This window comes from Vibrio sp. 1978 (genome assembly GCF_033344345.1).
The window spans coordinates 1-115,343 of sequence record NZ_JAWPOP010000005.1 but is presented as its reverse complement, the minus strand read 5'-3'; the positions used below and the strand labels follow the sequence as shown (position 1 = coordinate 115,343).

Genomic DNA, 115,343 nt, shown 5'->3' with positions numbered 1-115,343 from the left:
TGGCAGTGACAAACATGTCACTCGCACAGGTGTGTCATTTGTCTCGACGGCAAACGACTGCGAATATGAAGGTCAAAAAGTGCGTGCACTTGTCGCGTTCGCGGCATGTAACAATGCTCACCAACCTATCCTAAAAACGCTTTCTAATATTGTGTTTAACAATGAACACGGCAAGCTTTTAGATGCATCAGTAGAACAGATTCTTGCTTTGTTCAAAGGTGAAGAAGTCACAGCTGCATCTTCAGAAGAAGGCAATACCGCTGTATTTAAAATCAAAAACTCTCACGGCCTACATGCTCGTCCGGGGGCAATGTTAGTCGCAGAAGCGAAAAAGTTTGAATCCACTATACGTGTTTCCAACCTAGACGGAGATGGAAAAGCAGTAAACGCGAAGAGCCTAATGAAAGTCATCGCGCTGGGCGTTAAGCACGGTCACCAACTTCAATTTACAGCAGAAGGCCCTGATGCGCCGCAAGCCTTGGAGTCTATCGGAAATGCAATCGCTTCTGGCCTTGGTGAAGGTTAAGGATCCGATATGACAAACAAAACAAATAAGGTTGTCACTATTACGCTCAACCCGGCATTGGATTTAACAGGTTCAGTAAATGAACTAAACGTTGGTTCCGTGAGCTTAGTACAGCAAAGCAATCTCCACGCTGCAGGTAAAGGTGTCAACGTAGCAAAAGTGTTGAGCGATTTAGGCGCAGATGTCACGGTTACCGGCTTTCTTGGTAAAAATAACCCTGAGCTATTCCATCAGCTTTTCAATGACATCGGCGTTAAGAATGAGTTTGTAGAAGTACAAGGTGCAACTCGTATCAACGTCAAGCTCGTTGAGGCTAATGGAAACGTTAGTGACATTAACTTCCCTGGTGTTCAAGTTACGGCAGAAGAAATCGCGCGCTTTGAAGAAACCCTATTCCGCCTTGCTGAAACACACGATTACTTTGTATTGGCAGGCAGCCTACCGGGCGGTGTTACTGCAGAGCAATGCGCTGCATGGATAGAAGCACTGCATCAACAAGGCAAAAAGGTGTTGTTCGACAGTAGCAAAGCCGCATTGAAGTCAGGTATTGATGCTCACCCATGGTTAATTAAACCTAACGATGAAGAACTTGGTGATTTTGTTGGCGAACATCTAGAAACGCCTGAACAATGCCAAGCTGCTGCGCAAACACTGAGCGACAAGGGCATAGAAAACATCGTGGTTTCTATGGGACCTGACGGTGTTATGTGGCTCAACCAAGGCGAATGGCTTAGTGCAAAACCGCCTCGAATGAATGTAGTGAGCACCGTTGGCGCAGGCGATACGCTGGTCGCTGGCTTGTGTTGGGGCCACATGCAACTGATGCCTAAAAACGATTTATTGCGCTTCGCTACGGCACTTTCTGCTTTGGCAGTTAGTCAAGTTGGCGTAGGGCTAACCAGTCAGGAAGAACTGGAAAATATCAAGCGACAAACTGAAGTTAGCGCGCTTTACCCTATTACAAACTTAGAACAAAACTAAGGAACAGAAGGTTATCGTATGAATATTGCCATTATTACTGCCTGTCCGAGCGGTGTAGCAAATAGCATCCTTGCGGCAGGATTACTAGAACAAGCCGCCGCAAAATTAAACTGGAATGCCAAAATAGAATGTCAATCAAGTGTGGTTGAACCAACACTATTGACGGAAGCTGACGTTGAACAAGCAGAAGTCATTGTCATTGCGGCAAATACTAGCGTCGACACTTCTCGTTTTGTAGGAAAAAAGGTTTACCAAGCGGAAATTAGCGAAGTAGCAAAAGACGCAACTGCGTTTCTCCAGCAAGCGGTTGAAAACGCCACTTTACTTGAAAAAGCAACCACACTTGCAGCCCCTATCACTACAGATACAACATCAGCATCAAAGAAGATTGTTGCAATCACGGCATGCCCTACTGGCGTTGCGCATACCTTTATGGCGGCAGAAGCTTTAGAAGAAGAAGGCAAGCGTCGTGGCCATCAAATCAAGGTGGAAACTCGTGGTTCAGTTGGCGCTAAAAACCAACTGACTGAGCAAGAAATTGCAGATGCCGATCTGGTGATCATTGCTGCGGATATTGAAGTGCCACTTGATCGCTTTAACGGCAAAAAGATGTACCGCACGAAAACAGGCCCAGCTCTGAAAAAAACAGCCGAAGAGATGGACAAAGCATTCGAGCAAGCCACGGTGTATCAACATTCTGGTTCAGCTAACTCTTCATCTTCCACCGAAGAGAAAAAAGGCGCTTACAAACACCTGATGACCGGTGTGTCTCATATGCTGCCTGTGGTTGTCGCAGGTGGTCTGATCATCGCTCTATCTTTCGTGTTCGGTATTGAAGCATTTAAAGAAGAAGGCACACTAGCAGCAGCCTTGATGAACATTGGTGGTGGCTCTGCATTCGCATTGATGATTCCTGTACTTGCTGGCTATATTGCGTTTTCAATCGCTGACCGTCCTGGTCTCGCTCCTGGTCTTGTTGGCGGTATGCTAGCAAGTTCTACTGGCGCAGGTTTCCTTGGCGGTATCGCGGCTGGTTTCATTGCTGGTTACGCAGCGAAACTCCTCGCAGATAAGGTGAAACTGCCACAATCGATGGAGGCGCTAAAACCGATTCTGATCATTCCATTTGTGGCAACATTGTTCACCGGACTTGTCATGATCTACATCGTAGGCGGCCCAGTTTCAGGCATCATGAACGGCCTGACTGACTTCCTAAACAACATGGGTTCTGACAGTGCAGTACTACTGGGTATTATCCTTGGCGCTATGATGTGTTTCGACCTAGGAGGCCCGGTAAACAAAGCCGCTTACGCATTTGGTGTTGGCCTTCTGGCTTCACAAACTTACGCACCAATGGCGGCAATCATGGCCGCAGGTATGGTTCCTGCGCTAGGTATGGGTTTAGCGACCTTCATTGCGAAGAACAAATTTGAACAAAATGAACGTGAGGCTGGTAAAGCATCATTTGTCTTGGGCCTGTGTTTCATCTCTGAAGGCGCAATTCCATTTGCTGCGAAAGATCCAATGCGCGTGATTCCATCTTGTATGGCCGGTGGCGCGCTTACTGGTGCCCTATCGATGCTATTCGGTGCGAAATTAATGGCACCACACGGCGGTCTATTCGTGCTGCTAATTCCTAACGCAATTTCACCAGTATTAATGTATTTAGTGGCTATTGCAGCAGGTACAGCGGTAACTGGCTTTACTTACGCATTCTTAAAAAGCAAAGCAGAAGCGAAACAAGAAGTCGCAGCTTAATTAGAGCGACTCCGGTTAACAATGCCACCCTCGAATTTGGCATTTAGCACCTCCCTTTGATTCCGGTTAAGGGAGGTGTTTTTTATTCCGCAGCCGGAACGGCTACAATGTCTACTTCCCCACTGCTAATATCCACCGTTGCTTGATAAGCGCTATGCGGGTCACCGTAGTGCTTGAAGGTAAAGTGGTAAACGTTAGCTGGCGTCCACAAGGTTTTTGAATCTGCGGGCAGAATGTCATAGCCGTCTTGCTGATAAAGCTCTGTCGCCATTACATTTGCGATTGCCGCCTGCTGGTTAGCGTCTCGATCCACCTTTGGCTCTAGTGACGGGTTACTTGGATAAGATTCACCGTTGTAACTCATGAGTCGATATGAGCCATTACTCCAAACGATAAAGTCCTGCCAACCATTACTGTAACTGTCGGCTAGTACAATAGGCGTACGAGTTACCGACATTCGATTAATAACGTTTCCCTCATTATCAAACATATATGCAGAGCAGCCACCACTACCACAGAAATAGCGATCTTGAAGCAACACTATGTGTTCTGCCTTTCCGTCGCTGTTTAGGTCGGCGCTACCCGATAGATAACGTAGGTTGTCTTGCTCGAGCGACAGCCCTTCAGGGGCTAAAACCTTACTATCAATCCAACTGGAAATGACTTCGGCACTAACACTGTTAATTTTAGGGGCAGGTTGTTTGGTTTCTGTCGGCATGCTATTCGTCGCGGTGCAGCCAACCAAGGTGAAAGAACCAACGAAGAAGAGTCCGTTTAATATGCGCTTATTCATGTAATCTCAATCTTTGATGTGTCGTTACATCAGTATACGCATGATTTGCATTGTAATCGTAAGAAAATCATTAAAATCAAGCAAATGAATGGTTTGGTATGTATTAGTAAGATCAAAAAAGCCCCGAAGAAAACCTTCAGGGCTAGGCAGGAAGCTGGCAAATAGCCAGGAGTCCCTATGCAGTGGTCGGTTTTACCCTAAACAGAATTGCAAACATCACTGGCACCACTATCAGTGTCAGTACAGTAGCAAAACCAAGACCTGCCATAATCGTTATTGCCATCGAGCCAAAGAAGGCGTCGAAGACCAGTGGTATCATCCCCAAGATAGTTGTTAGGGCAGCCATACTTACCGGACGAACGCGGCTTATCGCACTATCGACAATCGCGAGGTAAGGATCTTTACCTGACTCCAACTCAAGGTTAATTTGGTCAAGCAACACAATACCGTTTTTCAAAATCATGCCACTTAGGCTTAACAAACCAAGGAATGCTGTAAAACTGAACGGCATGTTCGTGGTAAGCAAACCAAAAGCAACGCCAATGATCGCTAACGGAACGGTGAACCAAATGACCAACGGCTTTTTGATTGAGTTAAACAGTAAAATAGTAATGATGAACATCAACAAGTAACCCATCGGCAATGAACCGAATAGGCCTTCTTGTGCATCTTTGGATGATTCGTACTCACCACCCCATGTGATTTCGTACCCTTCTGGAACATGCAATGCCATCACTTTAGGCTGTACACGAGCAAATAAGCTTGCTGCCGTGTCGTCACTCAACACATCATGGTCCGCGAGAACGGTTAACGTACGCTTACGGTCACGACGCTGAATTAGCGGCTCACTCCAATCCAGTTGAACGCCATCAATCACTTGATCAACCGGAATATAAGTTTGCAACGAAGGACTCCAAATGGTCACGTTTTGTAGTGATTCAAAATCTACGCGTTCTTCTTCAGGAAGGCGTGTCATAATTGGCAACGTATGTGTACCATCACGCAAGTAACCTAAGGTGCTACCACCAAACGCCATTTGCAGTGTGCTTGAAAGATCTTCTTTCGAAATACCTAAGCGACGAGCTTTAGACTCATTGAAAACGGGTACAAGTTCCTTGGTGCGCTCTCGCCAATCGTGACGAATGTTTCGGGCACCAGGATCGGTATGAAGGATGTCTTCAACTTGCACCGCCAAGTCACGTAAAACTTGTGGATCAGGGCCAGTAATACGCGCTTCGATCTTAGACGCTGGTGATGGACCAAATTCCATCAATTTAAACTGGAACGTAGGCGCATCAAATGTTTTCGCCAGATTCTCATCTAACTTATGCAGTAAACCAAACATTTTCTCACGATCAGTCGCGCGAACTTGGAACTGCGCGTACGCTTCGTAACTTTTTTCTGGTTGATAGGTTAAAGCAAAACGCTGTAGGCCCTGCCCAATCGAAGCAGAAACAAAGTCAATATCATCTTGCTGACGAATGTAGCTTTCGACCTCTTCAGCTTTTTTAATCGTTTCACGGATGTCAGTACCCTCTGGCATCCACATATCCACGTAGAACATCGGCGTATTCGATGGTGGGAAGAACTGCTGTTTTACATTACCAAATGCCACGACAGCACCCACTAATAGCGCCACCATGCCAGCAACGGTAAGCCAGCGGAATCGCAATGCAAATTTCAGTGATGCCCCAAATACGACAAACAACCAGCCTTTATAAGGATCATCTTCGCTAGTACCCTGCTCTTTGTTTTCCTCTTTCAACAAAAGATCGGCAAGGAAAGGCGTCAGTGTAATAGCGGTAATCCAGCTTAAAAATAGTGAGAAACACAGCACCCAGAATAGAGAGCCCATGAACTCACCTGTCGCATCTTGCGACAAACCGATAGGTGCAAAAGCCGTAATTGCAATAACAGTTGCGCCCAGCAAAGGCCATTGTGTTTGCTTTACAATATCGACAGCCGCTTGAACTTTGGTACGCCCTTTCTTTAGGCCAACCAATATGCCTTCCACGACAACAATCGCGTTATCAACCAGCATACCCAAGGCAATAATTAACGCGCCAAGAGAAATACGATGCAGTTCGATGTTGTTGTAATTCATCAAAATGAAGGTACCAAATACCGTCAATAACAACACAACTCCAATGATGACACCACTGCGTAAACCCATAGTAAACAGCAACACAATGATTACGATCGCCACTGCCTCCGCTAGACTAATTACAAACGCTTTAACAGATTCATCCACCTCATTGGCTTGGTTGTAAAAGTAGTTCATATCGATGCCAGCAGGCTTGATAGACTCTAGGATCGCGAGCTCCGCATCCAAACGTTCACCAACCTCAACCACGTTCACACCCGACGCAAACGAGATACCGATATTAATCGCTTTTTGACCGTTAAAGAGTACGACGTTGCCTGGCTTCTCTTGAATACCGCGAGAAATCGTTGCTACGTCTTTTAGACGAATTAGATTTCCTGTGTCACGGCCATGAATGATCAGATTTTCTAGTGCTTCTACAGTGTTTAAGGTGCCGCTTGGGCGAATAACAAGGCTTTCGCCATTGACCATCACTTCACCTGCTGAAACCACATTGTTTTGCTGGTTCAACAAGCTCGAAACCACATTCATGTCTAAGTTCAGTGCAGCAAGGCGATCAAGTGAGATCTCAACGAATAGCATTTCTTGCTGATCGCTCGTGATGTCTACCTTACCAACACCATCAACAAGCTCGATTTCACGGGTCAGGTAATCCGCATAACGTTTCAGCTCTACATAGTCGTAATCGTCACCAGTGAGCATTAACATCACGCCATAAACGTCACCGAAATCATCAATGATCTGTAAAGACTGAACACCTTGAGGCAATGATGGTCGTAAATCATTAATTTTACGGCGCATTTCATCCCAAATTTGCGGCAGTTCATCAGGACCATAGTCCATTTCCATGCTCACCGTTATTTGAGACATACCATTAGAAGACGTAGAGGTAATTTTGTCGATATAAGGGAGTTTTCGAATCTCTTTTTCTAGAGGATACGTCAGCTCTTCTTCAACTTCTTTTGACGTCGCGCCAGGGTATGTTGAGATGATCATGGCATCTTTGATCGTAAATGCCGGGTCTTCTAATCGTCCAAGCTCCAAAAATGACGTTAAACCACCAACAGCAAGGATAATAATGAACAACCAGCTGATGACTTTGTTTTTTATTGAATACTCAGCAATGTTCATTATTGGTTATTCTCCACAACATCCACATGTTTACCTTCGCGTAATTTACGCAGATTTGAATTAATCAGAATATCGCCCTGGCTAACACCTGACGACACAATGGCTCCATTGCCATTCACTTGAGAAATCATGACAGGCACTCGTGTGACAATGTCACCTTCTTTTTTCCACACAAAGAACTCATTCCCTTCACTGCCTGCTTGAAGCGCCGTGACAGGAACACTGTAACCATCAATAGAGGTAATGCCCGCCTTCACCATATCGACCAAAACGCTTACGCTGGTTCCCGGCAATATCTCTGTTTTTGGCTGTGGCATCGTCAAGTACATTTCGTAGGTTTGAGTTTCAGCGTTGGGTTCACTTGTGTGCTCTAAATAGTCCAAAGCAAATCTGCCATCGATGCCGGAGAAGGTTGCTCTAGGCTTGTAGCTCATGCTGTCTGAGTTTGGGTCTACCATCGCTAAAACATTGTCGGAAAGCTCAATACGCACGTAAACCAAATCGTTTTGGTATAGGTTTAACACGGGTTCACCAATTGCCACACGCTCAAAACGTTCTTTGAAAACATCGGATACTTTACCGGCGAACGGGGCGAATAAACGGGTGTAATTCAATTGATTGGTCGCGTTATAGAAAGTAGCCTCAGCTAGCTCTTTATTGGCGGTTAGCTCATCAAGTTCCGCTTTTGAAATCATTTGACGTGCATGCAAGTCTTCACCGCGTTTAAGCTGACGAATTGCGAGTGTGTATTGTGCTTCTGCGTCATTCACGGCTTGCTTCTCTTTGCTATCATCTAGCTTTGCGATCATTTGCCCCTGCTTCACAACGTCACCCGCTTTAACCAATACGTGCTGAACTTCCCCAGCGCGGCGAAATGCCATTGGCGTTTGCTCTGCAGGCACTACTATGCCTTTGAACGCGCGATGTTGACTTTGTACTGGTGCATCCACCGAGATAGTCGACACAAAAAGTGGCTGCTTGACGATAGCTTGGTTTTCATTTTTGCACCCTGTTAAAACTGCAAGTGCAATCGCAGAGATCGTAAGTAGAGAACGTTTCATTAAATGCCTCCCTCACGAACCCAAGCTTTCACCACTTGTCCTTCAACCAGTCTCTCAACACCAGCAATAACAACGTAATCATTGTTATCAAGCCCGGCTTTCACACCACCTGCTGCGTCAAGTGACACAGTGACTTTATTGACCTGCTGCGTGCTTCTGTCCATTACCCAAACTTCACCTTGCGTCCCATTTTTGTTGACCCAAGCAGACTGAGGTAACGTCATCGCGTCCGATACATGTTGTTTAGCAATGTGTACCTGCCCAGTCATACCTGTCAGCAAATTGCGATCTTCTGGTCGAGTGATGGTCACGATCGCCTCATAACTATTGGTATCGATGTTTGGCTGCGTCGAAATTTCTTTAAATTGCCCAGGGATACGTTTTCCTGGCTCGCTATCCATCGTCACCCACATATCGGAGTTTTGCAGTGACTCAAGTGATACAGATTCCGCATAACTTACTGGCAAGGTGAAAGATACATCCAACGTCGTGTTATCAATGAGATTCAAGATCTCCTGCTTCTCTGCTACTACTTGAAACGGGTTGACATAGGTATATGACACAATGCCATCAAACGGTGCGTGAATTTTGGTATAGCTCAAATCGGTTTTAGCTTGTTCGTAGTTCGCCAATGCCGCTTTATATTGAGTTTCTTTCTGATCGTACTCATCAGTACTAATGAGTTTTTTTCCGTAAAGGTTTTTCGCGCGGTCCCATTGTGTTTTCGCTAACGCGTACTGCGCTTGAGCGGCATCTAACGCAAGCTGAAGATCTTTAGGGTCTAACGTTGCGAGCACTTCACCTTTTTGGACTTTTTGACCCATGCGTACACGTAATTCATCAACCTCTCCACCAACCTGAAAAGAAAGCTGCGCGCGATGTGTTGCATCAATACGCGCTAAAAAGGCGTGCGAGTCTTCAAGTTCTAGGTCTTTCACCGCCAGTAATTTTACAGGTTTGATTAAAGGTTCAGACGGCTCAGAAATGGCTTTATTACACCCAGTTAGCATCCCAGAAAGACTTAATGTCACCACTGCGCCAACTAAAGTGCGCTTTAAATATTGTTTTCGCACCCGCTTTCTCCGTAGGTTTTATATATTACACAGCCGTGCAGTATAAGCAGAATTTGAAATTGATCAACATATTTTCCAGGTGGATAGCAAATTAATTAGTCAAAGCGTTCGGTTTCTGGTAAAAGTAAGCGCGTGATTAATATTCGGGAAAATTCGAACTATGAATGAAAGAAAGCAGGGGCGTAGAAGTGCTGAAGCAGCAGAACAAACTAAGTGTCTGATCCTTAAAGTGGCAGCAGATATGTTTTGTGAACTTGGTTACGAGCGTGTCTCGCTGCGCAATATCAGTGAAAAGGCTGGTGTTTCACATAGTTTGATCCGTCACCACTTCGGCAGCAAAGAGAAAATCTGGCAAGCGGTTAGCGATGCAATGGACGAGTTCATGCAGTGCTATATGGCTGAACTCATCAATGAAATGCCGGAGAACACACCTTCGAATAGAAAAATTTATCTGTTTATGGTTCGCATGCTAGCATTTGCTCTCGTCAATCCTCATCCAGTACAGATGATCGCCGATGCCATTCGACAAGGCGATGACGGTGCTCTGCTGCAGTATTTCTTAAAGTCAAAAGATGAGTTCGCTGCGATATTTACCGGAATTTTCGAGCAGTACAACAGCGAAAACCCTAATGCACAATTTGATCAGTGGGAATCAAAGTGGCAAATGTTGATCTTCGCACATGGTGCTGTCAGTCTCGCGCCAATGATGCAAGAAACATGGCCGGATATTGCAGATAATCGCGAAAAACTGCTGATCAAGCATTGGGAATTGTTTAATACCATTATGGCCTCTCAATTTGGGATCCCAAAAGAAGAGATGATTCATCCGGAAAAGCTTGAAGATATCGTTATTGATATGTGCTGTACTATTGATGAAGCAGTAAACTAAAAGTAAACAAGCGAAAAGAAGACATAAAAAATGCCGAGCTACAAAGCTCGGCATTTTTGTTTCAATTCGTTTTAACCACGGTAGTAGCGTTGTGGTACGAACGGCATTTTTTCAACTGTCATTGGTAGCATTTTACCACGCACTTCAGCGAACACTTCAGTACCAATCGCCGCCAAATCCGCACGAACATAACCCATTGAGACTGGCTTACCTGCATTCGGACCCGCCGTACCGCTGGTTACAACGCCAATTTTAACGCCGTCAGCATCAAACAGTTCAACACCTTCACGCACTGGCGCTTTGGTTTGACCTACTAGACCCACACGCTTACGCGCCACATCTTTAGTCTCAATCTGCTTAAGAATAATGTCTGCGCCAGGGAAACCACCTTCACGTTCACCACCAATACGACGAACTTTTTGGATACCCCATAGCAAGCTCGCTTCAACAGGTGTTGTTGTTGTGTCTAGGTCATGACCGTATAGACAAAGGCCACACTCAAGACGAAGCGAATCACGAGCACCAAGGCCAATCCATTCAACTTCATCTTCAGCAGTCAGTTTACGTGCTAGCTCTTCCGCTTTGTCAGCAGGAACCGAGATTTCGTAACCGTCTTCGCCTGTATAACCACTACGAGAAACAATGCACTCGGCGCCTAAAATATCGACTTTACGAATATCCATGAACAGCATTTCAGAAACTTCTGGTGCAAAACGCGCCAATACAGCCGCCGCTTTAGGGCCTTGGATTGCAAGTAGAGCTCGGTCTTCGATAATTTCTAGCTCAACACCAGATGGTAAATGCGCTTGTAGGTGTGCGATATCTTGCGCTTTACATGCTGCGTTCACAACCACAAACAGATGATCGCCTAGGTTAGCCACCATCAAGTCGTCCATGATGCCGCCCTCTTCATTAGTGAAAAAAGCGTAACGCTGTTTACCAGACTCAAGATCCACAATATCCACTGGAACTAATGTTTCTAGGAACGCAGCTGCACCGTCACCAATTAGGCGAAGCTGTCCCATGTGAGAAACGTCAAACAGACCTGCCGCATCACGAGTATGTAAGTGTTCCTTCTTTACGCCTAGAGGATACTGAACAGGCATATCGTAACCCGCGAACGGGACCATTTTGGCACCAACTTCAACGTGAAGTGCGTGTAGTGGTGTTTTCAGTAGTTCTTGAGTCATTTTCGTCTCCATTTAGATAGACCCGAGAATGCTATCGGCATTCGATGTGTTTCCAATAATAAACATGGCTCATTCTATTTTGCACGAACAAGACGTAGATCGACTTGCAAAAGTGTGACTCTTAACATTTTAATCACAACAAATCGTACAAAAAAAGCGCTTTAATGAGCAAGTTCTCATCAAAAAAGCGCCTTTTCATCATAACGACCACCAACAGCAATCGTTTGCTTTCACTATAGGAAATTTACAAGTATTTATCACTATTTGGCTGTCACCCACAAAATGAGCGCATCTTCCTCGCTAACACTGGTCAACATATGTCCCATATTTGCATCGTAATAAACGCTGTCTCCCTCGCTTAAAACAACAGGTTCGTAAAACTCAGAATAGAACATGACCTCACCAGATAAGATAAGCAGAAATTCTTCGCCATCATGACGAACCCAGTCTTTATATTCATCAAAACTACGAGCTCGAATTTGGCTCTTAAACGGCATCATTTTCTTATTGGAAAGTTGTGTCGCGAGCAGTTCATGTTCATAAGTTTGTGTTGGGTGTGGTTTACCTTCATTCTTCTTGGTAACATCCCTACGCCCTGTCGCTACCTTTTTTCTAGGTGGCTCAAATAGTTGTGGCATGTCAATTTGTAAGCCAAGTGCCAATTTTTGCATCGCTTGAAACGTCGGGGAGATCTGCTCATTTTCTATTTTGCTCAGTGTAGATCGAGCAAGCCCGGTTCGCTGACTGGCCTCTTCTAATGTGATACCGAGTTTCGAGCGGATATCCTTAATACGCTGGCCCAGTTTTAACGGCTCGATATTTTGGTCATGTTGCTCTTTTGCCAACGTCATCGATGGGTATTCATCGTAAATACTTTCTGCCATAAATCCCTCTATAGATATCCATATTTTTTGTCTTACTCGCATTGTGCATGAAGCACATAGTGGATAGAAGTCCACCAAGTGAATTAAACCGTGCTCTTGTTAACAAATTTTGAAATCTTGTTTCCTATAGGAAATTTTTGGTTGATTGTTCCCGTCACAGGCGCTATGTTACCAACTTGTTAGATGTAGAGATGCATATTTCCGTAAGAGATTGGTAAAGGAAACACGCAATCCAACGGAGTTTTTGCCCAAATTTAGGGCCGGATGTTCACTCTGTTCTGCTACGCAGTTCAGCTGTTTTTGAGGACAAATGAACCACAACCGCAAATCATAACTCATCTATTGCGGGTTCATTTTCAGATTTGGAAGGTCAACTACCATGAATAAGAGTTACCCTAACCACAGCTTGGAAAACTTTTTCTCTACCAACCTCTCTGCGACAGATGATGCTGTCTTTGCTGGAATTCAAGCGGAATCCGCTCGCCAAAACGAACAAATCGAACTTATCGCTTCTGAGAACATTGTTTCTAAAGCGGTAATGCAAGCTCAAGGCACATGCCTAACAAACAAATACGCTGAAGGCTACCCAGGTCGTCGTTACTATGGTGGTTGTGAGCACGTAGATACAGTGGAAGCCATTGCTATCGAACGCGCAAAAAAACTTTTCAATTGTGAATACGCAAACGTTCAACCACACTCAGGCGCACAAGCAAACGGCGCAGTAAAACTAGCACTGCTTCAACCTGGTGACACCATTCTTGGTATGTCTTTAGACGCAGGTGGTCACCTGACGCACGGTGCACGCCCTGCACTTTCTGGTAAATGGTTTAATGCAGTTCAATACGGTGTTGATCGCGAAACACTGGAAATCAACTACGAAGATGTTCGTGAGCTAGCACTTGAGCACCAACCTAAAATGATCATCGCAGGTGGTAGCGCTATTCCACGTACTATCGACTTTGCAAAATTCCGTGAAATCGCAGACGAAGTAAATGCAATTCTTATGGTCGACATGGCACACATCGCCGGTCTTATCGCAACAGGCGCGCACCCTAGCCCACTGCCACACGCACACGTTGTTACGACTACAACACACAAAACATTGCGTGGCCCTCGCGGCGGTATGATTCTTACTAACCACGAAGACATCATTAAGAAAATCAACTCAGCCGTATTCCCTGGCCTACAAGGTGGCCCACTGATGCACGTTATCGCAGCCAAAGCGGTCGCATTTGGTGAAGCGCTTGGCCCTGAATTTAAAACTTATATTGATTCGGTGATCAATAACGCAAAAGTCCTAGCGGAAGTATTGCAAACTCGCGGTTGCGACATCGTAACTGGTGGCACAGACACGCACCTAATGCTGGTTGACCTTCGTCCGAAAGGGTTGAAAGGCAATAAAGCAGAAGAAGCTCTAGAGCGTGCTGGGATCACATGTAACAAAAATGGCATCCCATTCGATACAGAGAAGCCTATGATTACATCGGGCATCCGTTTAGGAACGCCTGCGGGTACAAGCCGCGGCTTTGGCGCTGAAGAATTCAAACTCATCGGTAATTGGATTGGTGACGTACTGGACGGTTTAGTGAACAACCCTGAAGGTGACGCAGAAGTTGAAAAACGCGTTCGCAAAGAAGTAAAAGAACTTTGCAGTCGCTTTCCTCTATACCAGTAAACGATTTTTTTAAAATCATAATAATTCCTGACAAGTTATTCGGAGATTAAGCAATGGACAAAACACTGAAGTTTGCAGATAGCCACGAGTGGGTACGTGACAACGGTGACGGCACAGTAACAATTGGTATTTCTGAGCATGCACAAGAAATGCTAGGTGACGTGGTATTCGTTGACCTACCAGACGTAGAAGACGAAGTTGAAGCAGGTGAAAGCTTCTCTCTCGTTGAATCTGTAAAAGCAGCGTCAGACATCTACGCACCAATCACTGGTGAAATCGTAGAAATCAATGAAGAACTAGAAGACAGCCCAGAGCTAATTAACGAAGAGCCGTACGAAGGTGGCTGGATCGTAAAAGTGAAGATGTCTGATGTATCTGAACTAGATAACCTGAAAGACGCAGACGAATACCTAAACTCTATCGAAGAAGAGTAATTAGGATGTGACGAAAGCTGTTCCCTAGCCTGTTTAGAGAACAGCTTTTTTTCTAGGTTCGGACGTATAATTTAATTTATCAGTAACGCAAATCCGTTACCCGAACCAAGGAGTAGGTAAAGGACAATGACTGAATTACTTCAAAGCCTCAGCACACAAAACGAGTTCGTTGCTCGCCACAATGGACCAAACAAATCTGACCAACAGAAAATGTTGGAAGCGATCAACGCAGTTAGCCTAGATTCGCTTATCGACGAAACCGTACCAGCACAAATTCGCCTAGAGCAACCAATGAGCTTGGCAGAAGCGAAAAGCGAAGCAGACATGCTGGCAGCAATGCGTAAGTTCGCCGATCAGAACCAAGTTAAACGTACATTCATTGGTCAGGGTTACTACAACACCTTCACGCCGAACGTGATTCTACGCAACGTGATGGAAAACCCGGGCTGGTACACTGCTTACACCCCTTACCAACCAGAAATCTCACAAGGTCGTTTAGAAGCACTTCTAAACTACCAACAAATGGTGATGGATCTTACTGGTATGGAAATCGCGAACGCGTCATTGCTCGATGAAGCAACGGCAGCAGCAGAAGCGATGACACTTTGTAAGCGTGCGGGTAAAAGCAAGAGCAACGTATTCTTCGTTGCTGACGACGTTCACCCACAAACCATCGAAGTGGTAAAAACTCGTGCGAAATTCATCGGCTTTGAAGTCTTGGTTGGTTCTTTAGAATCACTACCAGAGCAAGACGTGTTCGGCGCACTAGTTCAATACCCAAGTACAACAGGTGAAGTTCGTGACCTAACGGACATCATCGCTAAAGCGCAAGCAAACAAAACACTAGTGACTGTAGCAACGGACCTTCTTGCTTCTACCCTACTTAAACCTGCAGGTGAAATGGGCGCAGACGTAGCAATCGGTTCAGCACAACGTTTTGGCGTGCCGATGGGTTACGGCGGTCCACACGCTGCTTTCATGGCAACTCGTGATAAGCACAAGCGTACAATGCCTGGTCGTGTTATCGGTGTTTCTATCGATACCAACGGTAACCAAGCACTGCGTATGGCAATGCAAACGCGTGAACAGCACATCCGTCGTGAAAAAGCGACTTCAAACATCTGTACTGCTCAAGCACTGCTAGCGAACATGGCGTCTTTCTACGCGGTTTACCACGGCGCAGAAGGTCTACGCACGATTGCTCGTCGTACGCACCACATGACAGCCATCCTAGCCGCTGGCCTAACTAAAGGCGGCTTCGAGCTTGCTCACAACAGCTTCTTCGACACCATCACTATCAACACAGGTGCACAAACTGAAGAGCTATACGCGAAAGCACTAGCCGCAGACATCAACCTACGTAAGTTGGGTACTCAGCTAGGTGTGAGCTTCGACGAAACCACAACCGTGGCAGATGTAGAAGCCCTATTCGCAGTATTCGGTGTGAAAGAAGAAGTCGCAGCACTATCAACTGAAATCGCAGGCAACGAGTTTGCAGCCATTCCAGAAGCATTGCGCCGCACAACAGAATATCTAACACACCCTGTGTTTAACACGCACCACAGCGAAACACAGATGATGCGTTACCTAAAACAGCTAGAGAACAAAGACTTCTCACTCACGCACGGCATGATCCCACTGGGCAGCTGTACGATGAAGCTGAACGCAGCAGCAGAGATGATTCCAGTAACTTGGCCTGAGTTTGGTTCGATCCACCCGTTCGCACCAGCAGAACAAGCAGCTGGTTACGCTGCACTCGCAAAAGACCTTAAAGAAAAGCTATGTGAAATCACTGGCTATGACGCATTCTCACTACAACCAAACTCTGGTGCATCGGGTGAGTACGCAGGTCTTATCGCGATTCAACGCTACCACGAAAGCCGTGGCGAAGGTCACCGCAACGTATGTTTGATCCCAAGCTCTGCGCACGGTACTAACCCTGCGACAGCATCTATGGTGTCAATGAAAGTGGTTGTGGTTAAGTGTGATGAAGAAGGCAACATCGACATCGACGACCTAGCAGCGAAAATCGAGAAACACAAAGACAACCTATCAAGCATTATGATCACTTACCCTTCTACGCACGGCGTTTACGAAGAGAAAGTGAAAGAAGTGTGTGAAATGGTTCATGCCGCTGGTGGTCAGGTTTACCTAGACGGCGCTAACATGAACGCGCAGGTTGGTCTAACATCACCAGGCTTCATCGGTTCAGACGTTTCTCACCTAAACCTACACAAAACCTTCTGCATCCCGCACGGTGGTGGCGGTCCGGGTATGGGTCCTATCGGTGTGAAATCTCACCTAGCTCCTTTCTTACCAGGGCATATTGAAGACGGTGTAGAAGGCGCAGATTTCGCAGTATCAGCAGCAGATATGGGTAGCGCTTCTATCCTGCCTATCTCTTGGGCTTACATCGCAATGATGGGCGAAGCTGGCCTAACAGATGCTACAAAAGTAGCAATTCTGAACGCAAACTACGTGATGGAAACACTTCGCCAACACTACCCTGTTCTTTACCGTGGCAAAAATGGCCGCGTAGCGCACGAATGTATTATCGACATTCGTCCGCTGAAAGAAGAAACAGGTATCAGCGAAGAAGACATCGCGAAGCGTCTAATGGACTACGGTTTCCACGCACCAACTATGTCGTTCCCTGTAGCGGGCACGCTAATGGTTGAGCCAACGGAATCGGAAGATCTAGAAGAGCTGGACCGCTTCTGTGATGCGATGATCGCTATCCGCGAAGAAATGGAGAAAGTGAAAAACGGTGAATGGCCACTGGATAACAACCCACTTGTTAACGCGCCACACACACAAGTTGATCTTTCAGCTGAAGATTGGGACCGCCCTTACTCTCGCGAGATTGGCTGCTTCCCGTCTAAAGCGACCAAATCTTGGAAGTACTGGCCAACGGTAAACCGCGTAGATAACGTATACGGCGACCGTAACCTAATCTGTTCATGCCCAAGCATCGATAACTACGAAGATTAATTTTTGTAGTCTCTAAATCGACAAAGGCGAACCGTTTGGTTCGCCTTTTTGTTTTTGGTGTGCCGCCCTAACACTTGTTGATACATCGAGAAGGAATGATGGCTAGTTATTGTTTGCACAAAAGTGATTTAGAAATACAGTAACTTCTGAGAACCTTTGAATTAGCACTAATATCTCAGAGCCTTAAAGGCTTGTTGGAAACTCCTCATGAACACTATGCTATGCAGGTGCTATGTAGTTTCTAGTTCAGTTGCAGTAAGTCCCATTTATTACCATAGAGATCTTGGAACACCACCACTGTCCCGTATTCTTCCACACGAGGCTCTTCATTAAATACAACACCATTTTTCTTCATCAACTCGTAGTCACGCCAAAAATCATTAGTTTGCAGAAACAGGAAAACACGACCACCTGTTTGATTTCCTACTGCATGCGTTTGCTCCGGTGTACTCGCTTGAGCTAAAAGTAGGTTTGTACCATTGGAGTTTGGAGGAGAAACTTGAACCCAGCGTTTACCACCACCTAGGTTGGTATCTTCAACCAGAGTGAATTGAAGTTTTTGAGTATAGAATTCGATAGCATCGTCGTAATTTTCAACGACTAGAGCAATGTTTCCGATTTGCTGCTGAACAGTTTTGGCCATGATGATTTCCGCTGTGTCAAAACGCTAATTGTACTCTATTTTGAGACTTTTCTAGAAAGCACATAACGCCTTGCAAATGTGTAAGGCACACAATACGAATGCTTACGCACGGCGCCTTTGTCACTAGAACCGACAAACAATATAGCTGCCACCAGTGTCGAATCTTGATTGAGCAACTTATTAAAGCCTTAGCTATAACTCAAGAGCAAATCTCTAACCTAATAAAGAAGGCTGCTCGTATACCACGGTATTATAGTTCTTCTAGTTTTCCCTTAGCTAAATCTTCTTGTTGCTTAAGGAACATGAAGAAGTTTGCCTCACTGATAAACGGGTTACCGCTTGTGCCGAGCTTCTTCCTATTTTCAAAAAGGAAATTTTTATGTGGATGGTTCGAAAGGTTAACGTTCACAATAGGTGCCTGTAGTGAAATTTTTCTAATTTTCTCCATGCTAGTCAGGAACTGGCCAATAACTTCTGGATCATTGCTACTTACGCTATGCCCACCAACGATAAAAGCACGATATTGTTCGCCATTATCTTCAACAGTGAAGTCTAAGGAATAATCACCTTCCGTGTGGCCAGGTGTGAGATAGAACTTAAACTCATGTCCACCAATAGCCATAGAGCTATCGCTTTTTATCTCTATGTCTAAATTTGGAGGAAGGAACTTGTTCTCACCTTCGCTTTTGTTTGATTGCTGTATAGCTAGTTCATGAGCGCTTTTGGTCATCACGACTTTGGAACCATACTTCTCTTGAAGTAACTGGGCGCCTCCAACGTGGTCAGAATGCCCATGAGTTACCAATATGTGCGTTATTGGCTTATCTTTTAGCCCTAGCTTCTCTAGGTTGATAGGTATCCACTCAGAGTAAGGGAAGTCAAGCGTATCAATGATAACGAGTCCGTCGTCTGTAGCAATGGCATATGATGAGACCCACTTGTCTCCTACATAATAGACATTATCAAACATTTGAAATGGTTCTACATAACCGTTCTTATCATTCATTGCTGGAACATATTGACTTAAGGAAGCAAAAGACGAAGCACTGAAAAGTAAACCTACAATAATTTTTTTCACGAAATCACACACAAATATATCCTTAATAATTTCTTATAGAACCTCGCGGATGAGAAAGCTCTAAACGATTTTCAGAGGCAAATACAACTGCAAATACTTTCTACTTAGCTTGAGTTTTAGCTGACCGAATCACTTGTAAACTCGAATCCTATTAACTGCCTATGTATTCATGATTCTTTTAGAGGTTAAATAAATGAACTCAATTGAAGCAGAGTCATGAAGCTTCACTTGAGGTTAGCGGCACAGCACAATGTGATAAACCTCTTTCAAGCAAACATTTGAATGCGATTTTTCCAATTTAAGACATGTTCAATAAATGCATCAACTCTTGCAGGCCTTTTATCGCGGTCTCGATACATAATGAATACTTCTTTACCCGAGCATTGCCATTCTGGCAACAAAGGCAGCAGGTTATGTTGATCATGATTTAGCTCATGAAAGTAATAGGTTGGAATCCAAGCAATTCCTAAACCATGGATGACGGCGTCTCTAACTAGTAGTACATCATTTGAAGTGAATTGAAACTTTAGCGGACGATCAAATGTTTCATTGGTGATTTGATTAACTAATTTCCATTGGCTGTCGTTGTTTACCGTAATTAGGCGATGATGAACAAGTTGTTCTGGATGGGTAATCGGTTGGTGTTGTTCTAAATAGCTTCGTGATGCACAAAGCGCAAATGGAATCGACCATAATTTCTGAGCAATCCAGTCTTGTTCAATAAGATCACCAAGACGAAAACTAACATCGACACGGTTAGATACAAGATTGATTTTTTCATTCTGTACATCTAAATCGATACATATCTTCGGATGTTGCTCTGCAAATTCATAAACGCACCGCTTTAACCACATCTGTGTCATGTTAATTGGCGCTGATATTTTGATCGTTCCGCTTAAAGACTGACGCTCAGTCGCAATTCTCGATGTCACATTATTTAAGCTAAGAAGTAACGGCTCACAGAGTTGATAATATTTTTCGCCATCAGTTGTTAACGCAAAGTGGTGTGCACTGCGGTTAAATAGTCTGCAATTTAAGTTTGTTTCCAGCCTTTTTAACTTCCGGCTTAGCGTGGCTAACGGGACATTAAGACGCTCAGATCCTTGTGTTAGGCTTTGATAGCGAGCAACAGAAACGAATAACAAAAGGTCATCCAAAGAGTGACGTTCCATATTTGGGATTAACCCTCTTAAATTTGGCTATTAAAAATCAAATATGAAATATATAGCATTATCGCGTCAAGTTAATTTTTATCAGGAAGATCTATGTCTAAGCATTTATCAATTTGGTGCGGTGTTGTTGTCGCTATCTTTTTTTGGTCTAGTAACTTTAACGTAATAAAGGCTATTAATAGCGATGTCTCTCCTTTGGATTCAGCGACGTTACGATTTTCCGTTGCAGCTTTAATACTCTTACTGATAAGAGGTACTAAACGCTCTCCATATGGAGCCAAACTCACACGAAAAAGTATGTTGTCGTTGTTTGTTATAGCAACCGTGGGTGTAACTATCCAAAACTTCTCTATTTTCTCTGCAATGAGATTTACTACCCCAGTTAACGCAGCGGTTGTTCAGGCAAACCTACCACTTGTCACTATCTTGTTGTCGGGCGTTATTCTCAAGACTTCCATTTCGGTTAAAACTATTTTAGGTGCACTAATCAGTTTTTGTGGAGTGGTAATCGTCATTACAGGGGGAAATATTCATTCTATTAGCAGCAATAGTAATATTGGTGATCTATACATGTTATTTGCTTTAATTAGTGGGTGTTTATACACAATTCTAGCGAAGCGTTTAACATCTCATATCCCAGTAACTCAGCAGTTACGTTGGGTGTTAAGTATTGGTGCCATTCAAATGGTCGCTATAGCGATGTACCACGGCGACTTTAGCCGTAGCTTAAATGCCATAACATTTAAAGACCTAGCATTAATAGCTTACATGAGCCTGTTTGGAACTTTGATTGCTTATTACTTTTGGATGAAAGGCGCTATCGTTCTTGGTCCAGATAAGATGTCTCCATTATTTAATATTATGCCGGTATTCACTCTACTGATTTCGTTCATTTCTGGTGAGCAGGCTCAATGGGAAAATGTTTTAGGCGTCTTTATCGTTGCGGCTGGTGTGTATATAGGTAACTCAGCACCTTTTGCTCGTTTACGGAAGGTGGTGGAGTAAAAATAGACGCCAACCTTAAGTCGCATTATTTAGAGCAATACTTTGTTAATTGGCATAAGTTTTCTTGGTTTCCAATAGGTACATTTTTTCGCTTTCGTCGTTCACTCTTTTATCTAACTTTATTGAGTGCATGTCGAAAATCTTCAATCTTTTGCTAAGAGCGTTTTTTACTATGTAAAAAACAAAGGAGAATGACCATGAAAAAACGACTCAACTATATTGAAGTAGCGCCAAAAGCAATAGAAATCCTATACGCTCAGGAAGCTTACTTCCATGAACAATTTAGCCAATCAGAAACTATGAACATGATCATATGGGAACTGGTTAAGTTACGCATATCGCAAATCAATCAATGTGCATTTTGTATCGACATGCATAGTAAAGATGCGCTTAAGTTAGGTGAAAAGCCGGAACGCATATGGGGGCTTAGTGCATGGAAAGATATGCCATTCTACAGCGATGCAGAACACGTTGCACTAGGTTGGGCTGAATTACTAACTGCTGGCCTACCAGTAGATGATGATACCTATCAGCTGACCTTGAATACCTTCGGAGAAGAAGCTATGGTCAACCTAACAATTGCAATCAACGCGATCAATAGTTGGAACCGAATAGTTAAGGCATTTAAGCCAAAGGTTGGAGTCTATAAACCTCGATAATTCTATTTGACGGTTCTTACTTGTAAGCCACTGCTTATACCTCAACTTAATAGGATGAAAAGTACATGTGTATCACTTTCTCATTTAAGTTGAGGTTAAATAGGATGATTCATTTGAACTTAGAATTTGATATTTTAAAACCTCAAAAGGCTTTAGCTGGCTATGTTCAAGCCATTTGGTCAGCATCCGTCAAACCTGATACGACGCAAACCGTACGTAAACAATTACTCAGTGATGCTGGTACAGGTGTGGTATTCATTTTACAGAATGAAGTACAAATGGATGGTGAGTGGCAAACGCCAGGGGTTGTCCTACTACCTATAAGCATTCTGGCACATCAGGTCTGCCTACCGCCAGGTGCGGTGATGACTGGCGTACGCTTTCATCCTGCTGTTAGTTATCAACTATTTGGTAAACGTCTAGAACAGCTATTGCGGATTCAAGACGACCACCCTTTGGCTTCTTCTGCGCTAGCAACATTTGAGTCTCTGCAAACAGCGCGTTCGCCATATGCAAGGATTTCTACGTTATATCGCTGGGTTCAAACACTGATTGACGAATATGAACCGCGGTATGTCGGCCACATTATTGACCAACCTACAGGGACCATCAGTCAGCGCCAGAGAGAGCGCAATTTTCAGAAATGGTTGGGGATTACTCCTAAACATTACCAACGCATTAAACGAGTTAAGCACACTTTAGAGCAACTCCGAGCGCAACCCGATCTTACTTTATCGGAGTTGGCGCTAGAGCAAGGTTTTTCCGATCAAGCACACATGACTAGAGAGTGTAAGCAGATTGCGCGCATGACACCGAAGCAGTATGTCCGAAAGAGAAACCTCTAAACCTTATTAGCTTTCTACATCAAACCCAATTGATTCAGAATCGACCATATACTTGTTACAATGTTCGATCATATATCACCTACTTTTTCGATCGCTCATTCCAGCTTGATGTGAGTTGGTTAGCTCGCTTTTGATGCCGCGTGCCGCTCTACCATAAACGCGATCGCTTCTTCATTTAAGCAAGATTTGCTGATGTATTGGCGTTGTTTACCAAGGTGAAGGATAAAGCCCAAATCGGTTTGTTCGAGTTGGTCGATTTCACTCCAAGCGAGGCTGCGATCGATTTTACCGCTTTTATAGCGCACGCCATCTGCATTAACTTCAAACACTACTTTGCTGCCACGGCTTGAACTGATGGTTTGACGCCATAGCCACCAGGTTCTTTTGAAGTAAACGCTGCACGCTTCAATCACACTCAATACGATAAAGAACCAACCGACGTAACCGTTAGGTAGCAGTTCAAACTCCAATAAAACCACACCAAAGATAAGAAACAGCATCCCTTTTAGGTACGCTTGTGGGAACTTCGTTGGCTGGCTAGTTTGATCATAACACTCAGCAAAGAAAGGTTTGTCGAGTATGTATTCTGTAGTGAATTCGAAATCTTTAGACATGTATGGTTACTTCAAGGCTTCTGTAAATGAGTAATCTTGGTTGCACTCTCGCAACACCTGCATTGTAGCGCTTCTCGGGATTTATCTTTAGTCCTTTTGATTTTGTTTTGTAAATCAATGATACCGCCACGCCAAAAGACCTCGGTGCACTCGCCAAGATCAAACAAGGCGAACCATTTGGCTCGCCTAGTTAATTAATGACCTATATGACTTATGAGGTTTTCTACTTTAGAGGGTCGTTGTCTGGCAATGCACTGTGTATCCAGACTGCCAGTCGGTGTTTGATGCTTGCGCCGTCTAGCTTGCTTTCCGGTAATGGGGTGATCTGTTTGGCATCAACCAAGAATAGGTAAATCGCTTTTACTCTTAGAGGTTGTGGTGACTGAGGAAGGTCAAAGCCTTGTAGCTTCGCCATCTTCCCACCAATATCTAGTGCCTTCTTAACCAGTTTGTCTTCATTGTGAAGTTTGGAGCTTTTTGACATTGATAAATCCTCTTCTTCGCTTCAATTAAGAATACATGAAGTGTCACGTATGGCGTGTTAGTAAGCTCGCATATTGATAAGTTTATGCCTTCTTACCGAGTAACTGATTGAAAAACGACCTTAATTCGTCATCACCAAGATTGAGCAGGTAGTCACCAACATACCATTCAACAATCGATTGATTTGGATGTGCCGTGACTTGCGGGTTACCAAACCAAATGCCCTTTTCCGTGGCAAACGTGTATTGGAGTTCTTTCAACTCTTCACAGCTAAATGGCAGGATAAGGTGCAACATGTTTGCTTGAGGCTGGGTTGGTCTTACCGCCAAAGGTGGGAACTCTTCAATGATCCTGTAGATCTGTTTTGTTCGCTCAAATAGAACCGGCATTTGTGACAACCTTTCATCAAACTGCATTGCCGCAGACACCACATAAGGTGTTCTGTGATACAGGTTGCCACCTTGCCGCTTCATCCACAATGAAGCCAGTTCAATGAACGACTTTGAGCCAAGCAACATAGATCCACCCATGCCGTTGATGCCTTTGTAAAGTGAAACATAGGTCGTATCAAAACCAGCGGCGATCTCGCGGTATTCTTTCTGATAGTAAGCTGCGGTTTCCCAAAGTCTTGCGCCATCCATATGGAGATGAATTTTGTTTTCGGCGCAGTACGCTTTGATTTCTTCCAGTTCTTGCCATGAAGGTAGCTGACCACCAATTTCTCGCATCGGGAGTTCATAAAGAACGGCTGCGATTTCATCCGGCCAAGCAGTGAGATCCTCAAGCTTCCATGTTTGATAAGGGTTCCCTACTGGCAAAATACTAAAGCGATGTTGAAGCTGATAGCCTTGTTTTTCATGCACCGGAATATGGCTAGATGCGTGCATGGCGACAATAGGATTACGCTTTTGTCTTGTGACAATTTCAAGCACCGTTGGCTGCGTCATCGTCCCTGTTACAACAAAAAGCCCTGCCTCGTAACCCAGCAGATCGGCAACCTTTTGCTCGAACGCTTGAATCGTTTCTCCCTCACCGTAGACATCGTGATTTACGTTGTTCTCTTCGCACCACTTTGCCATTTTCGCAAAGTGTTCGGCTGGAGAATCTTCTTTATTACCAGAGAGATGGATATGACAAAGCTGTTTTAGGTGGGCACTCATTGTTCTGTCCTTTGAATCAAAGCTTCAACAATGTAACTTGTTAAAACGGAGGCGTAAACTACATTTTCGCGATGTATTTTCTGCGTATGCCTCCGTGCTGAACCTCCGGTTGGACATAGATTTAACTTAAGAGTGATTTACGCAGAACAAAGATCATGCTCACCGTAAACAAGCCATTTAGGTAAATATGCGGCTTCTGGAATCGTCCAACCATACTTATCGTATGCCAATGCAGCAAGACCAGTCAGTTTCAGAGAAACATTTCCTTTTGGCGAATAGCGAACATCTTCATTCATGTAGAACTGGTAATGCGCCTCTAACGCATCTCTCAGTGCTTGTTGATAATGCGCCTCATCACCATCGATAATGGCAACAAACACATTCACAAATGGAATAAACAAAGAGTGTACATATGGCACTCTGGTTGATTCTAAGTATTGCGGAGAAGATTTCTCCATCACAGTTTGCAATAACTCAGGTAATGCTGATGAATTGCTAAATACACCGTTAACGAACTCGACCAACGCAACATCGAAAGGATCTTTTAAACGCACTAACGACTCATCCATGATGGTCATCAGCTCTACGCAGCGCCAATCTCTCGCGGCCATCGCTAAACAGATTTCATCCAACCAAGCATCCATCGTTCCCCCTGCAATAGAACGGTTACCTACTTCCGAAAAATGTCGGTGCCCAACGGAGAATTCAACCACTTTGTCTGAATGATTGGCCAGCAAGTACACGTTATTCAGTAACTCAAGCGCTCTTTTTATATAAGCTGGCGAGGCCTGATGTTGTCCGTATTTTGAAGCAGTGAAGAATGAATCAAGCGAATACCAAGCGTCGCCTTTCATTCTTTTGAGAGGTTGCTGATAAAAAGATTGTTTTTCATCAAGCATTTCTTCCCAGAAGTTGTAAAAATCTTCATCTTCCTCACGAAAAATACGCAATTTTCTTTCTTCAGGTATCTCTAAATAATGATTCTTCATTGCTTCCATCGTTCCCTAGCCTCGCATTATAAGTTGTTCTAATTTTTTGCCGTGATGATATTCATACTCAAAATCAAGCCGTGAATGATGCCGAAGTTAATTTATAAAATCAATTTATAATCAGTATGTTGTATCGAAAGTTAATGCTTAACTGAAATGAATCGAAAAGCCGAAAAACATTTGAAATATAAGGCTACCGCACAAGCCGCGATGGGTAAGCCAGAACGTACCTGTCCATAAACAGTGGACGACGAACACTGACTTTGTGGAGTAAAGATAGACAGATATTCACCATTGTGTTCGCCTTTCTTTTTCTGTCGCTTTCGATAATACTCTTGCGCAATATTACTCAGCTGGAAAATTTTATGCCTCAAGCAAACTCTGTGGTCGTACTCGACTTTGAAACCACAGGTCTCTCTCCTACTTTAGGTGATCGCGCAATAGAAATTGGTGCAGTAAAGTTAGTCAATGGCGAGGTTGTCGATAGTTTTCAGCAACTCATGAACCCCGGTTTCAGAGTGAGTTCTTTCATTGAGAACTACACCGGCATTACCAACAATATGTTGCGATCGGCACCAAGCTGCGAAGAGGTAATGGCGTCATTTAGTGAGTTCATTGCTGGCGAGAACCTTATCGCTCACAACGCGTCCTTCGATAAACGATTTTTAGATGCAGAGCTTGAACGAATCAACTGTGGTTATTCGGGTGAGTTTGCTTGCTCCTTACTGGTAGCAAGACGGCTCATTCAAGAAGCCCCATCACATAAGCTAGGTGAACTTGTTCGCTATAAAAATATCGACAACGACGGTGTTTTCCACCGTGCACTAGCCGATGCGCAAATGACAGCCAAGCTTTGGCTCTTAATGGTCGAAGGGATAGAAAACTCAGGCATCGAAAAACCAAGTTTTAAGTTGATGCAAACGGTCAGTAAAACAGCCAAAGGAAAAGTCGACCTGCTACTCGCCAAAAGCCGTGCGTAACACCCTCCGAACTAAAAGCTGATTCTAGTCTCTTCGACGTTTAAGTGATTTTCGATATACATGCGATATTGGTTATCCCAGTGAATTTCCTAATCCGAACGCGGTAGTTCGCTGGTCTCACCAACCAAACTGGCTTACTATGCCAGGTACCTAAAACGCTTTGTGAGTCACTCATGAGCAGAAAAAATAACAAAAATCTCAGCATTCTTCTTAAACTCAACACCTTTATTGCACCGTATAAATGGCGGGTTGCGGCGGCCTTGGTTGCCCTTGTTGCGACAGCAAGTTTGACGTTATCCGTTGGCTATGGAGTACGCATACTTATCGACCAAGGCTTTGCTCAGCAATCATTGCAAGAGCTTACCAATGCGATTCAGTTTATTGTCGGTGTCACATTGTGTATTGCCATTGGGACTTTCTTTCGCTTTTACCTTGTCTCTTCCGTAGGTGAGCGCGTTAGTGCGGATATTCGCCTTGCGGTGTTTAACCATGTGATTACGCTGCATCCGAGCTATTTTGAGACCAACAGTAGTGGCGACATTATGTCGCGCTTGACTACCGATACCACATTGCTGCAAAGCATTATTGGTTCATCGTTCTCGATGGCGATGCGTAGCGCTTTGATGTGCTTTGGGGCCATCATAATGTTGTTTGCCACTAACGTTAAGCTCACGCTGATTGTGCTTGCTTCTGTGCCTTTGGTTCTGGTTCCGATTTTGTTTTATGGACGACGCGTGCGTGCGCTCTCTCGCCAAAGTCAGGACTCAATGGCCGATGTCGGAAGCTACGCTGGAGAAGCGATAGAACATATTAAAACCGTGCAAAGTTTTAGCTCAGAGTCGCATGAACGAGCGGCTTTCGCTGTCGAGGTGGAAAAAGCTTATGAAGTAGGTAGACAGAGAGTAAAGCAGCGAGCGATCCTGATATCAGGCGTTATTGTGATTGTGTTCAGCGCGATTGCAGGCATGCTTTGGGTAGGCGGCAGCGATGTGATTCACGGAAAAATGTCTGCGGGTGACCTAGCCGCATTTGTGTTTTATGCCATTATGGTTGCCTCATCGACTGCAACCATTTCCGAAGTCATGGGTGAATTGCAGAGAGCCGCAGGTGCTACCGAACGGCTGATTGAGATCCTTCAAGTAGCCAGTGATATTAAAGCGCCAAGCAACCATTTGCCTGTCCGTGCCGACATGCCTGCTGAGGTTAACTTTAATTCAGTGAGTTTCAACTACCCTTCTCGCCCAAATCAACCAGCTATCAAAGAGTTAAATCTAACCGCTGATCAAGGAAAAGTGTTGGCGTTGGTCGGCCCTTCTGGTGCAGGTAAAACAACACTATTCGAACTGCTGCAACGCTTTTATGATCCGCAAAAAGGGCAAGTGTTGTTTGGTGGTGAAGATATTCGACAGTTCGATCCAAACGAGCTTCGACGTCAAATGGCGCTCGTACCACAACAACCAGCGCTGTTTAGCCATGATGTTTTCCATAATATTCGCTACGGTAATCCTGAAGCGACGGATGAACAAGTTATCGAAGCCGCGAAAAAAGCCCATGCCCATGAGTTTATTGAGAAGCTTCCCGAAGGCTATCACAGCTTTTTAGGGGAGCGCGGCGTTAGGCTATCAGGCGGACAAAAGCAGCGCATTGCGATTGCTCGCGCGATTCTAAAAGATCCAAAAATCTTACTGCTAGACGAAGCTACCAGCGCCCTTGATAGTGAAAGTGAACATCACGTTCAGCAAGCACTTGAAGCTCTAATGAAAGGACGCACAACGCTGATCATTGCTCATCGTCTTTCGACTATCCAACATGCGGATAAAATTGCGGTGCTTGACAATGGCGAGTTAGTCGATGTTGGTAACCACCAATCATTAATGCAAAGCTGTGAGTTGTATCAGCGACTTGTGGCATTGCAATTTAAGCACTTGGAGTAACGCCTAGTTAAGCGTTCAAAAGTAAGTAAAGGCGAACAAAGTAATTTAATAACAATAGCTTAACGATGTTTTTTGTATCAGTCCTGTGAACCCTGGCGAGACTAGGGATCTGATAGCAGTGCGCTGAGTGGTTAATGAGATAATTTAGACCATGAAGAGCTAGGGTAGAAGATCCCACATCATGTCCCATCGTCGCTGTACAAGGTGACGAAATACAAAAGATGCCACTCGCAGTTAAACGAGCGGCATTAAACCAAGCAGCTCGTCTTTTAACAAAGGAATTCCAGTAACCAGCGTATTCTCCCTTCAACTAGAAACACTCGTTCACAACTACCATATAAAACCCAATCAGCTTCATTTGTAATAATTCAGGTTTCAAAAATAGGAAATCATTACTGAAAAAGTTTACCGCGTTTTGTGTTGCTATCTATGGTTACAATATTTGAGACATCAATGCCTTTAAACCAAGCAACACAAAAGCGGCACCGATATGAACAGCGAAGCGAAACAACTATTTTCTTATCTATGTCAGCGATACGATGCGCTTTCTCAAGAGCTTGAGTCTCGCCCTTTTCCTGAATTTTCTGAGACTATTACTCATCCTCTTGGGCACTGTTTAGTCCGTTGCCCAGCAGGTAGCCAACGCTTTTCTATTGTAGCAGTCAACTTTGCACCCTCCATTCGCGGGCAAGGCGTGCTTACTGCATTTATCGACTACATCAAAAGCAATCCTTACCACTACCAAGGTGTTGAGGTTGCAATCATTGAAAACAAGAACTTAGCTAAACGGCTTTTGTCTCTTGGCTGGAAGTACAAGTCCCTGTTTGGCAAAATTTTCTTCGCTAGCAAGCCGACCCTAGTAAAGGACTTTCAGTCTACGTAATGGTTATTACGACACCGCATCGGTATCCAAAGTAAAGCCATCACTCAAAATCCGTAAGCATGTTGAAAAAAACTTGGCGATCTTCTGCAGTACTTCCTCGATGAGCAGTGTATTCAACGTGCGCGTCTGCGCTGGCTTTTGGGGATAGATTGATGCCCCATAACGCATTAATTTGATTTGGTACGATGGAATAACGCATATCAACAATTCGCATTTCATTATTCGGATCCTTCGCTACAAAACCGTTTGAAAACCAACGGAAACGTTCGATGTCTTTTGCTTGTTGCGATTGCGGGTTTAGCCACGGAAATTGCTCTTTTATATTTAACTTTGGAGTTGATTCGCCAGGGTAAATTTTTATTGAACGCCCCACCCTTACGGCATCTACATAGTAGCTCTCTTCCGTTTCATAAATTAGTTTCCAAACCAAAAGATTGCTGAAACTTGGTTTGGCTTTTAATTGTATAGCGTTGTGTTGTCGCTCTTTGACGATTTCCCAACCAGCTACTTCTGCTCTATCTCGCTGGATCATTCCAAGACTTAGGTAAGCCAGGCACCATAAAAATGCAATGCGGGCATAGTTTGGGCTTCGCTTCAGTGCAACAAACAAAAGCAATATTAAAATAGGGAGTGTGAACGCGGGGTCGATTACCGAAATAGTGTTCCAAGCATAACGCGTGTTGCTTATCGGCCATAGAAGCTGTGTTCCATAACTGGTGCATGCGTCTAATAACGCATGGGTACTATAACCAAGCGCGCAGTAAAACCAACTCTGCCGGAAGCTTAGTCCTCGCTTTTTTGCGAACAATGGATACAACACCAAAGCACAAATGAAACTACCAAACGGGATAAACAAGAGCGAGTGAGTAAATTGGCGATGGTATTCCAAATACAGCAAAGGATCAGTTGAAGAACGGATGAGCACATCTAAATCCGGAGCCATCCCAGAGACCACGCCCAACACGCCAACAACTGCAAGGTTTCGCTTGTTGCTCACGGCCAGTGGCAAAGCTGCACCCAATAAACCTTGCGTTAACGGATCCATCGTTCACTTCCTTTAGATAGATGAAGCTCAGCTGGAAAGCGTACACGCTCAATAGTCGGTTCCAATTTAAAAACCAGAAGGTTCTTCGACATAAATTATCCGCATTTAAGTGGAAAACAATACACGACTTAGTCATGCATTTGCTTGTTTAGCAACAAACACCTTGATTTAGTGTAAGAAGGAATCACGCCGTTCGCTAGTGAACGAACAAATCTGAGTCTAGGCTTGTTTGGTATTTCAAACCCGAAGGTTTATCTGACGCGAAAAAACAAGGCGAACCAAATGGCTCGCCTTGTTTCTAATTTACTGAACGATAAACGACAGGTGTTTAGTCTTGAGGATTCTCTTTCGCGTTGATTTCAGCGTAAGTGTGCAGCAGCTCCGTCAATGTTTTTACCCACGCAAAAACATCCGAAGGTGCATTTTCGATTAGTTTTTCCACTAGAGCACAGTGTGTTTCTAGCGTGATGGCCTCTTCCAAACGGAATGAGATCGCGTAGAAATGCCAAAGCACCAATCGCGTCATTCGCTCGCTATTTTGCTTTGCGTTGTCTGAGTCATCAAACGCTTGTTGAATTTCACTCAGTGCGATTGCTGTCATGCGTAGCATTGCATCAAGACGTGCAGACAACATGCGGTCTTCACTATCCACTTCTTCTTGATCAAAAGTGAACAGCTCATTCATCACGTCTTCTGGCACCATTTTACTGATCATACGAGCACTAAACTCTTCCAGCTCATGGCGAGGCATAGTTACAAGACAATCGAAGGTGTAATCACGAAGCATAAAATCACTCTAGGTTAGAAATCAATTTCAGCCTCGCATTCTAAATATTGAAATTTCAATTGCCAGTGTTAATTTCTATCCATCTACGAAAAACTACAAAACACCGTTGATTGCAATACCAACACCAATCCGCTGCTGATTATGATCATAGTCGATCAAACTCTTACCATAACCCGCTGAGTATTGTGCGTACCCCTGAACTTTGCCCCAAATCGGAAATGACACACCGAGTTCTGCAAAACCCTTATGTGTTTGAAAGTTCTGGCGACCTAAAAAGGTAAACTCGTAACCATTCCACTTGTAAGCACTCGATAGCTCAAAGTGTCCCATATAGTCTTCGATATCCGGGTTATCATCACCTTTGGGATCATTAGGCGATGTCTTTTCATCTTCAGGTATACGCCACCAAGGCTGGATAGAAACCGCAAAATTGTCTTTTGCAAAGGTTAAGTTGGCATAGACACGGTTCCAACTGCGCGATAGCTCCTGTCTCTGACCGTTAGACTCATGTTCAATACCAAAACCTAACCAAGTCGAACCATCAAGTGGTTTCCAGTCTGTTGGGGTGTAGTAAAAAAGCTCTGGACGATAATTGGTTTCACGGAATGGACGAGATGCTGCCCCCGTGTATACCTGCCAAAATGATTTAAGAGTCATTCCAAAAAACAGACCATCGCCATCAAACAACAAGTCATCATAGTTCATTGGTACTTTAAAACTGATTTGGAACTCCGCCTCTTCCTTACGCAGTTCATCGCCGTATTTGGTGTCGGCATACGCGCGTTTATTTACACGATCACTGTATGTAAACGGAAGAATATAGTTAACGCGATGCGCGACTAGGCTAAACGGTTCGAACGCGTTTTCTCGTTCTGATTCCAAACGCTTGTCGACCAAGCTTTCCTGAAGTTCTTCAGGCTCTTCAATTTCTGGATCTGCGGGCACTGTGCTGGTTACTGTGTCAAGCTCACACTGCGCGCGAATGCTCTTTATGGTTTCCTCACCTTTGCTTTGCTTTATTTTGTCTAGCAAACATAAATCATAAGCACTGGCTGTTTCTCCCATCGCAACTGGCGCTGCCAATAAACTCAGTATTGATATCCCTGCCACTTTTGAAGCCATCTGAAACCCTTAATATTCTTTATGTCAAACCAAATAATTTTAGTTTTTCTTGGTAAACCGCTTGCCATTCTGACGTTAAGACAATGTTAAATGTCCGCCGACTTTACATCTTGGATAAATGCAACAGACTTCGAACATATCGGCCAACTATGAGCAAAGCGCAAAAACAACCAAGAGTTGAGCATCATAGATAAAAACCACTCGTTTGCATGATGCTCATGTTCTCTATGCAAAATACTGGCTCGTAACTTTGATTGCAAACCCGGCTATGAATAAACCCAAACCAAAACCCAAATGCGCCAATGTGCTAAGAAAACGGGCTTTCCAAGGTGTTGGGGTTTTACTCGCAGCAAAACCAAATCCTAGACAAGGTTGAATGACCAAAAATGGGAAGATCAACGTTACCACGCCTGTAATTAAGCTGGGCATTAGACTGGGCTCTACCAACCAATGATGACCAAAAACAGTAACGTGAGCCAAAGCGAAAGTAACGCCGATGGCATAATGAAAAAACCAGCCCAGTGACTTTTCTCCCGGCATCGCCTCCGACGCCATAATTGGCGCATGCATAAACTTTCCTTGGGGCATGTACAAAACCCAGCGCGCAACCAACGCATAGTTTAATGAAGGAATTCCAAACACTCTCCTTTGTAACCATGCCCATAAATCCATTATCAAAGTGGCACCAATCCCTATTAGCACCGCTTGCAATCCCATTAAAAGCAGCATTTTTCTCTCCTCAAGTTTTTGATTTGTTAAGGTCTTAGTTACATGCTACAACTTAAAGCCAACTTGAAGTCAATGGGGAATAATATGGATATTGCAGAAGTGGTTAGAAAATCAGGATTGCCGACTTCAACGCTCAGGTACTACGAACAGCTGGGGTTAATTCGCTCGATAGGAAGGAATGGATTGAGACGCCAATATTCACCAGAGGTACTCAATACACTCAATTTAATTAGTTTGGGGCGTATCGCTGGAATATCGCTTAACGAAATGGCAGAAATGTTGAATCAATCAGAAGTTTCAAAGCCATATATCGATCGTGACTTACTAACAAAAAAGGCACTTGAGATTGATGAGCAAATAAAACGTTTGAAAGCGGTGCGAGACAGCCTAAACCATGTTGCCACCTGCCCTCATGAGTCACATATGGACTGTTCTTCATTTCAAAGGCTTATGAAGGTCGTAAAGCGTTATGTCCCCCAAAAACAGAGATAAACCGCTCTCACTACCTTCCTATTCTTGATTTAAAAGGAAGTAACTCGACATGGAGGGTTACTTCCTCTCATATTACTTAGCTTTCGCTTTTACGTACTTCTTCACTTTTTTCATCGCCATTTTTTGCTTCAGCGGTGAAAGGTAATCAATGAACAAGTTACCAGATAGGTGATCAATTTCGTGCTGCATCACAATCGCCAAGAACTCATCGCTCTCGATTGTAATCGGGTTGCCATCACGGTCTAGTGCAGAAACAACAACTGACGTGTAACGCTCTACATCTGCGTAGTACTCAGGAACAGAGAGGCATCCCTCTTGACCAAGTGCTTTGTTTTCTCCGCTCACCACTTCTGGGTTAACCAAGATTAAAGGATCATTGCGTTCGTCAGAGATATCGATGACAACAACCGCCTCTTTTCTGCCTACTTGGGTTGAAGCTAAACCGATACCATTGCCCGTTGCGTAAAGTGTTTCTAGCATATCGTCTATCAGCGTTTGTACTGTCGATACATCAGTGACTTTTTCTGCTTTTACTTTAAGCCTTGGATCTGGAATGGAGAGAATTTCGAGGACTGCCATACTTACCTTTCATATCTATAAATCGTAATTCGTGGCGAATTATACACACGTTTCTCGATACATAAACCTGCTAAGCTATCTTGCGCACAAGGCATAAACCATTAACTCAAACGACAACACAATAAATGGGTTTGCCTTTTAAACAAAAAATCCTACAAACAGGAAACTAAAACGCCAGCACATTATGGCTGGCGTCTTGTCATGATCCTAATTGAATCGTTTGTTGTATTTTATCTACTGACTTTCCTTGGCTTTGAGTAACACTCTAATCGCCATTTTCTCACCACTTTTTAAAATTAAGTAGGCGATGCCAATCGTTATTAGCATTATGATAGCAATAAAAATACTTACCCCACCGAGCTCAGATAATAAATAAAACGGAGAAATATCTAACGACATTAAGATAAGAGAGAACACTACCAAACTTGCTAAAGTCCACAGTAAAACAGCATACCATCTTGTTTTTGATGGCATTACATCTCCAGTCTTGTAGCCGAAGTAATAACCAACACTCATGGCTGGGATTAACGTGCTAAGAAAGCCTGTACCACTCATTTCTATCCCAACAATATATTCAATGGCCAACAGCAATGCAGCCCAACAAACGGACGCCAGACACAACAGAGACGTAACAAGAAGTACCGATGGTGGCTGGTTTATTTCTGATTCTGAATAGTTATTTTTTAATTCCACTTTCATTTCTTTCCATTTATTTGAATAAAATAAGCGTTTTAGATCATGCTTCCGCTTGGACAACCTAGAGAAACAACACCACAAGAAATACAACTTGTAGCTTTTTAAATAGTTTTATTTTCATTTAACCTAGATTCCAACTAACTGTTATTTTTAATAACTAAACCCTCTCTCTCAAATTGTATATTCAATAAGTTTACTCATATGGACCCAGTGCAACCATGTTAATACGTTCTATGTATCAGAAACAATTCATTTATTTCCAATGACACTAGTGAGATCATGCGACGTGATTGGAATCTCACTTAAGTTTTCATGGACCTATAGCGCTGAAAATTGAAGCCTCTACCTGTCATAGAATAAAAAGCCGTCAAAACCAGTTGGTTCTGACGGCTTTTTATAAGTGCCCAGGGATCATTACCTACACAATTACTGCTTGAAGCTTATCTAGTGACAGACCTAGATAGCTAATAGTCATCCTTGCTATCGGAGGACTTTATTGGCTTTTACGCGGACTTTAACTAACACATCACCATCGACCAACCTAAGGTCGAATATTGGTGAATGTCGCGATGGTGACTCCATCACTTTGTGACGACAACGATTTTACGTCTGCGCTAAAGTAATATGGATTAAGTGGCATTTTACTCTCGGCTAGTCGCGCGTAGTAAAGCTTGGCGGGCTGTTTTGCCATTTGTTGCGCGTACAAATACCCGACCAACGCATGTTCAAACTGGTGGTAACCATTTCCCCAATGGAACGCTTTGGTTGACTTAGGACTCAGACCGACTCCTCCATATTGATGATCCACCCATACGTCCATAAAAGTGGGTAACGTGTATTGAAGCGTTTCTTTCATCGAACCATCGACAAGAGAAACTGTCATTGCCGCTTGATCGAGCTCTGCCCATTCCCAAGACGAGCTATAGTGCTTGTATGGTCTTGATTGCCAAGCAGGAATGCTCTCTTGCGTCCATTTACTCTGCCATTCTGGTGAGAAAAGCGCTTTGACTTGCTCAAAGTTTTGCTGGTATTGCGCTTGCTTAAGCGTGTGTTTCATTCCTTTGAAACCAAACTCTGTCCACTTTGAATTTTCCAACAACTGACCTGTCAGATACGTCATCCAATACGCCTTGATGGTGTGTCCAAAATCATTGTGTTTCGCATTTGGCATCATTACCGCTTTGTGGTGTATCGCGCCATAAAAGCGCTGCTCTTTGACGGAATGGTAGTTATCTATCATCACTTGCGTCAGCCACTCCAGATCTTGTTTCCACTTGGCTTGCGCTGGTTCTGGTAAAAGTGGCGCCGTTAACAACAGGTAGCCATTAATTTGGTCAAGTTGAGCGACTAACTCTTGCTGCTTCGCACTTTCCCCATCACCGTCTTTCAAAACCCAAGCCAGACCGCGATCATCGCTTCGTCGGTATTGTTTAAATATAAACGCTTGCTGGTCGATAAGCGCTTGTTCGACCTTTGGATCTTGCGTTAAGTAGTAGTACATCGCCAACCCCACCAAGGCGTAAGCTTGGTCTTGAGAAGTTCGTTGTTGCCACTCCATCCCCGGTTTTCCACTACGCGTAAAGCTCACGAAGCCGCCGTTTTTCTCATCTTGTAGATGATCAATCAGGTAATAAGCCCCTTTCTTTGCCAACTCTAATGCTTGCTTGTCACCCGTAAGATGAAAAAGTACGCCATAAGCGTAAGTTTGGCGCGATTTCATGCGGGTGTATTCGCGATCGAAGTGCGGGCTAATCCACCCTTTGTTTAATTCTTCACACGGCTTTTGTGGGTCGAGAATGACACCGTTATCACAACGAAAAGTCGGAAAATTCCCCGCAGGTTGTCCATGCGCGCTTTCCATCATCCAATATGGGGCTAGGCCATTCGTCACATGGTTTAACCAATCATCCCCCGAAGGCAGGCCTACATCAGCAAAGCTGCTCATGCTCGTCGTTGCGAGCAATAAGGTAAGATATTTAAAAGACATAACACTCAATTAAGTTATTGAATTTTATCCAGTATAAATAACTCCCTTTACGCATATTGTCGTCGTGGTCACAATCGCCTTACGCATTTGTTTGCATCAATCATCTTTCAGCCTTACTCGATGATTGAGCCGCGAATAAACGCTACTCTGTCTTCGACTGACATTTTGGGCACTTCGATCAATTGATAACCAAATTTGTGATAAGCGCTGGCCATCTGTTGATACGTAGCCACCGCTTCAGAAAAATCTTGCTTTCGCTCTTCGTCGTTGCTGAATATCGATGCCCAAGGTGGAAAAATGAATACTTGAGAATGATAACGAAGCGTCTGGCAATGCGTGATGAGCTCATGCGAGATTGGCAGTTGTTCCAACTTACTGTAGCCATATACGTCCACAATACTGCGATCAAAAAACACATTCCCTTGGTGGACATTGAAAGCTCGGTAATTGCTCACTTCTGCCTTCATCATTTCGTCTCGAAAAGCTTGTTTGTCATTCCAAGGTAATGCTGAACCGTGATTGGCAACCTGCGTTTGTATTATTTGACGGCCGGTTTCTGGCGCGCAGATAAAGCCTTGTGTTTTTAGTTGTTCGATAACCGAGGTTTTTCCTGCACCGGGACCACCAGTGAATACAATGAGTTTGTTCAAAATCTTTTCCTTATTTTTTGTTTGAGTGAAGTAATGCGTGTACAGCCAAGAAAATGGGCATCATCTGGCGTTTGAAATTGGAATTTGGCACGCTAACGTTAAGCGAGGATCGGTAGTGGGAAATTTGGGGAATAGAACTGAGCAGTGAAGAGATTTACAAAGTAAGAACCGAAACGACGTGTTCATCGGTTATGGAAAACGGAGGAATGCTGAGCGAAGCAAGCTCGCCCAAAATACTGGGTTGGGAAATGGTGCGATTGGTTCTGCTGGTTAACGCGTCAATTGGATATCTATATCAAGAAAATGGCACCTAAGCCTAAGAACGCAAAGAAACCGACGACATCGGTAACGGTCGTCAATACTACCGAGCCAGCCACGGCGGGGTCAATGTTAAACTTCTTCAACGTGAATGGTATCAACGTACCCGATGCCGCGGCCGCCAAACTATTGAGGAAAATGGCACAGCAAATAATAAGTGCCAATGGCCAAGAATCAAACACCATATAAACGACACCCGCGATCACCAATCCCATAATTAAACCATTAATGGTGGCGATTTTTAATTCCTTATTCACCAATAGCTTCAAGTTACTTTGGTGCAAGTGGTTTAGTGCGATACCTCGAATGGCCACCGCTAAGGTTTGGCTACCCGCGATGCCGCCCATGCTCGCCACGACAGGCATTAAGATCGCAAGCGCAACGACCTGCTCGACCACATTATCAAAAAGCCCAATGATGGCGGAGGCTACGAAAGCGGTCAGCAAGTTAATCACCAACCAAAGTGCTCTTAGCCTTGTCGCCACGCTTAATGGTGTGAACAAATCTTCTTCGCTTCGTACGTTTTCTGCCACTACGGCTTGCAGGCTGAGTTCGCGCAACGTAATCGCAATGGTCGCCATCGACAAGACGCCCATAATTTTGCCACCAGCCATGATAGGAAACCAATGTGCTCCACCATCAATCGAGACTTGTTTGCTGACGCTTTGAATCGTTTGAATATCTTCTAGAATTGGCGTAACTACGGTCAAGTCGGTAAGTTTGATATGATTCTCGTGCAGCAACAGGGTTTGCGGCTCTATCGTACCAATCACACCACTTGCATCACGCACAATAATCAACCGCACTGGACTTTGCCCGCGTTTTAGCAGCTCGGTTTTGATGCCTCCTACGCTGTTTTTAGGGTTTGCGACCAGAAAGTGAGGCTCGGCATAACGTCCAACTTTGTTGTCTTCATACGACAATGCTTGTTGGATATGCGCGACAGACTCTTCACTTTGATCAATAAGGTATTCATCTACAAATTCGGTCGGTAGAAAGTCCGCAAAGATGATCAGTTCTGAATCCGTTATGTACGTCAAGCGTTCATGTTGTAAGTCTTTATTGAGTGATTGATGAATGTGCTTGGCGGTGTCGTATCGGAGCAAATTTAATACCGTCCAATACTTCTCAGGCGGCACTGCTTCTATGACACGTTTACGGTAAGCAATGTTGACCGATTCCAAAATGTTCGCAATCTGTGCTTCTTGATAGTCTTTCAAAAAGCTCAAGTCTTCGGTCGATTCTATCGCTTTAATGATCTCAGCAAGCAAATGTGGCACTTTGCGGTTAATTTGCAATTGGTTGGAATCTATCATTACTTTTACCTATAGCTTTCACTACCACATTCGCCGCATTGACGATATGTGCTATCCGAAGGCATGAATTCTTGATGTTAAAATTCTAGGCGATAGTTGACTTAATTGCGGAATTTATATTTCGCTCGCAGAAACAAAACGCCTCTGCATCAGTTCATGGTATAGACTTGAATGTGTGTCAGGCTCATTCGCCTTGTTTGATAATGGAGTAATCAATGGCACCTGTATTTTTTCTGACTCAGCAGGCCGCCTTACCAAGTCGTAAGGTGCTTCGTAAAGTGATTCAATTTTCGACAGCGTTGGCTCAGCCTATTGTGGTTTTAGTGGAAGACCATCGCCGAAGTGAAGATCACGCATTCGCTCATTTTCTCAGTTTCAACTCTGACCATATAAAAAAAAGACAAGCTGAGTTTGAAGCTTGGACCTTAAAGTTCAACGCATTAGTTGTCGAACTTTGTGAAGAAGAAGAGCTTGAAACACCAACGCTCTCTTACGAGCATTTCAAAGGGAGCCATTGGGTTGAGCAAGTTGCGAAACGACTTGTTGACCACACTGACTTACTGCTCGTGGGACACTTTAACAAACACGAGATTCAAACGATGCTCACAGAACTAGCACAACAAGATTGCGACTTGTTGCTACTGAGTGAGCGTTCATGGCCTTCTCACGCCAACATGCTTTGTGCAATCGACCCACTTCATCGAGGGGATGAAAAGTCGATAGTAGATAAAGCCATCGTCTCGCGAGGCTCAAAATTAGAACAAACCTTAAGCGGGAAAATGACGCTCGTTTACTGCCGATACGTCGCGCCATACCTCTCTCGCTATCGTGCAGAGATATTAAGCAATCAAAAAGCAGGCATTACAGATTTTATTACTGCGCAAAAGTTAACGCGAGTTCCATTACTATTACCGGAAGGAAACCCTGAAACGGCGTTACCAAAAGCAGTTAAGCAATCACAAGCAGCGATTTTGATTATGGGTGCATGTAAACGAAGCATGTCATCCCAATTTTGGTCTGGCAGCACTGTAGACACGTTACTTGACCAACCACCTTGTGACCTACTGTTGGTCAACAGCTCCAAGGGCTGACTAGGTATTCCCTATTAACCTATCCTTTCAATACCAAGCGCAGTTATTGGCTCTTTACATCTTCTAACTGCGCGGCTTCATGTTCCGCGTTCAAGGCTTGTTTCTGCTGCTGTTTTATCTCATCCCAACTGCGTCCCGATTCAATCGCAGATACACGCTGCTCGTATTTAGTGCAGGCTCTTTCGAGTACTTTCTCAGGATCTATACCCTTTTCTCTTTCCAGCGCTTTTAATACGTTAAGGTAGTTCCACAACACATCGCCTAACTCGTCTTCCAAATGACAAAGGCGATCCTCGCGAATCTCTTCGCGGACTTCATCAACTTCTTTGCCAATGGCCTCCAGATAAGTCTCTACGCCTTTAAACCAAGTATTGGTTTGGTCATATTGAGATTTTCTCGTCGCAATTGCATACAGCTCATCAAATTTCTTCATTGCCTCTCCGTAGAACACGTTTTTATTTATGCCTTTTTAGGACGAATAAACTTCCCTTTAGCCGTCACTCTAACTTCGCTTTCGACCCGCAATTGAGCCACCAGTTGATATATACCGCGTCGTTCACCTTCACAGAGTGCGGTAATCGTGACTCGATCATCTAACTGAATAGGTGCATGGTAGCGCACATCCAACTGCGCCGTAAGGGCTTGAATGTCTCTAGATAACAAACAATGCGTCATTGCACCATCGAGAAGCGAACTGGCAATACCACCATGCAACAGGTCTGTGTAACCTTGATGACGCGATAAAACGTGAAACTCTCCGACAACAGAACCATCGGCTAGGTATTGGTAGTTCACGGCCAAAGAGTTCGGATTCACATTAATTGAAGAACAAACCGCACATTGATGATGAGATTCGTGAGTGTAATGACAATAGCTGTTTGTAGACATGATAGTTACTCGGTTTCTCAAAAGAGTAATTAGCATATGCCAACAATTAAAAAGAAACGGCGAGTAATCTTTGTTTGCATGTTGCAGGGCCAGCAACCTCGCTTTTCATAACACTAAATAATCATTTTAATAATTAACGATAATTTCCAGTTTATTTAGAGTGGCGATATGGTTTGCATAGTGATTACGCAACGTTATAAAAAGGCGACTTATGAAGTTTCTCCACACGATGATCCGTGTAGCTGACCTAGACAAATCTATCGAATTTTATACAAAAGTTCTGGGAATGAGTGTTTTGGATCGTTTTGAAAACCAAGAATACCGTTACTCACTGGTGTTTGTTGGTAACCCTGATCAACCAGATGGCGCGACCATCGAGCTAACTTATAACTGGGATACCGACAGTTACGACTTGGGTAACGCATTCGGACACATGGCACTGGGGTCTGAAGATATTTACGCCGCTTGCGAAAAAATTAAAGCGCTTGGTGGCAACGTTACTCGCGAGCCAGGTCCAATGAAAGGCGGAGAAACTCACATCGCGTTCATTAAAGATCCCGATGGTTACCAAATCGAGCTCATCCAAACTCAAAAATAACGAGGTTTCCTATGACAGACGCATTATTTCAACCCATTCAACTTGGCTCTCTCTCATTAAAAAACCGTATCGTTATGCCTCCGATGACGCGTTCTCGTGCTTCTCAACCAGGTAATATCGCTAACGACATGATGGCGACCTACTATGCTCAACGTGCTGAAGCGGGCCTAATCGTTGCTGAAGGCACACAAATTTCGCCAATGGGTCAAGGCTATGCATGGACACCAGGCATTTACAGCCCAGAGCAAATTGCTGGCTGGAAAAAAGTAACTGATGCAGTGCACGAGAAAGGCGGCACTATCTTCGCGCAATTGTGGCACGTTGGTCGTGTGACTCACCCTGATAACATTGGCGGTGAGCAACCTATTTCTTCTTCTGCGCTAAAAGCAGAAAACGTGAAAGTATTTGTCGATAACGGCACAGACGAACCGGGCTTTGTCGACGTGGTTGAGCCACGTGAAATGACCAAACAAGACATCAAGAACGTTATTGAAGAGTACCGCCAAGCCGCACTAAACGCGATAGAAGCCGGATTCGATGGTATCGAACTTCATGCAGCGAATGGCTACTTGGTCAACCAGTTTATCGATTCTGAAGCGAATAACCGCACCGATGAATACGGCGGCTCAATTGAAAACCGTCTGCGTTTTCTTGGTGAAGTGGTAGAGGCGATGACGCAAGCTATTGGCGCTGAGCGTGTTGGTGTTCGCCTTGCACCATTCACTTCGTTAAATGGCACCGTTGATAGTACGCCAGTCGAAACCTACACCGCCGCTGCAGCGCTGCTTGATAAACTCAATGTGGTTTACATTCACATTGCAGAAGTGGATTGGGACGACGCGCCAGACACTCCGCACGACTTTAAAACCGCAGTTCGTGAGGCGTATAAAGGCACACTGATCTATGCCGGTCGTTACAACGATGAAAAGGCGCAACACGCGATTGAAAGTGGTTTAGCCGACATGATTGGCTTTGGCCGTCCGTTTGTTGCAAACCCAGACTTACCAAGCCGCATCAAGCATGGCTATCCACTGGCAGAACATGACCCTGCCACATTGTTCGGCGGCGGTGAAAAAGGCTTAGTGGACTACCCTGCGTACCACGCGGGTTAATTCATCTACGTAAAGCTGATTCGCAACTCGCGATAAACCAATAGCGAAACCAAAAGAACCTTGCTCTTCCCCCTGTAACGCCAAGATGCAGGGTTCTTTTTAGGCAAGCCACCAGAATTAACGTCTTTGACAAGATGTACAACCTCGACACGCAGAGCGCGTCTTTTTACTGAGCAAACTGCGTTGTACTTTACAGTAAGCATTCTTTAAAGCACGACGACCTGAAAACCAATCATCCGGTTTAGTGAGGATTAAGTAGCCGTGAAACCTCTTAACCAACTCGGTTCGATTGTTTTCGATAAATCGGCTATCAAACTCGATGTCGAAGTAATCCAAAGCCTCTTCGATACAAGTAAAGCTGGCAATTTTTTCCTGAATCGTATTCTCTGTCATCGTTTCTTTAGCGTAATCATTTTCAATGAAGTCTAAGTTCCTCGCGCTTTACGTTCTTTGATTTAGCGCTTCTTAAGATCATTCTTTATGGGGTTTCCATATTGAAATTCAATTTGGGAATTCGTTAACCCACCTAGCATTTTCATTTTGACAATCACTTTAAGACACTGATTTAAATAAACATTATTTCTGGTTCATATTTTGCTCTACTTCATTAAACGGAATGTTGGAGCAACACTATATGACTTACAGAGCAGAAGTAGACGGATTAAGGGCGATTGCTGTCACGTTGGTGATTTTGTTTCATGCAGGAGTTGAGCAATTCGCTGGTGGCTTTATTGGCGTCGACGTGTTCTTTGTGATCAGCGGCTATTTGATCACTACCATCGTGATTAACGACTTAGAAAACCAGAAGTTCAGCCTTGGTGATTTTTATGAGCGACGCATTCGTCGCATACTCCCCCTCTTACTGGTGGTGATCGCCGTCAGCTATTTGATGTCTTGGTGGCTATTTTTGCCGCAAGCACACAAAGACGTTGGTCAGTTTGCAGTGTCTTCCATTCTTTCCGCATCCAACATTCTTCTGTATTTAAAAGGCCACAATTACTTCGGTTTAGAAGATCAAGCCAACCCGCTGTTCCACACATGGAGCTTGGGCGTTGAAGAACAGTACTACATTGTCATTCCTTTGCTACTCATGCTACTCGCTCGTGGTAAAAACGTGTTTTACCTGACTTTTTTTATCACGGTATTTGTGCTGAGTTTGATGACTATTGTCTACGCGAGCAACGATCCTGATTTCGCTTTTTACATGATCTTCTCTCGCGCTTGGGAGCTGGCAACCGGTTCATTACTCGCATTAGTGATGAGAAAAGTCCAAGTTCAATCTAACGATACTCTAGCAACCATTGGCATCGTTTTGATATTGGCTTCCGCGCTTTTGTTTGAAAAATCGCAAGATGGCGCGGGCATTACGCTGCTGGTGCCGGTCATCGGTAGCGCGTTGGTGATTTTGTTTGCCTCTAAAGGCAATGTCTGCGGTAGATTACTGAGCCTAAAGTGGGTCGTGTTCGTCGGCTTAATCAGCTACAGCTTATACTTGTGGCACATTCCATTATTTGTCTTTTACCGCTTCGTGTTGGACACAACACAAGACGTCAATATCCCGCTTTACGTTATCGCTCTTTTTGTACTGTCTTACTTCACTTGGCGCTTTATTGAAAAGCCGTTCCGTAGCCGAAAAGCCATGAGCATGCGCACTGTGTCCGCGGTTATTGTGTTGTTGACGTTGCCCTTGCTAACGTTCGGCGTTATCGGTCATCAAAACGGTGGTTTTCCAGAAAGAAGCGCATTTTTCGAGGCCATGCGCGTTAACAACGGTTATGGTTTAGATTGCAACGGCAACACCAACGTTAACGATGTGTGCTCGTCTGCGCCGCAGCCCGCCATCGCTGTGTTAGGCAATAGTCACAGCATGGTTTACGTGAAGCGTCTATCTGAAGTAACACCAACTGGCGTGGTGCAACTTACTCAAGATTCCTGTGCGGTCGGTTATGTCGACATCCTAGAAGCTGCTGGCTCAATTTCTTGCCGACAGTTCTTCAATGAGGCTGTCGATACAATTCTAAGTACCCCTTCCATTCGTCGCGTTGTTATCTCTTCTAATTTCAATAAAGAGCTTTCACAAGCCGATTATGAAGCATCATTAACCAAATTATTGAATGAACTGAAAGGAAAGGAAGTGGTCGTTTTCGGTCCAACCCCTTCTGCACCGTTTGCGGTAGGAGAATGCCTTTGGAAAGCGCGTTTGTTTGGCGAGACAGAAGAGTCTGCCTGCGACTTTTCTCCCAAACAACATCACCCTCAAAACGTGGCGAAGTTAGTGAACTACTTTGAGCAATTTGAGCACGTTGAGTTTGTCGACTTGACCGATGCCATTTGCAGAAATGGCGTATGTCGAATGAGAGTTGGAGCAAACAATGCGATGTATACGGATGACAGCCATTTATCTTACAAAGGTGCTGAGTTGGTGCTTGGGCATTACCTCAACACTACAAATGAAGCGCAACAGTTCACTTACGACCGACAATAACCAAGGAAATAAACTTTTATGCTTCAGCGTTTATCTCAGGTAAGCGCTGAATGCTTTAAAGCAAGACAAAGCTAGGCGTCTATTTGAAAATGCGCGGATCAAACGCGAAATCGAGCTTTTCGGCTTTCTTGATGATCTCTTTCATTTTGGGATGATTTGGATTCACCACGTAGTTTTTATCACGAGGTGAAATCGTTGAAGGCACTTGCAGCGCGGCAAACTCTGGATGAGGATCATTGAGAAACTGATCACCAATGTACTGCGTAGACTCGCTCGCCGGTATTGCTCGCCACGTCACAGGGAGATCTTCTTCATCTAAGGTGGCGATGAGGTATTCTGGCATTTCAATACGATATAAATCGTAAAGTTTGGTGATAGCAGGATCGTTGTTTACGTGAACAAACACTTCCAACGAGCAAAGGGATTCCGATTCAGAGAAGTAGAGGGCTTCGGTTCCTTTTGAGTTCCATCGCCCTCCAAATAACTTTGCGCCAACGGGGCTGAATGGCGTGTCAGCAAATTTCTTTTGTGTGAGACGATAGATCTTCATATTACGAGAATACCCCGTGCTCTAAACGGCCGATCAAATCTTTTACGATTTCAAAATCCACCGTGGTCGAGACCATATCAAGTGGACGTTTTCCACCTAAGCCATACACATTCTCTCTCATCCATTTTAACGCGCGCTCTTCGTCGTCAAACAACTCTGTCGCGAGTTTCAATAACATCGCTAATCGATAGATTGCATCACTCTCTTGAGTATTAAAACGCTCATCATTTTTAAGACGACGCTTAATTGTACTAACAGGAATCAGTGTCACATGTTGGAATTCACTTTGAGAAAGCCTTACTCGATCAACAATGTTCCGGTATACCTTGGGCTCAAAGCCTTTGTGAACCGCATCAATACGACCCGTTTCAGCATCTTCAATACCTAGCATAAGCCAGAAATTGGCTTTATGAGATTGTTTCGGCTTAAAGCTTTTTAATGCTGCAGTTGCCATATCAAGCTCCTATGGTTCATATGGTCTAGTTATTATGGTTCAAATGAGCTCAACTTTCAATCAAAGTAACAATCAAAGTAAAAAGACAGGTAAAGAAAAAGGCGAGCTTTGCGCCCGCCTCTCTTACTTATTCATCAACTTTGTTTACGCATCTACCGATTTGCATCGTTTCACTTACTACAAGTCAAAACGGTCGGCGTTCATGACTTTCGTCCATGCAGCGATGAAATCGTGGATGAATTTTTCCTGATTATCATCTTGCGCATACACTTCCGCGTACGAACGTAGAATCGAGTTTGAGCCAAAGACAAGATCCACTCGAGTCGCCGTCCATTTCACTTGGCCTGTTTTACGATCACGGATTTCGTACTGATTAGCACTTACCGGTTGCCACATATATGACATGTCAGTAAGGTTCACGAAGAAATCATTCGACAAAGTGCCTACTCGGTCAGTAAATACGCCCTCTTTTCCACCGCCGTAGTTACTGCCTAGAACGCGCATACCACCGATAAGTACCGTCATTTCTGGCGCCGTTAGCCCCATAAGCTGAGCACGATCTAATAAAAGCTCTTCTGGCTTAACCGCGTAGTCTTTCTTCAACCAATTTCGGAAACCGTCAGCAACAGGCTCAAGTACTTCGAACGATTCCACATCCGTCATCTCTTGGGTGGCATCACCTCGGCCTGGCGCGAATGGCACAGATACATCATGACCTGCGGCACGCGCAGCCAGTTCAATACCTACGTTACCAGCAAGCACGATAGCATCTGCAACACTACAGCCCTCTTCTGCTGCTATTTTTTCTAACACCGCAAGAACACGTCTTAGACGTTCAGGTTCGTTCCCTTGCCAATCTTTTTGCGGAGCCAAGCGAATTCTCGCGCCATTTGCACCGCCTCGGCGGTCAGAGCCACGGTAAGTACGCGCACTATCCCACGCCGTACTTACTAACTCACTAATGGATAGGCCACTTGCTTCGATTTTTGTTTTTACTAAATCAACATCGTAGTCTGTCTTACCTGCGGGCGTTGGGTCTTGCCAAATAAGATCTTCGCTTGGCACATCAGGGCCGAAATAACATGATTTTGGTCCTAGATCGCGGTGTGTCAACTTAAACCAGGCACGAGCAAAAACGTCATCAAAGTACGCAGGGTCATTTTGGAACTTTTCTGCAATCTTACGATATTCAGGGTCCATTTTGAGCGCCATATCGGCGTCGGTCATGATTGGATTGTAGCGCTTAGAACCGTCTTCAACATCGACAGGCTTGTCTTGTTCTTCAATGTCGATGGGCTCCCATTGCCACGCGCCGGCTGGGCTCTTTTTCAGTTCCCAGTCATACTTAAATAGTAGGTGGAAGTATCCGTAATCCCATTGTGTAGGGTGTGTTGTCCAAGCACCTTCAACACCACTCGTTACCGCGTCACGGCCAATGCCACGTGTTTTGTGATTAATCCAGCCAAGACCTTGCTCATGAACGTCTGCTGCTTCGGGCTCTGGGCCAAGGTTTGCGGCATCACCATTACCATGACACTTACCCACCGTGTGACCACCAGCTGTGAGCGCGACGGTTTCTTCATCGTTCATTGCCATTCGCGCAAAGGTCACTCGCATGTCATGTGCTGTTTTGAGAGGATCTGGGTTACCGTCTACCCCTTCAGGGTTCACATAGATAAGACCCATCATTACCGCAGCAAGCGGGTTTTCTAAATCTCGCTCACCAGAGTAGCGGCTGTTATCAGCGTCACTTGTGGCTAACCATTCTTGCTCAGACCCCCAGTAAGTGTCTTTTTCTGGGTGCCAGATGTCCTCTCGTCCAAACGCAAAGCCAAAGGTCTTAAAGCCCATGGATTCGTACGCCATGTTACCGGCAAGGACAATCAGGTCTGCCCAACTTAGTTTGTTGCCATATTTTTTCTTGATTGGCCATAAAAGGCGTCGAGCCTTATCGAGGTTAGCGTTATCTGGCCAAGAGTTGAGAGGAGCAAAGCGTTGGTTGCCTGTAGCAGCACCGCCACGGCCATCCGCAATACGATAACTGCCCGCTGCATGCCATGCCATTCGGATCATTAAACCACCGTAGTGTCCCCAGTCGGCAGGCCACCAGTCTTGGCTATCAGTCATTAAATCTTTTAAATCTTTTTTAAGTGCTTCGACATCTAGCTTTTTCAGTTCTTCTTTGTAATTAAAGTCCTGACCAAATGGGTTGGTTTTGGAGTCGTGTTGATGCAGGATGTCTAAGTTCAAGGCATTCGGCCACCAATCCATCACCGACTTATCTGTAGATGTTTGCCCACCATGCATAACTGGACATTTACCTACCGAACCGCCGTTTGCTTTGCTCATATAATGCTCCTTCGTGTCGTGGTTGTGGTAACCACTCTTTGTTATTCAATAAATCGAATATCCACCTCAAACAGCGTAGTTCATACACTGTTTTTTTAGTTAACGCCAAGTCAAAATTTCAAACATTTCAGCGAATAAATAATTGTTATCAAACATGTACCTATATGCAGAAAATATGGATAGAGATCAGTTTAAGTCCATACCTGAATACTTAATCCCAGACAGCCTCGCCATGTTGTGATCCCAGGTCGCTAAATCATGATGACTAAATTCATTCAGAGCGTGATGACCACACGCCCTCGCCATGACTTTCATGAGCTCGACCGAGGATTCGAAGAAATTTTTCAGTTGCTGGGATGACTTTTCAACGTCGAGACGCTGCCTCAAATCGGCATTTTGTGTCGCAATGCCTGCCGGGCAATTATTGGTGTTGCAGATGCGAGCCGCGACACAACCGATCGATTGCATCGCACTGTTTGCTATCGCTACTCCGTCTGCTCCAAGTGCCAACGCTTTGACAAAATCCGTAGGAACTCGCAACCCACCGGTGATGATTAATGTGACACGGTCACTTATGCTTTTTTCATCTAAGTACTTACGTGCACGAGCTAATGCAGGGATGGTGGGTACACTAATATGATCACGGAACATAGTTGGCGCCGCACCCGTGCCACCACCGCGACCATCTAAGATGATATAATCAGCCCCAGCATCAAGCGCAAACTGGATGTCTTGCTCAATATGGTTGGCACTGAGTTTAAATCCAATTGGAATACCGCCTGTGATGCCACGAACTCTGTCAGCAAACTTTCTGAAATCGTGAGTAGTGTGAAGATCTTTGAACGTTGGTGGTGATATCGATGGTTGTCCCTCGGGGATGCCCCTCACCTGAGAGATCTTACCTACATTTTTATTTGCAGGCAGATGACCACCCGTGCCCGTTTTTGCTCCTTGCCCGCCTTTGAAGTGAAACGCCTGAACATTAAGAAGCTTAGATTCGTCGTAGCCAAATTGAGCACTAGCAAGCTCATAGAAATACCGTGAATTGGCGGCTTGCTCTTCCGGTAACATGCCACCCTCACCAGAGCAAATCCCAGTCCCTGCCAACTCTGCACCTTTTGCTAGTGCAATTTTCGCCTCTTCAGAAAGTGCGCCAAAACTCATGTCCGACACCAACAAAGGAATGGCGAGTCTGAGCGGCTTACGCGCGTTTGGTCCCACAATCAACTCGGTAGACACAGGAACGTCTTCCAACAACGGTTGTGTCGCCATTTGCGCCACCATGATTTGTATAGCATCCCAATGTGGTAGCAAATGCCTAGGAACCCCCATTGCAGCCATCGGACCATGATGACCGAGTTTAGAGAGTCCTTCTCTCGCTAATTGGTGGATAAACTCGAGGGTTGGTTCTTCTTGAGTAGCAGACGCCGTTGGTTTGTCTCTTTTCTCTCGCTTTTGTTCCTGTCCCTCTTTACCGACTTGCTCTGCGGTAAATCGCTTGTGTGTACCATCACAAAAAGGAGCATTGGCGGTATGCTTACATTGGCAGAGATAGGCATCTTCGTCTTTTTCCGCACTAAAGCTCATTGGCTTTAAGCCGGTTCCCGAATGAGACCCATCGCAGTAAGGTTGATTTTTAGAACGCCCACATCGGCAGAAGTAATATTCTTGCCCAGCTTTCAACTCTACTTTGATCGGCTTGTTATCAGCGATGATTGGCTTGCTCATGTTGCCCCCTATTTATTATTGTTAACCATGCTTTCTCGCTGGCTTGCAATAAGCGTAGAACAGGAGCGTAAAGAGCGTCAGTGTCGCCGAGTAAAATGCGCGATTGTCGCCCGACTAACCTATACTTTTTATGGGTCTCATACACGTGGAGGCTATATGACGATTGCAACCCGATTAGATGAATATTTGACTGAGCATAACATTCACTTTCAAACCGTGAATCACAGCCACAGTCATAGCTCGCTACAAAGTGGTGTTGCAGCAGGTGTGCCTTTAATGAATATCGCAAAAGGTGTGATTCTAGAGGATCATGAAGGGCGTCATATGATGGCGGTCTTACCTGCCAACAACAAAATCAGTTTGTCGCGATTAAACGACGAATTTAATGCCACCTTCCACTTGGTGAAAGAGCGTATGGTTTACCGACTCTTCACCGATTGTGAACACGGCGCTATTCCACCGATTGGTAGCCCTTACCACATGTCGACAGTTTGCGATGAAAGACTAGCAAACTTGGAACATGTCTACCTTGAAGCTGGCGATCATGAAACTCTGATTAAGCTGGACCGAAAGGCGTTTAAAGAACTGATGAACGACTGTAGATATCTAAGATTCAGCAGTGAAGTTCTGCATTAAACTTGCCAAGATCTCTCGACACTTCCTGAACAAGGCTCTTTCAACAAGAGCCTTTCTTTGTTTTGTTGGTAGCACGCGATGGAAGTTTCTCGGACTTTGGTGCCCAGCGTTTCAGAGCATATAGAAACAAAAAACCGCCTATTCGGGCGGTTTTTTATCAATCAAATCATAATTATTATCGAACAAAGATCTTTTGGATCGCTTTTATCGCCATAGCCCTACGGCGCATTAATACGCTCGTTCTTGGCAACCATTTCGGTGTGTGAAGAATGGTTTTCGCATGGCTAAAAGTTCTGAATCCTTCCTCTCCGTGATAATGCCCAATACCCGATTCACCAACGCCACCAAAAGGCGCATCTTCAGCGCCAACATGTAAAACCGTATCATTAACGCCGACGCCACCACTGTGGGTGTTGCGTACAATATGTTTGATGGTCGATTTGTCGTCCGACATAACATACAGCGCAAGTGGTCTTTGGTGCTGATTAATGTAGTCAATCGCTTCATCAACGGCATTGTAGGGCTTAACAGGTAGAAATGGCCCGAAGATCTCCTCTTGCATGATTCGCATATTCGGCGACACATCCGTGACCAAATGAGGATACAGAAGTCGTTCCTCTTGGGGCGACGCTTCAACAGTGTGAAGGTTAGCACCTTGCGCTTTTGCATCCTCAAGTAGCGCAGTCAAACGATCATATTGTCGTTGGTTGACAATATGGGTCAGCTTTTGATTCTTGTTGGATTTTAAATAGAGCTTTTCAAAACGTTTTAAGAATAGCGAAATGAACTCTTCGACACGTTCTTGCGGTACAAACGCGTAGTCAGGCGCGACACAAATCTGGCCTGCATTAATGCATTTACCAAACAAGATAGCATCAACGGCTTTCTTCATGTCTGCATCTTTTGCAATGATCACCGGGGACTTTCCACCCAACTCTAACGTCACCGGGGTAAGGTTTTCCGCTGCCGCTTTTGCCACTGCGCGGCCAACACTCGTAGAACCCGTGAACAAAAGGTGATCGAATGGCAGTTGGCTGAATGCTTGTGCGACGTCTGCTTCACCCTCAAAAACTTCGACATACTCAGACAACCCACGGCAAATATCGACGATGACTTTATTAGTTTTTGGCGTAAATTCGCTGAGCTTCATCATCACGCGGTTGCCAGCAGCCAATGCTGTCACTAAAGGCGCAAGGCTCAAAATCACAGGAAAGTTCCAAGGTGAAATGATCCCGACGACACCTAACGGTTGATACTGAACGGTGACTTTAGAAGGTGCGAGCAATAAGCCGGATTCGCGCTTGCTGGGTTTGCACCATTTTTTTAGTCGTTTGAGGGTATAATTAATATGCGAGACCGTTGGCAAAACGTCGGTCATAGCGGTATCAAATTCTGAGCGATAGCCAAAATCGTCACTTAACGCTTCAACCAGCGCTTGTTTGTTCTCAAGCAGCGATTTTTTTAACAAAACGAGGCGCTGTTTACGTTCATCCAAACTAGGATAAGGCTCGGCTGCATATGCCGCTTTTAAGCGTTCGAGGCTTTGCTGTAACAAGTTATCTACTTCAACCTCTGTGATTGCGTTCATGATGCTTCTCCTAGCCTAGTTTCTACCAATGACGCCCCAAGTTAACACGAGCGCAACAATGTTACTATTGTAGCGCTCGTGAAGTTAGAGCTCGAACTCTGATTAAAATATCTCTGGGGTGGATACTACATCAAACGTAGTTCATAAATGCCTAGTCGTTGAGAGCGGTCAAGCATATCGAACTCATGATCAACGTATTCTTTTAATGTGGCGCCTGCACGCTCAGCAATATTGATGCTAGCGATGTTATCTTCCATACAATGGAACTGAATGAATTGTGCGTGCCCTTTCTGCTTCAAAAAAGGGATCAATACTGCGAGCACTTGATCAATCACACGATGGCCTCGCCCATTGTTGGCAAGCCAGTAGCCAATTTCAGTAACACGCGTATGTGAATCCACACCTTTAATGCCAATAACACCCGTAAGCTGCTCATCAAAATAAATTGCACACCAGTGGGAATCCAGCGCGTTACTGTTCACTCGCTGGGAAATGTAGTTAACGGCCTCTCTATGATTCGTGACAGAATCCGTCCAAGGTAGATAGCCCTCAAGGCTCTCTCGGTGAGTGTTCACAACTTCTAGTAAAGCGGACGCGTGTTTCGTGTTGAGGGGCTCAATTGAGACCCTTTGCGAGACGGAAAAACGCTTCTGTAAGTGATTTCCTTGATACGTCTCTTGGCATGTGACTTCATCCATAGATGTTATTCCTTTTTATTGTGAACGCTCAGCGCAAATCCTAACGCTTCATTTTATGAGAACAAACCTCTCTATAAAAACTAATCAAAGCCGTTGCCGTTCATTTAGCCCTTTTGATCGATCAGCGTAAATGGCGTTAGTGATGCCACATCTACATAATGTTTCCATACATGTTCATATAGGTGATGCTGATTGGCAAACGGAGCCAGCTGCTTAGCTTCTTCAAGCGTACACCAGCGATACTCTGTATGCTCTTCGTTAAGAACAACTGATTGGTTAGGCGGACAAAATAGCACAAAACATGGGATAACCATGATACGGTTATTTTTTGCTTCGTAGAACTGCTCTAGAAAGTCTGCTGTATGTAACTCAACTTGGTCAATTAGTGTCTCTTCTTTTAACTCTCTTAAAATGGTTTGCCACCCGGCTTCACCCGCTTCGATACCACCTGCAACATGGCACCAATAGCCACCTTTTACGCGTTTGAGTAACAGCATTTTTTCTATGCCATCAATTTTTGAAATGACAACGCCTGAAACATGCGTTGCTTTTATCGGGATCATGTAAGCTCCTTAAATATCGAGTTTTTATTGTTACGCTGAGAGAGGCAGATTAATTGCTACGTATTCTACTGTTTATTCATCTTGTCGACAGAAGTGTTTGAGTTGAGAGGATTTAATCGCTAACTAAGTATGCTAAAGTGAGATCTGTCGCAACAAATGAGCAGTAAAATGTCCAATTCATTCAACACTATGATTCCCATCGGTGTGCGCTTTATGGTGCTTTCCGCGTTCGGCTTTGCTCTGATGTCGGCTACAGTAAAGCACGTCGGCAACTACGGTATCCCCGTTTTTGAAATCGTTGCAGCAAGAGCGCTCGTTTCACTTATCATTAGTTATTTCGATGTAAAGCGAAAACGAATTTCTGTATGGGGCAATAATAAGCCATTACTATTTGCACGCGGTGCTGTGGGTACGATGGCTCTGATGTGTGTATATTATTCAGTGACCACCTTACCTTTGGCAGAAGCGACGATATTCCAATATATTCATCCGGTATTTACTGCACTACTCGCCGTATTTTTCTTGAAAGAGCGCATCCAGCCGTCAACTTTCCTTTGTATTGCGTTGTGCTTACTCGGCATCTATATCATGGTAAGCCCAGAAACTGGGCAAGGCTCAGATAGCGCTTTACCAATGTTTAGCGTCATGATTGCGATCTTAGGCGCATTTGGTAGCTCAATTGCCTACGTCATTGTCAGAAAACTGAGTCAGACAGAAGACAGCTCAGTGATCATTTTCTATTTCCCGTTGGTTGCTCTCCCCGCTTCACTCTTACTGATTGGCGACGATTTTATAATGCCCGATCTATATCTGACTTTCATGTTGGTTCTAGTTGGTGTCTTTACCCAAATTGGACAATTGGGGTTAACCAAAGCGATGCAAACTCAACAAGCGGGTAAAGCCTCCGCTTATTCGTATATCCAGATCGTATTTTCTGTGTTGTTGGGCATCATTTTCTTTGGCGAGGTTCCGATCATTTGGACGTACGTCGGTGGCGGTCTGATTGTTACAGGCGCATTAATTAATGCGTTTGGTCATCACTTACGGTTACCTTTTATTAAGCGCAACGCTTGATATACCTCGCCAGAACCGTAAACACGACATTTAGAAAAACAGCCAGAGTGACTCTGGCTGTTTTGTGTTTAGCCTAACGTTAAGCTGATATTTTTAACCCTGCGATACCAGCGACAATCATTAGCAAGCTTAAGGCTTTGATAAGTGTTGCTGGCTCATTGAACAGATAAATACTCACGACTGCCGTGCCTATTGCGCCAATCCCTACCCATACGCCATAAGCAATGCCTAAAGGCAAGGTTCTTAACGCAATGCCAAGCAACCAAAAGCTCAATAACATAAAGACAATAGTGAATGCCGAAGCACCGAATTTGGTAAACCCTTGTGAATATTTAAGACCGACAGCCCATGCGATTTCACACAAGCCCGCAATGAAGAGAATTCCCCAAGCCATGTCACATTTCCCAACGAGATGGGGTCGTCCCCGAGAAAAGATAGAGCGGTGAGGTCGTCCTCACTTCTGATTGACTGCTTATTATATACAGAAATTTAAACATAAAAAATAAAACACGGCGATAAGCATACAACTCAAACATCTCATGCACGCTTAAATTCTACGCTTTTCTTTTTAACGGTGGCGGACTCTCTATTTCGCATCAATAACGACACCGTTTTTTAACAATTTATATATAACCTTCTGGTGTTGAAAGTGTTGCATTTATTTCACAAATCACACAAAAACTAATTGAACATGTAAATATGAAAACGTTTGTGTGACTAATATCGCTTAAAACAATGACTGATGACTTTAATATTCAGCCGAATTAATTATAAGGTATGACGTACCCATGAAAGCAATCAAAACCTCTATCGCTGTCCTTGCTGGCGCCGCTCTACTATCTGGATGTAATGACGACACTGAATACGTCAATGTTCAGCCTAAAGAAGTAAAAATAGTGACTTACAACCTCTCTTTTGACCGCGCTACCTTCGAAACTTTGGTAGATGAAATGCAAATTGAACCAACGCAGCAAGCTGCGTTGGTCACCTCTTATTTAGACGGTTCAATCGCAGCCGAAGACAAAACCACTGCGGAAAAAGTCATTCAAATTCGTAACGTTGCAGCAATCATTCAAAAGAATCGTCCTGATGTTCTCATGATGGCGGAATACAACAACGATGGAACAGGTGAAAACAAAGCAGCCATTGAAGGATTCCAGAAGAACTACTTGTCTGTCGCGCAAAGCATCAATGGCGCGGGCGGTGAAGCAAACCTTGAGCCTATTGAATACCCTTATGCTGAATCTTATTCAACTAATACAGGGTTGTTGAGTGAGTTTGATCTCGACAACAACGGAACCGCAGGTCAAATGCCAGGTGATGCATGGGGCTTTGGCATGTACCATGGTCAATATGCATTTGCCCTTATGTCTAAGTATAAAATTGACACGGCAAACACACGTACATTCCAAGCATTTAAGTGGAAAGATATGGAAGGTGCGACAATTCCAACCATTACTATCTGTGACGGTTCGCAAAAGATTCCAGATGGCATGAAGTGTGGTGATGAATGGTACTCAGCGGAAGAATGGGATCAAGTGCGTCTATCTTCGAAAAATCACGTCGACGCGCCAATCATCATCCCAACTCGCAATGGCGAGGAAGTTGTACACTTGTTGATGTCTCATCCTACTCCACCAGTATTCGACACCGGTAAAAACAAAGCGCAAAACGCAGCAGAAGTGGAGTTTTGGCATCATTACATTCAAGGCAAAGACTATTTTTACGACGATGCGGGTAAAACAGGTGGCTTAACGAACGGCGCTAAATTCGTAATGATGGGTGATCAAAACCTTGATCCAGTGGCTGGTGACGGTATTAGCTCTGTAATGCAAGAGCTGCACAACGATCCATTGGTTAACCAAACCGTGATGAATGGTGAGCTTTACCCAACAAGCTTTGGTGCAGCTGAACACGCTGTTGACCGCAGTTCAACTCACCCATATCCGAATCGCATCACTTCAACGTTTGGCTTAGGGGTAGACTATGCCTTGCCTTCAGCAAATTTGAATGTAATAGACTCTGGTGTGTACTGGTCAGCGTCTTATGAAGAAGGCCGTAAACTATTTAACGATGCACGTATCGGTAAGTATGGTGATGGTAAGGATGTATCTTCCGACCATCGCATGATCTGGATTAAAGCACAGTTCTAGACTGCATAAAAAAAAGCCAACCACAAGGAGTCGTGATTGGCTGTATATATTTGTGAACAAGATGGTTCACTAACAACGTCAGTTGGCTAGGTGACTATCGGCTTAGAAAGGGTCACTCATACTAAAGCATGAGGCGTGCCAACTTTTCAGCGCACAAAAACAGGTTGTTATTTAATCACTTTCATTAAAACTTAACCAATAGCTACTGTTTGCTCACCGAATAAATTGCAATTTGCAAACTACCATTGGCATTTCGCAATAAACCTGATCTTTAGCTCTTGCTTTTATTGTTTCCTAGCTAAGTCGCGTGCAAGGATTAACGCAAGTCCGAATACTTGCAAGAAGAGTCCGATATTCTTGTACCAAGCGATCTTTTCATCCTGCTTTGCCATTACCTCATTGAGCTCTACATTCTCAATGTAGTAATTATCGATGCGGTCTCTATACGAAGCTTGTGCCTGATTTATCTTTGACATCAGTTGAGGAAGTTGATCAATTTTTATTTCATCCGACTCGTTGAGAACCCAAGAAGATAAATGCCCTGCTAATACCTCTTCTAGCTCTAAAGGTATCGCTACGCTCTGACTTATGTGCACATGCAGCAGTAAAGCTTCTCTTTTCCTTTCTAGGGTTTCCACACTGTTCCATGCGAGTTGGATGGAATACAAGTTTTTTGCTGTTTGCTCTGCGAGCTGCGATTGCTGTTTACCCAACTTATCAAGGACTAAGCTAGTAACGATGATCGCGCCAATATTCAATACTAATCCAATCAGAACGAGTACCCAAGGTGGTGGAATGTAACGTCGCAGACTTACCATAACTTATCGTATGGCAGGTAAATCATATTTAACACAACCAATGAAAGTATCACCAGAAATGTCACCTGCATCCCTCTAATGCGCTTTTTCAAGTCTTTTTTCAATATGCCTTTAGCATGAATAACTCGACCAATTACAAAAATAATACCGGTGAGATGTATCCATGTTGGGTAAGCACTATTAAATTCTAAAAGTGCCATTAAAATCAGGGTGATGGGGATATATTCTGTCGCATTACTCTGGGCACTACGAGCAATTTGTAGAGCCTCTACCCCACCATCGGCATAAGCAATTTGATTTAAGCGACGTTGCTTAATTACTTGAACAGCCAACCAAATAATGAGTATTGCGAGAATGTTGGCATACAGAGCAGTGATCATATGTCGTCCTTCTTGATCTGGTTTTCACTTATATAAGCGTGTCACTTGGCTATAACTATAGCGGTATCATTATGATAATGCGTCAAATAATCTCAAGTTATGATTTCTATTCGGGCAAAAAACGAAAGCCAATGCTTCATGACATTAAAAATGCCCTCGAATGGAGGGCATAAGAATAAAGAAGCTAATATGTGAGAATATTGAAACCACTATAAGGGGTGTTTGACCAGCTTTTTGCGCCGATGCCCTTTGATAATACTTTCAAAAATTGTTAACAACAGCCCTACCCAAATAAATGCAAAGGTCACCGCTTTCACTTCGTCAAACAACTCGCCAAAAAACATAACTGCCAACACAAACTGCAAGCTTGGCTCGATGTATTGCATTAGACCGACGGTTGATAAATTAGTTATACGTATTGCGATAGAATAAAATACAAGTGGTAAAATTGTGATAGGTGCACTGCCAAAATACAAAAGCAATGTTGTGGTATCTGTGCCCGAAGCCAGTTCACCAGTTGCCCATTGTCTATAGAGCAAATATGCGAGTGCAACTGGAGTCAGTAACAACGCCTCAACAAACAAGGTTGTACTCCAGTCATAATTTATCTTCTTCTTGTACAGCCCATACAAAGCAAAGAACAACCCCATCGTTAGTGCGATAACGGGTAGCTGACCATAGTGAATCACTTGATACATAACACCAATTGTTGCCAACACTATTGCAATAAGTTTGCCTTTTGAGAGCCTATCCCCAAGAATAAATACGCCCAGCGCAACAGATACTAATGGCCCAATAAAGAAGCCTAAGCTGGCATCGATGACCCGATGATGGGTCAAAGCCCAAGTGAACGCACTCCAAGAAATACACATCAAACTGCTCGCCACAAACGTGTACCACAAGGATTTTTTATCAAGCCAGATTTCTTTCCAATTCAGCCCTCGACGGGTTATCCCAAGTACAATTAGAAACCCGACAGGTACAGACCCAATGATTCGCCATGCTAGCAACTCATCCATAGAAGCATTTGGTAAATAACGATAATAAATTGGTAGCAATCCCCAGATCACAAAGGAGAATGCTGCCATAAAAGTGCCATAACGAGTGTTATTCATAAAACTATCGCCCATCTAAACGACCAATTTGGCGTAAGTAAACAAGTCCGCCTTACATAAAAAAGGAATGCAATCCCGCAGTGGCTTTATGATGCAGATGGCATTATTGGCTCAACGCTTGTACGACGGCAGTAAAGCCACTCACAAAACACAACACAAGTGCCCCAAACCGAATCTTTTCTTTTGGTAACGACTGGGTAGTTTTCATTGCTAGCCAGTAACCAAGCGCCGCAGCAGGTAATAGAGGAATAGTAATGACCAAATGATGCAATGTGAAGAAGCCCACTGGGATTTGTACTATTAGTGAAATAATCGAACTGAAAACAAAAAAAGCCGATAAGTTGCCGCGTAACTGATTTGCTTCTTGATGCTGCAACAATAACGCCATCGGAGGGCCTCCAATCGCAGAACTGGTACCAAACAACCCAGAAAAGAAACCAGCACATGTCATACGCGAAGGCGTAGGCTCAACCCGAAACGGTAAAACACTCACCACGACTGCAAACAGCACCAACAAACCAATCCAAAGCGTGAGAGTTTGTGTAGATACAAAAAAGAGTAGCAAGCCACCAGCAATTGATCCCGGCACTCGCCCAATCAACGCCATCTTTAAGCCGCCGATTTCAACACTACTGCGGTGCTTCATCGCATTCATCAACGAAATAAATAACGCGACTAAACAGATTGGCGCAGGAACATATTCTGGCGCCCAAAGAATCAGTAAAGGTGCGGCAACAATAGCCAAGCCAAAACCGATTGCGGTCTGGACATAAGAGCCAAGAAATATCAAACCTATTGCAAGGAAGTTTATCGAATCGAATTCCATTTAGATTATTCTTATATTTGAAAAATAAACACAAAACCAAAGCACATTCGCATGATGAATACCTCAGGCATACTGCGATATGAATTCCGCGTAGCATTCATCAAAGTGAATAAAAAGACAATCCATTTGTGCGGTTCGCCCTCATTTGCATTTTGTATTTCATTCCGCTGATGTACATGTTTGCTTACATCGAAGAGGATTCATGCTCGCCTGTTCACGCAGCATTTCTTCAGCGGAATTAATGACCTCTTAAAATCTAGCAGAATTAGACCCATGAATTCTCCATTGCATTTAATGGATTCAGTCAATTAGTGCGGCGTCGGTATAGCACTTTACAACTCACCTCTTTATACTACTGATCGATTTATCATTACCGTACTTATTTACACAATAAACAAGTGTACGGTCAGTGTTTTTCTACCTTTAACTTGCTGTGAAAATAATATGAAAAAACAAACGGGATTTACTCTAATAGAGTTAGTCGTAGTTATTGTCGTGCTCGGTATTCTTGCTGTCACTGCCGCGCCACGCTTTTTAAACCTTCAAAGTGATGCACGTGAAGCTCGTTTGGAAGGAATGAAAGGCGCTATTGCGTCAGCATTAGGCGTCGGTTATGGGAAAATGGCGATTGCGGGATTGGAAAGCAAGCCTTACGTTTCAAACTTCGTAGACAGTGCTTTAATGGCAGATTTACCATTTGACGGCTGTAATATTGGTGGTTCAAAGCGCTGTGTTTTTTTATATGGATATCCTGATTCTGATAGCGAATCGATGAAGTTACTCGTGCAAGGACTGAACGAAGAAGACTCGGATTGGAAAACATTTCATCACCCGGCTGGTTCAACAACTCGCGAAATGGTCATTGCGGCAGCCGACGAAAAAAGAGCTAGCCTTACACAATGTGGAATTTTATATGGGCCACCGCAGACTCCAAACGAGAGTTACACCTTAGATATTCTTCCCTGCCCTCAATAAAAATAAGGCTGCCAATCGGCAGCCTTATTTGTTTCATCTGATCGGTTTTTTACGCAAAGTTAAACACGTATTTATCCATCATATTCACCATGCGGCCAATCTCTGGCTTGGTAATCGTATCATTTGCGCCAAGAGATAGTGCTTTCGCTCGGTTATCCTCACTCATCAATGACGAGAACATAATGATCGGCATTTCATGAAACGCTTCGGTATCGCGTAGTCTCTTCACTAAGTGCATACCATCCATTCGAGGCATTTCTACGTCCGTAACCACCGCATCTAATAGCTCTTTAACTGGCAAGTTTTCTTCTTTCGCAACCTCGATCAAGCTCATCAACTTCTCATGCGCCTCACCACCGTCTTTACATGTGATCACATTGTAGCCTGAAGAAGCTAATGTATCTTGGATCAAAGAGCGAATAAATGCTGAGTCATCCACCACCATGATCGTTTTAGCATTACGCTTACCGACCATTCTCTGGTTGAGATCCACCGACTTGTCCCCTTTCACATCGTATTTTTCCATACTCAATTCTGGGTTGATGTCTGCGATGATTTTTTCAAAGTCGAGAATCATGATCAGGTTGCCTTCTTTACGGACAACGGCTACTACACAATCTTGTTCGCCCGCTTCCAAAAACTGACTTGGTGATTCCACATCATTCCAAGAGATACGATGAATACGCGAAATGCTGTCAATTAAGAAGCCATTGGTCATTTTGTTGAAATCCGTAACGATTACAAACTTGCGCTCCAGATCTTGTCGTGTTGGCACACCTAACCAACCAGCTAAATCCACTAAAGGCGTCAGTACATCTCTGGATGAGAACACACCAATCATATGAGGTTGTGCGTTTGGATAATCGGTTGTTTCTGGCACGCGAATCACTTCTCGTACTTTCGCAACGTTAATGCCGTAATAACAAGTTTTTGTGCTGCCATCTGGCAATGTTTTTTCTAAATGAAACTCGATGATTTCAAGCTCATTGGTACCACTTTCTGTCAAAATGGTGCTGGTTACGTTACTCATAAAGCCAATTATCCAACCAAAAATACGCATCAGAAAAAGTTTGATGCAAACGCCATGAGAAGCCATTCTCTGGCTAAAAATCCAAAAGTCCTTTTTAGTCGTTACAACAAAATTTGTAAACCATCAAAAGGACGGCTAACGCACATTTCCATACCAAACCATGTAAAATTGTCTCATTTTTGAACACGACATTATGAGTGGCCAAAGTGCGAATTAACACCTCCACTTTTAGCGGCAGAGTCAATGAAAAGTTTAGAAATAATTTGAAGTGATGTTCAGCGTCAATAGCCAAACCTATCCAACAGATATCAGTACAAAGTTGGCTAGCGTGCTCATGCCTGGTGTAGAACAAGCTCTCTTCAAGTGGCTTGGTATAAAACTGCGCTTGCTAACACACGGGTTTAAATCGAAGCGCTAGAAACATCACAAGAAAATCTGAAGGCATAGAACACTGAAAGAATACTTTCAGTTTGTTAGTTTTCTGTCAGCGTAAGTTTTAAGCAATTATCCTATCACTAGGTGCTTCAATACCTGAGCTCGTTATTCCCATAATCAAGACACTGATTTTCACTTTTGGAAAGAGTCATTTTCCTTCCTCTTAGCAAGGTTTTTCCTACAATCCTATTCATCCAATTGCGCTGTCGCCTGACAGCACACTAGTTGATGTATTAGGTGAGGTTAACTTTGAATAATGTTCTTATTATCGACGCTCAACCATTGTATAGCGAAGCACTTGCTTCTCTAGTTGAATCCGTAATCAACGCAGCTGAAGTGATTCAAACCACTGACAGTGCGGAAGTGATGGATCTTGTTCGAGGCCAAAAGATTGATTTGATTATTCTAGACGTAGTGCTTGGCGACCGCGATGGTATGCGTTTAGCCAAAAACATTTTAGCGACGGGATATCGTGGCCGACTGTTATTTGTTTCTTCACGCGACTACTCGAGTCTTTCTAAAGCAGCGTACGAAATGGGCGCAAACGGCTTCTTAAGCAAACATGAAACAAGAGAGACCATTATCGACGCAATTGTGAGTGTTTCACGCGGTTACTCAATGTTTAAGTCGACTCACACACCATCGTCGGGTAACGTAACACTTTCAAATCGCGAAGCCATGGTGTTCCATTATCTTGTACAAGGCTACTCAAATAAGAAGATTTCTGAACAACTTTCACTCAGCGCTAAAACAATCAGCACCTACAAAACGCGTATTCTGAAAAAGTACCATGCGGACACGTTGATTGAACTTCTGCATACTATTCCTCAGTCAGAAAACATTGAGTTTTGCCGCTAAGCGCTCATGTATTTTGCAATAGCACCGATTAACAACTGGTGCATTGCATCATGTCTTAAGCTTTGCTTCACCTGTACAACCACTTTTGGCCAGCCATCTGGGTAAAAATGCTCTGGCACTCTTATAAATTTATATCCATCAATTGGCGCCTGATATTCAAGTAGCACGGTTGCGGCGCTTTTTTGCTTAATTAGCTTCAATACGCTGCTTACGTTGTCTAGAGCCGCAATACGGTTGATGACCATACCGTGGCTTTCCATTGCACGCTTAACGAGCTGCTCTTTCTCTTTCCAACCGATAATCTCTAACATGATAAAGGGAAGTTTGGCCGCTTCTTCCAGAGTGGTAATTCCCAGCTCTTCAGGGACAACTACCACAGCAGGCGCATAGCCGATGAACTTCTGATAAACAGATTTCGGAACATCCTCGTTGAAGTAATGTAATTGCGCATCCACTTTGCCTAGGATTATCTCTTCTATCGTATACTCTGTAATCGTTGCTATCGAAATGTGCGCCTTGGGAAACAGCGCCATTAAATCCATTGCAAGTAAATGCCCAAATGAGTATTGAGCGGTTTGCGGTAAACAAATGGTGATGTCTTTTTCGTAATTTTCCGGTTCAAACTCATCTCTAATTAGACAAGTTTCAAGCTTCTCGAGTGCATCGGAAATTTTAGGTAATTGACGTTTTAAATAGTCCGTCGGTTCCATGTGGTGAGGATGCCGAATAAACAATTCATCGTTTAGCTGGAGTCGCAATCGGGCAAGGTATTTGCTAATTGACGCTTCGCTCTTCCCCATCGCTTTCGCAACGGGCTTGAGCTGACGGTGCTTATCCAGTAAGACAAGTATTTTAAGTAAGTTTAAGTCGAGATCTTTGTTCACGTGCGACACCAGATGTAAGGTCGAGAATAAATAGAGCAATCACTATTTGTTGACAGCTCTAATATAAAAGACCACTCATTCTGTTTGGTCAAATTAATCAAACAGTTATGTCATGGTTATGTTCCGTAACTTAACATTTAGTCAATACTAGACCTGCTTAATGGGACTTTTGTCTGTGTTTTTTCATCTCATAGAGATCTTCATCTGCACGTACAATAACGTCCTGAAGCGTTTCGTGTAACTCATTCGCCGCGATACCAGTACTCACACTAATTTCGATATCCAAGGTCTTTAGTCGGTTATCTTTAACGACACTACGAAGCTTCTTCGCCAATATTGAAGATTGACTGATACTGCAACCCGGCAGAATCGCAACAAACTCATCACCACCAGTTCGAACTAGATAATCACTATTTCGAAACACTTTAGACATGGCATCAGCAATAATTCCAATAACTTCGTCCCCTACATGGTGACCGTAATGGTCATTGATTCGCTTGATCCTATCGCCATCTATTGCAATGACGGAATATGGCGCGGTTTCCAAACGACGTTTGAACTCGCTATCTTGAAAGACTCTGCGGTTAAACAATCCCGTTAAATCATCTTTCGTCACGTTCGTCAGTGCTTTCGCGAGGCGAAGTTTGCTCTCTTTAGATTCATAAGCTTTGTTGTAATACGCTAAGGTTACGAAAAAGAAGATGATAAACAAGAACACGTAATCCAATACAATTTTACTGAATGGGTACATGTAAACGATAAGATTGTTGTTGTCTGCGACATATGATTGGGTGTACGCGAATGATGGAAAGGGGTAGCCAGCGAAATAAATCACCATTTGCTTGTTCCCATTCGCTATTTGAACATCCACCGCTTTCCCATCATTATAAAGCGGCGAGAGGTACAATTGTTCCGAGAACTCCCCCACTAACTCACCTTGAAAGTAAACCGGACTCATGATGCTTATCGCCATGTCATCGGAGTATGTCGTTTTAAATGGTAGGGAAAACAATACCCGGTCCGTCAGTTGCTCTTTCCACGCAGCTAACACACAAGAATAATTACTTTTACACCAATCAACATCAAATGTGGCTTTCACTCCCTCTAACGCTTCAATCGGTCTCTCTAAGATGAGTTTGTTTCCAGTATAAGAACGAAAATACATAACGGCATTTTGTCGATTGAACGCATTTGATAAATACGCTTCAGCCTGATGAAGCGATTTCCGTGCAACAGCTTCAACGTAATTAAGTTTTTCATAAGGTGACAGGGAGTAAATCGCATCTTGAAAGCTCAGCTCTGTTTGCGCTTCTACTTCACTCACGCTCATGCCTTTGTATTGCTCGAGCTGCGCTTCCGTCAATAGCCCCATGAGAATTACTTTTTGTTTTATTTTGGCTAAATTATTCGCGTAAGTGTTGAACTGCTTTACTTCATAAGAAATTAACACCGCACCAATCATTGTGACAGAAGTGACGAATAGTAATGTTGCGATGAAAAGAGACAACGCGATACTTTTAAGTGTCATGATGCGGTCTTACGCCCCCGCCACTCTTGTTAGCTCAACAATGTTCTTTACGTTAAATTTATCCAATAGACGGCGTTTGTATGTGCTGACTGTTTTATCACTTATTGATAGCACTGAAGCGATTTCTCTATTGGACTTTCCTTGTAGTAAATACTTCATTACTGCACTTTCTCTGCTTGAAAGTTGTGACATTTCTCGAACGCTGTTAACAACTTGCTTAAATTTGAAGAAGGTATACCCCTTCTCTACCGCTTCTATCGCGTCTTTAAGAATGTCGTGATTTTCCGATTTACACACATAGCCATCAGCGCCAGAACGAAAAGCCATTTGGCTGTACATTTGGCTAGTTTCAGCGGAGAAGAAAATGACTTTGCCTTCATAACCATGGGATTTGATACGTTTGTAGAAATCAAACCCATCGCAATCTGCCAAGTTCACATCTAAGATCAACAGTTGAATTTCTTCCTTTTTCAATATTTGTAATGCCATCTTCGCTGATGTTGCAGTAAATACCCCATTTGTTTTACCTAACTCTTCCAACAACGACTTGATTGCAACACAAACGAGAGGATGATCGTCAAAGATCAATCCCATACTCACGTATCGCTTGCAGTGTGACTTCGTCTTCAATACCTTCCGCGACCAGTCGTATATTCAAACTTTTCGCTAACGCGCAAATAGCAACAACGATGTTGCGTTTTTTGATGTCGCATTCGACACCTTGTACAAACGAACGATCGATTTTTAACTCGTTGAATGGCAGTTGAGCCAGTTTTTCAAACGTCGATGAACCCGTGCCAAAATCATCTATTGAGACAGTGACACCGTTCATCCTCAACTTGAGTAAATTCTTGTACAGGGACGCGCTAGTCTGAAATGTATCTCGCTCTGTAATTTCAATGGTGATTTGTGATGGGTCAATCTCGCTCTCTGAACATTGCTGTAAAAAGTAGTGAGAGAACGCCGTATCTTCTAAATTTTCATGGTCTACATTGATGGATACGTTTTGCGTCAATCCGCGGTGTTTCATGTCATAGATAACATTACTCAATACAGCTTGAAACAACTCTCCTGAAAGGCGGCAACGCTCTACAATTGGCAAAAAATAATGAGGTGCTAACACACCATAAATGGGGTGATTCCAACGCGCGAGCGCTTCATACCCAAGCACTTTCCCACTTTGCACATCGACTAAAGGCTGGTAATAATTTTTCACGCGCCCTTCAGCCAGAGCAAACAGGAATTCTTGATCTTCCACTTCAATAGGTTGCGCAAAGCTGACTTGTTTCGCTTTTTCATCTTTTATTTTACCTAACAAATCAACGACTTCATTTTCATCGTATGGCTTAGGCAGCTTCCCTAATACTTCAAAACTAAATCCCTCGCACATGGCTCTTACCGCAGAAATAATGGTCAATTCCATTGCACTGACCAGTACAACTTGCCCCTGGTACTGGACTTTATCGAGCATTTCCATCATATCGATGCCGTCTTTTCCGGGCATTTGGATATCACAAAAAATTACGTCAAAATGTTGTTCCTGCACACTCTGAATAGCAGCATCCACACAGTTAAAGGGGATGACTTGCGCGCAATAGCGATCCAATATTTGCGAAAGTATTGTGGTTTGTAGCGGATGGTCATCAATCACCATCACATTAAGTTGTGTATTCATTTGTCTCTACCCAATAGTTTATGTTTTCGATCTCCTGCTCGATTCGTAAAATTAGCTCCGCTGTTCGCCTGTCAAACTCCGCAGCACTAACTCGTTCTGCCTCAATACAAAGCTCAGTCAGCATGCTTACCCCTATCGCCCCAACCGCTCCTTTGATGCCATGAATGACCCGTTTTTTGTCTCGCTCAGTCGATGCGGCGTTTAAGTTTTTTATATCTGTAGACATTGATTGACTAAACACGCGCGCAATCTCTTTTGCGTCCTGTGCTTTGAACCGTTTAATCCAGCCGGGCAGCCTACCCCTCTCTTTTTCGCCAATAAATGGAATCAAAACGGTTTTTAATTGATTAAGGTCATAGGGCTTGTAGAGCACATCATCAATGCCGATATCCTGTGTACGTTCAATGGCAAGACGAGCATCTTCTGCTGTCACACCGATGATTGGAATTGCTTTAAATTCGGAGTTTTTCACGTGCCTAACAAGCTCATAGCCATCCATTTCTGGCATATGAAAATCGGTCAGCAGCAACACAACGTTTTCATCTTGGTTGATGTATTCCCATGCTTCGCGGCCGTTATTCACAATGACAGGTTCGATTCCAAGTTCATGAAGCTGCATTGCTATCACACTTTGGTTAATGGGATTATCTTCTGCGACCAGTACCGTGCCGAGAACCCAAGAAACCACTTCTTGATTTGCGTCACTAAGCTTGGTTTCTTGCTGCGTTTGGCTGAGCAAATTGAACAATGTATCTGGATATTGAAGCTCTCTTAGCGTAAGACTGCCAAGTACCCTTTGTTCGTCACGCAGCATTAGGCCATTAAAACTGGCATCGCTGTCGTGTATAGGGTGAAGGTTCGCCACCATTGTTTTTAACGTCGCTGGACGCATTTTCCACGCGTCACACCACTGGCGAACATTAAGTGGTAAGCTCTCGCTATACGTCCAGTTCAAACAAACGTCTGGCTCAGAGTCGCAATGCTCAATTGGCAGTCTGACGGTAATCGTCGTGCCCAAGCCAAATTGTGAATCGATGCAGAGCACGCCGCCCATGCTGTCGATCAATCGGTCAACAATGCTTAGCCCCAATCCAGTACCGCCATATTTACGCGTAATAGTGTCATCCGCTTGAACAAAAGGATTGAGAATGCCTTCGAGTTGGTCATCCGTCATGCCGATACCTGAATCCGCCACTTTCAAAATAAGCTGCTTTTCATGAAGAATGACACTGATTCCAACCTCTCCTTCGGCAGTGAATTTCACCGCATTGGAGAGCAGATTGGTGGTAATTTGCACCAATCGCAGCGCGTCGATTTCAATGAAAGCATTCGAAAATGGTTTGATTGTCACTTTGTAATCCAAACCTTTCGCAAGCGCTCGTGGTTCAAAGCTTCGAAACACATCGCACAAGGTTTTAAGCAAGTCGGTCTTAACTGGGGCGACGGTTAAGTGCCCTGCCTCTAACTTTGAATAATCCAGTACTTCGTCTACTAGCGTATTCAAATGATTGAGCGAGCGTATGGCTTGGGCAATTAACTCGCGATTTGAATCTGCCATCACTTGGCGATTTAGCAAATCGAGGATGCCGTGTGCTGCCGACAATGGCGTTCTTAATTCGTGACTCATGGTTGCCAAAAAGTTTTCGCGCGCACGTACCGCGGTTTGCGCTTCTTTTTGCGCATCGATTAACGCCTGCTCACGTTCTTTTTGCTGGGTAATATCTTGAATAACAGTCAGTACAAACTTGTTCTTACCGCTAGGAGAAGCGATGACTTTGCGTTCTCGATATACATGTTTAATATCAAGTTCACAGCCCGATGAGGCAACCTCTTCTGAAACACGCTTTCCAGCAATAACAGTGGTCAGTTCATCAAAATTATTCACCAGAGGAGCGTGCGTAGAATCACTTTTCAACTTACATTGTTGGCACTGTTTACTGTTGTAGTTGGCACAATTACTCATCTCCATATGGTTATTTTCACTATGGATAAAAACCAAGCTATTGATCTCTTTGATTATGTCCATCAGCCATTGCTTTTCCGCTTCCTCATTGTCAGCATTAAATTCGGCTAACCTCACTTTAAGTCGCATGTGAGATAAGATGAAATACGCCGCAATTAACATGAGACAGAATATGAATGAACCAGCAACAACAAATGTAGCGATCTGCTCCGCGTCATAGCCATAAGTCAGTTTGAAGCTTCGGTGAGAACGCAGCAGTTTTTCGATCTCGTTAGAATCAATGGTTTCGATGATGCTGTTCAACATGTGTTGAAGTTGTGTATTGTGGTTTGCAACCGCAAATGCATTAGAGAACGTCAAAACGTCCTCCGCATTGATCACCAAGCCATCGACTTGATCTTGTGCAATCATGTTGTGAACGATGTCGTCAGGAATGTAAGCCACATCCAAAACGCCCGATTTCAAATCGGTAAGCAGCTTTTTCAAATCATCATAATGATCAACTTGGCCTTGCTGCCAAGTGCCCAAATGAACTAACCCTTGCTTTTTCAAAGTGAGCAGAATACCCGCTTCTTTCAGTGCAGATTTATCGCGCTTGCTCTGCTCCGCTTGGATAGCCACGTAATTACTGTGCATGAATGGTTTAGTGAACAACCAGTCTGACTTAGGTAGATCACCCACATAAGAGATGGGGACTATATCGGCATCAAATGCCGTTAATCCATTGGAAAGGCTCGACGTCGGTTTCACATACTTAAAGCTCAAGCCAGTACGAGACTGCAATAAGTCGATGAAGTCTGGAAAGAAACCGTCTAACTCACCCGTTTGCGAATCTCGGTAGAGAAACGGATAAGCTTCGTCACTGCTGCTGTAAGTTATCACTAGTTTGTTTTGATGATTACGTCGGTAATCTACCAATAACTTATCACTGATATGGTAAGGATTTTTCGAGGCGACGGAGCGAATGTTTTTTCCATTTTGCTCCCACTGAAGGATTTTGTTGATGTCATCGATCAGACGTTGTTTGTCCAACGAAGCGATAAAACTCACCTCTTCGTTTTTCAACCAACTGGGAATATCGACAACCCCTTTTACAATGTCATTCAAATCCAAATATTGGGTAATACCAACATAAGTGTAAATCAGCGCGTTCGCTTTACCTCGCTTAACTTCATTAAACGCCTCTAAACGTGTTTTAACGTAATGTATCTTATCGATACCGCGTTCAGTGAGGTTGTCACAATATACACTGCCCTCAACACACACCCATTTAAGATCACGCGCATCACTATCTCGGTAAGTGGCATTCCGATACCAAACAGCGATAGTGCTCGAAAAAAAAGGCATCGAAAACAAGAAACGCTTTTCTCTTGCTGCTGTTTTACTAAATCCAACCGCACCATCAATCCTCTTGCTTTCGACATCCGCAAGTAAAGACGGAATATGCTTGTAAGTCCGAAGTTCTAACTCATAATCCAAAGCTTTAGTAATGTTAGACAAATACTCAAGACTAATTCCGTACGAAGGACCAACGCTACCGTCAAACGAGTCTTTAGCTTCGTCTTGCGCAATAACACCAACGATGACCTTCGGTTTAGGACTCTGTTTGGCAGTTGAGCAAAAAGAACTCGCTAAAAAAATTAAGGCGACGGACGATACCGTAATACTTCTAAGAATACTGAGCATGACTGCTTCCTCTGAATGGAAGCTCAGACTAGTTTTTGTCAGATAAAAGTCAAACTTCGCTCAATAGCGAAATAAAAATAAAGCTTTGATATAAAACCAAAAAACCAAAATTCGTCAGAACAATCTGACAACACAATCCACCTTTGACTACACAGTGTTTGCGTTCGGTCTCTCACCCAGACGGATATTCACTGCGAGTCGGTATACATAAGGGATGTGTGCTTTTAGGTTTGCACGCCATAGCTTTTTACTTTCATCTTGAATGATTCATCATCATTCCATGATAAACTGGCGTATTAACATGAAAGAAAGCTCAACTCCGCGGTTTCGAGCAGCTTGAAGTAAACACAGTTTTAGAAAATGCGTTCTAGTATTGTGTCACTCAAGATTCACATTGCTACTTTTACAACCGCTGGAGCATTAGAAAAATTAAGGTATTAAATTCAAATGGTTAATAACTCAATCCAGTGGTTTCCTGGCCACATGCACAAAGCACGTAAAGAGATCGAAGAAGCAATCCCTCAAGTGGATGTGATCATCGAAGTACTGGATGCTCGTATTCCTTTCAGTAGTGAAAACCCTTTGATTTCTCAAATCCGTGGTGACAAACCTGTCGTTAAAGTTTTGAACAAACGTGATTTGGCCGATCCAGAATTAACTCAACTGTGGATTGAGCACTTGGAGCAAGAGCAACATGTAAAAGCAATGGCGATCACGACTTCTGAACCACAAGAAGTGCACCGAATCATGGAGCTTTGCCGCAAACTTGCCCCACACCGAGAAGAAATTGGTAAAAACATTCGCACCATGATCATGGGCATCCCAAACGTTGGAAAGTCGACGATCATTAACACCCTCGCAGGTAGAACAATCGCTGTAACAGGTAACCAACCCGCGGTTACACGTCGTCAACAACGTATCAACCTGCAAAATGGCATCGTATTATCTGATACTCCAGGAATTTTATGGCCAAAAGTGGAAAATCCACACAGTGGCTTCCGCCTTGCGGCTACCGGCGCGGTAAAAGATACAGCGATGGAATATGACGAAGTCGCATTCTATACCATTGAATACCTAGCAGCTCATTATGCAGACAAGCTTAAAGAGCGTTATCAAATTGAAGAGCTTCCAGAATCAGATATCGAGATCATGGAAGAAATTGGTCGTCGCCGCGGTGCACTACGTGCAGGTGGACGTGTTGACTTGCACAAAGTATCAGAGATCTTATTGCACGAACTTCGTCAAGGCACTTTGGGCCAAATTACATTAGAACGCCCAGAAATGATCACTCAAGAGCTGATTGAAGTCGAGATTGAGACCGCCCGTAAAGAAGAAGAAAAAGCGAAGCGTAAAGAAGAGCGTCGTAAGCGCTATTTACGTAATAAGCGATAAGCTTGTCTCTTATCTACTCATGTTTCAAGGCGCGATTTTCGCGCCTTTTTTGTTATCTAATGCGCCCATTTTTTTCACTTTTCAAACTTTATATTCCTCATCCAAAATCCCAGATATGAAGCACGAAAAAACACCGCAAAATCGCCGTATAAACTTTAAGCACAAACTAGTTTAGACCCCGGGCCCCTATAGAGTTACAGCCACCATCCAACCCTCAAATGTCGAGTTTGCAAGGGTCTGCAAACTTATGCAACCTGGTTAGTGACACTCTCCCCAAAATCCTCAATATGAATAAGTGTCAGCGCTGGCGTTTTTCCATATGAAGAAGAGATTTATTATGAGTGAAACTATACAAAGCAAACCACTTCCCTCCTTTATCGAGGAACGCCTAGATTTTTATATTCAAGATCTAATCGAACCGAATGAGAACAAAAAACACCTTGTTCTTGGTAAACGCCCACCGTGTAATGCCGTTGTCCTGCAAAGCAATGATTACCTTGCACTGTCTCATAATAAGGAGATTCAAAACGCGCATCGTGATGCGATTTCCCAACACGATGACAACGCCGTGATGTCCGCGATTTTCTTACAAGACGATGAATCGAAACCTGTATTTGAAACGCAACTAGCCAGTTTCGTTGGTATGCCTAGTTGTCTACTTTCTCAATCTGGTTGGGCTGCGAATGTCGGTTTATTGCAGACTATTTGTGCACCGAACATACCTGTGTACATTGATTTCTTTGCACATATGTCTTTGTGGGAAGGCGCACGTATTGCCGGAGCACAAATTCATCCGTTCATGCATAACAACACCAGTCACCTAAGAAAACAGATTTCACGTCACGGTTCAGGGATCATTGTTGTGGATTCGGTTTACAGCACTATCGGAACCATCGCTCCTCTACGTGATATCTACGAAATAGCACAGGAGTTTGACTGCGGCCTGGTTGTAGATGAATCACACTCTTTAGGTACACACGGTCCACAAGGTGCGGGGATACTGCAGGGTCTTGGCTTAACTCATAAGGTAGATTTTATTACCGTTAGTCTTGCCAAGACATTTGCTTATCGTGCTGGCGCGATTTTAGGCCCAGAAAAACTGGCGAAGACGCTTCCATTTGTGGCGTACCCTGCAATATTTAGTTCTACCGTATTACCGCAAGAGATCATTCGGCTAGAGAAAACACTGGACGTCATAAGAAAATCAGATGATAAGCGAGATATTCTGTTTGAAAGAGCCAAGTCTTTAGCCGTTGGTTTAAAACGCATTGGATTTACTATTCGCAGTGAATCACAAATTATCGCATTAGAATGTGGTAACGAGAGAAACACTGAGCGAGTCCGCGACTTTCTCGAAGAGCGAAATGTTTACGGCGCAGTGTTTTGCCGCCCTGCAACTGGAAGGAACAAAAACATCATCCGTTTTTCAGTCAATGCAGACATGACAGCTGCTGAAGTTGATCATGTACTCACTGTCTGCCAACAAGCATTTGCACACCCTGACTTAGAGTTTGTGTAAGTTAGTGTGTAGATAAAACTAAAGAGCTCAACAGTTTTGCTGAGCTCTTTATTCGTGTTATTCGTTGTGAGCAACTCGCCTCAAGAAAACAAGTCGCGAATGATTAGATCCAGTTTGCGATTTTATCGAACAAACGATTTTTATCCGCCGGTTTTACGATGAAGTCAGACATACCCGAAGACCCAATTTTGTCCAACGTGACAGGTGAACTATCCCCTGTATGTGCAATAATAGGTACCGACGCATAGTTTTTATCCGAGCTTCGAATTCGCCTAGACGCTTCTACACCATCCATAATTGGCATTTCGATATCCATCAGAATGAGATCAACATCTTCTTGCTCTAGTGTATCCAGAGCCTGCTGCCCGTCTTCTTTCTGAATCACTTCAAAGCCTTGCTTTTCAAGTAACATTGCCGTGAATTTACGCAAAGATTCATTATCATCCACGACCATAATTGTGCGCTTATTTGAATTATCTAACGTCACCGAGGCCGTTGGTGTCGATACATAGCTTGAATCATATAAGAGACGCTCAATAGTTGGTTTAGTATTCAATAACCAGGCTTGCGTTTCGATCCAAATAGGTTCATATGCAGCCTTACGTGCTCTCTGAGTCGGATGATGCTCAAAAAGATAAACTATGCGTGCTTCAGTGAAAGACAAGAGAGATTCTAATCTATCCAATTGGTTTGCTCTTGGATCTAAGCTCTCAAGATCGATAAAAATCAGATCGAATTCGAACTCGTACTCTTTCTTTTTGAGTACTTGGTTGGCATCTAAAATCGTCGAGTCAAAGCCCATAAAACGGCTAATATCTGTTACTTTAGACACCAAGATATCTTGGCTAGTCACCGTTAGAATGGTTTTGAGTTTAGTCAGATCGTTTTTGATTTCAGTAACGGTATCAGATGTCGTTAGTGGGAAAGTTAACGTAAATTGAGACCACTCCCCTAACTGAGATTGACACTCAATGTTCCCCCCAAATGAACGCATGACTTTTTTACAAAACGGTAGACCCAAACCATAACTTCCTGATTTGCCAGTGGTGTAAAAGTCTTGAAAGATATTGCGTAGAACATCAGGAGCAATGCCAGCACCATTATCGGTTACAACAATTTGATTAAAGCGTTCTGAACTTACCATGGATACATGTATGTGAAAATCTTCAGATTTACGGTGATGGAAGGCATTCTTGAAGAGGTTATACATAACGTATTTAAGTAATGTATCACTACCTAGAAACTCAAACTCACTTCTCGCATCCAGCGATATGGCAAATCGATCAGTGGCACGTTTATAACTGAAGCTTTCAATTGCCTGTTCAACGACCGAGTGAACTGAATATTTTTTGAAGCTAGAACGAGAAACTCGATTTTCATCAATCGAAGTTAGCAATAAATCGATGGTTTCATTACCCGATTGGATAATGTTCATTGCATCCTGACTCACTTCACGTAATAAGGTGACATCCTCTACACTCATGACGTACTGCTCTTTTCCTGCCTCTTTCATGTTGGGCAAGATCGACTGGATAACATCTATTGAAGTGCAAAGCCCACTCAACGGGTTACGCATTTCATGTGCGATCCCTGCCCCGAATGATTTTGCCAGCGAGACTTTCGCTTCATGTTCAACTTGGTTACGAAAATAGAACAAATTACCGAAGACATAAATAAACAGAAAGATTGGCACATGAGTCCAATCCATGGTCAAGTCAAGATGGAACCCTTTTGCAACCCAAGCGAAGAATGTTGCTAAACCTATCCCAGCAAAGGTTTGAGCAAACATGACCCTAGTAACATGAACCAGTAAAATGTGTAAGAAAATTGCAGACATAAACGACATAACCCATACATTGGACCAGTCATTCATCAGTAACATATAAAAAAAGAAAAACGGTAAGCACAGCGTTATCGTCACTTGGTAGTAAATAGGAACATAATCTCTCCAAGTCGATGATAAGCGGTTTCTAAAAATGATGCCGAAAAACAATAACGAGCAAAACAATCTAAGAGGTAAATTTTCATAAGCCTGTGGAAAGGCAAACTCCCAGACAAAGTAGTACAGCGGAAAGCCAAGAAACCCCATCCAGCCAACGAGAGTTAGGTTTGGTTCTGCATATTGATAAACCTTACGTATCGAGTCCATATAATCTGTTTTGCTTACTCCGCCTGACGCACAATAGTGTGATTTTGATTCACTTTTATCGTTTTATTATTAACTAATTATATATTAATCATCATTTATAAGCAGCGCGAAATGACGTAAACAGCTCGCAATACTTATCTTTAGTTTCAATCTTTTAAGACAGCTACACTTGATTTACAACCAAATAAACAAAGTTGCATATAGTTTAGTGCAATTTTGCGATAATCGCTCTGTATCCAATTGGATGTTAATCTCATTTTGTGTAAGAAACTTAAGTCGCGCCTTTGGCACGACTTTCCAACGATTCAAAAACAGCACTCACCGCATATAGCGTGGTGAAGAACAATTGGCTTGGGGTGTGTTATGAATTCTGTCCAGATAAAAAATGTCATTTTTGATGTAGGTAATGTGTTGGTACGCTGGTCTCCAGTAGAAATCGTTCGCTTAACATTTGGTGGTTCCGTAGAATCAGAGAAAATGGCTCAGATGCTATTTTCATCACAAATCTGGAAAGATTTAAATAAAGGGACGATCTCCGAAAGGGAAGCAAAACAGCGTTATCAACGTGAACACCAAGTAACGACGGAAGAAATGGACCGCTTCTTTTATTATGTAAAACACACTCAAATATTACTTTACGGCAGTATAGAGCTGTTAAAACGAGTAAAAAGAGCCGGATATGGCGTATATGCGCTCACAGACAACATCAACGAAATTGTGGAACATCTTCGTACTACCTATGAGTTTTGGCCACTGTTTGATGGAGCAATCATCTCTTCTGAAGTTCAATTACTAAAACCACAAGCGGAGATCTACCAAACTCTACTTTCAAAGTATCAGCTTAACCCCGAAGAGACAGTATTTCTTGATGACATGCCTTACAATGTTGAAGGTGCCTAAGCAGTTGGCATGGCTGCTATTCAGTTTGAAAATGCTCAGCAATGTGAGCTCGAACTAAAAGCCATGGGGGTTAACTTCTAGAAAGCTTTCAATAAAACATAACGTTAGGGTGCATAAACAAAAAAGAGCAGTGTTGAGACTGCTCTTATCTAATGTTTTAGAACGCTAGGTTAGGAGTAAATCACGTTTTCCTCAATCCCACTAACTAATGACTGGGCGTTCTTCCAACGGAATACTTTTTCTAACACCTCTTTGCCATCAGGTGCGCGCCAAGTTCGCTCTTGATCCTCTTGACCACCAATGTGGCGATAGAATTCAATCGCAGAAATGTTTTGCGACACAACTTCTAAATAAAGACCTGTGTCTTTAAAGTACTGCTGTTGCCATTCTGCGACAGCAAGTAATAGCTGCTTACCAATCCCACGACCACGGTAACTGTCATCAACATGCAATGCGTCAATAAAGGTTCCACGCTCGAAATCATGGTTGCCGAACACACAAACAAAGCCAAGTAGCAAACCTCCCTCCTCCGCCAAGACAATGTGCTGATTGAATGGTGGGTTGGTCAAACGGGTTTGCCAAATCAGTAGTTTGTCGTCAATCGCTTCTTTCTCAAGATAGTTATCACTAAGAATGCCACGGTAATGACGCTTCCAGCTATCCGCATGAAGATGCGCAATGCGCTCGTAGTCCTTATATTCCGCTAATCGTAAATCCATTACGTATTCCTATTTTCTTACATTTTTGCTTCTTTATAGAGTCTCGGTATATTCCACCTTTATAACTCTTGTTTCTTGGCAGATTTTATACACCTTAAGCCAGAGCTCATTTTTTAATACTACTCATTATTCAATTAAAAGCAAAATATCCCATCAAGTTCCTTAATCTACACCCAAAGGAATAGTCACATTTGTCTAACTTTAATTTGACTTACATGTGTACGCTGATATTCTGGCGAACAGTTGTTAGCTCAAAGTTAGGGATACACCTGTGACTCAAAACAAACCACCTGTTATCTGGTTGAATACATTAATATTTTCTGCCAGTTTTGTTCTAACTTTTATTGTAATGCCTTGGTATGCATATCATTTTGGGCTGGGTTGGGAACATCTAATTTGGGGAGTGATTGCATTTAGTTTTACTAACCTTTCTATTACAGCAGGCTATCATCGTCTCTGGAGCCACAAAACATACGAAGCTCATCCTATTTTGCGCGCCATTTTTGCGATTGGAGGAGCATTTTCTTTGCAAAATAGTGCATTACATTGGTCTTCTGATCATCGTGTGCATCACAAACATGTCGACAATAACGATAAAGATCCGTACTCAGCCAAGCGGGGTTTTTGGTATTCTCACATTGGGTGGATGTTACGTGATTACAATAAATCAAAGGAAAACGAATATACAAACTGCCGTGACCTAAAGCGCGATAAAATCGTCATGTGGCAGCATAAGTATTATGTTCCACTTGCCCTACTGACTAATATTGGTTTCCCAGTCATACTAGGACTGATCTACGGTGATATCTGGGGGATGTTATTGGTCGTTGGTGCAGCTCGACTCTTTATGAGTCACCATACAACTTTTTTCATTAACTCCCTCGCACATATTTGGGGTAAGCAAACTTTCACAGACAAAAACACTGCTCGCGATAATGGTGTACTCGCCTTTTTCACATTTGGAGAGGGTTACCATAATTTCCATCATATTTTCGAGAATGACTATCGCAATGGCGTGTATTGGTGGCATTACGACCCAACGAAGTGGTTGATAAAGTCATGTTCTTGGCTAGGACTCACATCTAAGTTGCGCACAACGCCTACATTTAGAATTGAAAAAGCCCGTGCGAGTCAACTTTTGAAGAAAGCAAGAGAAAAGCTAGAATCTAAACCGAACACGCAAACGATCCTCGATCAGCTACAGCAAGAGTTTGATACTTTAGTTCATCACATGCAGGAATACTACGAGATGCGCAAAGAAGTACTCGGTGCCAAAACTGCCAGTGTGGTAAAAAAATACGAATGTTCTGTAACAAAAATGAAGTATCAGCAAATTAAAGCAGAGTTCGAACGGCAGCAGCGTAGTTGGAACCTTATGGTTCGTCGATACGCATAGTTTATCCTCATTCTTACGATTACTTAGCTTCGCTTCGGCGAAGCTTTTTTGTTGTGAAGAGTGTTTTCCAATAATTGCTTATTGAGTAAAGTCTTTTTCCTATTGTGAATCAATTCACTCATTATTCATTCACTTTCCTAGTCATATTTTCCTTCCTATAAATAGCTTCAAACCAGCACATAACACTTAGAAAACCAAATTCCAACAATACAATCTAACGAAATTATTTATTAAATTATTATTTGTCTCAGATCATGCAAGCCCCATATTTGTCTCGTGCCACAGCTAAGAATTCTGTAAATTCCTTGTCATAAACTGAAACAGTTTCTTTCTTTTTTACATAACATTCGGAGATCCCTATGTTAGAGCTCTTAATTGGCTTAGTGGTTACCATTGCGGTGGGTTACTTTATTGTCAAAGGCTATAAAGCTGCAGGCGTGTTACTGACAGCTGGTATTGCTTTACTTCTTATGACTGGCGTTTTGGGGCACGACGTGCTGCCGTCAAAAATCACCTCAACTGGTAACATGGTGACAGATGCGCTTGAATACGTGAAATACATGCTTCAATACCGCGGTGGCGGTCTTGGTATGCAAATCATGCTGCTTTGTGGTTTTGCGTCATACATGACTCATATCGGCGCGAACAACGTGGTAGTGAAACAGTTCTCTAAACCGCTTTCTGTCATCAAGTCTCCTTACGTCCTTTTGGTAGCGGCTTACATTGTGGCGTGTTTAATGTCTCTTGCGGTAAGTTCTGCAACAGGCCTTGGCGTACTATTAATGGCGACATTATTCCCAATGATGGTCGCGATGGGCATTTCTCGTCCAGCAGCCGTTGCAGTGTGTGCCTCTCCAGCGGCAATCATCCTTTCTCCTACTTCTGGTGATGTTGTTATCGCAGCAGAAAAGTCTGGTTTAGAGCTTGATGTGTTTGCGGTACAAACTGTGTTGCCTGTTTCTATTTGCGCAATCATCGTCATGGCAGCGGCAGCGTTCTTCTGGAACAAATACTTAGATAAGAAAGAAAATACACCAATGGAAAAAATTGATGTATCAGAGATCAAAGCTGACGCACCAGCGTTTTATGCAGCTCTTCCTTTTCTACCTATCATCGGCGTTTTCCTATTCAACGGTCGTACCATTCCAGGACTTAGTCTAGACATCTACACTATTGTGGTTGGTTCGATTTTCCTTGGAGCTCTGATCCATTATGTTGTAAATAAGTTCGATGGTAAGAAATCACTAGAAGATTTAGATTCTTGTTACGCAGGCATGGCTGACGCGTTCAAAGGCGTTGTGATGCTTTTGGTTGCCGCAGGGGTTTTTGCACAAGGTCTGATGTCTATCGGAGCTATCGATAACCTACTTCATCTAGCAGATAATGCTGGTGCAGGCGGCGTTGCTTTAATGCTTATTCTAACTGCATTGACAGTTGCAGCAGCAATTGCAACGGGTTCGGGTAACGCGCCTTTTTATGCGTTCGTGGAGTTAGCACCATCTTTGGCTGCGAAAATGGGATTAAACCCTGCTTTCCTAATTATCCCGATGCTTCAAGCATCAAACCTAGGCCGTACTATCTCACCAGTATCTGGCGTAATCGTTGCGACATCAGGTATGGCAAACATCAGCCCGTTTGAGGTTGTAAAACGCACATCCGTTCCAGTTCTAGCAGGCCTTATCACGGTGATTATTGGTACTATGGTGCTTGTTCCAATGAGTGCCTAACGGTATTGCCACGATCAAACTAAAAGCAATATCCGAACAAAATTACGTTTAATTAAAAACGCCAGCAAATGTGCTGGCGTTTTTTTTATTCTAATGTGTTGATTTACGCTGACTTAAATCGGTCAGGAATCTTAGTGATGCTCTCTCTGTAGCTAAACCATAAGTAGGTAACGGCAAGCGAAAAGAATAAATATGAAAGTGCGAATACGATTGGAGACGTGATTAATTCCGCGGACATTCCCCACATCACACCGACTACGGTTATCGTCAACTTAGAAAGCATACCGCAAATGAGTAGGAATAAAGCAAGCTGTGGAAAGCGCGAGCTGCGAAATGCGAAGAAATAACAGCTACCTACCGCTAAAGAAGCAATAGATAAGCCCAACATAAATGAATGGATGTGGTCTGCTGATGCGATACCAGCGGATACCGAAGCCATGAGTAATAGGAACAGTTTCATAAGTCACCTCACAACAAATCTAAAAAGCATCCCTTCATAAATGAAAACTCATTTTTCACTATATTTTGCGCCTAAAATCAGCAATTACAAGTTACTTTTTTGCTCACTTAATGAACATAAAAGCTAATCAGCTTCAATTATTACAAAAGGTTAACAATTAAAAATTAAGAAACCCTTTGCATCTGATACTTACGACAGTTAGATGATAAATTCGCCATTTTTGTTACAGATGGTTAACATAGAAACATTTTGAAATTTTTTACTTGAAATGTGAACTGTGCACTCAACAGCGTAAAACCTCTCTGTCTTGACTCATCATTCGTTATTAGCGAACAAAAAATATCACTTTTTTACAACGTTCTTACTACATACAAAACCATGAATTCACATCCACTTTTAATGTTGCAAATTATTTTATCAGTAACCGTAAAAAGAGATTCCAATCACATATTTATTGGTTATAATCCGCGCTCATTGCGTTAAACGTTGAAAAACGCAAACTAATTTTGAGAAAAAACATCTTTAAACCAACCTTCTTTGCGGCATTGCCAATAAGAGGAAAAACTGAGAATAAAAATGAGCAAGATTGATAAAGCTATGCGCATCCTGTTAGCAGGGTTCTGTATCAACCTTTGTCTTGGCATCCTGTATGCTTGGAGTGTATTCAACAAGGCACTGGTAACTGAATCAGGCTGGAGTGCTGCAGAAGCTTCTGCACCTTACGCAACTGCAACCATCACTTTCTCTATCTGTCTTCTTATTGCAGGTATTCTTCAAGACCGCATGGGCCCTCGAATGATCCTTATCCTAGGTACTGTTCTTACAGGTCTGGGCATGATCGCTTCTGGCTTTGTGAACTCTCCACTAATGTTGAACATTACATTCGGCGTGATCACAGGTGCAGGTATCGGTTTTGGTTACGCATGCCTATCACCTTCTGCGATGAAGTGGTTCCACGCTTCGAAGAAAGGTATGGTTAACGGCATTATTGCGGCAGGTTTTGGTCTAGCGGCTATTTACCTTGCGCCAGTAACTTCTGCGCTAATAGACAGCATGGGCATTCAAACTAGCTTTATGGTTCTTGGTGTTGGTATCCTAGCGATTGCGGTTCCTCTTGCAGCAACCATCAACAACCCACCAGCAGACTACACACCTGCGGAGCCTAAAGTAAAAGAAGGCCAAGCACCTAAAGCGGTGAAAAAGTCAGATGACTTAACTTGGAAAGCAATGTTGAAAACGCCACAGTTCTACTCTCTATGGATCATGTACGCGTTTGCAGCTTCTGTTGGTCTGATGATCATTGGTAACATCACGACAATCGCAAGCGTTCAAGCAAACTTGCCAAACGCGGTTTACCTAGCGTCTATTCTTGCTGTATTTAACTCTGGCGGTCGTGTTGCCGCGGGTATGCTTGCAGATAAAATCGGCGGTGTTCGTACGCTTCTACTTGCGTTCGTTCTACAAGGCGTAAACATGGTGCTGTTCGCGACGTTCGACTCTGAGTTTACACTGATCATCGGTACAGCAATCGCAGCGGTAGGTTACGGCACACTTCTAGCGGTATTCCCTACTCTAACGGCTGAGTTCTACGGTCTGAAAAACTACGGCACTAACTACGGCGTGCTTTACACAGCATGGGGTATCGGTGGTGCAATCGGCGCAGCGGTTGTTGGTTTCTCGATGACAAATGGCGACGGCTACACCTTGGCTTACACAATTTCTTCAGCAATGATGGCAGTATGTATCGTACTTGCGTTCATCACTAAGCCATTGTCTGATGCGAAAGTAGCACAGCTAAAAAACGCATAATTGCGAATTGATTTGATAGCAAAAAGGCTTAACCTATGGGTTAAGCCTTTTTTGTTATCGGTCGTTTATGGAAAGCCCTATCGAACTTGCACCAGACTACTATCTAGAGAACTTCTTTAAGCTGACTCATCACGCAGTAACTTGGTACAGCAATTTACTGACCAAGGAAGAACACGCATGGCTTTGCTCGTTTGATTCTTTGAGCAAACACGCCCAGTGCCTTTTGGTACGTTTATACAGCCGAAAGGGATGTTGGTTTCGAAGTGATAAGCTGAGTTATCCAGAAATACCTTCTATCAATGAAGCACTGGCAGAATTGAGTCAACATGAGTTTGTAGCCCTTTCCCCACCCCTTTCTCATCAAGGGTTAGCGGCTAATTTACTGACCAAGCCAGAAATCTCCACGCTTTATCCCGAACTGCCGAAATCACTCAAGAAAGACGCCCTTGTCGAACGTTTGAGTAATGCGGAATTTGATCGTATAGAGCGGCTTGAGTTTACGATCGTCAAACTCAATTCTGCTCATATGATTGACGTGTTACTCACTCTGTTTTTTGCCAACACCCATCAAGACTTAAGTCAGTTTGTGCTTGATGACTTAGGTTTGCATCAGTTCGAGCAATATCAATTGAGTAAAGTGCGCCGTTTCTTTGATTCACGTGAGCAAATAGACCGCTTAATTGAACTGAGCCAGTTGGCCAACCTGTACTGGCAATTTGACCGAAAAGACAAAGCCAATCTCGACTTATTAATTGAGGCAATGCCTCAGCCCGTTAAACACCGTTACGTAGATCGTAAACGCGAGCACATGTTGAATGACATAGCACGTGATTACGAACGGCTTAATGATCTAGAGACCGCCCTATCTCTATTTGGCCAAACTCAACTCACACCGAGCCGAGAACGACGCGCACGTATCTATGACAAATTAAACCATGATGATTTATTTTGTGACATTGTCACAGATATGCTTAACTCACCGATCGATGTGTCTGAGCTCGAAGTTGCACAAAAACTTGAGCAACGGTTAAAACGAAAACAAGGCGAGAAAGTGCCAAGAGTGACGAAGCCAACCTGTACGGAATACCGCCTTGAACTGGATTTATCTCAACAGAGAGTCGAACTCGCCAGCAAAACGTATTTTGAGTCCTTAGGCTGGACTGTATTTTACGCCGAAAATGCACTGCTTAATGCATTACTTGGTCTCACTTTTTGGGATGCGATTTTTGCTCCTATTGAAGGGGCATTCATTAACGCTTATCAACACCGTCCTTTAGATTTATATCACTCGGATTTTGTTACCAAGCGCCAAGCTTTGATAGACACCGCTTTTGCCGAACTAGAAGCGGGCAACACCCAGATGTTATTGACAAAATACGATGAGAAGTTTGGCATCAGTAATCCATTTGTACATTGGAACTTAATAAGTAAAGAGCTACTCGAAACAGCACTCAACACTATCCCAACTAACATGTTGATGGCGCTATTTAAAATACAATTGAGTGACCTAAAGCTTTACCGCAATGGGATGCCGGATCTGATTGCTTTTAAAGGAAACGAGTTCGAATGGATTGAAGTAAAAGGGCCGGGCGATAAACTCCAAGACAACCAATGGCGTTGGATTAAAGAGTTTACTCGCCTTAATGTCCCGTTTGCGGTGTGTTACGTCGCAGCAACTTAACTTACTCTATATAAAGAGCTTGGTGTTTGTTCACTCAAACCGCCCCTCGGTTATCGCCCCTTGCTCTTTTTTCTAAACATTTTTTCGTTTCTTCACGATCGCTTCACGCTTCTTCACACAAAATGCGCTTCTACTCACTAAGTTGATTTGAAGAGGCAAAATAAAATGAACAAAACACTTCTTGCGTTACTTGTTACCTGCTCAGTTTCGGTATCTGCGGCTCCTTATGTAGGTCTGGAATATGGACTAGGCACCACTGACCATGATTTGGAACCTCACTTTTCAACTGACAACGTAACACTCAACCCTGAGCTTGAAGACGGTATTTTCTCAGGCTTTGTCGGTTACGCATTTAATGACAACTGGGCATTGGAACTGGGTTACAGCCAGTTTGACCTTGATGATAGTCGTTCAAAAAACCTAGGTATCAAGTCAATCGATGGCAAAGATTACCATCATGAAATGGATTGGGATGCGTCAATCAAAGCCAAGCAAGTGTCGTTGGCTCCTGTGTTTAACTATGCATTAAATGATAAATGGACAACAAAATTCAAAGCGGGTTTAACTTACACGCAATACGATGCCAAGGTTTCTAAACATCAAGAATACGAACTTGTCACGAACGACGATGTGGAAATGACCAACACGCTTTTCCATAGCGCGGAGAAAAACAACGAGTTAGGCGCAATGTTCTCTGTGGGCGCGGAATACCAAGTGTTGCCAAAGCTCACCATTGGCGCAAACGCTAAATACCAACTAGACAGCTACGCAAACACTGCATCCTTTAACGTAGGCACAACTTATTACTTCTAATATAAGGAGATGATAATGAAAAGAGTATTGTTAACATCCATGCTTGCCCTACTTTCAAGCTCGGCTTTCGCAGCGTTTAATGGTCCAGAAGTCAGTGCAATCAATACGGTGAAAGAGGCGCGCAACGCAACCGACGACAGCGCTGTAGTGCTAACCGGGCATATTGTTCAATCATTTGGTAACGAGACTTACTTGTTCAGAGACAACACTGGTGAGATCGAAGTAGAGATCGACAACGAAGATTGGATGGGTCAAGAAGTGACACCAAAAGATACCGTAATGATTCGAGGAGAGGTTGACTCAGATTGGACAACTACGCAGATAGACGTTGAGACCATTCAAAAACGTTAAGAAGTTGACGATACCTCAACACAAGCAACACAGCCACATTTTAGTGGCTGTGTTAAGCAATAATCATGGAGAACGCTCGTTTAGCTAGTCAAGCAAGGACAATCTTGCGGTACGACTAATCGTATACTCTTAGGCTGAACATCAAATCTAATGGTTCTCGAATGATAGGGTTCTCCATCTAAATTAAGAGGTAATGGATTCGGGAAGTCTATCTCCAACCAGCTTGCTCTTGTGTACTTCACAAACTCTCCTTTCTCACTCGGGTTATTGATCTCGTCGATTACTTTAGGCAGCTCATGAGGTAAAAATGGGCGCACCAATGTTAGATCCATCAGCCCATCATTAATCATCGCTTTTGGAGCTAACTCTTGCCCACCTCCAGCAAGGCGCCCATTACAAAACGCACCGAGCAACATTTCTCCCTGATACGCACCACCTTCAATCGTTATTGTTCCGTCATATGGTTTAAAGCCAAGTGCTTTTACAACACCAGTTAGCGTGTAAGCTCCACCGCCAAGAAAGTTTTTGAGTTCAACAGGCGTTTCTGCTGTAACTTCTGCGCCAAACCCTGCTGTTGCCACGTTAATAAAGCAGCGATCGTTCGCTTTGACGCAATCGACCAAAGCGGACTGCCCCTCAACAGCAAGAGATAAAGACGCCTTAATGGAATTAGGTACTTGAATAGCGGTAGCAAAGTCATTGGCAGTACCAAGGGGAATAATGGCTAACTCAGGGCGTTTTACTTCGTCAATTTGAATAATCGCAGAAGCCGCCTCATTGACAGTCCCATCGCCACCAGCGACAACAATACGTTCAATGCCTTCAGCAACCGCTTCTTTCACTAGCCGCGGCATGTCTTGAGATTCCCACGTCACACGCACCTGTACGTCGATGCCTTTTTCTCTCATTTTCATGATTGCATCTCTTAACTCTGAATTCCCAGCTTTTTTTCCGTTAAGGATGGCACGTATTGTCTTTTTCATTGCACTTCCTATTGGTTGATGACTTTTCCTGCTTGCTTAATCTGTGAACGCAACCACTGATGGGCGCTGTCGTTTGTGCGACTAGGATGCCAGATTGTGCAAAGCTCATACATTTGTTCATCAAATGGCATTGATAAAGATTTAACATGATAGGTGTTATTGAACAAGTTGATCATCGACTCTGGCATTAAACCAATGTATTCACTACCACAAATAATTGGGAGCATTTCTAGTACGCCTGAGGCTCGATACTTAATCTTTCTCTTATCCAAGTCGACAATGTCATCGGCGTTTAACAAGCTCTTACGACTCTGCCACTGCGAAACCACTACGTGTTCTTCTTCAAAAAATTGTTCAGCCGTAATCTCGTCATTCAGGCGTGGATGCGCTTCGCTACATACCACCACCAAACGCTCCGTAAGTACAGTTTCCAGTTTTAGCACCGTTCTTGCTCTTGGTGTGATATCAATGATCAAATCGTATCGTTGTAACCGCAGATCACTTTCAAAATCTTCCGTAAAAAGCGGATGTACTTCTAATGCAACATTTGGCGCCGACACACGGATTTGTTTCATGACTTGAGGTAGCAACTCAAAACTTGCAACGGACACACAGGCAATAGAAAACACTCTATTCGACACTTTAGGGTCAAACTCACTAGAGGCCGATAATGTCGAAGTGAAATTTTGTACTGAAGCTAGAAGAGCAGGATAAATATCCATCGCAAACGAGGTAGGCTCGACACCTTTAACGCAACGATGAAACAATGGATCATCGTAGATATCACGTAGCCTTGCTAGCGCTTTACTCACCGCAGGCTGGGTGATGTTTAAACGCGCCGCCGCCCGAGACAAGTTACGCTCTTCATAGATGGCAGTGAAAATGGGAATAAGATTAAGGTCGGTCGGTTTCATGCTATTAAATTTTTCAAAAGTCACTTTCTCTATTTTAATCTAACAGCATGATCCTTCACGTAGCCAAGTGCAATAAATGGGCGGTATCGCTTGTTTTAATGAGTTTTAACTCAATTTTGACGCACTTCATTCACCACATAAACTGGCACCATAGTGCAACGTAAAGCTTGGATTAGGCTTTGCCTAGGTAAGGGGTAAGAAACTCGCTGACTTCCTCGCCGCATAAACCAGTTTCTACCTCTATACCTGCTTGTTTTAGAATCTCGATACCTCGACCACTGTTGCGTGGGTCGGGGTCCAATATGGCTACGACGACTTTGCTTATGCCGGATTTGACTAATGTCACCGCGCAAGCTGGCGTGCGACCAACAAACGAACACGGTTCCAGCGTAACGTATGCCGTCACCGATTCTAACGAGCCTTGATACGCATTCAGCGCTTCCACTTCCGCGTGATTGCCACCAATCGCTTGAGTATGACCTTCAGAAACGATTTGATTGTCTTTCACTAACACGCAGCCAACCGGCGGGTTGGGTTGACATTCAGGAAGCGCATTTTTGGACACTTCCAATGCGCGGCGCATAAACTCTTGGCTCATTTGAACTCTATTCTCTAATAAAAACGAGGCGCTATATTAGCGCCCCGTTTTATTCATTGCCATCTCTTCCAATGACTTTGTCCAGTTCTGGTAACGCTCGCGGAATACGGAATTTAAAGCGTTTTTGTTTGGTCTGGATTTTGCGCCACATCGACTTCAGTAAATGAGCGCTATTTTCACCATTTTGCATTCGCGACGCACTTTTTTGCCACGATTCACTCGTATCGGCTTTGGTCATTTCTAGCTCGGCCGTATTTAAACGCAATTGTTTGTACAATATGGTCCTTGCTTCAGACCAACGTTTAGCCTTTAACAAACGGTGAAACGTCAGCCATGCTGGTGTCGGTCTGTTGCGGTAGTAACGTTTAATGGCTACCAATGAAATAATCACAAAACCCAGCAACACAAGCGTGGAAACAATCCATTCAAAGTACGTTCTGATGAAGGACTTCAACGTGTGCTTCGCGGCAAAAGTTTTGCCCTCTAACATCACCGTTTCCACTTGCTGAGTCTTACTGTTCCACCAACGGAACTCATAATCCGGCAGGGTTAATTCACCACCTTGTTGAATCACGTACACGCTCTCTTCTGTGCGTGTTGACTGGTAATCACCACGTGTTTGCGTATCTGTCAAACGGTGGGGTTGAGGATATGCTTGATAACGGGTTGTTGATTCTCCTTTCAACAAGTCTGGTAGCAATACAGATAGTGAATCTTGAGCCAAAATGGTGATTTTACGCGTGATTGCATCCCCAACTTTGAGTGACTCAGTGGAGGTTTCCCACTCTTGTTTTACGTCTACGTGCGTTGCAGAAAACCAAGGCGTATCACCGCTCAACAATCCCGATGGCAAGACAGTTTTGAACTTAATCGGCTGCGTATAAAGTGTGCCTGACACCTTCTCGCCATCCGGCGCCGACACCTGAACGCCCACAGCGACAGGTGGAATCACAAAATCACCAGATGCTTGTGGATACAAAGTCACTTCCCAGCGTTGACGCGACCAAGTTTGTCCCTCTTTTTGCTCAGTAAAGTTGGTTGCTAGTTGATTACGTTGTTTGGCGATAACATTGGGTATTTCAATATTGCCAATTCTCGTACCACCCGTAAACCAACGCGGCGTTGCCACTTCGATGGTTAAAATAACTTGCTCATTGACGCTAAAACTTGGTGTTTTACGCTTCTCTCCAGCCGTTGGTTGTTTACCAACCCACGCTTGTAACTCAACACCATGCTTTCGTTGAACGTCACGAATATCTTGAGCCAACACACTACTGCTCAGGAGGAAACCGAAACAGATAACTAACCACAAGGGTAAAGCAAAGTGCGTAAAACGGTGGCTTTTCATCATTGCACCGCCTCCTCTGTATTTTCGTTCGCAGTAGAGGTTGATTCTCCGGTTTCTATTGAACGCAATTGAATCTGAAACTTCGCATTTAAGAAGTATTTAGGATCCGCTTCGACTCGCTTTAACCATTTGTCGGCTAATTCTTGGCTACCTAAGATGTCGTCTGCACTTAACGTCTCTTTAATCATCAACTCCGCTGACGTTTTTTCATCCGCCCCTTCTGCGGTTTGAGGGTTATCGCCTAGCTCGGTTGATGCTTCTTGCTCCGTTCCTACCTGACTCTCACTCATCCGGTTGATGTCCTCTACAATACCACCAATCACTTTCAAGTTATGCTCAACATCCGGTCTTAGCCTCTCGCTCAACGTTGGCTTGTTGGCTAGGGATTTTAACAAGTCACGTGCAGCCAAATATTCACGCTGACGCGCCAATGCACTCGCCGCATTATAAAGACCGTAATCTCGAACCTCTTCGGACGGGTCGTTTTGCATTTCCAAAAACGCGCTGTGCGCGAGCTCAAACTCGCTTGCGTAGTAGTACGCCGTGCCTTTGCGTAATGGATCGACAAAGTGTTTTGCAGCTTCTAAATACGCTTGTTGGTTGAACAAACGCTGTCCTTGTTGGTCTGGCGTCAGCCACAAATCCCACCACCATTGCGCCACCTTGTCGAAAGCCGTCACTTTTTGCACAACTTGTGGCTGCTCGGCTTTAACAGAAATGTTCTCCGCCATTGCACTGGTCGGCATCAACAGTGTACCGCTCATCATTACAATCACGCACCACTGCACTAACCACCCTTTTCTAAACCACAGCATCATGATCAACGCGATTGGAAACAGAAGTTGATAACCCATGTCTTTCCAAGGCATTGAAGATTCGCCATTAAGCTGCATATTGCGCTCAACGTATCGGTTCAGTTGCTCGATATCACTGTTATCGACGGTCACTTCCACCAATCGACCGTTGGTCTGGCTGGCCAGTTTTTGTAGAGAATCCAAATCCATTGGGTTGTTACTCACAATGTCAGCGTTCCCTGCCGCAAGAATTAACAGTTGATAAGGTTTGCCCGAGAAATACGCTTGGTATTGCTCAATCGTGGCCGGGTTCACGCCGTCGCTCACCAACAGAACGGTGGAGCCTGGTTGACCTTGCAATTGCAGATCAATTAACGGCAAGGCTTTTTCGGCAAGCTTACCTTGCACGGGCATAATTTCTGGCGTAATGGCCGCCAAAAATGGGTCAAATACTTTGCTGTCTTGAGTTATAGGCATCGCCACATGAGCACTGCCCGCGAACACGACTAAACCCGTTTTTCCGCCTTTTCGCGCGGCTAATAAATCGCGTATTTTCTGTTTGGAACGCTCAAGGCGGCTTGGTGGGAGATCTTTTTGCAGCATCGAGTCGCTGTTATCAAGCACCACAAGCATAGAGGCTTTATCTTCGCCAAAGGGAGAAGATTCTCGTTGCCACGTTGGGCCTGCACAAACCACAATGGCGATGAACACAATCAGCATCAAGAGCTTAAGCGGCAGTTGCTTACGCCAGCCTCGCTCACCTATCGTCAAAGCATTGCGTAAATGTTCGGGCAGAATATCCTTCCAGCTTGGCTTGCTTTCTTCTCGCCAGCGTAACCACACCAAGAAAAACATGGGGATCAAAGCCAGTAACCACAGTGGTCGAATAAAATGAAACTGCGTAAAGAATTGCGTCCAACTAAGAGAATCAAACATCGCTATCTCCTAATGATGATCGTGTAACAGCCCTTCTTTTGAGTGTTGCGACGCTGAACGCGAGCAAATGCATGATGACCACTAACGCCATCAAGTAATGATGAAGGCTTTGTTTTGGGCGGTATGTGGTGCTTTCGTAAAGTTGAGGTTCCAGTTTGCCAATTTCGTCGTAGGCAGCCGATAGTTCATCACGGTTGAGTGCTTCAAACGCTTCACCGCCGGATTCTTTCGCAATGCGATGAATTGTGTCCATATCCAACGCGGTTTCACCTATCGTTTCCGGATCACCCATCGCAATCACGTGCACTCTCACGCCTTTGGCTTTCGCAACTTTCGCCGCATCAATCGGTTCAACAAAACTGCCCGTGTCGTTACCATCGGTTAATACAATCGCGACTTTTTCACGGTTTTGGTCTTGTTCTAAAGCACCACGCGACTTATCGCTTTGCTCAAAAACTTTAATCGCTAAGCCAATCGCATCACCAAGATGGGTACTCTGCCCTGCCATTGCCACATCGGTTTGGTTAAGCAGTTCGAGCCACACTTTTTGGTCTGCGGTAAATGGCGTTTGCACGAAAGCAGCATCACCAAAAAGCACCAAGCCTAATCGGTCACCTTTACGAGACTGAACAAACTCCGACAGCACTTCTTTTGCCGCATCAAGACGAGAAATTTTTTCGCCTGTACGTGAGGTGAAATCTGGCTCGGCCATGGAGCCCGAAAGATCCACCACCACCATCACATCGCGACCTAAACTCTCGCGAACTTGAGGCTCGCCTAACACGGTGGGTTTTGCCATCGCACACACCACCAAAAGCCATGAGAGAATTAACGTTGCTCGTTGCCACCAACTCGGGGTCAACTGGCTTGCACCTTCTGATGGCGTCTCACCAATCGCTTCCACCAGCTGACTAAAAAACGGCACTTTGATCGCCATTTGCTTAGTGCGATATGCAGGCACCAAGTAGTACACCACCAACGGCAAGGGCAAAACCAGAAACCACATTGGGTGAGCAAATTCAAAACCAGACAAACCAGTTATCGATGCAAGAAGATCATTCATGTTGACCTCCCTGATGTGATTTGCGTTTCAATCGTGGTGATTTCTTTGCCGCGCTTTTTTGAGCATCACCACGGTGTTCACTCACCCAGTTTTTCGCACGAGCAATTAGCGTTACACGATCTTCGTTGGTTAGCGTAACGCTTGGGTCGACAATACTTTGTAGCCAGCGCTTTGAAAGCTCATCGTTAAAGACCACAAGCGAGTTTGCTTGAGAATCTTCGGTTTGCGGATACAGCGCATCGAGCTTGCGCAGAAAGGCGGTATCAAACAATTTCGCGTTGCGGCTATCAATATGAATCAGCACTACTTTAAGCACAGAGAACAATACTTTTGGCATGTCTTTGTCGCTCGATTTGATTTGCGAAATCGCCAGTAGAGCTTCTTTTCGGTAACGATTATGCCACCATTGCCGAGCCAATCGATATACGACATACACCAATGCAATGAGCACAACCGCCGCTAAAATTTTCCAGCCAATAGTTTGCGGGTACCAACTCACGCTGGGTGGTACAGCCACATCATGCAGCTCTCTGAGTATGTAGGTACTCGGAGGCGTAGGAAGATCACTCATTTAACGCCCTCCTACCAGTTTTTGGAATTGTTTAATGTGCTCACCTGTCGTATCGAGTTCGATGTGCGGAAGGTGTTTCATCGCCATAAGTTGAGAGAGTGATTGACGCTGTAAGCTAGTTCGAGCCTCAAGCTTTGCGCTCGCAGCTTCTACCTTTGCTTTGCTATCTAAATTGAGTTGATACTGCCCATCACCAACCACCCATTTCGATTTTGCCAAATCGTCTGGTAGCGCTTGTTCTAATGGGTCACTGACCATCACTGCAAGAACATCGTTGTGCTGTTGTAGCTGTTTAAGGTGATCAAGGTGGTGCTCCTCGCAGTCGCTCCAGTCGCTGATAAAAATCAAAGTGGATTGCTTGAGCTTCATGCGTTTAATAAGCTCAATCCATTGACTGAACGTTACTTTTTCGGAATTGCGGGAGTCCACATTGAGCGATTGATTGGCTTTAGCGAGACGTTTAAGTTGCGCCAGAAGATCGTTTTGCGAACGCTGTGCCTTGCTGTGAAACAACGCCTGCTGGGATGCGATGACAAAACCGACTCGGTCGCCATCTTTTAATACTCGCCACCCACACATCGCTGCGATCTCTGCCGCGACAACTGATTTCATTACTTGCGTCGAAGCAAAAAACATTGTGCTTCTCTGGTCGACACACACGATTACGTTGCGATCTTTTTCTTCTGTATAACTGCGTACATGCGGCTTACCCGTACGCATCGTAACTTTCCAATCAAGGTTACGAATATCGTCACCCAATTGGTAATGGCGCAGCTCTTCGAAGTTCAATCCACGACCGCGAAACAACGAATTGTGTCGGCCAGAGAGTACGCTACCCGCCTTTAGGTGAGGAAGTAAACTGAATGATTCTGCTTGTGCTTGCAGACGTACTAAACGAGCGTAATCGCAGTACAAACGGGGATCCATCCCCTGTGATTTTGGCGCAAGAGTTGGCTTAGCCATAATGCCTCCCACTTACCCAATTTCTACACAATCTAGCAGCTCTTGTACGACTCGTTGATGATCGACCCCATCTGCCAGTGCATCGTAGGTCAAAGAAAAACGGTGGCCCAATACAGACGGAACCATGGCACGCACATCGTCAGGAGTCACATGGTCACGTCCTTGCATCCACGCATACGCACGAGCGCATTTGTCGAGTGCGATGGAAGCACGAGGACTAGAGCCAATCTCAATCCATTTTGCTAAGTTTGAATCGGCATAACGCTCTGGCTTACGAGTCGCCATCACTAACGCAACGATGTAGTTTTCCACTAGGTCCGATACCACGATGTTTGGTAACTGACGGCGCGCTTCTAGCACCACGTCTGGCTCGATGTGTTTTGGCGTAATAATTTCGCTGCTGGTTTCCGCACCCAATTCTTCACTGCGCACCAAACGAATGATGTCACGTTCGGCGTCATCTTCTGGATAATCGACGGTAACCTTCATGATAAAGCGGTCCATTTGCGCTTCTGGCAGCGGGTACGTGCCCTCTTGCTCTACAGGGTTTTGCGTTGCAAGCACCATAAATAAGTCTGGCAATACGTGAGTTTTATCGCCTACCGTTATTGTGCCTTCGGCCATGGCTTCAAGCAGTGCCGCTTGTACTTTGGCTGGTGCACGGTTGACCTCATCAGCAAGTACAATGCTGTTAAAAATTGGCCCTGGCTGAAAATGGAGTTGCGGCTTACCATCCAGCTCTTGATAAACCTCAGTACCCGTCACGTCAGATGGTAAAAGATCCGGCGTAAACTGGATTCGACCAAAACTGGTGTTTAACAAGTTCGCCAAAGATTTTACGGAACGTGTTTTTGCCGTTCCCGGTAAACCTTCTAGCAGAATATGCCCATTTGTTAATAACCCGATGACTAAAGCTCGAACCACGTGGCTTTGTCCAATGACGCTTTTTTCTGTTTGTTCGATGAGTTCTTTTATCGCTTGTTGTGCGTGGTTCATAGGATACCTTTTCAATGGTTTAAGCCGTCTTTTCGATAGTTAAGTATAAGAACAAATGAAATAACTTAAGGTTATATTCACTATGTTATCTTTGCGGTTCTTGAGATTGGAGAAGTTGTGCAAGACCAACCAACATCGGTAACGCATAATCAAAGAACATTTTGATTCCCGAACACAAATAGTTTAGACCACTCTCACCATTCGGCGTTTTGATCAAACGGTTTTTTGGGCACTCACCCCAACAATAAGGCAAGTAAGGGCATTGCTTACAATACGTCGGCAATGAATCGCGTTTTGCCATGCCAAAAGTATATTGTCTTGTAGAGAAGGCCATTTCATTCAGTGAGTGTTCATGAATGTTGGCGAGTTTGTATTCTGGATACACATAGTGGTCGCAACTGAACACGTCGCCATTGTGCTCAATCGCCAACCCTTTGCCACAAAACTCCGCCGTCACGCAAAGCTGAGACGGTTTCCCCATTACTTGCGCCACCGCGGTTTCAAACAGATTAACCAGCACACGGCCAAGATCGTTATTCACCCACTCTTCAAAGGTCGCCATTAAAAAGCGTCCCCAGTCTTCAGGATCGACTGACCAATCCGTTACAATCGACATTGGATGCCCCGGTTTAGCCAGATCACTGCCTTTGGTTGGGATCATCTGTTCGTTCCAAAACTGCGGCGCGGTTGTTTGGAAGTTGTTGGCTTCTACCACCGGCGCAAACTGAATATAAGTCACACCCAATTCTTGGGTTAAAAATCGATATACTTCGAGCGGGTATTTCGCATTGTGACGATTCACCGTGACCAACGCGTTGAATTTCACGCCATGCGCTTTGAGCTTATCTACCGCTTTCATCACGAGATCAAACGTTGGCTTACCGCTGCGGGTTTTGCGATATTTGTCGTGCAGTTCTCGTGGTCCATCAATCGACAAGCCAACTAGGAAGTTGTGCTCTTTTAAAAACGCACACCACTCATCGTTTAGCAAAATGCCGTTGGTCTGAAGGTCGTTTTCAATGCGAACGCCTTTCGGCTGATATTTCTTTTGCAAAGCTACGACATTGCGGAAATAGTCCAACCCAAGCAGCGTCGGCTCCCCGCCCTGCCATGAGAATACAATTTCTTCGCCATCCTGACTTTCGATATAGCTTTTCACGAACGCTTCCAGTGTTGCGTCGTCCATTTTTGGCTGCTTTTCTTGGTGCAGTAGATTTTCTTTATGCAGATAAAAGCAGTACTGACAATCGATGTTGCACTTTGCTCCGCCTGGCTTTGCCATCACATGGAATCGACGGTCATACGCGCCCAGAACAGGCGCTTTAGACGCCGTTTTAAGAGGAACAATAGGCATAGTAGTAGAATGGCGAGGGGAAATCTTACTCATACGTTTCTCACTATTACATATACCCAAATAACCTCGTGAGCGCTGTACAGCAAAAGTGAAGCTATTTGGGTATATAGCGCTCCAAAAAGCGCTATATAATCTTAATTTACTTAGAAGACTTAGGTACGAACGAACCTGCTTCCATACGAGGCGGGAATTCTTTGAATGTACCCATCACCTCTTTCACTGTATCCATTGCTGGCATCATTAAGAATGAACGCTCGTACATCCAACGAGAATAACCCATGCCTTGATCGCCTCGTTCAAATGGATCAATGCTCAAGTCAAAGATCAGTGGCACACGAAGTTTAGTGAACGGCTTACGCCATACATCCATACCCGTTTCATTCTCTTGAATCATAAAGTGGAACTTGTACTTTCCTTGGCGCAATGCCACAAGATCGCCGTCGTCGCTCCAGTAAACGAACTCATTTCGTGCGGATTTGTCTGACTTACCCGTTAAATATGGCAGTTGGTTGTAACCGTCTAGGTGAACTTTGTAGTCCATATCGCCAACTTTTTTGCCTTTTAGTAATTCGTCTTTAACTTTGGTATCACCTGCCGCAGCAACTAGTGTCGGGAAAAAGTCCTCTAATGACATCATGCCGTTGAATGTTTTACCTGCCTCAATTTTTCCAGGCCATTTAATTAACATTGGCACACGGAAACTCCCTTCCCAACCAGTGTTTTTCTCTGAGCGGAACGGTGTCATCCCTGCATCCGGCCACAAATCAACCATAGGGCCGTTGTCAGTGGTGTAAACAATGATTGTATTGTCATCCACACCTAACTCTTTGATCTTGTTAAGTAGCTGACCGATTTGGTCATCGTGCTGCTTAACACCATCCGCGTAGAAACCGGCACCTGTTTTACCTTGGTATTCTTCAGGAACATGCGTGAAGTTGTGCATGCGAGTGGTGTTAAACCAAGTAAAGAACGGCTTGTCCGCTTTTACTTGTTTTTCTATGAAGCTTTTTGCGGCATCAAGAAACTCACCATCAACATTTTCCATACGCTTACGCGTAAGTGGACCGGTATCTTCGATTTTGCCGTCAGCGTAAGAATGGATAACGCCACGAGGGCCAAATTTCTTCTTGAACTCCGGATCTTTAGGGTAATCCACGTTCTCTGGCTCTTCTTCTGCGTTCAAGTGGTATAGGTTGCCGAAGAATTCATCAAAACCGTGGTTGGTAGGAAGATGCTCGTCTCGGTCACCTAAATGGTTCTTACCAAATTGTCCGGTTGCGTAACCCATTTGCTTAAGCACGGTTGCAATCGTCGGATCTTTTTCCGAGATACCTTCCGGAGCGCCTGGTAAGCCCACTTTTGATAGACCTGTACGTTTTGGCATTTGACCAGTGATGAATGCAGAACGGCCTGCTGTCGAGCTTTGCTGTGCGTAGAAGTTAGTGAACTTCGCACCCTCTTTAGCAATGCTATCGATGTTTGGCGTGTTGTACGCCATCATGCCTTGGTTGTAGGTACTAAGGTTCCAGTAACCAACATCATCACCAAAGATGACAAGAATGTTGGGTTTGTCCGCTGCATGTGCAACTGCAGATGCAGCGCCCAAAGCTAACGTACATGCGTTAAGTACGAGTTTTTTACTGCTCGTTTTGGTCGCATTTTTCATATTATCTCCAAGAGTTCGCTAGTGCGTAAAAATGGTATTCGCTTTTCAATACCATTGTTGATATAAGATAAAGCACTAATTTCAGGCGATAAATGCAGTCAAAATTAGTTAACCTATAAATTAAATTTATGAGTGACGTTATGGACTTGAATTTGATCCAAACTTTTCTTGTTGTTGCGGAGTTTCAATCTTATACAAAAGCCGCGGAACAATTAGGGCTTACACAACCTGCTGTGAGCGCTGCAATAAAGCGTTTAGAGCAAGTCGTAGATAAGCAATTATTCGTTAAAAAAGGACGAGGGATCGCACTAACCTCCACCGCTTATCAATTACTGCCGCAATTCCAGCAAGCGGTTAATATTATTGACAATGCGATATCTGATAAAAATCATTTTGAAGTGTGTTGTTCGGAAATTTTGTTGCACATTATGGACCCGATAAAGAACACTATTTTTTATGAATCACCACCCGAAAAATTCCTATTATTTGAGCTGTTAAGACAACAAAAAGTCGATCTAGTAATCGATACGGTGATCACAAAAGATGCAGCGTTTATTATTGAAGATGCCTATGAGGAAGAAGCCGTGGTTATCTGTCGTGAGAACCATCCCCGTGTACACGGCACGCTCACAAAAGAGCAATTTTATGAGGAAACTCACTGTTTATTTTCAGGAAAATGGAACAACATGTCGGGGTTCGAGCAACTAGCAAAGGAAACAATTCAAGAAAGAAAAGTCGACTTGATCACATCTTCGCTAGCGGGCATGGCGCTGTATGTCGCCCAAAGAGACAGTTTAGGGATCGTGTCTCAATCTTTTGCAAACAAGTGGAGCAAAGCGCTCAAACTTCAAATTTTGCCCTGCCCCATTTCGATACGCTCTATCCCTTACAAGTTCGTCTACCATAAGCGAGAGGTAAACAACCCAGCCCACATCGCTCTACGTGAAAAAATCAAAGCCAACTTAACGGCAGCCCGCTACGAACCAATTTGTTTATAACTCTTGTCAATTGAAGCGTTAGGCGTTTTCGTCATCAAGCTTTCTACAAACCTGAATAGATAGAGTTTTACAGATAAAAAAGAGGCTCATTTTAATGAGCCTCTTTCTATATGTGATACTTCACTTAGCTTTTCCTACTTATTTGGGTTCTCTTTTAGTTTCTCCATCACTTGATCGAGCGAGAAGCTTGCTGCTTTTTGCCTTGGTGGGAACTCTTTAAACGTTTCAAGGAATCTGCCTACGTAAGCTTGCGCAGGAACAAGCATGTAAGCACGGTCTAGCATCCAATCGTAGTAAGTGTTAGAAGTGATATCAGCCACTTCGTAAGGATCCATACGCAAGTTGAAGATCTTAGGAACACGAAGTGTGGTGAATGGTTCAGCCCAAATACGCAACGTACCTTTTGCTCGTTGCTCCATAAAGACCAGCTTCCATTTGTTATAGCGAAGTGCAGTTAAGTCTCCATCATCTGAGAAGTAAAAAATTTCTTCTCGTGGGGCCTTATCCTCTTTACCAGTCAAATATGGTAGGAAGTTATAGCCGTCTAGGTGAACTTTGAATTTCTTACCATTCGCACTATAACCTTTGAGCAATTTCTCTTTGATATTGTCATCACCCGCGGCAGCAACGAACGTTGGCATCCAGTCCATGTGATGCATGATATCATTCGAAACAGAGCCAGCTTTAATTTTACCCGGCCAACGTACCATCGCAGGAACTCGGTACGCACCTTCCCAGTTGGTATTTTTCTCTCCACGGAATGGCGTTGTACCTGCATCTGGCCACGAGTTCATGTGTGGGCCATTATCGGTGGAGTAAAAGACGATTGTGTTGTCTTTAATACCCAAATCATCCACTTTTTTCAGTAGCTGACCTACATGGTTATCATGCTCGACCATACCATCTGCATACTCGCTGATACCTGTTTTTCCAGAGTTCTCTTCTTTCACATGAGTACGGAAGTGCATACGAGTTGCGTTCCACCAGACAAAGAAAGGTTTTTCAGCCTTGACGGCACGATCCATAAAGTCGAGTGCCGCATCTAACGTCTCTTCATCCACGGTTTCCATGCGCTTGCGAGTTAGAGGCCCTGTATCTTCAATTTTGCCATCAGCGTACGAACGGATAACGCCGCGCGGACCGAACTTTTTACGAAACTCAGGATCTTTAGGATAATCGACGTTTTCTGGCTCCTCCTCGGCGTTCAAGTGATAAAGGTTGCCAAAAAATTCATCGAAGCCGTGATTAGTAGGAAGGTGCTCATCTTTATCACCTAAGTGGTTTTTACCAAATTGCCCTGTCATATAGCCCATCGGCTTCAGCATTTCGGCAATGGTTGCGTCCTCTTCCTTCAAGCCAAGATCAGCACCTGGAAGCCCCACTTTACTCAAACCTGTTCTAAGAACGGTTTGGCCCGTAATGAAAGTAGAACGGCCCGCTGTACAAGATTGCTCACCGTAATAGTCAGTGAACATCATGCCTTCTTTGGCGATACTGTCTATATTTGGTGTTTTGTACCCCATCAAGCCAAACGTGTAAGCACTGAGATTGGACTGGCCAATATCATCACCCCAAATGACGAGAATATTTGGTTTCTCTGCTGCGATACTGCTACTTGTCGCACCGATTAAAGCGGCGGCAAGAATCGCTAATCGGCGTTTAACGCCATATTTCGCTGTCATATAAACCTCTGTGTGTATTAGAAAGGTGCTTCCTGCAACAGAATGTATAGTTCACAAATAGCGGATAAGCGAATTTACTAAATGAGAATTCTTTCTATCTTCGCCTAACATTACACCGTTATTTGTAGCTAATACGCACTCCAATAGCACTTTAGTTCAGAGCGCCATCGCACCATTCATCACTACTATTAATCTCAAATATTAAGATTGTCTACGCATATCACAGTGCTCATAAAGTACCTGATTGCTTTTATATAAATATTAATGATAATACGTTTTACTACTATTAATAATTAAGGTACCCGTGTGCTTGACTCCAAGGTTTCAAATGGAAAAACTTCCCAATGCCAACACAACGGCGTTCACCATAATGATGAGGAGCTATTACTAGATAAGCGCACTCACTCTGTGGTACTCAATTACCTGCCAAACAAGAAATCTGTTCAGTTAACAAGCATTCAATTTAAGCTGCTGCAAACTCTCACTCACCATCAAGATCAAGTACTTAGTAAGCATTTTCTTTACGAAACAGTACTAAAACGTGAATTTACTGAACATGATCGAGCACTCGATATGCACATGAGCAGAATGAGAAAGCGTCTAGTTCACGAAGGCGTTCCAACAGACAGAATTCAGACAGTCCACCGCCAGGGTTACATTTTCAAGCGCTCAGACAATCAACAGAAAAATTAACGCTAATTGACCCAACTTTTGGTAATTGACCGCTTATTTTGCTTTAATTAATGCAAATTCTAATCACGTAAAATAACTCAATGAATTTGCGCTTAATTTTTACACTTTGCATTGCTACTTTGTTTGCCGGCTGTGCAACCTATGCTGGTCTTAACTATGACCAACTGTTTGGTCCACAGCTCGTGCGTGAACGCACAGTTGACGTGGAAACCCCTCAAGCAAACTTCTTCCAAAGCGAAGTTAAACCCATTATGGATAACCGCTGTGTCGTCTGCCACGCGTGCTACGATGCACCATGTCAACTTAAGCTCTCTTCTGTTGAGGGCATTGACCGTGGTGCGAGTAAAGCACTGGTATATGAAGGAACAAGACTCACAGCCGCAGCACCAACACGCTTATTCGAAGATGCAGAAACAACCCAAGAGTGGCGCGATGCGGGTTTTCATCCGGTTCTCAACGAACGTGATCAAAGCATGGCAGCCAACATTGATGCAGGCCTTATCGCACGTTTGCTACAACAAAAAGAGCGCCACCCATTGCCTGACCAAGTCCAGTTAGAAGGCTTTGACTTTTCGATAGACCGAGAGCAAACCTGTCCGACGATTGAAGAATACGAGCAATACGAAAAGGATAACCCGACCTGGGGAATGCCTTTTGGTATGCCAAACCTATCAAACAGTGAATACCACACACTCATGACTTGGTTGGAAAACGGCGCAATAATGAACGTTCACCGACCTGTTAGTGAGAAAGAGCAAGCGCAAATAGATAAGTACGAAGCATTACTTAACCACTCTGATTTGAAAAATCAGCTGATGGCTAGGTATATATATGAGCATTTATTTTTATCTCATCTCTACTTTTCGGAACTCGATGAAGATCCCCGATTCTTCACGCTCGTCCGCTCTGCTACACCACCAGGACAGCCCGTCAAACGTATTTCAACGCGTCGCCCGTACGATGATCCAGGGGTTGAACGTGTGTTTTATCGAATTATTCCAGAGCAAGGGACCATAGTAGATAAAACTCACATGCCATTCGCGTTAAACAAGCAACGCATAGAGAACTGGAAAACTTGGTTTATTGATGCTGATTACATGGTTAGTCAGCTACCGAGTTATGAACCAGAAGTTGCTGCAAACCCGATGACATCATTCATCGACCTTCCAGTGAAGTCGCGCTTTAAGTTCATGCTAGATAATGCACAAAATACAATAATGGCATACATCAAAGGCCCAGTTTGTCGTGGCCAACTGGCATTGAATGTTATCAATGATCGCTTTTGGGTGTTTTTCCTTGATCCAGATAAAGCAGACATCCCAGAAGTAAATGAGTTTTACCGATCTCAGGCTGATAATCTAAAACTGCCGGCAGAGCAAGAAAGTAACACGCTACCTGTTACCAACTGGGTCAAGTACGCGCGTCAACAAGCTCGCTACCTAGAGGCTAAATCTGAGTTCACTAATAACTGGTTTAAAGAAGGTGAAAACCTATCCACCGATGTAATTTGGGATGGTAATGGCACCAACCATAATGCGGCATTAACGATATTCCGCCATTTTGATAGTGCTTCTGTTGTTCAAGGGTTAGTTGGTGAGCAGCCTAAAACAGTGTGGATTCTTGACTACGCGCTACTAGAGCGTATCCACTATTTGCTTGTTGCTGGGTTTGACGTTTACGGTAACTTCGGCCATCAGCTCATGACACGAATGTTTATGGACTTCTTGCGTCTAGAAGGCGAAAGTAACTTTATCTCTTTGTTACCCGCCGATATGCGCCATGAACTTCAATCTAGCTGGTATAAAGATCAAAGCCCGCAGTTGAGTGACTTTTTACAACGAAATGTGAAGCCGTTTAACCAACCAACCAGCGTTCAGTATAAGAGTGACGATCCAAAAACGGAGTTGGTGGAGTTGTTGAGAGAACATGTCTCAGGTGTGCTTCTGCCTCGCTACGAAATTCAAGATACGGCTCTTTCTGCGAGTAATGAAAAACAACTAAAACGCATTGACCACGTTCGTGGTGAAGGCCTGAAAACCGTTCCGCAAATCACTATGCTTATGGTGAGAAGTCAATCAGGGGAAGATGAACTGTTCACCTTACTTCACAACAATGCACACACAAACATCTCTAGCTTGTTTGATGAAGAAAGTAACCGTGACTTTGCTAACGATGACATGACCATTGTACGCGGCGTTGTGGGAAGCTACCCTGCGGCATTTTTCTCGATCAACGAAAACCAAGTAAAAGATTTTGTCGATCAATTTAGTGCCATCCAAAACGAGTCCGATTACGTTAAGTTATTGGATAATTTTGCGATTCGTAGAAGCTCAGAAAAATTCTGGTCATTTAGCGATCGTTTACACAATTGGTACCGTACAAAACAACCGATCGAATTTGGATTACTTGACTATAATCGTTTTGAGAATCGATGATGATTTAAGGGGGTTCTCATGGGTATCCGAGATAACATTGCCGCTCTTGAACAACAGATTTACGTTGCTTGTTCTGAGGGAGACTACGAAACGGTCAATATGCTTGAGCATCAACTCGAATACTTGCGTGGCAAAGTGGAACATCCTTTTGATGATGACCCTTATGCCCTAGACACTCGATTCGAGTGGGAAGATGACATGACCGAATAGAAAAAACCTCCGGAAAGCCGGAGGTTTTTTTATTTTCAATGCTCGATGGATTACTTCGCCATTAACTCATCCAGAGCTTGAATTGATGCAGACACTTGAGAAACTAAATCATCTTTAGTCGCATTATAGGTATCTAAAGGTTGAGCCGCGGCTTCAATTGCTTGGCAAGCGTTCATTAATGCAGTTAGTCCTAAACTTCCCGCGCTGCCCTTTAATTTATGGGCAAGGTTCTTTACTTCTTTACTATCATTGTCCTCAGCAGACGCTTGCAGTTTGCTTAATACATCAGTGCTGGTGGATCTAAACAGATTAATAATGTGCAACATCTTATCTCTGCCCAAGATTTTCATATCGGACTCAATCACGCTCGGATTAATGATAACCACATCGGGTTCCTTTGTTTTAGGTGCTTGAACGACCTTTAATTGTAGCTCTTGTTCTTGAGGCGAAATTTGATCAAACGGGGTACAGTCGGCATTTTGTGGCAACAACAACGGCTTTCCGTCTAGCGCATCCTGAATCAATGCCGCGAGTGCCTCTTTTGCCAATGGCTTAGGCAAGTATCCGTCAAAACCAGCGGCTAGATAGCGCTCAACTTCTTCCGCAAAAACGTGCGCAGACACTGCAATCATTGGCGTGACGGCAAGCGCTTTATTGGCCGGCTTATCACACTCAATCCGCTTTAAGCGTTGGATCAACTCAGTTCCATCACAATCAGGGAGGTTGATGTCGACCAAAGCGATATCAAAATCTTGTGTGCTGATCAGTTGCTCTGCTTGTGAGCCGTTTTCTGCCATCACGACTTGGTGCCCCATGCTTTCTAGAAAGCCTTCCGCGACCACTCGGTTGACTTCATTATCTTCTACTAGCAAGACCTTTGCTTTCACTTTGCAACGTGCGGTTGCCACGGTTCCTGTTTCAATAGGTTCGCTTTCCTCTAACGGAATAGAGAACCAGAATCGGCTACCATTTCCCTCTTCGGAATCGACTTCTAAAACACCGCCCATCGCTTCAATGATTCGCTTACTGATGGCAAGTCCAAGCCCCGTGCCTCCAGTTTGGCTCATCCCACCTTCAGCTTGCGTGAAGGCATCAAACAACGTTCTCTGGTATTTTTTGGCAATTCCTATTCCAGTGTCTGATACTTCAAACAGGACTTGCGACTCGTCCTCAGGGTTCAGGCTAACGTAGATATCAATTTCTCCTTCGTCAGTGAACTTAATCGCGTTACCAACGAGATTGTTCAGCACCTGACTGATTCTGGTGACATCCCCTTTCCAGTAGCGACTAACATCACTTTCAATATGGTAGGAGAACAGCAGCTTCTTCTCTTGTGCTCGACTGTTCATTAACTGGAAAGTGTCCTCCACCATTTGGTGTAAATCAAAGCCCATGTGACGAATTTCTAAATGCCCCGCTTCAATCTTGGAGTAATCCAGTACATCATTAAGGATCGCGAGCAACGTTTTACCACTACGATTAATGATTTCCGCATAACGCTTTTGAATTGGGTTGAGGCCTGAGTCAATCAACAAGCGTGCTGTCCCCAACACTCCGTTCATTGGCGTTCTTATCTCATGGCTCATCGTCGCCAAGAATGCCGATTTTGCTCGGCTCGCTTGCTCTGCTTGCTTGCGAGCTTTAGCGTGATTCAAAACCTCTTCATTCAAACGGCGGTTTGCTTGTTTTAACTGCGAAGTGCGCTGCTCAACGAGCTCTTCTAAATGCTCTTTATGCTCCTCAAGCTCTCGCTTGGCTTGAGCTTCACCCTCTGCTACCACTTTTAGTGCTTGCGCGGTATTACGAGCCGTGATGATGGCCTGCCCCATATGCGCCAACTCATCTTTGCCTTTCACTTCCAACTCAACCGCTAAGTTACCCTGCGCCACAGACAGCAACGCAGCGGAATATTCAGCTAACCGCTTCACAACAGAAAGGTACACCACACGCCATAAAATCAGCACCAATACAATCAAACCAACAATTGAAATAACGGTTAAAGACCACTGAGCGAATTTCAGTGTGCTGGTCAATTGGTCTACAGCGACGGTAGTGGTTTTGTTTGAATCATCAACCAATTTGTTGACCGTGCCATTAAGCTCTGAGAACAACTCTAATGTCTTTTGCATCAGTTGTTGTGACTGTTCGTTATTCTCGTATTGCTGCATCAGTATAGAAAATACGACCTGACGCTTACCAAGCTCTATGAGCAGTTGGCTCATTTGCTTAGAGCGCGTAGGATCTTCCACAGCGAGTACACGGCGTTGCATGATTTTGAGGTTGCTATCGAAATCACTTTGAACCTGTTGAATTCGCTCAATATTCGTTAATGTCCGAGCCTCTTCAATCTGATTCAACATTTTATAGGCCAACAAGTGCAGTTCATGTAATCGCTCAGTCAGATCAAGATCGACCTCCACCAGTGCATCTAGCGCCTGATAAACTTGCGATTTTTTATTCGATTCTAATAAGTCATAAATATGCGTGACGTTAGCAACAGCAATGGTGCTTGTATTCTGAACTTGCGTACGAGTTAGTTGTTCTAGCTCTTCACTGAGCAGACGCATTTCTTCAACACGAGTATCTATCTCTTTTGCAAGCCACAGCTTTTTTTCAACCGAAACACCGAGTTCTGCCAAATTGTCGATAACGTTCTGGACGTTATTCTCTAAAGCTTCTAACAATTGAGAATCGAACGACTCACTCCCGAGCTCCTTGATGTGAGTGAGTAAAGACTCGAGCTGTTCGAACAGCACTCGCCCTGACTCCTTTCTTTCCTGCTCGTTTCTTGCGTTCGACAACATTTGTACAGACGAAATAATACGAGTACTCAACTCAGAGACTTGCCTCGCCTCAATCATGGCGGGAATCGCAGAATCCACGACATTTCTTTCGGTTTTGGCAACCAAAGAAAATCCAGACACACCAATAAGTGCCGATAACATGACCAGTATTGCCATCGCAATGAAAGACAACAAAAGTTTACGACCGATGCTTGCAGTTGCTAGCAGCATATTTTCATGACCTTAATGTTCGTGTTCAGCGACATATTACGTTATATTTTGCAGTGTTTACTTAATCTATGCCAACGAACTTCATTTCATGGTTAAAAATCAACACGCATTTCGCACATTTTTCAAACATTCTGCAGCCACTTTAACCCTCGTTGCTTCTTTGCCAGCGGTTGCCGCAGAGAAAATATGTGCAATATACCCTCACCTAAAGGATTCATACTGGTTGTCAGTAAACTATGGAATGGTGTCCGAAGCGAAAAGAGAAGGTGTCGAGCTACGAGTTCTTGAAGCGGGCGGCTACCCAAACAAAACCCGTCAAGAACAACAACTCGCACTGTGTAACCAATGGGGAGCAGATGCAGTTATCCTTGGGACCGTGGACCCACAGGCTTACGAGCATTCACTTAAAAATTGGGTAGGGAATACTCCCGTTTTTGCTACTGTGAACCAACTCGACTTGGATGAAGAACAAAGTGAGTTGCTAAAAGGGACTGTCGGTGTTGACTGGTATTGGATGGGATACGAAGCGGGTCAATATTTGGCAGCTCGTCATCCAAAGGGGTCAGGAAAGACCAACATTGCCTTACTTTTGGGGCCGCGAACTCGTGGTGGTACGAAACCCGTTACTGCCGGATTTTATGAAGCGATACAAGGAAGTGATATCAACATTGTTGACTCATTTTGGGCAGACAACGACAAGGAGTTACAACGTAACCTAGTTCAACGTGTGATCGATATGGGAAATATAGATTACATTGTTGGCAGTGCAGTGGCGATTGAAGCGGCCATCAGTGAGCTGCGCAGTGCCGGCAAAGCTGAGGAGATCGGTTTAGTTTCTGTGTACTTAAGTCATGGTGTATATCGAGGCCTGTTACGTAACAAAGTGCTCTTCGCACCAACAGATAAAATGGTGCAGCAAGGTTGGCTTTCCGTGATGCAAGCAACGCATTACTTAAGGGGTGAAGCTTATGACAAACATGCCTCACCAACCATCAAACCACTGACTCCGAAGACGCTTCATGACGACACGATCGAAGAATCGTTATCTCCGTCAGAATATAGGCCGACATTCCGTGTTAAGGCTGTTGATTGAAAGACCAAAAACGTGTTCTATTGAGTCACAACAATTTTAAAATCATACAAACGGAAACATCTTGATGCAAAAAACCATTCGTACCATGCCAACCCATAAACATGTGGCTTTGGTTGCTCACGACAACTGCAAACCTGAGCTACTTCGCTGGGTAAAAGAAAACAAAGAAAAGCTACAGAGTCACTTCCTTTACGCAACTGGCACGACAGGACACATGCTAAGTAAAGAAACTGGACTTGCGATCAAGAGCATGATCAGTGGTCCGATGGGCGGTGATCAACAACTAGGCGCTCTTATTTCAGAAGGCAAAATCGACGTTCTCGTTTTCTTTTGGGATCCACTGAATGCCGTACCTCACGACCCAGACGTTAAAGCGCTTCTTCGTATTGCTAGTGTTTGGAATATTCCTGTAGCAACGAACCGAGCCACCGCTAAGTTCCTGTTTAACTCCCCTCTTCTTGAGCAAGAAGTAGACATCGAAGTGCCGGATTACGAAGCCTATCTTGCTGAGCGCATGTAAGCTTTGATGCTAACCAAATAAAGCAAAGGCGATACCAAGTATCGCCTTTACTGTTTTTAACATTCTAAACGTTGCATTTAACGAGAAGTCACGATGGGATAGTCACCATTAACGAGCTCTTGAACGAATGCAGATCCCGCACCAGTATGCGTAATCCAAACCTTCTCTTTCGCACGTGTAATCGCCACGTAAAATAGCCTGCGCTCTTCTGCGTAAGGGAATTTGTCTTTGGACTCCGTCAACGCACCATCAATGTGAATTTGCTTCTTCTTAGCGGGGAATTGCCCCTCATCCACAGAAAGAATAATCACAAAGTCAGCTTCGCGTCCTTTACTCGCATGGCAAGTCATAAAGCGAATATCGAGATTAGGGAAACGTCGCAACCAATCGTCGAACAAATCGGGCTTATGATAATGGTTACGTCCTAGCAATAAAACTGACTTGGTTTGCTTGGCTTGTTGATTCAAGTGGTCCAAGATCTTTTCCACTTGATTGCTCGGCGCGGTATGTACGCTCTTCTGCTTGCGTTGTTTGTGGCTGTTTAGTGTTTTCGGCAACTGCGATGGGTTTTGCTGCACGAATGTATTCGCTACATCACCAATCTGATTGTTGAAACGATAAGTTGTATCTAAGTGATGAACGGTTGAGTGAGCAAAGCGTTCTTTAAAACCAGTGATAAGATCGACATCCGCTCCTGCAAACTGATAGATCGCTTGCCAATCGTCGCCAACAGCAAATAACGTGGCACCTGCTTGTTTCTGAGTGGATTCACACAGTGCTTCAATCAATGCCAGACGATCTGGAGAGATATCTTGATACTCATCGACCATAATAAAGCGCCATGGCGAGACAAACTTCCCTTTATTCACATAATCTGTCGCACGACTGATCATGGTTGGGAAATCCACTTGGTTGCTTTCTTTAAGCATTTTCTGCCACGCTGTAAAACATGGCCAGCATAAGGCGAGTTCACTATTTAAACGCGTATAGTCTTGGTGGTTTACGAGCTTTTCTTGTACTTGCTTTTTGGTCAAGCCCACCGCCGCTAAATGAGACAGCTGCGAATCTAGCCAAGCGATCAGTTTTGGATTTTCTGAATGGCTTCCTAACTCATCATCCCCTTTTAGGTACGCAATCGGCCATTTGTCTAAATGTTTTTGCCAACGTTTAAAGTTGGTGGGTGTCATCCAATGTTTTTTCAACCAGTCTACACACCATGCTGTTCGTTGATTTTCGTCCAACGCTAAAGGACTAATTTCGACAGGTTGCTGTTCGACTTGTTTAAGAATATACAAGCCCAACTGATGGAATGTGTTGACGCGCACACCGTCTGCCGCCATGCCCACTTTATCTACTAAGCGTTCTTTCATTTCAGTCGCCGCATCACGACCGAACGCTAACATGAGAAGCTCTTCTGCTTGAGCTTGATGGCTTTGCAACAAATAGGCAACTCGTGCGGTTAAAACGCTGGTTTTGCCCGAGCCGGCCCCAGCAAGAACTAAGTTGTGGTCGTCGTTGAGCAATACCGCATATTGCTGGGATAAATTCAAAGGAGAGGATTCAATTTGATTAAACAGCACTTCCCAATTTGGACGTTCTGCTTCTAGCCAATCGCGATTACGCTCACCAAGCGCCTCAGAGGTATCAATGAGCCAAGGCTCTATTTGCGACATACGATTCGGCATTCGCATTTTGGCTTCTTCTAGGGTGGTTTTCATCTCGCTTAACTCTTGGTTAAGGCTTTCAACCCAGGAGACCACTTGAGAATGCGATAAGTAAGCAGGCAAGTGCTTTAGTTTGTAAAGCTCTTCTTCCCACTTAGGTAGATACTCAGCCAGTTTTCGGCACTGAGTGTTGTGCCACTCTTGATATTGACGAACGGCCTCAAGCGCAAACTTTCGGCATTGCGGCCACGGTAAACCTTGGACTAGCCAGCTTTGTTGTTTGCCTTCGTGTTCATGAGCAAAAAACTGTAAAGAGCTCCATAATAACCCACGCTTTACGCTAACTTTGCCATTCCAGATCGTAAAAGGAATATGTTCTTCACTGCCTATCGAGCTTAATAAAACACTGTTCTCTTTTATTTCGACGTGATGGTACTCATTTTGAATAAAAAACTGTGCTTTGCTAGTGGCAGTAAGCTGCATGAAACGTGCGCCTTTTAGTTTAGAAGTTGTCGATTTATATCATTTTAAGGCGCTAAATTGTAGCAACGGCGAGCACCTAAGTAAGCTTCTTCTTCTATTCTTTAATAAAATTCACATTACTGTCGATTTAATAACCTAAAGCTGAGGTTATTTGAAGCTGGCTTTACAATCCTCAATACATGACCTGGCAGTTTTAATATAAGTCAATGACATCCCTGCTGATTTTATCAGCAACCACGAATTTTTCTTAAAGTAAATCATAAACGCGCTATAGTGGGTCTGGTAGTATTCCCCCTGTTCTTCATCGGAAACATAAGGCGCATTGTGCAAGCAACTTCTAAATTTCGGCTCTATTGGGCAAACAAGACGATAAATTACAGCGTTCTTATCCTTATTACCTTACTGGGTGTGGTTATCCCAACTTGGTACTTCGAGCAAAACACGCTGATAACGCCATTAATATTAGGCGTTATTGCTGCTGCTTTGGCTGAAAGTGATGACAGTTTCACTGGACGCATCAAGGCTCTGATTCTCACCTTTCTCTGTTTTGCGCTTGCTGCTTTTTCAATTGAAATCTTGTTCGATACCCCTTGGGCTTTTGCGTTGGGATTATTTATCTCAACCTTCGGCTTCATCATTCTTGGAGCGATAGGTCCTAAGTACGCGAGTATTGCTTTTGGTTCGTTGCTGATCGCTATTTATACTATGCTTGGCGCACATGAAAGCACCAACATTTGGTTTCAGCCACTACTGCTTTTGACTGGTGCCGCATGGTATTACTTCATGTCCATGATTTGGCAGATATTTTGGCCTCTTCAACCGGTGCAACAAAGCTTAGCCAATGTGTTCTTCCAAATGGCGAATTATCTTGATGCGAAAGCCAAGCTTTTTCACCCTGTGACCAACTTGACGCCACAACCGCTACGGATTGAAGCTGCAAAATGCAATGCTGCCACGGTTACGGCACTAAACGCTTGTAAAACCACATTACTTAACCGATCGAAACGGGGTCACATTGATGGGCCTAGTGACCGATTTTTAAATATTTATTTCATCGCTCAAGACATTCACGAACGCGTCAGTTCTAGCCATTATCGCTATCAGGATTTAGCGACCGAATTTGAACGTTCTGATGTGCTGTTTCGTTTTAAATATCTTTTGGAGTCTCAAGCCCAAGCGTGTCGTGATATTGCACTAGCCATTCAGCTAGGAAATGAATACTCCCATACCGATCAATCTATTCTGGCATTAGCTGAAGTACAAAACTCTCTTGCTTATCTAGAAGAACAAAAGCAAGGGCACTGGAAACGTCTGCTGATGCAGTTAACATATTTATTCAATAACTTAGCGACGGTAGAAAAACAACTTAATAACATTAACAACCCAGATGTTGAAGGCCTCGAAGAAGATACCCTCGCCGATACCAACCCACACACGCTAAAGGCGATGTGGCAGCGTATATCAGCAAATTTACACAAAGATTCGATGCTGTTTCGGCATGCATTACGTATGTCAATTGCCTTAACGATTGGCTATGGAATCATTCAAATATTCAACATCGACCGAGGTTACTGGATACTCTTAACCACTTTATTCGTATGCCAACCGAACTACAGTGCCACTCGCCAAAAATTGACGGCGCGAGTAATAGGTACATTAGCTGGTTTGTTGATTGGTGTACCATTGCTGACTTTTTTCCCTTCTCAAGAAAGCCAGTTAGTATTTATCGTTATCTCTGGAGTGATGTTTTTCGCCTTCCGGATGAACAACTATGGGTACGCGACTGGTTTTATTACACTGCTCGTCCTCTTCTTATTTAATCAACTAGGTGAAGGTTACGCAGTTGTCCTTCCTCGACTAGCAGATACCCTCATCGGGTGTGTGCTTGCAGTAGGAGCTGTATTAGTTATTTTGCCCGACTGGCAGTCGAGAAGGCTTCACAAAGTTATGTCGGATGCGATAGAGGCGAACAAGCAGTATCTCGATCAGATCATTGGTCAGTATAGAATCGGCAAGAAAGACAATTTGAGCTACCGTATCGCTCGCCGCCAGGCCCACAATAATGATGCCTCACTCTCTTCTGCGATTAGTACGATGCTGGCGGAGCCTGGCAAATATCGCGCAGCTGTTGATGAAAGTTTTCGCTTCCTAACGTTAAATCACGCAATGTTGAACTATATTTCTGCATTAGGCGCGCACAGAACTCGCATCGAAGATGAGTCAATTCATAAACTCGTTTTAGATGCTCACCGTTGTATTCATCAACATCTGGATGTACTTCATAAACAGCTTCACCAGCATTGTGAGGAGTGTGACCTATCTAATATTGATGATGCTGGACTCGAGCAACGCTTAAATGAATGGCGCGATGAAGACGACAGCTCTGCCCGCATGGTATTGCAACAACTCCATCTTATCTATCGCATGCTCCCAGAGCTTCATTCACTTGCTAGCAAGTTTGCCGTCAGAGTAAGTTAGTAACATTCAAACCATATGTAAGAGGGAAGCGCTATATCGCTTCCCTTTTTATTTTTACGTTTCCACCTACCCCAAAGTGGGTAATTATGTACCTTCTTAGGAAAAATCTGACGTATCACTTAACACACCTTGACAATATTCGGACAAAAAGCAATCGATCAAATTCTAATCTATTTTGGTTGAATAAATATGTTGTATCCAAAGGATGAAGAATTTCGGGCAACGACGGATAAACCGAATCACGACGAAGGTATTGAGATGAACGCACAACAATTTAATGAACTTAAACAAAAGCTCAGTGATTTAACGGCAAGTCAGTTAAAGTCATTACAAGGTGAGATCAGCGTGAAACTAAATAAAGCGCAAAAACCGGTTCTATCTGGTGAAGAAAGAGAAATGCTTGCCAAACTGTTTGCCTAATCAAGTCATTGATATAAAACACTTGAACGTTTTATAAAGTCCACCTATGCTCTCACTATCATAATGTTGGGAGTAGTGATATGCCTGTATCGGGAATTCAATCTGGACACCACATCGTTCAGATGTCACAACAAATAGCCGAGAAAGCTGCACATGGCATTAGCAATAATGTAAGTAAGGTTAAAGAAGAGCTTTCTGATCACAACATCGATTTAGCTGCGGTTGCGGATGTCGCAATAACAGCCTCAACACCTAGCCTTCCCTCTCAAAAAGTTGAATCTCTCATCAACCTAGCACAAGCCGCTGGTTATAACCGAGTTGGCGCGTCTGTCATAGAGAAAAACAATGAAATCATTGGCAGCTTGCTAGACATCCACGTTTAGGCGATTTAACGTCAAATTATCGCTATTTTAATTTCCAACTATCACTATAACGTCGTAACAAGATAACCCCTTTGCTTCGTTCTTGCTTTCTATTTCGATTCAAATATCTCCTGTTTAAAATCAAGCTTTCCCGAAAAAAATGGGCGGCTTATCAGAACCGCCCATTTTTATGTTGCATACAGGTTTATCCGTTATCAATAACACCGTTGTTGAGCAATGACTCTACAATCTCGTTGGAGCTGAGACCGTTGAAGTCGATTGAAGTACCTAAGTTTTCCACGACAATAGTCTGTTGGTAACTATTCACCCACGAGCTATTGACGACGGTTTACGCTAAAAATACTGGCGCCTGATAATCAACTTTCAACATGT

Annotated in this window: 100 protein-coding genes and 1 pseudogene (1 of these 101 running past the window's edge); 41 read left to right on the top strand and 60 right to left on the bottom strand. The window is 43.9% G+C overall.

The annotated features are described in order from the left end of the window. The 3 genes in view from fruB to fruA are tightly spaced (at most 18 nt apart) and all read left to right on the top strand, a layout consistent with a single transcriptional unit that may run on beyond the window. Positions 1–526, top strand: the 3' end of a protein-coding gene (gene fruB / locus R8N49_RS07115; protein ID WP_005386065.1) for a fused PTS fructose transporter subunit IIA/HPr protein. Its footprint begins 608 nt before the window's first position; only the last 526 of its 1,134 coding nucleotides appear in the window; its start codon lies off the left edge, out of view; the stop codon is at positions 524–526. A 9-nt stretch (positions 527–535) separates the two neighbouring features. Next, on the top strand, positions 536–1,507 hold the full coding sequence (pfkB, locus tag R8N49_RS07110) for a 1-phosphofructokinase (protein ID WP_186585340.1): 972 nt from the start codon (positions 536–538) through the stop codon (positions 1,505–1,507). Positions 1,508–1,525: 18 nt separating this feature from the next. Then, positions 1,526–3,265 carry a PTS fructose transporter subunit IIBC gene (gene fruA, locus R8N49_RS07105; protein ID WP_005376409.1) on the top strand — a complete coding sequence of 580 codons (1,740 nt, stop codon included), beginning with the start codon at positions 1,526–1,528 and terminating at the stop codon, positions 3,263–3,265. Positions 3,266–3,347: 82 nt separating this feature from the next. Here fruA and R8N49_RS07100 read toward each other — a convergent pair whose 3' ends face one another. From R8N49_RS07100 to R8N49_RS07085, 4 genes are all read right to left on the bottom strand, one after another. After that, entirely contained in the window at positions 3,348–4,058 is a 711-nt protein-coding gene (locus R8N49_RS07100) for a hypothetical protein (protein ID WP_318189907.1), read from the bottom strand. 175 nt (positions 4,059–4,233) lie between these two features. Continuing rightward, positions 4,234–7,293, bottom strand: coding sequence for an efflux RND transporter permease subunit (locus R8N49_RS07095; protein ID WP_318189906.1), 3,060 nt, complete (start codon positions 7,291–7,293; stop codon positions 4,234–4,236). Continuing rightward, entirely contained in the window at positions 7,293–8,354 is a 1,062-nt protein-coding gene (locus R8N49_RS07090) for an efflux RND transporter periplasmic adaptor subunit (protein WP_025767806.1), read from the bottom strand. The genes R8N49_RS07095 and R8N49_RS07090 overlap by 1 nt, the downstream gene beginning before the upstream one ends. Beyond that, the gene (locus tag R8N49_RS07085) at positions 8,354–9,427 is read right to left on the bottom strand and encodes an efflux RND transporter periplasmic adaptor subunit (protein WP_017820965.1); all 1,074 of its coding nucleotides are present in this window, start codon (positions 9,425–9,427) and stop codon (positions 8,354–8,356) included. Before R8N49_RS07085 ends, R8N49_RS07090 begins: the two co-directional genes overlap by 1 nt. Before the next feature lie 160 nt (positions 9,428–9,587). On the opposite strand from R8N49_RS07085, the gene vdeR reads away from it, so the two are divergent. Beyond that, positions 9,588–10,316, top strand: coding sequence for an efflux transporter transcriptional repressor VdeR (vdeR, locus tag R8N49_RS07080; RefSeq protein ID WP_005376423.1), 729 nt, complete (start codon positions 9,588–9,590; stop codon positions 10,314–10,316). Positions 10,317–10,387: 71 nt separating this feature from the next. On the opposite strand, the gene gcvT is transcribed toward vdeR, so the two are convergent. Further along, the gene (gene gcvT, locus R8N49_RS07075; protein WP_017820967.1) at positions 10,388–11,506 is read right to left on the bottom strand and encodes a glycine cleavage system aminomethyltransferase GcvT; all 1,119 of its coding nucleotides are present in this window, start codon (positions 11,504–11,506) and stop codon (positions 10,388–10,390) included. A 260-nt stretch (positions 11,507–11,766) separates the two neighbouring features. Further along, complete coding sequence (locus R8N49_RS07070) at positions 11,767–12,390, bottom strand: helix-turn-helix domain-containing protein (protein WP_005376429.1); 624 nt, start codon at positions 12,388–12,390, stop codon at positions 11,767–11,769. A 379-nt stretch (positions 12,391–12,769) separates the two neighbouring features. Between R8N49_RS07070 and R8N49_RS07065 the strand changes: the two genes are divergently transcribed. The 3 genes from R8N49_RS07065 (at position 12,770) to gcvP (ending at position 17,490) form a co-directional block, all read left to right on the top strand. Then, positions 12,770–14,065, top strand: coding sequence for a serine hydroxymethyltransferase (locus R8N49_RS07065; RefSeq protein WP_005376430.1), 1,296 nt, complete (start codon positions 12,770–12,772; stop codon positions 14,063–14,065). 53 nt (positions 14,066–14,118) lie between these two features. Then, the gene (gene gcvH, locus R8N49_RS07060) at positions 14,119–14,499 is read left to right on the top strand and encodes a glycine cleavage system protein GcvH (protein ID WP_005376432.1); all 381 of its coding nucleotides are present in this window, start codon (positions 14,119–14,121) and stop codon (positions 14,497–14,499) included. Between the two features lie 126 nt (positions 14,500–14,625). Further along, positions 14,626–17,490 carry an aminomethyl-transferring glycine dehydrogenase gene (gene gcvP, locus R8N49_RS07055; protein WP_186585344.1) on the top strand — a complete coding sequence of 955 codons (2,865 nt, stop codon included), beginning with the start codon at positions 14,626–14,628 and terminating at the stop codon, positions 17,488–17,490. Positions 17,491–17,731: 241 nt separating this feature from the next. Here gcvP and R8N49_RS07050 read toward each other — a convergent pair whose 3' ends face one another. The 3 genes from R8N49_RS07050 to R8N49_RS07040 all read right to left on the bottom strand — a co-directional run bounded on the left by R8N49_RS07050 (position 17,732) and on the right by R8N49_RS07040 (position 20,383). After that, positions 17,732–18,133, bottom strand: coding sequence for a VOC family protein (locus tag R8N49_RS07050; protein WP_005388788.1), 402 nt, complete (start codon positions 18,131–18,133; stop codon positions 17,732–17,734). A gap of 250 nt (positions 18,134–18,383) precedes the next feature. Further along, positions 18,384–19,211: an MBL fold metallo-hydrolase gene (locus tag R8N49_RS07045; protein ID WP_025767808.1), complete on the bottom strand. Its 828-nt coding sequence runs from the start codon at positions 19,209–19,211 to the stop codon at positions 18,384–18,386. A gap of 266 nt (positions 19,212–19,477) precedes the next feature. After that, complete coding sequence (locus R8N49_RS07040) at positions 19,478–20,383, bottom strand: LysR family transcriptional regulator (RefSeq protein WP_025767809.1); 906 nt, start codon at positions 20,381–20,383, stop codon at positions 19,478–19,480. A gap of 93 nt (positions 20,384–20,476) precedes the next feature. On the opposite strand from R8N49_RS07040, the gene R8N49_RS07035 reads away from it, so the two are divergent. From R8N49_RS07035 to R8N49_RS07025, 3 genes are all read left to right on the top strand, one after another. Then, positions 20,477–21,388: a DMT family transporter gene (locus tag R8N49_RS07035; protein WP_025767810.1), complete on the top strand. Its 912-nt coding sequence runs from the start codon at positions 20,477–20,479 to the stop codon at positions 21,386–21,388. 197 nt (positions 21,389–21,585) lie between these two features. Beyond that, positions 21,586–22,047, top strand: a complete 462-nt coding sequence (locus R8N49_RS07030; RefSeq protein WP_005376442.1) for a carboxymuconolactone decarboxylase family protein — start codon at positions 21,586–21,588, stop codon at positions 22,045–22,047. 104 nt (positions 22,048–22,151) lie between these two features. Continuing rightward, positions 22,152–22,892, top strand: a complete 741-nt coding sequence (locus tag R8N49_RS07025; protein ID WP_172563782.1) for a helix-turn-helix domain-containing protein — start codon at positions 22,152–22,154, stop codon at positions 22,890–22,892. 119 nt (positions 22,893–23,011) lie between these two features. On the opposite strand, the gene R8N49_RS07020 is transcribed toward R8N49_RS07025, so the two are convergent. From R8N49_RS07020 to R8N49_RS07005, 4 genes are all read right to left on the bottom strand, one after another. After that, on the bottom strand, positions 23,012–23,506 hold the full coding sequence (locus R8N49_RS07020; RefSeq protein WP_186585346.1) for a YcxB family protein: 495 nt from the start codon (positions 23,504–23,506) through the stop codon (positions 23,012–23,014). Between the two features lie 223 nt (positions 23,507–23,729). Beyond that, positions 23,730–23,990, bottom strand: a complete 261-nt coding sequence (locus tag R8N49_RS07015; protein ID WP_064354747.1) for a DUF5062 family protein — start codon at positions 23,988–23,990, stop codon at positions 23,730–23,732. A gap of 82 nt (positions 23,991–24,072) precedes the next feature. After that, positions 24,073–25,149, bottom strand: a complete 1,077-nt coding sequence (locus tag R8N49_RS07010) for a threonine aldolase family protein (protein ID WP_053307652.1) — start codon at positions 25,147–25,149, stop codon at positions 24,073–24,075. A gap of 137 nt (positions 25,150–25,286) precedes the next feature. Then, a complete protein-coding gene (locus tag R8N49_RS07005; protein ID WP_186585348.1) occupies positions 25,287–26,147 on the bottom strand; it encodes an immunity 49 family protein in 861 nt (286 codons plus the stop codon). A 356-nt stretch (positions 26,148–26,503) separates the two neighbouring features. Here R8N49_RS07005 and R8N49_RS07000 point away from each other — a divergent pair, with 356 nt between their 5' ends. The 3 genes from R8N49_RS07000 to R8N49_RS06990 all read left to right on the top strand — a co-directional run bounded on the left by R8N49_RS07000 (position 26,504) and on the right by R8N49_RS06990 (position 29,935). Continuing rightward, positions 26,504–27,118: a PolC-type DNA polymerase III gene (locus tag R8N49_RS07000; RefSeq protein WP_165401653.1), complete on the top strand. Its 615-nt coding sequence runs from the start codon at positions 26,504–26,506 to the stop codon at positions 27,116–27,118. Positions 27,119–27,291: 173 nt separating this feature from the next. Then, a complete protein-coding gene (locus R8N49_RS06995; protein WP_186585349.1) occupies positions 27,292–29,052 on the top strand; it encodes an ABC transporter ATP-binding protein/permease in 1,761 nt (586 codons plus the stop codon). Between the two features lie 490 nt (positions 29,053–29,542). Then, entirely contained in the window at positions 29,543–29,935 is a 393-nt protein-coding gene (locus R8N49_RS06990; protein ID WP_086047431.1) for a hypothetical protein, read from the top strand. A gap of 40 nt (positions 29,936–29,975) precedes the next feature. On the opposite strand, the gene R8N49_RS06985 is transcribed toward R8N49_RS06990, so the two are convergent. From R8N49_RS06985 to R8N49_RS06970, 4 genes are all read right to left on the bottom strand, one after another. Beyond that, on the bottom strand, positions 29,976–30,980 hold the full coding sequence (locus R8N49_RS06985) for a metal-dependent hydrolase (protein ID WP_086047432.1): 1,005 nt from the start codon (positions 30,978–30,980) through the stop codon (positions 29,976–29,978). A 328-nt stretch (positions 30,981–31,308) separates the two neighbouring features. Further along, complete coding sequence (locus R8N49_RS06980; protein ID WP_005388759.1) at positions 31,309–31,767, bottom strand: hypothetical protein; 459 nt, start codon at positions 31,765–31,767, stop codon at positions 31,309–31,311. A gap of 93 nt (positions 31,768–31,860) precedes the next feature. Then, complete coding sequence (locus R8N49_RS06975) at positions 31,861–32,889, bottom strand: phospholipase A (RefSeq protein ID WP_017820977.1); 1,029 nt, start codon at positions 32,887–32,889, stop codon at positions 31,861–31,863. A 225-nt stretch (positions 32,890–33,114) separates the two neighbouring features. Continuing rightward, on the bottom strand, positions 33,115–33,618 hold the full coding sequence (locus R8N49_RS06970) for a DUF2938 domain-containing protein (protein ID WP_017635322.1): 504 nt from the start codon (positions 33,616–33,618) through the stop codon (positions 33,115–33,117). Positions 33,619–33,702: 84 nt separating this feature from the next. On the opposite strand from R8N49_RS06970, the gene R8N49_RS06965 reads away from it, so the two are divergent. Continuing rightward, positions 33,703–34,110 carry a helix-turn-helix domain-containing protein gene (locus tag R8N49_RS06965; protein WP_021707542.1) on the top strand — a complete coding sequence of 136 codons (408 nt, stop codon included), beginning with the start codon at positions 33,703–33,705 and terminating at the stop codon, positions 34,108–34,110. Between the two features lie 72 nt (positions 34,111–34,182). Here R8N49_RS06965 and def read toward each other — a convergent pair whose 3' ends face one another. The 5 genes from def to R8N49_RS06940 all read right to left on the bottom strand — a co-directional run bounded on the left by def (position 34,183) and on the right by R8N49_RS06940 (position 39,656). Then, complete coding sequence (gene def, locus R8N49_RS06960) at positions 34,183–34,689, bottom strand: peptide deformylase (protein ID WP_017635324.1); 507 nt, start codon at positions 34,687–34,689, stop codon at positions 34,183–34,185. Positions 34,690–34,923: 234 nt separating this feature from the next. Further along, positions 34,924–35,388, bottom strand: a complete 465-nt coding sequence (locus tag R8N49_RS06955; protein ID WP_017635325.1) for an ABZJ_00895 family protein — start codon at positions 35,386–35,388, stop codon at positions 34,924–34,926. Positions 35,389–35,926: 538 nt separating this feature from the next. Continuing rightward, entirely contained in the window at positions 35,927–37,372 is a 1,446-nt protein-coding gene (locus tag R8N49_RS06950; protein ID WP_186585350.1) for an AGE family epimerase/isomerase, read from the bottom strand. Positions 37,373–37,485: 113 nt separating this feature from the next. Further along, on the bottom strand, positions 37,486–38,022 hold the full coding sequence (locus R8N49_RS06945) for an AAA family ATPase (protein ID WP_186585351.1): 537 nt from the start codon (positions 38,020–38,022) through the stop codon (positions 37,486–37,488). Between the two features lie 290 nt (positions 38,023–38,312). Continuing rightward, on the bottom strand, positions 38,313–39,656 hold the full coding sequence (locus R8N49_RS06940; RefSeq protein ID WP_186585352.1) for a magnesium transporter: 1,344 nt from the start codon (positions 39,654–39,656) through the stop codon (positions 38,313–38,315). Positions 39,657–39,871: 215 nt separating this feature from the next. Here R8N49_RS06940 and R8N49_RS06935 point away from each other — a divergent pair, with 215 nt between their 5' ends. Then, positions 39,872–40,747 carry a universal stress protein gene (locus R8N49_RS06935; protein WP_186585353.1) on the top strand — a complete coding sequence of 292 codons (876 nt, stop codon included), beginning with the start codon at positions 39,872–39,874 and terminating at the stop codon, positions 40,745–40,747. 43 nt (positions 40,748–40,790) lie between these two features. Here the strand turns inward: R8N49_RS06935 and R8N49_RS06930 are convergent, their stop codons facing one another. Both R8N49_RS06930 and R8N49_RS06925 read right to left on the bottom strand, forming a co-directional pair. Beyond that, positions 40,791–41,180 carry a MazG nucleotide pyrophosphohydrolase domain-containing protein gene (locus R8N49_RS06930; RefSeq protein WP_047101463.1) on the bottom strand — a complete coding sequence of 130 codons (390 nt, stop codon included), beginning with the start codon at positions 41,178–41,180 and terminating at the stop codon, positions 40,791–40,793. Positions 41,181–41,206: 26 nt separating this feature from the next. Then, positions 41,207–41,635 carry a PaaI family thioesterase gene (locus R8N49_RS06925; protein WP_258490069.1) on the bottom strand — a complete coding sequence of 143 codons (429 nt, stop codon included), beginning with the start codon at positions 41,633–41,635 and terminating at the stop codon, positions 41,207–41,209. A gap of 211 nt (positions 41,636–41,846) precedes the next feature. Here R8N49_RS06925 and gloA point away from each other — a divergent pair, with 211 nt between their 5' ends. Both gloA and R8N49_RS06915 read left to right on the top strand, forming a co-directional pair. Next, positions 41,847–42,233 carry a lactoylglutathione lyase gene (gene gloA / locus R8N49_RS06920; RefSeq protein WP_005376490.1) on the top strand — a complete coding sequence of 129 codons (387 nt, stop codon included), beginning with the start codon at positions 41,847–41,849 and terminating at the stop codon, positions 42,231–42,233. Between the two features lie 11 nt (positions 42,234–42,244). After that, entirely contained in the window at positions 42,245–43,345 is a 1,101-nt protein-coding gene (locus tag R8N49_RS06915; RefSeq protein ID WP_085569064.1) for an alkene reductase, read from the top strand. 117 nt (positions 43,346–43,462) lie between these two features. Here the strand turns inward: R8N49_RS06915 and R8N49_RS06910 are convergent, their stop codons facing one another. After that, the gene (locus R8N49_RS06910; protein WP_053307639.1) at positions 43,463–43,738 is read right to left on the bottom strand and encodes a nitrogenase-stabilizing/protective protein NifW; all 276 of its coding nucleotides are present in this window, start codon (positions 43,736–43,738) and stop codon (positions 43,463–43,465) included. A gap of 241 nt (positions 43,739–43,979) precedes the next feature. Between R8N49_RS06910 and R8N49_RS06905 the strand changes: the two genes are divergently transcribed. Continuing rightward, positions 43,980–45,830: an acyltransferase family protein gene (locus R8N49_RS06905; RefSeq protein WP_238843622.1), complete on the top strand. Its 1,851-nt coding sequence runs from the start codon at positions 43,980–43,982 to the stop codon at positions 45,828–45,830. 79 nt (positions 45,831–45,909) lie between these two features. On the opposite strand, the gene R8N49_RS06900 is transcribed toward R8N49_RS06905, so the two are convergent. The 4 genes from R8N49_RS06900 to R8N49_RS06885 form a co-directional block, all read right to left on the bottom strand. Further along, positions 45,910–46,380 carry an RES family NAD+ phosphorylase gene (locus R8N49_RS06900; RefSeq protein WP_318189905.1) on the bottom strand — a complete coding sequence of 157 codons (471 nt, stop codon included), beginning with the start codon at positions 46,378–46,380 and terminating at the stop codon, positions 45,910–45,912. A 1-nt stretch (position 46,381) separates the two neighbouring features. Continuing rightward, positions 46,382–46,834 (bottom strand): antitoxin Xre/MbcA/ParS toxin-binding domain-containing protein, encoded by a 453-nt coding sequence (locus R8N49_RS06895; protein WP_158155968.1) that lies wholly within the window; start codon positions 46,832–46,834, stop codon positions 46,382–46,384. Between the two features lie 177 nt (positions 46,835–47,011). Then, on the bottom strand, positions 47,012–49,183 hold the full coding sequence (katG, locus tag R8N49_RS06890) for a catalase/peroxidase HPI (RefSeq protein ID WP_258490075.1): 2,172 nt from the start codon (positions 49,181–49,183) through the stop codon (positions 47,012–47,014). 186 nt (positions 49,184–49,369) lie between these two features. Next, positions 49,370–50,911, bottom strand: a complete 1,542-nt coding sequence (locus R8N49_RS06885; RefSeq protein ID WP_318189904.1) for a glutamate synthase-related protein — start codon at positions 50,909–50,911, stop codon at positions 49,370–49,372. Between the two features lie 156 nt (positions 50,912–51,067). On the opposite strand from R8N49_RS06885, the gene R8N49_RS06880 reads away from it, so the two are divergent. Continuing rightward, positions 51,068–51,547 (top strand): aminoacyl-tRNA deacylase, encoded by a 480-nt coding sequence (locus R8N49_RS06880; protein ID WP_005376501.1) that lies wholly within the window; start codon positions 51,068–51,070, stop codon positions 51,545–51,547. Positions 51,548–51,722: 175 nt separating this feature from the next. Here the strand turns inward: R8N49_RS06880 and R8N49_RS06875 are convergent, their stop codons facing one another. The 3 genes from R8N49_RS06875 to R8N49_RS06865 all read right to left on the bottom strand — a co-directional run bounded on the left by R8N49_RS06875 (position 51,723) and on the right by R8N49_RS06865 (position 54,396). After that, positions 51,723–53,135: a coniferyl aldehyde dehydrogenase gene (locus tag R8N49_RS06875; RefSeq protein ID WP_017820990.1), complete on the bottom strand. Its 1,413-nt coding sequence runs from the start codon at positions 53,133–53,135 to the stop codon at positions 51,723–51,725. 125 nt (positions 53,136–53,260) lie between these two features. Continuing rightward, the gene (locus tag R8N49_RS06870; RefSeq protein WP_047101443.1) at positions 53,261–53,833 is read right to left on the bottom strand and encodes a GNAT family N-acetyltransferase; all 573 of its coding nucleotides are present in this window, start codon (positions 53,831–53,833) and stop codon (positions 53,261–53,263) included. Positions 53,834–53,937: 104 nt separating this feature from the next. After that, the gene (locus R8N49_RS06865) at positions 53,938–54,396 is read right to left on the bottom strand and encodes an NUDIX hydrolase (protein WP_005376504.1); all 459 of its coding nucleotides are present in this window, start codon (positions 54,394–54,396) and stop codon (positions 53,938–53,940) included. Between the two features lie 168 nt (positions 54,397–54,564). On the opposite strand from R8N49_RS06865, the gene R8N49_RS06860 reads away from it, so the two are divergent. Beyond that, positions 54,565–55,470: a DMT family transporter gene (locus R8N49_RS06860; RefSeq protein ID WP_171342914.1), complete on the top strand. Its 906-nt coding sequence runs from the start codon at positions 54,565–54,567 to the stop codon at positions 55,468–55,470. 79 nt (positions 55,471–55,549) lie between these two features. Here R8N49_RS06860 and R8N49_RS06855 read toward each other — a convergent pair whose 3' ends face one another. After that, positions 55,550–55,864, bottom strand: coding sequence for a DMT family transporter (locus tag R8N49_RS06855; RefSeq protein ID WP_005376506.1), 315 nt, complete (start codon positions 55,862–55,864; stop codon positions 55,550–55,552). 394 nt (positions 55,865–56,258) lie between these two features. Between R8N49_RS06855 and R8N49_RS06850 the strand changes: the two genes are divergently transcribed. Further along, the gene (locus R8N49_RS06850; RefSeq protein WP_258490078.1) at positions 56,259–57,623 is read left to right on the top strand and encodes an endonuclease/exonuclease/phosphatase family protein; all 1,365 of its coding nucleotides are present in this window, start codon (positions 56,259–56,261) and stop codon (positions 57,621–57,623) included. Between the two features lie 284 nt (positions 57,624–57,907). Here R8N49_RS06850 and R8N49_RS06845 read toward each other — a convergent pair whose 3' ends face one another. The 4 genes from R8N49_RS06845 to R8N49_RS06830 all read right to left on the bottom strand — a co-directional run bounded on the left by R8N49_RS06845 (position 57,908) and on the right by R8N49_RS06830 (position 60,762). Then, the gene (locus R8N49_RS06845; protein ID WP_054574616.1) at positions 57,908–58,441 is read right to left on the bottom strand and encodes a hypothetical protein; all 534 of its coding nucleotides are present in this window, start codon (positions 58,439–58,441) and stop codon (positions 57,908–57,910) included. Beyond that, complete coding sequence (locus tag R8N49_RS06840; protein ID WP_005376510.1) at positions 58,435–58,821, bottom strand: MAPEG family protein; 387 nt, start codon at positions 58,819–58,821, stop codon at positions 58,435–58,437. The genes R8N49_RS06845 and R8N49_RS06840 overlap by 7 nt, the downstream gene beginning before the upstream one ends. A gap of 209 nt (positions 58,822–59,030) precedes the next feature. Beyond that, positions 59,031–59,936, bottom strand: a complete 906-nt coding sequence (gene rarD, locus R8N49_RS06835) for an EamA family transporter RarD (RefSeq protein ID WP_258489302.1) — start codon at positions 59,934–59,936, stop codon at positions 59,031–59,033. 103 nt (positions 59,937–60,039) lie between these two features. After that, a complete protein-coding gene (locus tag R8N49_RS06830; RefSeq protein WP_005376512.1) occupies positions 60,040–60,762 on the bottom strand; it encodes a sulfite exporter TauE/SafE family protein in 723 nt (240 codons plus the stop codon). Positions 60,763–61,206: 444 nt separating this feature from the next. Here R8N49_RS06830 and R8N49_RS06825 point away from each other — a divergent pair, with 444 nt between their 5' ends. Further along, positions 61,207–61,737 carry a prepilin-type N-terminal cleavage/methylation domain-containing protein gene (locus R8N49_RS06825; RefSeq protein ID WP_005376513.1) on the top strand — a complete coding sequence of 177 codons (531 nt, stop codon included), beginning with the start codon at positions 61,207–61,209 and terminating at the stop codon, positions 61,735–61,737. 49 nt (positions 61,738–61,786) lie between these two features. On the opposite strand, the gene R8N49_RS06820 is transcribed toward R8N49_RS06825, so the two are convergent. After that, positions 61,787–62,767 carry a chemotaxis protein gene (locus R8N49_RS06820; protein WP_025998672.1) on the bottom strand — a complete coding sequence of 327 codons (981 nt, stop codon included), beginning with the start codon at positions 62,765–62,767 and terminating at the stop codon, positions 61,787–61,789. A 684-nt stretch (positions 62,768–63,451) separates the two neighbouring features. Here R8N49_RS06820 and R8N49_RS06815 point away from each other — a divergent pair. Beyond that, positions 63,452–64,060 (top strand): response regulator transcription factor, encoded by a 609-nt coding sequence (locus tag R8N49_RS06815; protein WP_017821556.1) that lies wholly within the window; start codon positions 63,452–63,454, stop codon positions 64,058–64,060. Here R8N49_RS06815 and R8N49_RS06810 read toward each other — a convergent pair. The 5 genes from R8N49_RS06810 to R8N49_RS06790 all read right to left on the bottom strand — a co-directional run bounded on the left by R8N49_RS06810 (position 64,057) and on the right by R8N49_RS06790 (position 71,796). Next, positions 64,057–64,944, bottom strand: a complete 888-nt coding sequence (locus R8N49_RS06810) for a LysR family transcriptional regulator (RefSeq protein ID WP_017635345.1) — start codon at positions 64,942–64,944, stop codon at positions 64,057–64,059. The genes R8N49_RS06815 and R8N49_RS06810 overlap by 4 nt on opposite strands. Before the next feature lie 157 nt (positions 64,945–65,101). Continuing rightward, positions 65,102–66,472: a GGDEF domain-containing protein gene (locus tag R8N49_RS06805; RefSeq protein ID WP_258489303.1), complete on the bottom strand. Its 1,371-nt coding sequence runs from the start codon at positions 66,470–66,472 to the stop codon at positions 65,102–65,104. Between the two features lie 9 nt (positions 66,473–66,481). Then, entirely contained in the window at positions 66,482–67,066 is a 585-nt protein-coding gene (locus R8N49_RS06800) for a response regulator transcription factor (protein WP_318189903.1), read from the bottom strand. After that, the gene (locus R8N49_RS06795; RefSeq protein WP_318189902.1) at positions 67,050–68,147 is read right to left on the bottom strand and encodes an EAL domain-containing response regulator; all 1,098 of its coding nucleotides are present in this window, start codon (positions 68,145–68,147) and stop codon (positions 67,050–67,052) included. Before R8N49_RS06795 ends, R8N49_RS06800 begins: the two co-directional genes overlap by 17 nt. Next, on the bottom strand, positions 68,131–71,796 hold the full coding sequence (locus R8N49_RS06790) for an ATP-binding protein (protein ID WP_186585362.1): 3,666 nt from the start codon (positions 71,794–71,796) through the stop codon (positions 68,131–68,133). The genes R8N49_RS06795 and R8N49_RS06790 overlap by 17 nt, the downstream gene beginning before the upstream one ends. 447 nt (positions 71,797–72,243) lie before the next feature. On the opposite strand from R8N49_RS06790, the gene ylqF reads away from it, so the two are divergent. After that, positions 72,244–73,188, top strand: a complete 945-nt coding sequence (ylqF, locus tag R8N49_RS06785; RefSeq protein WP_005376521.1) for a ribosome biogenesis GTPase YlqF — start codon at positions 72,244–72,246, stop codon at positions 73,186–73,188. Between the two features lie 337 nt (positions 73,189–73,525). Then, on the top strand, positions 73,526–74,707 hold the full coding sequence (gene cqsA / locus R8N49_RS06780; protein ID WP_318111904.1) for an alpha-hydroxyketone-type quorum-sensing autoinducer synthase: 1,182 nt from the start codon (positions 73,526–73,528) through the stop codon (positions 74,705–74,707). 103 nt (positions 74,708–74,810) lie between these two features. Here cqsA and R8N49_RS06775 read toward each other — a convergent pair whose 3' ends face one another. After that, positions 74,811–76,856 carry a hybrid sensor histidine kinase/response regulator gene (locus tag R8N49_RS06775; protein ID WP_258489305.1) on the bottom strand — a complete coding sequence of 682 codons (2,046 nt, stop codon included), beginning with the start codon at positions 76,854–76,856 and terminating at the stop codon, positions 74,811–74,813. A gap of 363 nt (positions 76,857–77,219) precedes the next feature. Between R8N49_RS06775 and R8N49_RS06770 the strand changes: the two are divergent. Next, positions 77,220–77,837: pseudogene (locus R8N49_RS06770) on the top strand (HAD family hydrolase). Positions 77,838–77,926: 89 nt separating this feature from the next. Here the strand turns inward: R8N49_RS06770 and R8N49_RS06765 are convergent. Beyond that, positions 77,927–78,475: a GNAT family N-acetyltransferase gene (locus R8N49_RS06765; RefSeq protein ID WP_005376525.1), complete on the bottom strand. Its 549-nt coding sequence runs from the start codon at positions 78,473–78,475 to the stop codon at positions 77,927–77,929. 271 nt (positions 78,476–78,746) lie between these two features. On the opposite strand from R8N49_RS06765, the gene R8N49_RS06760 reads away from it, so the two are divergent. Together R8N49_RS06760 and dcuC are read left to right on the top strand one after the other, a co-directional pair. Next, entirely contained in the window at positions 78,747–79,871 is a 1,125-nt protein-coding gene (locus tag R8N49_RS06760) for an acyl-CoA desaturase (RefSeq protein ID WP_104976143.1), read from the top strand. A 359-nt stretch (positions 79,872–80,230) separates the two neighbouring features. Continuing rightward, the gene (gene dcuC / locus R8N49_RS06755) at positions 80,231–81,598 is read left to right on the top strand and encodes an anaerobic C4-dicarboxylate transporter DcuC (protein ID WP_005376528.1); all 1,368 of its coding nucleotides are present in this window, start codon (positions 80,231–80,233) and stop codon (positions 81,596–81,598) included. 103 nt (positions 81,599–81,701) lie between these two features. Here the strand turns inward: dcuC and R8N49_RS06750 are convergent, their stop codons facing one another. After that, a complete protein-coding gene (locus tag R8N49_RS06750) occupies positions 81,702–82,058 on the bottom strand; it encodes a hypothetical protein (RefSeq protein WP_005376535.1) in 357 nt (118 codons plus the stop codon). 576 nt (positions 82,059–82,634) lie between these two features. On the opposite strand from R8N49_RS06750, the gene R8N49_RS06745 reads away from it, so the two are divergent. The 4 genes from R8N49_RS06745 to R8N49_RS06730 all read left to right on the top strand — a co-directional run bounded on the left by R8N49_RS06745 (position 82,635) and on the right by R8N49_RS06730 (position 86,712). Continuing rightward, positions 82,635–83,867: an OFA family MFS transporter gene (locus R8N49_RS06745; RefSeq protein WP_053349165.1), complete on the top strand. Its 1,233-nt coding sequence runs from the start codon at positions 82,635–82,637 to the stop codon at positions 83,865–83,867. Between the two features lie 67 nt (positions 83,868–83,934). Continuing rightward, positions 83,935–85,548, top strand: coding sequence for a VRR-NUC domain-containing protein (locus tag R8N49_RS06740; protein WP_186585366.1), 1,614 nt, complete (start codon positions 83,935–83,937; stop codon positions 85,546–85,548). Between the two features lie 165 nt (positions 85,549–85,713). Then, on the top strand, positions 85,714–86,361 hold the full coding sequence (locus R8N49_RS06735; protein ID WP_186585368.1) for an AcfA family outer membrane beta-barrel protein: 648 nt from the start codon (positions 85,714–85,716) through the stop codon (positions 86,359–86,361). A 15-nt stretch (positions 86,362–86,376) separates the two neighbouring features. Further along, on the top strand, positions 86,377–86,712 hold the full coding sequence (locus R8N49_RS06730; RefSeq protein ID WP_186585370.1) for a YgiW/YdeI family stress tolerance OB fold protein: 336 nt from the start codon (positions 86,377–86,379) through the stop codon (positions 86,710–86,712). A gap of 80 nt (positions 86,713–86,792) precedes the next feature. On the opposite strand, the gene yegS is transcribed toward R8N49_RS06730, so the two are convergent. From yegS to R8N49_RS06675, 11 genes are all read right to left on the bottom strand, one after another. Beyond that, entirely contained in the window at positions 86,793–87,695 is a 903-nt protein-coding gene (yegS, locus tag R8N49_RS06725) for a lipid kinase YegS (RefSeq protein WP_186585371.1), read from the bottom strand. 8 nt (positions 87,696–87,703) lie between these two features. Next, positions 87,704–88,609 carry a LysR family transcriptional regulator gene (locus tag R8N49_RS06720; protein WP_005376541.1) on the bottom strand — a complete coding sequence of 302 codons (906 nt, stop codon included), beginning with the start codon at positions 88,607–88,609 and terminating at the stop codon, positions 87,704–87,706. Positions 88,610–88,781: 172 nt separating this feature from the next. Then, positions 88,782–89,207 carry a bifunctional diaminohydroxyphosphoribosylaminopyrimidine deaminase/5-amino-6-(5-phosphoribosylamino)uracil reductase RibD gene (locus R8N49_RS06715; RefSeq protein WP_005376542.1) on the bottom strand — a complete coding sequence of 142 codons (426 nt, stop codon included), beginning with the start codon at positions 89,205–89,207 and terminating at the stop codon, positions 88,782–88,784. Between the two features lie 49 nt (positions 89,208–89,256). Further along, positions 89,257–90,558 (bottom strand): BatD family protein, encoded by a 1,302-nt coding sequence (locus R8N49_RS06710; protein ID WP_033906485.1) that lies wholly within the window; start codon positions 90,556–90,558, stop codon positions 89,257–89,259. Then, on the bottom strand, positions 90,555–92,285 hold the full coding sequence (locus R8N49_RS06705; protein ID WP_186585373.1) for a VWA domain-containing protein: 1,731 nt from the start codon (positions 92,283–92,285) through the stop codon (positions 90,555–90,557). The genes R8N49_RS06710 and R8N49_RS06705 overlap by 4 nt, the downstream gene beginning before the upstream one ends. Continuing rightward, positions 92,278–93,348, bottom strand: coding sequence for a vWA domain-containing protein (locus R8N49_RS06700; protein WP_104976150.1), 1,071 nt, complete (start codon positions 93,346–93,348; stop codon positions 92,278–92,280). The genes R8N49_RS06705 and R8N49_RS06700 overlap by 8 nt, the downstream gene beginning before the upstream one ends. Continuing rightward, positions 93,341–93,919 carry a DUF4381 domain-containing protein gene (locus R8N49_RS06695; RefSeq protein WP_186585375.1) on the bottom strand — a complete coding sequence of 193 codons (579 nt, stop codon included), beginning with the start codon at positions 93,917–93,919 and terminating at the stop codon, positions 93,341–93,343. Before R8N49_RS06695 ends, R8N49_RS06700 begins: the two co-directional genes overlap by 8 nt. After that, positions 93,920–94,882, bottom strand: a complete 963-nt coding sequence (locus tag R8N49_RS06690) for a DUF58 domain-containing protein (RefSeq protein ID WP_046875998.1) — start codon at positions 94,880–94,882, stop codon at positions 93,920–93,922. A gap of 12 nt (positions 94,883–94,894) precedes the next feature. Next, positions 94,895–95,878, bottom strand: a complete 984-nt coding sequence (locus R8N49_RS06685) for an AAA family ATPase (RefSeq protein ID WP_005376549.1) — start codon at positions 95,876–95,878, stop codon at positions 94,895–94,897. Positions 95,879–95,963: 85 nt separating this feature from the next. Then, positions 95,964–97,265, bottom strand: coding sequence for an anaerobic sulfatase maturase (locus R8N49_RS06680; protein ID WP_033906479.1), 1,302 nt, complete (start codon positions 97,263–97,265; stop codon positions 95,964–95,966). Between the two features lie 106 nt (positions 97,266–97,371). Then, positions 97,372–98,898, bottom strand: a complete 1,527-nt coding sequence (locus R8N49_RS06675; protein ID WP_186585377.1) for an arylsulfatase — start codon at positions 98,896–98,898, stop codon at positions 97,372–97,374. Positions 98,899–99,038: 140 nt separating this feature from the next. On the opposite strand from R8N49_RS06675, the gene R8N49_RS06670 reads away from it, so the two are divergent. After that, positions 99,039–99,896 carry a LysR family transcriptional regulator gene (locus tag R8N49_RS06670; RefSeq protein ID WP_186585379.1) on the top strand — a complete coding sequence of 286 codons (858 nt, stop codon included), beginning with the start codon at positions 99,039–99,041 and terminating at the stop codon, positions 99,894–99,896. A 134-nt stretch (positions 99,897–100,030) separates the two neighbouring features. Here the strand turns inward: R8N49_RS06670 and R8N49_RS06665 are convergent, their stop codons facing one another. Next, positions 100,031–101,578, bottom strand: coding sequence for an arylsulfatase (locus R8N49_RS06665; protein ID WP_005376560.1), 1,548 nt, complete (start codon positions 101,576–101,578; stop codon positions 100,031–100,033). 306 nt (positions 101,579–101,884) lie between these two features. Between R8N49_RS06665 and R8N49_RS06660 the strand changes: the two genes are divergently transcribed. The 3 genes from R8N49_RS06660 to R8N49_RS06650 all read left to right on the top strand — a co-directional run bounded on the left by R8N49_RS06660 (position 101,885) and on the right by R8N49_RS06650 (position 104,916). Then, on the top strand, positions 101,885–102,271 hold the full coding sequence (locus R8N49_RS06660; RefSeq protein WP_005376561.1) for a winged helix-turn-helix domain-containing protein: 387 nt from the start codon (positions 101,885–101,887) through the stop codon (positions 102,269–102,271). Between the two features lie 80 nt (positions 102,272–102,351). Further along, entirely contained in the window at positions 102,352–104,706 is a 2,355-nt protein-coding gene (locus tag R8N49_RS06655; protein WP_042520719.1) for a fatty acid cis/trans isomerase, read from the top strand. An 18-nt stretch (positions 104,707–104,724) separates the two neighbouring features. After that, positions 104,725–104,916: a hypothetical protein gene (locus tag R8N49_RS06650; RefSeq protein ID WP_005376565.1), complete on the top strand. Its 192-nt coding sequence runs from the start codon at positions 104,725–104,727 to the stop codon at positions 104,914–104,916. A 50-nt stretch (positions 104,917–104,966) separates the two neighbouring features. Here R8N49_RS06650 and torS read toward each other — a convergent pair whose 3' ends face one another. Further along, positions 104,967–107,930 (bottom strand): TMAO reductase system sensor histidine kinase/response regulator TorS, encoded by a 2,964-nt coding sequence (gene torS / locus R8N49_RS06645; protein ID WP_258489317.1) that lies wholly within the window; start codon positions 107,928–107,930, stop codon positions 104,967–104,969. A 43-nt stretch (positions 107,931–107,973) separates the two neighbouring features. Between torS and torT the strand changes: the two genes are divergently transcribed. Both torT and R8N49_RS06635 read left to right on the top strand, forming a co-directional pair. Next, entirely contained in the window at positions 107,974–109,023 is a 1,050-nt protein-coding gene (torT, locus tag R8N49_RS06640) for a TMAO reductase system periplasmic protein TorT (protein WP_318189909.1), read from the top strand. A 64-nt stretch (positions 109,024–109,087) separates the two neighbouring features. Beyond that, positions 109,088–109,543: a methylglyoxal synthase gene (locus R8N49_RS06635; RefSeq protein ID WP_005376571.1), complete on the top strand. Its 456-nt coding sequence runs from the start codon at positions 109,088–109,090 to the stop codon at positions 109,541–109,543. A 77-nt stretch (positions 109,544–109,620) separates the two neighbouring features. Here the strand turns inward: R8N49_RS06635 and helD are convergent, their stop codons facing one another. Then, entirely contained in the window at positions 109,621–111,690 is a 2,070-nt protein-coding gene (gene helD, locus R8N49_RS06630) for a DNA helicase IV (protein WP_005376572.1), read from the bottom strand. Positions 111,691–112,014: 324 nt separating this feature from the next. Here helD and yccS point away from each other — a divergent pair, with 324 nt between their 5' ends. From yccS to R8N49_RS06615, 3 genes are all read left to right on the top strand, one after another. Beyond that, positions 112,015–114,168, top strand: coding sequence for a YccS family putative transporter (gene yccS / locus R8N49_RS06625; RefSeq protein WP_005376573.1), 2,154 nt, complete (start codon positions 112,015–112,017; stop codon positions 114,166–114,168). A gap of 189 nt (positions 114,169–114,357) precedes the next feature. Further along, positions 114,358–114,588 carry a hypothetical protein gene (locus R8N49_RS06620; RefSeq protein ID WP_005376575.1) on the top strand — a complete coding sequence of 77 codons (231 nt, stop codon included), beginning with the start codon at positions 114,358–114,360 and terminating at the stop codon, positions 114,586–114,588. A gap of 80 nt (positions 114,589–114,668) precedes the next feature. Continuing rightward, the gene (locus tag R8N49_RS06615; RefSeq protein ID WP_171342898.1) at positions 114,669–114,971 is read left to right on the top strand and encodes a hypothetical protein; all 303 of its coding nucleotides are present in this window, start codon (positions 114,669–114,671) and stop codon (positions 114,969–114,971) included. The last annotated feature ends 372 nt before the right edge of the window (positions 114,972–115,343 follow it).

What these genes read in the sequence shown, in the direction of transcription:
- pfkB (WP_186585340.1), top strand. Translation starts at nt 536, where the DNA reads ATGACAAACAAAACAAATAAGGTTGTCACTATTACGCTCAACCCGGCA.
- fruA (WP_005376409.1), top strand. Translation starts at nt 1,526, where the DNA reads ATGAATATTGCCATTATTACTGCCTGTCCGAGCGGTGTAGCAAATAGC.
- R8N49_RS07100 (WP_318189907.1), bottom strand. Translation starts at nt 4,058, where the DNA reads ATGAATAAGCGCATATTAAACGGACTCTTCTTCGTTGGTTCTTTCACC.
- R8N49_RS07095 (WP_318189906.1), bottom strand. Translation starts at nt 7,293, where the DNA reads ATGAACATTGCTGAGTATTCAATAAAAAACAAAGTCATCAGCTGGTTG.
- R8N49_RS07090 (WP_025767806.1), bottom strand. Translation starts at nt 8,354, where the DNA reads ATGAAACGTTCTCTACTTACGATCTCTGCGATTGCACTTGCAGTTTTA.
- vdeR (WP_005376423.1), top strand. Translation starts at nt 9,588, where the DNA reads ATGAATGAAAGAAAGCAGGGGCGTAGAAGTGCTGAAGCAGCAGAACAA.
- gcvT (WP_017820967.1), bottom strand. Translation starts at nt 11,506, where the DNA reads ATGACTCAAGAACTACTGAAAACACCACTACACGCACTTCACGTTGAA.
- R8N49_RS07070 (WP_005376429.1), bottom strand. Translation starts at nt 12,390, where the DNA reads ATGGCAGAAAGTATTTACGATGAATACCCATCGATGACGTTGGCAAAA.
- R8N49_RS07065 (WP_005376430.1), top strand. Translation starts at nt 12,770, where the DNA reads ATGAATAAGAGTTACCCTAACCACAGCTTGGAAAACTTTTTCTCTACC.
- gcvH (WP_005376432.1), top strand. Translation starts at nt 14,119, where the DNA reads ATGGACAAAACACTGAAGTTTGCAGATAGCCACGAGTGGGTACGTGAC.
- gcvP (WP_186585344.1), top strand. Translation starts at nt 14,626, where the DNA reads ATGACTGAATTACTTCAAAGCCTCAGCACACAAAACGAGTTCGTTGCT.
- R8N49_RS07050 (WP_005388788.1), bottom strand. Translation starts at nt 18,133, where the DNA reads ATGGCCAAAACTGTTCAGCAGCAAATCGGAAACATTGCTCTAGTCGTT.
- R8N49_RS07040 (WP_025767809.1), bottom strand. Translation starts at nt 20,383, where the DNA reads ATGGAACGTCACTCTTTGGATGACCTTTTGTTATTCGTTTCTGTTGCT.
- R8N49_RS07035 (WP_025767810.1), top strand. Translation starts at nt 20,477, where the DNA reads ATGTCTAAGCATTTATCAATTTGGTGCGGTGTTGTTGTCGCTATCTTT.
- R8N49_RS07030 (WP_005376442.1), top strand. Translation starts at nt 21,586, where the DNA reads ATGAAAAAACGACTCAACTATATTGAAGTAGCGCCAAAAGCAATAGAA.
- R8N49_RS07025 (WP_172563782.1), top strand. Translation starts at nt 22,152, where the DNA reads ATGATTCATTTGAACTTAGAATTTGATATTTTAAAACCTCAAAAGGCT.
- R8N49_RS07020 (WP_186585346.1), bottom strand. Translation starts at nt 23,506, where the DNA reads ATGTCTAAAGATTTCGAATTCACTACAGAATACATACTCGACAAACCT.
- R8N49_RS07015 (WP_064354747.1), bottom strand. Translation starts at nt 23,990, where the DNA reads ATGTCAAAAAGCTCCAAACTTCACAATGAAGACAAACTGGTTAAGAAG.
- R8N49_RS07010 (WP_053307652.1), bottom strand. Translation starts at nt 25,149, where the DNA reads ATGAGTGCCCACCTAAAACAGCTTTGTCATATCCATCTCTCTGGTAAT.
- R8N49_RS07005 (WP_186585348.1), bottom strand. Translation starts at nt 26,147, where the DNA reads ATGGAAGCAATGAAGAATCATTATTTAGAGATACCTGAAGAAAGAAAA.
- R8N49_RS07000 (WP_165401653.1), top strand. Translation starts at nt 26,504, where the DNA reads ATGCCTCAAGCAAACTCTGTGGTCGTACTCGACTTTGAAACCACAGGT.
- R8N49_RS06995 (WP_186585349.1), top strand. Translation starts at nt 27,292, where the DNA reads ATGAGCAGAAAAAATAACAAAAATCTCAGCATTCTTCTTAAACTCAAC.
- R8N49_RS06990 (WP_086047431.1), top strand. Translation starts at nt 29,543, where the DNA reads ATGAACAGCGAAGCGAAACAACTATTTTCTTATCTATGTCAGCGATAC.
- R8N49_RS06985 (WP_086047432.1), bottom strand. Translation starts at nt 30,980, where the DNA reads ATGGATCCGTTAACGCAAGGTTTATTGGGTGCAGCTTTGCCACTGGCC.
- R8N49_RS06980 (WP_005388759.1), bottom strand. Translation starts at nt 31,767, where the DNA reads ATGCTTCGTGATTACACCTTCGATTGTCTTGTAACTATGCCTCGCCAT.
- R8N49_RS06975 (WP_017820977.1), bottom strand. Translation starts at nt 32,889, where the DNA reads ATGGCTTCAAAAGTGGCAGGGATATCAATACTGAGTTTATTGGCAGCG.
- R8N49_RS06970 (WP_017635322.1), bottom strand. Translation starts at nt 33,618, where the DNA reads ATGCTGCTTTTAATGGGATTGCAAGCGGTGCTAATAGGGATTGGTGCC.
- R8N49_RS06965 (WP_021707542.1), top strand. Translation starts at nt 33,703, where the DNA reads ATGGATATTGCAGAAGTGGTTAGAAAATCAGGATTGCCGACTTCAACG.
- def (WP_017635324.1), bottom strand. Translation starts at nt 34,689, where the DNA reads ATGGCAGTCCTCGAAATTCTCTCCATTCCAGATCCAAGGCTTAAAGTA.
- R8N49_RS06955 (WP_017635325.1), bottom strand. Translation starts at nt 35,388, where the DNA reads ATGAAAGTGGAATTAAAAAATAACTATTCAGAATCAGAAATAAACCAG.
- R8N49_RS06950 (WP_186585350.1), bottom strand. Translation starts at nt 37,372, where the DNA reads ATGTCTTTTAAATATCTTACCTTATTGCTCGCAACGACGAGCATGAGC.
- R8N49_RS06940 (WP_186585352.1), bottom strand. Translation starts at nt 39,656, where the DNA reads ATGATAGATTCCAACCAATTGCAAATTAACCGCAAAGTGCCACATTTG.
- R8N49_RS06935 (WP_186585353.1), top strand. Translation starts at nt 39,872, where the DNA reads ATGGCACCTGTATTTTTTCTGACTCAGCAGGCCGCCTTACCAAGTCGT.
- R8N49_RS06930 (WP_047101463.1), bottom strand. Translation starts at nt 41,180, where the DNA reads ATGAAGAAATTTGATGAGCTGTATGCAATTGCGACGAGAAAATCTCAA.
- R8N49_RS06925 (WP_258490069.1), bottom strand. Translation starts at nt 41,635, where the DNA reads ATGTCTACAAACAGCTATTGTCATTACACTCACGAATCTCATCATCAA.
- gloA (WP_005376490.1), top strand. Translation starts at nt 41,847, where the DNA reads ATGAAGTTTCTCCACACGATGATCCGTGTAGCTGACCTAGACAAATCT.
- R8N49_RS06915 (WP_085569064.1), top strand. Translation starts at nt 42,245, where the DNA reads ATGACAGACGCATTATTTCAACCCATTCAACTTGGCTCTCTCTCATTA.
- R8N49_RS06910 (WP_053307639.1), bottom strand. Translation starts at nt 43,738, where the DNA reads ATGACAGAGAATACGATTCAGGAAAAAATTGCCAGCTTTACTTGTATC.
- R8N49_RS06905 (WP_238843622.1), top strand. Translation starts at nt 43,980, where the DNA reads ATGACTTACAGAGCAGAAGTAGACGGATTAAGGGCGATTGCTGTCACG.
- R8N49_RS06900 (WP_318189905.1), bottom strand. Translation starts at nt 46,380, where the DNA reads ATGAAGATCTATCGTCTCACACAAAAGAAATTTGCTGACACGCCATTC.
- R8N49_RS06895 (WP_158155968.1), bottom strand. Translation starts at nt 46,834, where the DNA reads ATGGCAACTGCAGCATTAAAAAGCTTTAAGCCGAAACAATCTCATAAA.
- katG (WP_258490075.1), bottom strand. Translation starts at nt 49,183, where the DNA reads ATGAGCAAAGCAAACGGCGGTTCGGTAGGTAAATGTCCAGTTATGCAT.
- R8N49_RS06885 (WP_318189904.1), bottom strand. Translation starts at nt 50,911, where the DNA reads ATGAGCAAGCCAATCATCGCTGATAACAAGCCGATCAAAGTAGAGTTG.
- R8N49_RS06880 (WP_005376501.1), top strand. Translation starts at nt 51,068, where the DNA reads ATGACGATTGCAACCCGATTAGATGAATATTTGACTGAGCATAACATT.
- R8N49_RS06875 (WP_017820990.1), bottom strand. Translation starts at nt 53,135, where the DNA reads ATGAACGCAATCACAGAGGTTGAAGTAGATAACTTGTTACAGCAAAGC.
- R8N49_RS06870 (WP_047101443.1), bottom strand. Translation starts at nt 53,833, where the DNA reads ATGGATGAAGTCACATGCCAAGAGACGTATCAAGGAAATCACTTACAG.
- R8N49_RS06865 (WP_005376504.1), bottom strand. Translation starts at nt 54,396, where the DNA reads ATGATCCCGATAAAAGCAACGCATGTTTCAGGCGTTGTCATTTCAAAA.
- R8N49_RS06860 (WP_171342914.1), top strand. Translation starts at nt 54,565, where the DNA reads ATGTCCAATTCATTCAACACTATGATTCCCATCGGTGTGCGCTTTATG.
- R8N49_RS06855 (WP_005376506.1), bottom strand. Translation starts at nt 55,864, where the DNA reads ATGGCTTGGGGAATTCTCTTCATTGCGGGCTTGTGTGAAATCGCATGG.
- R8N49_RS06850 (WP_258490078.1), top strand. Translation starts at nt 56,259, where the DNA reads ATGAAAGCAATCAAAACCTCTATCGCTGTCCTTGCTGGCGCCGCTCTA.
- R8N49_RS06845 (WP_054574616.1), bottom strand. Translation starts at nt 58,441, where the DNA reads ATGGTAAGTCTGCGACGTTACATTCCACCACCTTGGGTACTCGTTCTG.
- R8N49_RS06840 (WP_005376510.1), bottom strand. Translation starts at nt 58,821, where the DNA reads ATGATCACTGCTCTGTATGCCAACATTCTCGCAATACTCATTATTTGG.
- rarD (WP_258489302.1), bottom strand. Translation starts at nt 59,936, where the DNA reads ATGAATAACACTCGTTATGGCACTTTTATGGCAGCATTCTCCTTTGTG.
- R8N49_RS06830 (WP_005376512.1), bottom strand. Translation starts at nt 60,762, where the DNA reads ATGGAATTCGATTCGATAAACTTCCTTGCAATAGGTTTGATATTTCTT.
- R8N49_RS06825 (WP_005376513.1), top strand. Translation starts at nt 61,207, where the DNA reads ATGAAAAAACAAACGGGATTTACTCTAATAGAGTTAGTCGTAGTTATT.
- R8N49_RS06820 (WP_025998672.1), bottom strand. Translation starts at nt 62,767, where the DNA reads ATGAGTAACGTAACCAGCACCATTTTGACAGAAAGTGGTACCAATGAG.
- R8N49_RS06805 (WP_258489303.1), bottom strand. Translation starts at nt 66,472, where the DNA reads ATGACACTTAAAAGTATCGCGTTGTCTCTTTTCATCGCAACATTACTA.
- R8N49_RS06800 (WP_318189903.1), bottom strand. Translation starts at nt 67,066, where the DNA reads ATGGGATTGATCTTTGACGATCATCCTCTCGTTTGTGTTGCAATCAAG.
- R8N49_RS06795 (WP_318189902.1), bottom strand. Translation starts at nt 68,147, where the DNA reads ATGAATACACAACTTAATGTGATGGTGATTGATGACCATCCGCTACAA.
- R8N49_RS06790 (WP_186585362.1), bottom strand. Translation starts at nt 71,796, where the DNA reads ATGCTCAGTATTCTTAGAAGTATTACGGTATCGTCCGTCGCCTTAATT.
- ylqF (WP_005376521.1), top strand. Translation starts at nt 72,244, where the DNA reads ATGGTTAATAACTCAATCCAGTGGTTTCCTGGCCACATGCACAAAGCA.
- cqsA (WP_318111904.1), top strand. Translation starts at nt 73,526, where the DNA reads ATGAGTGAAACTATACAAAGCAAACCACTTCCCTCCTTTATCGAGGAA.
- R8N49_RS06775 (WP_258489305.1), bottom strand. Translation starts at nt 76,856, where the DNA reads ATGGACTCGATACGTAAGGTTTATCAATATGCAGAACCAAACCTAACT.
- R8N49_RS06765 (WP_005376525.1), bottom strand. Translation starts at nt 78,475, where the DNA reads ATGGATTTACGATTAGCGGAATATAAGGACTACGAGCGCATTGCGCAT.
- dcuC (WP_005376528.1), top strand. Translation starts at nt 80,231, where the DNA reads ATGTTAGAGCTCTTAATTGGCTTAGTGGTTACCATTGCGGTGGGTTAC.
- R8N49_RS06750 (WP_005376535.1), bottom strand. Translation starts at nt 82,058, where the DNA reads ATGAAACTGTTCCTATTACTCATGGCTTCGGTATCCGCTGGTATCGCA.
- R8N49_RS06745 (WP_053349165.1), top strand. Translation starts at nt 82,635, where the DNA reads ATGAGCAAGATTGATAAAGCTATGCGCATCCTGTTAGCAGGGTTCTGT.
- R8N49_RS06740 (WP_186585366.1), top strand. Translation starts at nt 83,935, where the DNA reads ATGGAAAGCCCTATCGAACTTGCACCAGACTACTATCTAGAGAACTTC.
- R8N49_RS06735 (WP_186585368.1), top strand. Translation starts at nt 85,714, where the DNA reads ATGAACAAAACACTTCTTGCGTTACTTGTTACCTGCTCAGTTTCGGTA.
- R8N49_RS06730 (WP_186585370.1), top strand. Translation starts at nt 86,377, where the DNA reads ATGAAAAGAGTATTGTTAACATCCATGCTTGCCCTACTTTCAAGCTCG.
- yegS (WP_186585371.1), bottom strand. Translation starts at nt 87,695, where the DNA reads ATGAAAAAGACAATACGTGCCATCCTTAACGGAAAAAAAGCTGGGAAT.
- R8N49_RS06720 (WP_005376541.1), bottom strand. Translation starts at nt 88,609, where the DNA reads ATGAAACCGACCGACCTTAATCTTATTCCCATTTTCACTGCCATCTAT.
- R8N49_RS06715 (WP_005376542.1), bottom strand. Translation starts at nt 89,207, where the DNA reads ATGAGCCAAGAGTTTATGCGCCGCGCATTGGAAGTGTCCAAAAATGCG.
- R8N49_RS06710 (WP_033906485.1), bottom strand. Translation starts at nt 90,558, where the DNA reads ATGATGAAAAGCCACCGTTTTACGCACTTTGCTTTACCCTTGTGGTTA.
- R8N49_RS06705 (WP_186585373.1), bottom strand. Translation starts at nt 92,285, where the DNA reads ATGTTTGATTCTCTTAGTTGGACGCAATTCTTTACGCAGTTTCATTTT.
- R8N49_RS06700 (WP_104976150.1), bottom strand. Translation starts at nt 93,348, where the DNA reads ATGAATGATCTTCTTGCATCGATAACTGGTTTGTCTGGTTTTGAATTT.
- R8N49_RS06695 (WP_186585375.1), bottom strand. Translation starts at nt 93,919, where the DNA reads ATGAGTGATCTTCCTACGCCTCCGAGTACCTACATACTCAGAGAGCTG.
- R8N49_RS06690 (WP_046875998.1), bottom strand. Translation starts at nt 94,882, where the DNA reads ATGGCTAAGCCAACTCTTGCGCCAAAATCACAGGGGATGGATCCCCGT.
- R8N49_RS06685 (WP_005376549.1), bottom strand. Translation starts at nt 95,878, where the DNA reads ATGAACCACGCACAACAAGCGATAAAAGAACTCATCGAACAAACAGAA.
- R8N49_RS06680 (WP_033906479.1), bottom strand. Translation starts at nt 97,265, where the DNA reads ATGAGTAAGATTTCCCCTCGCCATTCTACTACTATGCCTATTGTTCCT.
- R8N49_RS06675 (WP_186585377.1), bottom strand. Translation starts at nt 98,898, where the DNA reads ATGAAAAATGCGACCAAAACGAGCAGTAAAAAACTCGTACTTAACGCA.
- R8N49_RS06670 (WP_186585379.1), top strand. Translation starts at nt 99,039, where the DNA reads ATGGACTTGAATTTGATCCAAACTTTTCTTGTTGTTGCGGAGTTTCAA.
- R8N49_RS06665 (WP_005376560.1), bottom strand. Translation starts at nt 101,578, where the DNA reads ATGACAGCGAAATATGGCGTTAAACGCCGATTAGCGATTCTTGCCGCC.
- R8N49_RS06655 (WP_042520719.1), top strand. Translation starts at nt 102,352, where the DNA reads ATGAATTTGCGCTTAATTTTTACACTTTGCATTGCTACTTTGTTTGCC.
- R8N49_RS06650 (WP_005376565.1), top strand. Translation starts at nt 104,725, where the DNA reads ATGGGTATCCGAGATAACATTGCCGCTCTTGAACAACAGATTTACGTT.
- torS (WP_258489317.1), bottom strand. Translation starts at nt 107,930, where the DNA reads ATGCTGCTAGCAACTGCAAGCATCGGTCGTAAACTTTTGTTGTCTTTC.
- R8N49_RS06635 (WP_005376571.1), top strand. Translation starts at nt 109,088, where the DNA reads ATGCAAAAAACCATTCGTACCATGCCAACCCATAAACATGTGGCTTTG.
- helD (WP_005376572.1), bottom strand. Translation starts at nt 111,690, where the DNA reads ATGCAGCTTACTGCCACTAGCAAAGCACAGTTTTTTATTCAAAATGAG.
- R8N49_RS06620 (WP_005376575.1), top strand. Translation starts at nt 114,358, where the DNA reads ATGTTGTATCCAAAGGATGAAGAATTTCGGGCAACGACGGATAAACCG.
- R8N49_RS06615 (WP_171342898.1), top strand. Translation starts at nt 114,669, where the DNA reads ATGCCTGTATCGGGAATTCAATCTGGACACCACATCGTTCAGATGTCA.